We start from the raw sequence: 115,343 nt of genomic DNA, 5'->3' as shown, positions 1-115,343 counted from the left end.
ATTCCCGATGCCGGTTAACCTTAGCTTTCAGTTGCAGGCTTCTCATCTGTTGCGAAACGAAGAAGTTCTTCGCCAGTTCGAAAACACTTTGCAAAAAATGGCGTTTGGTGGAATTTACGACCAGGTAGGAGGAGGTTTTGCCCGCTATTCGGTAGACGAAATCTGGAAGGTACCCCATTTCGAAAAAATGCTGTACGATAATGCGCAATTGATAGGCGTATATGCCGAAGCTTTTCAAAAAACGGGGAAAGAGTTGTACCGGCAGGTGGTTTACGAGTCTGTAGAATTTGTCAGCCGCGAAATGACTTCACCGGAAGGGGCATTTTATTCGGCACTCGATGCCGACAGCGAAGGAGAGGAGGGCCGGTATTATATTTGGTCGAAAGAGGGACTAAAGCAGATTATCGGAGACGATTTCATGCTCTTTTCCGACTACTACAATGTCAATAAAACAGGTCATTGGGAGGATGGAAATTATATTCTTTTCCGGACGGAAAGTGATGAGCTATTTACGAAGGAAAAGAATATTGAATTATCTGTTTTACAGGATAAAATAAAGAATTGGAAATCGAAGCTTGTGGAAGCCAGAAGCCAACGCGAACGACCGGGATTGGACGATAAAACACTAACTTCCTGGAATGCGCTGATGATATCCGGGCTGGTCAAAGCTTACCGGGCATTCGGAGAAAAGGAATTTCTAAAACTCGCTTTGCAAAACGGCGAATTCCTATTCACAAACCAGCTTTCGCCGGAAGGAAATCTACTACGGAATTATAAGAACGGCACCAGCAACATTGATGGTTTTCTGGATGACTACGCCATGCTGGCGGAAGCAAGTATTTCGCTGTTCGAAGTGACCGGCGATTCGATTTGGCTGACACGAGCAGAGCAGCTTACTCAAACCAGTTTCAACAAATTCTATAACGAAAACGCCAACCTTTTCTACTATTCTCCGGGCGGAGAACAGGCTTTTGTCACCAATTCGTATGAAACGTATGACAACGTAATTCCGGCAGCCAATTCGGTGATGGCGCATGTGCTGTTCCGTTTGGGGCATTTGCTCGAAAACAGAGAGTGGATCGACACAGCTTCACGTATGGCGCTCCAACATCAAAAGCTGTTTACGAAAATACCGGGAGCGTTTGCCAACTGGGGAAGACTACTTCTCAACCTGGCTAATCCCTATTACGAAATAGCGATTTCTGGACCAGACGCAATTAAACACTCTGATGAAATTAATCAGCATTATCTGCCCAATACAGTCATTTGTTTGGGAAACGAACGTAGCGAATTGCCGCTTCTGAAAAACCGATTGGAAGAAGATAAAACAAGGATATATGTCTGTGTCAATCAGGCATGTCAACTTCCGGTAGAAGAAGTTGCAGATGCACTAGAGATGATAAAATAGTTTACCGCTTCATTTGATACCGGATAAAAACCAAGCGGATAATCATCGCCAGCGAAAGCGTTGCGAAGACTTTTAAAGCCCTAAACAAAACAAACTCGACGTTGTAGGGTGTAAACTCAATATTCAACCGAATGATTAGCACCGACGCGCCGAAAAGAACCAACAAGCGAAACAAAAGTTGGAAAAGACCATGTTTGATAAAGTTTCGTGCGGGATAATCACTTAAAACGAATGTGAACAGTAGAATGCAAAATACTTCAACGGTTTGAATACAGGCATATCCGGGATTATAAGGTGTAGCTTCCCAATTCACAAACACAACGGCTAAGGAAAGGGTAAATAAATAAGCCGCCAACAGCAACAGATGACTTTGTTTTGCTAAAGAGGCCTCTCTTCTGCCCATGGAATTATCGATTAACTAGTCAAACAAATGTGGATAACTTCTTCCCCGTAACTATCGCAGCAATACCAATGCACATTCAGACCACTTCTCGCATTTACCGGACAAAGTAATTAATAGCTAATTACTTTTTTTTAAGTATTCTTATCCAGAGGTTATCCGTCTTTCTATCCCGAAATTATCCTTAAAATTTGATTATTCCAAACGAAAGGAGAAACAAACATTCTTCGCTAATCACAAATTCTAACTTCAAAAAAAAACAATTACATTATTCTGCGGGATTGTCTTCAAAAACTTTCGAGAAATAGCGAATAGCACAATCCTGAAGTGTTTTCTGCTTTCTATCCTCTGTCCAGTTGGTCAAAAGAGATTTTTCGCGGAACATTGGCCAGCCGTCCCGGTCGGTTCCCAACTCTTCTACCATGCCAATTTCTTTATATAAAACGCAACTGCCCAGATTGATCAGGCTCCATTTTTCAAATTTGGTGAATTTCCGAAGAGTCAATCCGCGCTCCCTAACTCCCACCAGGTACAATACGCCATTCAGGTCAACATCCATCCCGAACATATCACTCAGTCGGTCACACAACTCATTCCAATTCTGCGGTGCACTCATTTTACTACTTGTTTTTTGCAAAGGTAAAAAAAGACATTAAAGTCGGCTATGCAGATTTACCAACGCTCTGTCCCCTGACAATTAAAAAGATTTAAAGTTGAGGTCACCCTGTAAAAGACAAAAATCTTACTTTTGTAGTTCTGTTCAATCAGCTATAAAAAATTTTTAAAATGAAGAAGAATCAAATTATTGACATTCTGAAATCGGGCCAGGTTGGCGCCGAAATTACAGTGAAAGGTTGGGTTAGAACCCGTCGCGGCAGTAAAAATGTAAGTTTCATCGCTTTAAATGACGGCTCAACCATCAATAATTTGCAGGTGGTAGCTGATGCTGAAAACTTTGCGGAAGAGATTCTGAAGCACATTAATACAGGCGCGGCCATTGCTGCAATCGGAAAATTGGTAGAGTCGGCAGGAAGCGGTCAGTCGGTTGAACTACAGGCTGAAAAAATTGAAATCATCGGTAAAGCCGATCCGGATAAATATCCGATTCAGCCCAAGCGTCATACGCTCGAATTTTTGCGCGATGTAGCACACTTACGTCCACGTACAGCAACTTACAGCGCCATTTTTCGTATCCGGCATAAATTGATTTTTGCTATCCACAACTTCTTCAACGAACGTGGATTTTACAATATTCATACACCGATTATCACCAGTTCTGACGCTGAAGGAGCCGGCGAAATGTTCCGGGTAACCACTTTACCCATGAACGATCTTCCCAAAACCGAAGATGGCGGAATTGATTACAGCGAAGATTTCTTCGGAAAATCAACCAATCTAACAGTTTCGGGTCAGTTGGAAGGCGAATTATTCGCTATGGCGATGTCACGTATTTACACGTTCGGTCCTACATTCCGTGCCGAAAATTCCAACACTTCGCGTCACCTCGCTGAGTTCTGGATGATTGAGCCGGAAGTTGCTTTCTTCGACCTGAACGATAACATGGATTTGGCCGAAGAGTTCCTGCAATACCTCATCCGCTATGCGCTGGATAATTGCATGGACGACCTGCAGTTCCTCAGCAAACGGCTTCAGGAAGAAGAGAAGAATAAGCCGGCCGACCAACGTTCGATGGAATTAATCGAGAAGCTGAAGTTTGTGGCCGACAACGAATTTGTTCGTTTGACGTATACCGAAGCCATCGACATTCTGAAGAATTCGAAACAGAACAAGAAAGGTAAATTCCAGTATCCAATCGAAGGATTCGGAACCGACCTGCAGAGTGAGCACGAGCGCTACCTGGTAGAGAAGAAATTCCAGAAGCCTGTCATCCTGACCGATTATCCGAAAGAAATCAAAGCATTCTACATGCGTATGAATGACGATAATCAAACAGTTGCCGCCATGGATGTTCTCTTCCCGCAGATTGGTGAAATCATTGGTGGTTCGCAACGTGAAGAACGCTTAGAGGTGCTGGAAAGCCGCATGGCAGAAATGAACATTCCGGCCGACGAAATGCAGTGGTACCTGGATACCCGTCGTTTTGGCGGATGCCAGCACGCAGGATTCGGATTGGGCTTTGAACGTCTCGTTCAATTCGTAACCGGAATGGGTAACATTCGCGACGTCATTCCATTCCCGCGTACGCCGAAAAACTGTGAATTTTAATTAAGTTAAAAACATAAAATACGCGAACCCCGTTAATTATTGCATTAGCGGGGTTTTATTTTCACGGAAGTTTGTTCTTTATTTTATAAATTTCGGACAGATTAAAATCAGCCAGAGATGCAAAAATTAAGTCTTCAACAGAAATTGCTGCAAAAGCTTTCTCCACAGCAGATACAAGTTATCAAGCTGTTGGAGATTCCTACGATGCAGTTGGAGCAACGCATCAAGAAAGAGCTGGAAGAAAACCCGGTACTGGATATGGACAATGATAATTCCGAGTACCAGGAAGAGGAATACGACAACGATCTGAAGTCGAATGAAGATAAGGACAATGATGAATTCTCGGTAGACGACTACCTGAACGACGAAGATTACCCGTCGTACAAATACACGGCCCAGAATTATTCAAAGGACGACAAATTCACCGAAATACCTTTCTCATCCGGTTCATCGTTTCACGAGTACGTTGAGCAACAATTGAGCGAGGTTTATCTTTCGGAGCACGAGTTAGTGCTGGCAGAGCAGATCATTGGTAATATCGACGAAGACGGCTATTTGCGCCGCGATTTGGAGTCGATTATGGATGATTTGGCATTCATGCAGAATGTCACCACCGACGAGTTCGAGTTATTGCGCATTCTCCGTGTCATCCAGGAATTTGAACCTCCGGGCGTAGGAGCACGGAACCTGCGGGAATGTCTGCGTTTGCAGATGGAGAGGAAAGACCTCTCGAAAACGGAAATACAACTGGCATCCCGGATTCTTCGTGACACATTCGACGAATTCACGCGCAAGCATTACGATAAGATTACCCGGAAATTCGGCGTTTCGGAAGACGAGCTGAAAAGAGCCATCGATGAAATATTAAAGCTGAATCCGAAGCCGGGAAGTTCGTTTAGCAATACAATTAATCGCACAAACCAATCCATCATCCCCGATTTCATTCTGGAGTTGATGGATGGCGAATTACAGCTTTCGCTGAACCAGCGGAATGTGCCTGATCTTCATATCAACGGGCATTATGCCAATATGCTCAAAGCTTACCAGGAAAACCGGAAAAACCTAAGCCGTCAGGACAAGGATACGGTCATGTTCATGAAGCAAAAGCTCGATTCGGCCAAGTGGTTCATCGACGCTATTCGCCAACGACAGCAAACGTTGTTACTGGTTATGAACGAAATCATCGACTACCAGAAGGAATATTTCATGGAAGGCGATGAAACCAAAATGCGTCCGATGATCCTGAAAGACATTGCCGACAGAACCGGCCTGGATATTTCAACGGTTTCGCGCGTTTCGAACAGCAAGTACATTCAAACGCATTTTGGAATTTTCCCGCTTAAATATTTCTTTTCCGAATCGATGCAAAAAGACACGGGAGAGGAAGTCTCTACCCGGGAAATAAAGCAAATACTAAAGGAGTGCATTGAAGGAGAGGACAAACGAAAGCCTCTGACCGATCAGGCTCTGGCCGAAATTCTGAAGCAGAAGTCTTACCCAATTGCACGCCGTACTGTTGCCAAATACCGCGAACAGATGGACATTCCGGTCGCCCGTATGCGAAAAGAGTTGTAAGTAAAAAGGAAGGCAACAATATTCACCTGAACAATACCGTAATGGAAAAATTTTTAGCCCGAAGCATATCAATTGCTTTTCACCCGTTGTTATTACCCACACTCGGATTGCTTCTTCTGTTTCAAACAGATTTGTATATCACATTTTTATCGGGAACGCTAAAACAAGTTGTTATCATCAGTACGCTGGCCAGCACGGGAGTTATTCCTGCCCTGTTTGTTCTTAGCGGGCGAATATTTAAAAGCAACTCTGAATCGTGGGAGAAAGTTCCGGTCCAGACATTAACTTATCTCATCTCGGGTGTGAGTTATTTTGCCGGATACTATTTGGTTTCCAAATTACCGGTTGCCGGCTTTTTTAACGCTATTTTTCTTTCCGGAACGCTCGTTTTAGTGGCTTTGGCATTAATATCCCTTCGGTGGAATATCAGTTCACATATGGCTGCATTAGGAGCTTTGTTCGGGATTGTTTTGGCCATCATGCTGCGCCTGGGGCAACACGATATGGGCTTGATTATAATCATCCTGCTGGCCGGTGGCTTTACAGGATACGCGAGGCTGGTAATGGGGAAAAATAACCCGGCACAGGTTTATGCCGGGTATATCTTAGGATTTTCGATTTTATTCCTCATCTTCAATTTTGTTTGAGCGATTCATCACCCAGGCATCTTTAAACTCCGGGTATTCCTTCCGAAGCTTTAATGCGGCGGCCATGGCGTCGGAGTAATCGTTAAACGATTTAACAGCCAACCGATAATAGCCGTCCATATTCCGCATAATCACCCGGGGGTTGAATCCCTTCTTGCTCCATTCCTTACTCCTTTCACGGGCAATTTCCGGAATCGTATAGCTATTTACTACCACAAAATACTTATCATCGAGATTAACCCCTTCGTCCTTTACCACCGGTTCTGGCTTGACTACCGGCTTGGGTTTTGGCTTGGGAGTCTCGATTTTTGGCGGTGCCGGAGGTGGCGGTGCCGGCTTCTCCTTTTTCTTACATGAATAGGAAAAAGCAACAACAATGACCATTACGGCAATCACAAATCTCTTCATAAGCGTGAATTTACGTGATTAAAACAAATGTAATAATAATCCGGTTGAATTCCATTATGAAAACTATCCGGACTACCTGGTTAATTCACAAACTTATAACCAATACCTTTCAGAGTTTTGATATGATCGTTACCTATCTTCTCTCGTAATTTCCTGATATGCACGTCAATGGTACGATCACCGACAATCACGTTTTCTCCCCATACGGCATTATAAATCTCTTCGCGGGTAAATACCTTTTCAGGCTTAGAAACCAACAACGACAGCAATTCAAATTCCTTTCGGGGAAGAATCATCTCCTTATCATCGATTTTGAGCAGATAACGCTCTTTATCAATCGTTAGGTTACCAATTGTGATAATTTGTTCGGGAGCAGCGGCCTCGGCTGCAGCAACGCCTGAGCGCTTCAGCAGCGCTTTAACACGACTGATGAGCACCTTCGGCCGGATGGGCTTGGTGATGTAATCATCGGCTCCCGCCTCGAAACCGGCAATCTGTGAATAATCTTCACCACGTGCTGTCAGGAAAGCAATCACGGTATCCTTACATGACGGAATCTTTCGGATTTCTTCACAAGCCACGATACCATCCATTTCAGGCATCATGACATCCAGAATAATCAGATCCGGTTTCTTCTTTTCAGCCATCTTAATGGCTTCCACTCCATTCCTGGCCGAATACACCTTAAAACCTTCGCGCTCGAGGTTGTAGCTGATAAATTCAAGAATGTCTTCTTCGTCGTCTACCAGGAGAATTTTGTAGTTATTTTCTTTTTCTGCCATAATGATTATGATTATGCCGGGTCAGTTTTACCCTCCCAAATTACAAAATGTTAATTTGGTTTAACCCATTCCGGAAAAATTATTTGCCCGGAGTGCCCTTTTCTAACGTAAACGTAAAAGTAGTTCCTTTATCGAGAACACTCCTCACCTGTATGGTTTGGTCATGTGCTTCAATAATATGTTTAACAATCGCCAGTCCAAGGCCGGTACCTCCCTGCTGCCGCGAACGACTTTTATCGACACGGTAAAAACGTTCAAAAATACGGGGTAGATCCTGCTTGGCAATTCCAATTCCATTATCGCTCACTTCCACCAGTACGTGGTCATCCATATCGAAGAACCCTACTTTTACATAGCCGCCTTTCTTTCCGTATTTCAGTCCATTCATCACCAGGTTGCTAACCGCCTCGAAGATGCGTTTCTTATCGGCCAGCACCCAAAGCGGCTTCGTATTGGTTTGCTGGAAAAGAAGTGAAATGCGGCGTTCCTGGGCCTCCATCAGCTCCAGCTCAAATACGTCTTCCGTCAGTTTCACAATGTCGAAAGTCTCCCAGTTCAGCTTCAACTCACCCGACTCTAATTTGGTGATTGACTCCAGATCTTCCACAATACTAATCATTCGGTCGATACTTCTCTCGGTACGTTCCAGGTACAATCGATTGATTTTCGGGTCGTCCATTCCACCGTCGAGTAACGTGAGAACGTACCCCTGAATATTAAAAATCGGGGTTTTCAGCTCATGCGAAACGTTACCCAAAAAATCTTTCCGGTATTTTTCCAAATCACGAAGGCGCTCAATTTCCGAAAGCTTTTCGCTGGCCCAGGCTTTTACTTCCATGTTTACCTGCGAAATAATATCGGAGCTGCCTTCCTGCCGTTTCAATTGTTTCTTTCCTTCAACCGGAACTTCCCGAATGGTTTTGTAAATTGGGGTAATTTTATCGTATATCAGGTGATTCAGAATATAATGAATCAATAAATATGCGATTCCGAAAAAAACCGGAACGAAGAGAAAACTCCAGTACCAGTAGGTTACGTGCAGAAAGAAAGAGCTTGCCAATAAAAGCGTGAAAACGAGTGTGAGGGATACCGATAGTAACACCGACATCCTTCTTGGTGAGGAAGTATTCATTAATTGTTCGTTTTTCAATTCTATTACACTCTAAATATCAACAAATATAGGAATTGTTTGTCCGGTAAACCTAAACTAAACAATAAATAAGAAAATTCAGATAATGATAACCAGTTAACATTATTTTAACATTTCTTAACATAGGTAACAACTGTGTAACAATATCTTTGGCACGAGTTTTTTACAAAAATCTAATCAATGGAAAGCTTTTATCTAATCCTTGTAATTATCCTGTTTGCTTTGGCTGCTTCCGACCTGATTGTCGGGGTAAGTAACGATGCCGTTAACTTCCTGAATTCAGCCATAGGTTCCAAAGCCGCTCCCAAATGGCTCATTTTGGGTGTCGCCGGTTTAGGTGTTCTTATCGGAGCAACTTTTTCCAGCGGTATGATGGAGGTCGCCCGTAAAGGGATCTTCCATCCTGACATGTTTGCTTTTTCCGAAATTATGACCGTTTTCCTTGCGGTGATGATAACGGATATCATCCTGCTTGACATGTTCAATACGTTTGGTTTACCTACGTCTACAACCGTATCCATCGTTTTCGAACTTTTAGGTTCGGCTGTAGCGGTGGCTGCTGTTAAGATCAAAGAAGCCTCTGGTTCAATGGTAGAACTCGCTCAGTATATCAATACTGAAAAAGCACTCGCCATTATTTCCGGTATCCTGGTATCGGTAGTCATCGCTTTTACGGTCGGAACCATCGTCCAATGGTTTACCCGACTGGTATTCACCTTTAAGTACGAAAAGAAAATTCGTTACATCGGTTCCATGTTCGGAGGATTCGGCTTTGCCGTTATTACCTATTTCATTGTCATCAAAGGTGCAAAAGGTGCCTCATGGTTGACACCCGAAAATGTTGCTTATCTCACACACAACATGTGGACGATTCTCTTTTTCAGCTTCATCGGGTGGACCATTTTACTGCAAATTCTCCAGTTCATTTTCAAGAAGTTCGATGTTCTCAAGTTCATTGTGCTGGTAGGAACCTTCGCGTTAGCTATGGCTTTCGCCGGAAACGATTTGGTGAACTTTATCGGGGTACCGCTTGCCGGATTCGAATCGTTCAAAGCGTGGATGGCCGCCGGTGCCGTTAATCCGGATGGATTCACCATGAACATCCTCAACCAACCGGTGAGAACCGATACCTACATGCTGCTGATCGCCGGCCTCATCATGATTGGAACGCTTATCGCCTCCCGAAAAGCAAAATCGGTGGTTGCTACAACTGTGGATTTGGCCCGTCAGGCTGAAGGCGACGAGCGCTTTGGTTCTTCCTACGCATCACGTGCCCTGGTACGCTCTTCTATTCGCACCGGCGATAGATTGAAACGCATCCTGGGAAGCCGGGTTACCAACTGGATCGACAGCCGTTTCGAAGCTGTTCCGATAGACGATACGAATCCGGACCGACCTCATTTCGATAAAATCAGGGCGGCCAGTAACCTGGTTGTTGCATCGGTATTGATTACCATCGGTACCAACCTGAAATTACCCCTTTCAACAACCTATGTTACCTTCATGGTAGCCATGGGTACTTCGTTGGCCGACCGCGCCTGGGATCGTGAATCGGCCGTTTACCGAATTTCAGGTGTCTTCACGGTAGTAGGAGGTTGGTTCCTGACCGCTTTTGTTGCTTTCACTGTTTCACTCATCATTGCTACCCTGATTTCACTCGGTGGACAGTACATGATTTTTGTCTTTGCTGCTGTTGCCGCTATTATGGTGATTCGCACCTATGTATTCTTCCGCAAACGCGAAGCTAAAAAGCTGGAAGAAGAAGATTTCCCGGAAGCAACCGTAGAAGTAGAAAAGGTGCTGGATAAGTCCAATCAGAAAGTAACCAACGCGATTATTTCCACATCGAAAGCTTACTTCCTTGCACTGGAAAGTTTCTTTGCCCAAAACCGGAAACAACTGGCACAGATTGATCGCGACGTGGAAGAGTTCAACCAGAAAGCGAGAAAGCTGAAAGCCAACATTTCAAAGGTGGTGCAAAAATTACAGAAAGATTCGGTTGAAACCGGACATTTCTACGTGCAAATTGTTGATTACCTGCGCGAAATGGCTCACTCAATCAAATACGTAGTTGGTCCGTTGCACCAGCATGTAGAGAATAATCACAAGCCTTTCAATGAAGATCAGGTTGAAGATTTAACCAAGTTCAGTTCGCAAATTACCGACTTCCTGAATTTTGCTCTTCACATTATTAAAGAAAGCGAGTTCGATCAAATTGAAGAACTGATTGCCAAACGACAAGTCATCATCGATAACATCCGCGATTTGGAGAAAAACCAGATTCGCCGTATCAAGAAGAAAGAAGTCAATAGCCGCAACTCGGTTCTGTTTTTCAATGTGATGTCAGAAACCAAAAACCTGTTGCTGCAAACTGTTAACATGGTCAAATCGACCCGTGATTTTATCACACATTCAACAATGGAACAACAATAAAACTGGTTGCTTCAATATACTGAGCCCTTCCCCTTCCGGGAAGGGCTTTTCTTGTTCAAGACTATATACTTCCCTTTATTATAGGCTCATATAGCAGTTTTTGTTAATTAATTATTAAGCTGTAATACCCTCGAAATATTTCTTTAAACACTTATTTAATCTGAATTAGCATTCACTTACTATTTCATCTTTAACTATGTAGTCTGAAAAGATTGAAATAGAAAACAGATTGAACAAGCCAGCTTTCTTTAGTAGAAAAACGGCAAGGTGAGAATTCATTAGAAACATATAGGTTCAGAACAATTTTTCAAGAGGCCATTGTTAGATGGCAAGTAACTTTCCTTTCCAAAAAGGGTACCTGAAGCGTCGGGTGCCCTTTTTCTTTTTATTGCTAAACAGGCTTCGCTTCAATACAGAATGTGATTATCTTTAACATGTTCTAATCCAAAATAAACCAAACAATGAAACTGATTATTTCACTATTCTTTCTCTGCTCATTTTTCTATGCAGCAGCGGCGGCGCCAAATGCGCCGGAAAATATCCCCTTAAAAGAACATCCGCGTCCGGGATTCCAACGCAACACATTCCAAAACCTGAACGGAACATGGCATTTCCGGACCGATAAAAACAATGTAGGGGTCAGGCAGCATTGGCAAAACCAACCGGAAAGCTTCGACCAGCAAATACTGGTTCCTTTTTCGTGGGCAAGTCCAAAGTCAGGAATAAAAGAGCCCGATGTACATTACGGATGGTACACCCGGGAATTCACGTTGAATGACGAACTCAGCACATCCGAAGGGAAAACCTACGTGGTTTTCATGGCCAGCGATTTTCACACGACAGTTTGGCTGAACGGTAATAAAATAGGGGAGCATCGTGGCGGATACACCCCTTTCGATTTCAATATTCAACCTTACCTACAACCAGGAAAAAACCGTTTGGTGGTGCGAGTTGAGGATCGCGACTTGGACGACCGCCCATCAGGGAAACAGTATTATGGAAACGCCCGGGGAATCTGGCAAACTGTCTATCTGGAGAAACGTCCGGACATCTTTATCAAACAGGTTCATTTTTTTCCGGACATCGACAAAAAGCAAGTAACCGTCCGGGTAACGCTTTCGCGGAAAGCCGAAACAGACTGGCCTTTTACTTTAACAGGAGAAAACAACAACCTGCATCTGAAAGGAGTGATTCCGGCCTCAGATGCTACGGCGCAATTCACCCTTCCGGTGAAGAACATGCTCTTATGGGAATTGAGTAATCCCTTCTTATATAATGTAACCGCTACTGCGGGAAAAGGAAAACAAGCCGATGAGATTCATACCTACTTCGGAATGCGGAAAATTTCATCGGTCAAAATCCCCGGAGAAGATTTCTGGTACGTGGCTTTGAATAACAAACCAATTTACCTGCGCCTGACACTCGACCAGAGTTATCATCCGGAAGGTTTTTACACCTTTCCTTCCGATAACTTCATGAAAAACGAAATAAAACGGGCCAAAGCGCTCGGCTTAAACGGACTTCGTATTCACATCAAAGCCGAAATTCCGCGCAAACTTTTCTGGGCAGATAAACTCGGGCTTCTTATCATGGAAGATATCCCGAACTTTTGGGGGCCGCCGACACCGGAAGCAAAAAAGAACTGGGAGGAGTTGGCTGTAGCCGAGATCAACCGCGATTTCAATCATCCATCCATTTTTTCATGGGTTCTGTTCAACGAAACCTGGGGACTTTTTTCCGGAAAAGGAAACAATCGAAAATACACACCTTCTACTCAACAATGGGTTGCCGACTGGTATCACAAAGCAAAAGAAATGGATCCAACCCGATTGGTAGAAGATAACTCCCCCTGTAACTACGACCATGTGGTAACCGACCTCAACACCTGGCATGCCTACTTACCTGCAAGGCAATGGTCCGATTTTTTGGATAATGTAGTCGCTAAAACTTTTCCCGGCTCGACCTTCAATTATATCAACGGGCACAAGCAAGGAAAGGTGCCGATGCTCAACTCAGAGTGTGGTGCCGTGTGGGGTTATGCAGGCAGTACAGGCGACATCGACCTGACCTGGGAATACCATGTCATGATGAACGAATTCAGACGAAGGCCGAAAATCGCGGGATTCCTGTTCACTGAATTCCATGACGTGATTAATGAATGGAACGGCTACTACCGATTCGACCGCGGTAAGAAAATATTTGGACTGTCGGACCTCGTTCTAGGCATGAGCATGCGCGATTTTCATTCCAATTACTACGTCATTCCGGGTAAAGATTTTTACGAGGTTTATCAGGCCGGTCAGAAAGTAACCATTCCTGTTACCGTTTCATCGGTCACTCAAAAGAATATCGGCCCAGCAACTATCGCCTGGTATATTAAAGGATATTCACCGACAGGAAAAGTAATTGAAGGCGAGAGCGGAACCATGCCCGCTGTCATAAAACCGTTCGAGGCAGTTCCGCAAGAAAACATTACAACCAGCCTACCTGAAAATCTAGCGTCCGGCATGTTGGTTACCTTGCTGAAAGATGAAAATGGTGATATTATTCAACGAAATTTCCTTCCATTCCGGGCAACCGGTACGAAACTACCGGTAAATACGGTTGCAATGTCGCCTTCACAGTTCAGCAAAGCCGACTGGAGCATCAAATACCGGAAGCCACAGGAAGGGAAAAAAGTGTGGGGAATGGGTACCGGATATTTTGAATACCGATTTAAGGTGCCAGCCGATTTGAATCTGGACAATGTGACGGGTGCAGTCTTTCGTTGTGAGGTTGCATCGAGGTTTCCGCAGAGCAAATACCTGGAAGACGGTGATGCTGAAAATATCGGGATGACGATTGTTACTGAAAAAGGCACCGACCCGGGGTACGGACAAAACTCCTATCCACAAACTGATGAGAAGAAACATCCAGGAACACTCTCCATCTCCATCGATGGAAGACCGCTGAACCAAATTCCTCTGGAGGATGATCCAGCTGACCATCGGGGCATGCTGTCGTGGATGAACCAGGAGCCTGGAGATAAGTGGGGCGAAAACACCGGCAAAAAATGGATGCTCGACGAAGCGGGTTCGTATGGTTACCTGATTACAGTTGGATTATCGCTCGACGAGGTAAAAGAAGCAGTAAAAAAAGGATTCATCACCATTCGTCTGACATCGGAAAAAGGAGGTCTCTCGGTTTACGGAGCAGAATCCGGTCGGTACCCGGTCGACCCGCAGATTGAATTTTTGACAAAAGAGTAATACCATTATACATGGTAATGGAAAGGGCGGAAATTTCTCCGCCCTTTTTTATTTGCCCAACCATTGCTCCTTAAGTTTTCACTTTTCGTCCGGCTGAAATCTACTCCAGACAATTTTTCCTCCAGTAATTCATTTTTAATGTCTTTCCATACTGCTGATCAGCCTGTTTAGGCGCCCCCCCCCAAAAAGCTGTCGAAATTTTGCGACAAAAATACTTCCCTACATTGTTACAACTCACCTCTGTAACATCATTCAAAACACCATACAATAAGCTGTACTAATGATAATTAACCATTAATCAAATTGTAACAGCACCGACCTTATTGTAACACAAAAGTTAATATTCCTTAATCACAGTGTAATATTTTACGTCGTTCTTCACATCGAATTCGAAAGGGATTGATATTCAAAAATATGACGAAAATGTAACAACTAATTTCTTCACCAAAAACGGCTTTAAACCGTAGAGAGAAAGAAGCAATTAGTGAACATAAATATCAAATCCAAAAAAAGAAAAACGAACCCGAATTTTAAATTAAATAATGAAGAGGATTATGAAAAAATTGCATTTTTTCCTGTTTGCAACACTGATTATGGGCGCAGTCGTTTTGAACTCATGTTCAAAAAATGACAGCCCTTCAGTAGCAGATGCTCCATCTGTAAGTGCTCCTTCTGTCAACACCGATGTACAGGTTGCTACAGACGTTGATGTTACTTTCAATGTTTCTGTTCCCGGAGGATACAATTCAGCCACTGCAAATGCCACAGGAGGTTCAGCTACTATTAAGAGTGAACTTACAGCAGGAGCAACCAGCGGCGATGTAGTTGTTACCTTTACTGCTGACAACGAAGTTGGTGCAGGTTCAGTTAGCCTGACCATTACCGATGCCAATTCCAAATCGGACAATGCTACAGCAACGATGAACAAAACTGCTGAGCCGGCAATGCCGACCAAAGATGTATACGCGAGTGCTGATGGTATTGGAACCGTAACCTGGAGTGCCGACACCATCTATGTATTGCGTGGTTTCATCTTTGTTAACGACGGTCAAACGTTGACCATCGAGCCCGGAACTATCATTAAAGGACAGCCCGGACAGGGTGCTGGCGCATCTGCTTTAATCGTTGCCCGTGGTGCTAAAATCATGGCTGAAGGTACCGCAGACAAGCCTATCATCATGACGGGTCTGGCTGATGACCTGAATGGTTCTGTACCAGACGATGCCAACCAAACCTGGGGTGGATTGATCATTCTTGGTAAAGCAACTACCAGCAACGTTGCTGAAGGTGGCGAAAAATCAATCGAAGGTATTCCTGAAACTGAAACACGCGGATTGTACGGTGGTACTGATGATACCGACAACTCAGGTGTATTGAAATATGTATCTGTTCGTCATGGTGGTAGTGTAATTGGCGCCGACAACGAAATCAACGGTATTTCACTGGGTGCTGTAGGTTCAGGAACAACCCTTGATCACATTGAAGTATTCTCCAACTTCGACGATGGTATCGAGTTCTTCGGTGGTGCTCCGAACCTAAGACACGCTGTTCTTTCATACACCGGTGATGACGGTCTTGACGAAGACGAAGGTTTCCACGGAACTGTTCAGTACGCCCTGGTATGGAAAAAAGCTTCAGTTAACGAAAGTAGCGACCCACGCGGTTCTGAAGATGACGGTGGTGTTGGTGCTAACGAAGCTGCAAAACCTTTTGCTACCGTAGCAAACGTTAACGTTACTCTCTATAACGAAGGAACCAACGATAACCTTACTCCTAGTAACAAACAGACCATCTATATGCGCGATGGTTGGGCAGGACGTTGGATCAACTCTGTATTCTACGGATTTGACGGTCCTATTGACATGGAGAGAAGAACAGACAAAATCAATGCAACTGATAACAAATCAGCCAGCTGTTACGATATGTGGCTTTCTGTTGCCGATGGTGGTTACGGAACGCTGAAAATCGAAAACAACCTGATTTATACCAACAATGCATTCTCTAACGATTCTACCGGCTTTGCCAACATGTTCCAGCTGAGCGACGAAACTGATGCTGCTCTGGAATATAATGTAGAGAAATACCTGATGGCGAAAAACAAAATCGGTGACCCTGCTTTCGGAACGGGTGCTCAGAAATTCACTCCTACCTCAGCAGACATAACTACTGATGTGGCTACAGGTCTTGCTTCTGCATACAATGCAAGCCTGGAAGACGCAGGTTTCAAAGGCGCAGTTGACCCCAATGCAACGACTCCGTTCTTTGCTAACTGGACTAAAACCTGGGAAGTGATCAACAACTAATACCCCGTGATGATATACAAAAGGGCCAATTCACTTTGGCCCTTTTTTTTAGAATACCATGTGACAAAATCTTTACATAAAAATCAACCGAGTAAACCAACATAACAAAGCCCAAATTTTATCAGTCTAAGAATTTTAACAGATTTATTATGAATTTCAAGCATGCTGTATTAAGTCTAATGTTGGTAATTGGTAGTGTTTTTTCTGCCTTTGCCCAAACAACAGGGTCCGTCCGGCTGACAGTGGTTGATGACAAAACCGGAGAGACATTGATTGGGGCAACGGTAATGATTGAAGGAACCTCGAAAGGAACCATTACCGATTTTGATGGAATTGCCACACTAAACAATATAAACGCTGGCACATACAATGTCAGGGTTTCATACATTTCATACCAAACCACCGTCATTTCCGATGTAAAAGTTGAAGCTGGTAACGCGGAAGAGTTGATCGTCCACTTGAAACCGGCCGATCTCGAAATCAATGAAGTTGTTATTACCGCTAAAGCGGCCAAAAACAGCGAAAATGCCCTACTCACGCTACAACGCAAATCACCCAAACTTTTCGACGCCATTACCGCTGATCAATTTTCACGCATGGGCGTGAGTGATGCAGCCGGCGCTCTGAAAAAGGTAACCGGTGTCACCATTACATCAGGAAAATATGTATTTGTCAGGGGATTGGGTGACCGCTATAGTAAATCGGTACTGAACGGTTCCGACGTTCCAAGTCTTGACCCGAACAAAAACTCGGTTCAGCTCGACTTGTTCCCAACAAACCTGATTGACAACATCATCGTTTATAAAACATTTACTCCCGACCTTCCGGGCGATTTCACCGGAGGATTGGTAGACATCACGACAAAGGATTTTCCGACTTCCTTTAACCTGACATTTTCAGCCGGACTCGAATACAATCCGCAAGCCAATTTTAACAGTGATTTTCTGGCCCCAAAAGGAAGTTCAACCGACTTCCTGGGATATGATAACGGCTTCCGGGCCTTACCGAAAGAAATTGCACAGTACAGTGCCAGTGATTTCCCCGATCCGTACCTCAATAAGAATGAAATCACGTCTGTTTCACGTGCGTTTAAAAACCGCCAATTCAATCCGGGAAAAGCCTCACAGTTTCTGAATCACAGCTTCAGCTTCTCGGTAGGTGACCAGGTGAAACTTTTTGGTAAACCGCTCGGATACATTTTCGGACTGTCGTACAACCGAAAATATTCAAACTATACTGATGGTGTTCAAAATTCCTACGAGGGAATTAGTGAAGGACAAACCACGCTGAACCGTGACATTCACATGGCTACAACCGAACATAAATCGGAGGATGAAGTGTTACTTGGAGCCATGTTCAACACCTCATACAAGTTCAACAATAACAACAAAATTGGCTTGAGTCTGATGACCAACCAAAGTGGAACAAATGATGCTCGTTATCAGGACGGTTACTTGCTGGATGCCAACCCCGACTCAACAACCCACTTGCAAAACCGCGCTATCACCTACACGCAACGGGCTTTCCGTAACGGACAGCTTCGGGGTGAACATGTGTTTCCGCACCTGAACAACCTGAGTGTAAAATGGAGCAACTCATTCACTCTTTCTTCCATCAAGCAGCCCGACACGCGAATGATCAGGAACCAATACACGATCAATCAACAGGGAGACACCCTTTATTATATGGGAAACCTTGACCGTCCGTCCCGCTTTTATCGTGACCTGAAGGAGATCAACAACAGTTCAAAACTCGATTTTACCCTTCCGGCGAAATTGTTTGGCGGACGCGATTCAAAGATCAAATTCGGTGGTTTGTATACCTACAAAAACCGTGAATTCCGGGAAAATATTTACCAGTACAATATCCAATCGAATAAAAATTTCGACGGTGATATCAGCGTCTTCTTTCAGGACCAGAATCTCGGTTACGTAGACGGAACGCTGAAAAACTACCTGATGATGATCAACATCGACGGCAACAACTTCGATGCTTACCAACGTTTGTTCGCGGGTTACGCAATGATTGAAAGTCCGATTGCGAAGAAACTGAATCTGACGGCTGGTGTCCGGATGGAAAAAACCGATATGGAACTGCGCGCCTTTAACGATTCGACAGGTACGATTAAGACCAATGACCTGCTTCCTTCGATTGCGCTGACCTATAATATCAACGACAAAACCAATATTCGCGCTTCTGCCAACCGCACGTTGGCACGCCCTTCATTCAGGGAGTTTGCGCCGCTGGCTACGTATGATTTTTTCGGTGGATACATTCAGAACGGTAATCCCGATCTGAAACGTACATTGGTAAACAACTTCGACCTGCGCTGGGAAAAATACCCAAGCCCGGGAGAATACCTGTCGGCAAGTCTGTTCTATAAAAAGTTCTATAACCCGATTGAGAACGCACAGTTGCCACGTGCCGGAGGATCAACCAGTCAGTTCCAGTTTAAAAACGTTGACAAATCGACCTTATACGGTGCGGAGATTGAAATCAGAAAGAACCTCGGCTCACTTACGGAAGCACTGAAGAATTTCCGTATTGCAGCGAACTACACCTACGTTTACTCTTACGTGAATGTCACTCCGGAAGAGTTGGTAGCCATCCGCGCCTGGAACCCGGGAGCCAGCGATACGCGGCCGATGTATGACCAGGCGCCGTATACATTCAACGCCAGTTTATCATATGATAATCTGGAAAAAGGCTGGGAATCGACCCTGAGTTATAACGTCAGCGGCAAACGGCTGATCGTTTACCAGATTGACTTACCGTCGATTTACCTACAGCCAATGCCGGACATGAATTTTACTTTGAGAAAGAATTTGTCGAAGCGGGTTTCTGTGATGTTTAAGGCCAAAAACATTCTGGACAATACCTATAAAGAGCAAATCACGCTCGGAGACAACATTTATTACACAACCAAATATCAGCTTGGGCGGACCTATGCTGTTTCGTTCAGCTATAACTTAAGTAAATAGAAAAAACAGATAAATCAAATGAAGAAATTTGTTCAAATTTTCATTTTTACCCTGCTTGTAGGACTCATGTTCGCCTGCAACCCGCAAAAGCAAAATAACGGGCTCATTTTCGATGCAAAGCTGTTTAAAGGACATCCGGATACAACGGAAGTCAAAAAGCTGTTGGATGCCCGGCCGGACACCGCCTTCTACCGCTTACTTTTCGGTCGACCGAGATACATTCAGATGTATGATGCTCTCGACTCTACAGAATTTCGGTTCAAGCATAATAAGCTAATTGAGATCATTGTGCACAAGCCCACAGTCGCCTACAGTGCCGAAAGCGTCACCCGCTTCGGTTTGCCATTTAAATCGGCAACCAGTCGGGATACCAGTGCTTATATTATGTGGAAAAACGTTTATCCGCAATATCCGGTTGTGAATTTTTACCTGGTCGGGAATAAGCCAAACGGGAACGAAAAGGCTTTCAAAATATACTTCAAACTGAAGGACTAAAACACCACTGTTTATGCTTTCAATTTATTTATACAGCATGCGGAATTGTAAAATTCTATCGAATTGACAGCGCTTAAACAGCACGAATGAACCAGCATCCCAACCGGGTCTGGTTCATTCTTAAGAACTGAAAACGCCGGCATCCTAAAACAGAGCCGACGTTTTTCAGTTACCCTCATTCCTAACTCAGTAACCGAGCCTTATATATTAATCTTAATCGGATCTTCACATCTTTGTAACCGCTTTGTAACCTTTTACCCATACTTTTCCTGTTGAATAAACACAAGCGAGATGAAAAAATTTGTTTTATCAGTTTTATTGATTGGAAGCACCGTTTTTGCGATGGCTGCCAATAAGGAAAGTAAGTCAGAAAATACCTCTACCGGGAAGGCTTTCGTAACAGAGCTCTCAGGAGAAATTGTAGACACCAAAACCAACGAAACCCTGGTTGGCGTAAAAGTGTCAATTGACGGAACTGATAAGGTTGCTTACACCGATTTTGACGGAAAATACCATTTCGATAATTTGAAACCGGGCACATATAACCTGACAGCTTCCTACATTTCGTACGAAAACAAAACCGTTGAAAATATTGTGCTCACTCCAAAAGCCAATGAAGTTGATTTTAGTTTGAAGAACCCGAACTAAATTTATTTCAAAATCATTCGACCCGTTCTGTTGCCCCGGAGCGGGTTTTTTTATTGAATTTTCTGACCCAATTCGCATTCGTTTCGCAGTTTTTAGCTCCCTCCGTCTCACCATTTCACGGCAAATAAGCTGCTTCTAAAACTCTCACTCTATATGTTATGTTGCATAAATATTTAATATTTAACTTGAAATATCTCTTTATAGACACATTCCATATTTTATCAATTTCATTTTGAAATAATTATTTAACATTAATTTTTTGTTAACCAAAAATCAACTCAGTTAACTTTTACTTAACTTTAGCATAATAAAAACACGTAACGAGATAAGGAGGCTGTTATGAAGAAGTTAATTGGATTGATCGCGATATTGTTTTTCCTCTTACCCAATACATTTGCCCAGGAAGTCAGTAAAGTAGACGGTATATACTTTGCCGATTCAAAGCCTTACACCGGCGAATACACCCAGTACTACGACAATGGAAATCCGAAAACAAAGATGAACCTGAAAGATGGTTTAAAGGATGGAAAAGCAAAAATCTATTTCGAAGATGGCAAACTGAAAGGTATTTGCTCATACAAAAACAACGAAATGGACGGAACCTGGGTTACTTACAACCAGCAGGGAGTAAAGGTCGCCATCGCTAATTATAAAAACGGAGAAAAGAACGGTGATTGGAAAATCTGGGACGACCAGGGAAACCTCATTTATGAAATGAACTATGTGAACGGACAGAAATCGGGCACATGGAAAAAATATGGCTCAGAAGGAAAACTATTGAGCGAAAGAACTTTTTAATGATTCTCTGAATCTTAAAAATTCGGGTAAATAGATTACATCTTATGGAATGAAAAAGCCGGTGAAACACCGGCTTTTTCTATGTCAATTCACCTCTATATTTTCAGTTGTGGAAGCTTCAGGAGCCTCAACGGTTGCGGGCTGACGGTCAAAAAAACGGCGATAAAAAAGCAGAATCAAAAAGATTCCAACAGTAATTGACGAGTCAGCGAGGTTGAAAACCGGTCGGAAAAAGATAAACTGCTGTCCACCCCAGAACGGGAACCACATCGGGTAGTGTCCCTCCAGAATGGGGAAATAAAGCATATCGACCACCCTACCGTGAAGGAATGTGGAATAACCACCTCCGGGAGGGAATAGTGTAGCCACTTGTCCATAGCTATCGCTGAAAATCATTCCGTAAAAAGCACTATCGATAATATTACCAATAGCACCTGCCATGATAAGAGAAACACTAACAATCAATCCAAACGGCACGTCTCTTTTCCAGAGCTTTGTCAGATACCAGCCAATACCTACCACAGCTGCTATGCGGAAAACACTCAGGAAGATTTTGCCATAATTACCGGCAAACTCGAATCCAAAAGCCATACCGTTATTCTCCACAAAGTGAATGACAAACCATTTCCCAAAAACGGAAAATTCCTGTCCAAGCATCATATGCGTCTTCACCCAAAACTTCAACGTCTGATCGGCCAGCAAAATCAGAAAGACAATCAACAACGAACTGGTTTTCTTACCCATTATCCTAAATTTTCAACAAACCATTAAAAAAAATCCGGAGCGCAGAATTCCACCCCGGACAAAATAAGTCATTTATTTTTTACAACCTTCATCCAGTTACCTCTGCACGAACAATTACCGTTGCTTGTTTTTTGCATCGATACTGAGCGTAGCATGAGGAACAGCACGCAGTCGTTCTTTCGAAATCAATTTTCCTGTTTCGCGGCAAATACCGTAGGTTTTATTTTCAATACGGATTAATGCAGCTTCGAGGTGCTGAATGAATTTTTGCTGACGTTGAGCTAATTTACCGGCTTCTTCTTTAGAAAGGGTTGCAGCTCCTTCTTCCAGCACTTTAAATGTAGGCGAAGTGTCTTGCGTGTCGTTTCCGTCACCATGGGTAATAGCATTACGGTACAACTCGTAATCCTTCCGCGCTTTCTCAAGTTTCTTCAGAATGATATCCTTGAACTCGGCCAATTCTTCATCTGAATATCGCATTTTTTCAGCCATAATGTAAAAGTATTAAGGTGAATACAGGCTTAAAATAAGCTGACTAATATAACTTTTTTCAGCTTATATTTCCATGGCTGATAACATGGGAAATTATTTTCCCACCTTCTCAACCATAATATAGGTTTCGACTCCTTTATCAATTTCAACCAGTCTGGCCTTTTCATCCTCAATGGCATCCACCAGTTCGAGATTCGAAGCCAATGTCTGGTTACTGATGTAATCACTAAAATTATTGACCGCTTCATTAATCTCGTCCTGACGAGCAATTCGAAGGTTAATCTTATCGGTTACCTCAAAATCACTTTCCTTCCGGAGATTCTGAATACGGTTGATGAACTCACGGGCAATTCCTTCCTGTCGCAATTCAGGCGACACCTCGATATCCAGGGCAACTGTCAGGCCGCCTTCACTGGCAACCAACCAACCCGGAATATCTTCCGAAAGAATTTCAACATCTTCCAGTCCGAGATGAACGTTTTCGTCGCCAACGACGAGCTCATAAGCGCTCTCTTTTTCGAAACGAGCAATATCTTCCTGCGTCATCTGGTTAATGGCAGCAGCAATCTGCTTCATGATTTTTCCGTATTTCGGACCTAATGTCTTGAAATTCGGCTTTATCTTTTTCTTGATAATACCGGCTGTATCATCAATATATTCAACTTCCTTAACGTTGACTTCCGTCAGAATAATATCGCGAACAGCGTCGAATTGTTCACGGAAATGTTCACTCAAAACCGGAACCATGATTTTGGCCAGCGGCTGACGCACTTTCAGTTTTTCCTTCCGGCGAAGGCCGAGAATCATAGATGAAACCTTTTGTGCAATATCCATCCGTTCTTCCAGCGACTTGTCGATAAGCGAACTGTCTGCTTTCGGGAATTCAGTCAGGTGAACCGAACTGTCCTCATCACGGCCTGTTACCGCATTCAGGTCACGGAACAACTGTTCCATATAGAATGGTGCGATAGGAGCAGCCAATTTGGCAACTGTTTCCAGGCAGGTATAAAGCGTCTGGTATGCCGAAATCTTGTCGGTACCATACTCACCACCCCAAAAACGTTTCCGGCTCAAACGCACGTACCAGTTCGACAAATTCTCGGTAACAAATTCCGATATCGCACGACCGGCGCGGGTTGGCTCGTAGCTTTCCAACGCGTCGCTCACTTCCAGTACCAAACTGTTCAGCAGCGACAAAATCCAGCGGTCAATTTCGGGGCGTTCAGTAGCGGCTACTTCCGGCTCGCTGTAACTAAAGCCATCCACATTCGCGTAAAGCGAGAAGAAGCTGTAGGTATTGTACAACGTTCCGAAGAACTTGCGGCGTACCTCTTCCACACCTGCAATATCGAATTTCAGGTTGTCCCACGGTTGCGAGTTGGTCAGCATGTACCAACGCAACGGATCAGAACCATATTTCTCAATCGATTCAAACGGATCGACCGCATTGCCGAGTCGCTTCGACATCTTGTTTCCTTTGGCATCGAGAACGAGACCGTTGGAAATAATATTCTTGAATGCAACTGACTTCTTCGTCATGGTTGCAATAGCATGCAATGTAAAGAACCATCCACGCGTCTGGTCAACACCTTCCGCGATGAAGTCAGCCGGAAACACCTGCTCGAAGATTTCTTTGTTTTCGAACGGGTAGTGCATCTGCGCAAACGGCATAGCTCCCGAATCGAACCAAACGTCAATCAAATCGGGCTCGCGGAACATTTTCTCACCTTTAGCCGAAACCAGTACGATGTTGTCGACATACGGACGGTGCAAATCGATTTTGTCGTAATTCTCTTTCGAGTAGTCACCCGGAACAAATCCTTTGTAAGGATTCTTCTCCATGAATCCGGCAGCAACAGCCTTTTCAATTTCTCCATAAAGCTCTTCTACCGAACCAATACACTTCTCTTCAGATCCATCTTCCGTACGCCAGATAGGCAACGGAGTTCCCCAGTAACGCGAACGCGACAGGTTCCAGTCAACCAGGTTTTCCAGCCAGTTACCAAAACGGCCGGTTCCGGTCGATTTCGGTTTCCAGTTGATGGTATTATTCAGTTCGATCAAATCATCACGAACCGCTGTGGTCCGGATAAACCATGAATCAAGCGGGTAGTAGAGCACCGGCTTATCGGTACGCCAACAGTGCGGATAGTTGTGCTCGTGCTTTTCGACACGGAAGGCTTTGTTTTCCTTCTTCAGCATAACCGAAATATCCACATCCAGAGTTGCATCATCGTCGGCCAGACTTTCGTCGTACGCATTTTTCACATATCGTCCGGCATATTCTGCATACAACTCTGTATTGACATTCTCGTCAACAAACGATGTATCCAGATCTTCGGTACGGAAAAAGCGTCCTTTTTTATCAACCATCGGCTGGCGACGCCCTTCGTTGTCAATCAAAATCAACGGAGCAATTCCGGATTTTTTCGCTACACGGTCGTCATCCGCACCAAACGTAGGCGCGATGTGCACAATTCCGGTACCATCCGCGGTCGTCACAAAATCACCAGTGATCACGCGGAACGCATCTCCCATCGGTTTTACCCATGGGATTAATTGCTCGTAAGCTGTTCCTTCCAAATCGGCACCTGTAAATTCGGCTGTGATTTTAAAAGGTATCTTTTTGTCGCCGGGTTGATAATCTTCCAGCGATAGTTCTTCATTCTTTTCAGGAAAATAGCTTCTCAGCAGATCCTTGGCCAACACAACCGTTACCGGAATACCGGTGTACGGATTGAAGGTTTCTACCCGGACATACCGGATCTTTTCACCAACAGCCAGTGCGGTGTTCGAAGGTAACGTCCAGGGCGTAGTGGTCCAGGCCAGGAAGAATAACTCCGTATCAACGCTGTCGAAAAGTTTTTCCGACTTACCGTCACGAACAACCTTAAACTGAGCCACACAAGTAGTGTCTTTCACATCGCGGTAGCACCCCGGCTGGTTCAACTCATGTGAGCTCAATCCGGTTCCGGCAGCAGGAGAATACGGCTGAATGGTGTACCCTTTGTACAACATATCCTTGTCGTACAGTTGGCGCAACAACCACCAAAGCGTTTCGATGTAACGGTTATCGTACGTGATGTACGGGTCATCCATGTTCACCCAGTAACCCATTTTGCGGGTCAGCTCTTCCCACATGTCGGTGTATTTCATCACCTCTTTGCGGCAGGCAGCATTGTATTCCTCAACGGTAATGCTCTTACCAATATCTTCCTTGGTTATGCCCAGCATTTTCTCAACGCCCAGTTCAACAGGAAGTCCATGTGTATCCCAGCCGGCTTTCCGTTTTACCAGGTAACCCTGTTGGGTTTTGTAGCGGCAAAAAACATCTTTGATAGCGCGGGCCATTACGTGGTGAATACCCGGCTGACCATTGGCAGAAGGCGGACCTTCGTAGAACACGAATGTCGGACGTCCTTCACGGGTCGACATGGATTTATGAAACGTATCGTCCTGCTCCCAATAGCTCAGAACATCCTTGTTTATTTGCGATAGATCAAACTCTTTATATTCCCTGAATTTCCTCGTCATAATGATTGAAAACCTCCGGTTTTTAAAAGTCTACAAATATAGGAAAATTTTTATTGAAGCTCAGATGTTTTATGGCTTTCCAAATGGGTTTAAAGTGTACAATTTTCTTTGGAAAATATTGAGAACTTCAGGTGGCCGTAGTTTATCATAAAACCTAAATTCAATTTTCCATCAGAGCTTTTGCAAAAGCAATTTTGTTCTCAAAAAATAAGATCTGTTCCGACAGCAAAAACTTCTACGTATAAGTTCGTAAACTTCTACTGTTCTTTTTGAAAACTTCTACTTATAAGTGAACAGTACTTCTACTTAGAAAGATGGAAAAAGAACAGTAGAAAGATTTCCACTTCTCTTGTTCTTTTGTATAAGAGAATAAAAGGGCGTGCAATAAAAGGCTTGGAGAATGAAAAACGCCATCTGCCCAACTACAAAGATTGACTGGCAGAAGGCAACAGATCGAGTTCGGCAATAATGACCGGCTCGTAAGTTTTCGAAACCTGGATGACTAAATTTTCCGGTCCGTTCAAATGAAGTTCCAGACCTTTCTTTCCTTTTTGCATCATCTTTACCTGCTCTATATTCGCCATGTAGGAACGGTGGCAACGTAAGATATGATGGGGTTTCATCTCGTTTTCCAGCTTTTTCAAACTGTTTCGCAACAAGTATTGCTTAATTTCACTCCGGACACGGTAATGAACCAACACATAATTTTCGCTGGCTTCGAGATAAAGCAAATCGCTTTTTTTGAGGCTCAGCCGCATCACACCGTTTTCATCCCGGAAGGGAATAAAATCGATAGCCGGTTTTCTGAGATAGTCGAACGTGAGATTTTCGAGTTTGATTTTCTTTTCCTGGAAAGCGAAAAAAAGCAAACTGATAACATACGGTATGAGGAGAATCAGTGCGGTATTCTGGATGGCAATAAACCAAAGTTCGGCATAGGTGCGCGAATCATCGAGCGCGTAATCCTCGATGAGGGCGAAAAAGGCAGCCATAATGATGATTTCAGCGGCTACCATCCAACTGTACTGCAAAATAGAAACCGACCGAACTTTATTAATCTGGTACATGATGACCCGGCTAACGATCACCACCACCATCCCCAACAACACCAACAATCCGGAATAGAGCAGAAACTGCCACTTGGTGATAGCGTACCAGTGCGCAGCGCCAAACGGCTCGTAAATATTGATAAAAGCATAGGCAAAAACCGTTGTAAAGGCAATCTGAACGTAAATATTTCTTTTACTGATGAAATATTCAGGTATGCTTTTGGGTCTTTCCATAGAACACGTACCGTGAGATTAATTTCTTCTGCTGTTAAAAGTAAACATATTCTACTTACGTGATCCGAAACCGGGTTGCTTTCCCTTCGGATCTTCGCCCCAAAACTACACTTCACGCCGAAATCCACAAAATCGGAAAAAGCATCCGCCAACTTAATCCACTATACCTCCCAAATATTCCCTGTTTTTTATCCCGAAATACGAGATTTCATCCCGAAAAAGACGATTCCATCCCAAATCCGAAGCATTGATGGCAAAGCCTCCAAAACACCGCCAACAAGTGTATGCGTTAAACTAACTTGCAACTGAAAATACTGATTATCAACCTGCATGAAAATACAATGAAAAGAGACTACACCGAGATGCAACAAATGATTGCTGCCAATTTTGTATACGATAAGCCAGAAATTCAGTTGGAAAGTTGCCCGGTGAGCATTCGGAACTTTCAGTTTCGCTCGGAGTTCCGAAAAAAGCGTAGTTGGAAGGATTTGCTTCCTGCTTCGTTATGCAATCATGAGCTATTGGGAACCAGTTATCCGGAAAATGACCAATTCTGGTACCCCGTTTTCCTTCCGGAAAAAGACAGAAAACCGGACGAAGCTATTTTGTTGCTTCACGGCCTCAATGAGCGGAGCTGGGACAAATATTTTTCGTGGGCATTTTACCTCGCGCAACACACCGGAAAAGCTGTCATTCTGTTTCCCATTGCATTTCATATGAACCGCTCGCCAAAAAAGTGGACCAATCCGAGGGAAATGAATTCGGTGGTGAAAGAACGGAAAACCAGCTCGGCAGAATTAAAAGAGCTTTCATTCGCCAACGCAGCGTTAAGTTCGCGGTTGGATGAACGTCCCGAGCAGTTTTTTATTTCAGGTGCGCAAAGTTACCAGGATGTAGTCACCTTGTTGAAACAGGTAACGAAAGGTGAACATGCGCTTTTCCCGGAAGGAACAAAGGTTGACTTTTTCGCTTATTCCATCGGAGCCTTTCTGTCGGAAATTCTCTTCCTCTCCAACCCAAAAGGATTGCTGAAAGATGCGCGACTGTTCATGTTTTGTGGCGGCCCGACTTTCGACCAGATGAACGGCGCCTCAAAATACATCATGGACAACCAGGCGTTTTTTACGCTGCGCCAAATGTTTTTCCACAAACGAAACCGGGAAATACGGGCCATTCTGAAAATGTACGGCATTCTCCGCTTTCGCGAGATGTGGAAATCATTTGTAACAATGCTTCGGATTGAGAAAAAGAAACGGAGGCGGGAACATTTTTTCAAAAAGTATAACCAGCAGATTTATTCGATAGCACTGGCTAAAGATAAAGTGATGCCGCCGGATGCCATCGACCGGACACTTCACGGAAGGAAAGGAAGTATCCCCGTTCCGATGGAAGTCCTGGATTTTCCGTTTCCATACAGTCACGAAAATCCTTTTCCGGTAAGTAATAATGGAATTGCGAAAGATGTGGACGAAAGCTTCCGGCAAGTATTCAGCAAAGCTGCAGCTTTCTTAAGTTAAAATATAAGATTGGTAGGATTCAGAGCACTTCATCGACAGCGTTCTTTAAAAACTGACGAGTATAATAATCGCGATCGACTACTTTACCGTTCCATACAACTACATCAAGGTCGATGGTTCTGGGTCCGAAACGGGGCTGTGTACGGTCCCGTTTCAACCGATCTTCAATATTTTTCAGATAAGCCGAAAATTCCACCTGCTGCATTGACGTAGAAACCTTTACGGCGCCGTTGATGAAAGCCGGCTGATCGGTAATCCCGATGGGTTCGGTTTCTACCATCGCCGACACCGATAGAAGTGTCTGCTCTTCTTCCAAAATGCGAATTGCTTCACGGATATTCTCTTCCGGGTGAATATTCGAGCCGATACCAACCACGCAAGTATTCATTTCGCTCATCTTTTTTCCTCCATTACTACGGAAACTGATTCAGCAAAACGCAGGGCATGAGGTTTGTCTACTTCAACGCGCGCCCGTTTTACCCGCTCATCTTTCATAATAAGGGAAAGAATTGTGTGCGTCAATTTTTCCAGCAGATTGAACTGACTCTCCTGCACCAGGCTTATCACCTGTTTCGTGATGGCTTTATAATCGTAAATACCATCTGGTTCGTCGGTTTCTACTGCCATTTGAGTATCGACTTCTATCTCGATATTAATCAGCACATCCTGACGATTCTTCCTTTCGTCGGGATTAAATCCAATGATGGTGCGTATGAGCAGATCTTTGATGCGTATCAGGGCCATAAAAAGGGGAATCTAAGTTAGCAGGCTAAAAATTAGCACTTCAGTAAATAAAAACAAAATGATCGGCGAAAAGTTAAAGCAATTGCTCACCGCTATCGCAGAACAAAACCTGGCCAGTCAGATTTTCGTTTTCCAAAATATAGGAAAGACTCTGTAAAACCGGCTTCAGTCCGGCCGGCTCTTTCATTGGTGTTGCCTCGGATAAATTATTCAGGTAAGCATCATCTTTTCCTTCCGGAGGAAGAACAGCACCGGGAGCAATAGCGTTTACGCGGAATGCCGGTGCCAGTTCCAGTGCACTCATTTTCGTTAGTTCCCAAAGTACTTTTTTCGATAAACTATAAGCAGCATGAGAGGAATTGTTCTTCTTTATCCGGGTATCGACCAAATTAATAATCACACCATTGTCGGCATGGTTCGCGAATTCCCTCGTGAGTATGAAAGGAGCCACGAAATTCACCTGCAGATTGCGCTGCAACATCATGGTAGAAGTATCCTTGATGGTGACGGGCTGAAAAACGGAGGCATTGTTCACCAGCAAATCGAGTCGGGCAAAAGCACTAATCACATTCGAAATCAAATTCTCCGCATCCGGAACATGATTCAGATCGGCCTGAAACAGGCGATAAGTACCGTGACTATTGATATGTTTTAACTCTCTCTTTAATTCAGCCGCCTCCGTCTCCGAATGATGAAAATGAAGCGCCAAGTCCCATCCTGACTGAGCCAGATGCAAAGCAACAGCTCGTCCGATGCGCTTGGCGCTTCCGGTAATTAAAGCCACTTTTCGCATACCTCTTCTTTTTTGTTTCCATTAAAGGTACAACGAAAGGGAGTCATATAAAAAAGGCAAAGCCTATTCCTGTATTTTCAACGATTAATTCATCGGAATTTCCATAACAAGGAATTTTGCGGGTTGCAAACTCTTCACCGAGAATTCCGAAGTATCGTAAATACCTATTCCATCGCGGCTTTTCAGCGTATCTCCATCCACTTCCAGTTCTCCGTCAATCACGAAAAGATATACACCGCTGTTGCCGGAATGCATCTGGTATTTCATTTCTTTGCCGTCATCCGTTTCGGCAAGTGAAAACCACGCATCCTGATGAACAAACAATGACTCACTGGCTCCGTCGGGCGTCACAACTGTCAGAAACTCATTTTTCATTTTTGAAGTATCGAAGCGTTTTTGGTCGTACCTCGGTGTTAGATTCCGCTCGCGCGGGAAAACCCAGATTTGAAGCAAATTCACTTCCGTATCTTTCGAAGGATTGAACTCAGAGTGTGTAATTCCCGAACCGGCTGTCATTACCTGAACTTCACCAGCTTCGATAATGGAGCCATTTCCCATACTGTCGCGGTGTTCCAATTGTCCTTCAAGCGGAATGGTGATGATTTCCATATTGTTGTGCGGATGCGTTCCAAAGCCCATTCCTGGTTTTACAATATCATCATTCAATACCCGAAGCAATCCAAACTGAATGCGGTCGGGATTATAATAGTCCGCAAAACTGAATGAATGCCAGGTATTGAGCCACCCGTGATCAAAGTGCCCACGGGTTTCAGCCCTGTGAATTACTTTTTGCATGATAATTTCCTTTCTGCTTTTTGAGCGTTAGTCCGGCTGCTGATTAGCTTCCAAACTGAATTCGAGGGTGAATACATCGTCAATCATCTTGTCACCCAGATTGGAAAAAAATGAACCGGAACCATATTTAATTCCATATTTCGTTCTGTCTACCGGCATCGTACCGGTAGCTTCCAGCTTATTCCCGGTTACCGAAATATTGGAATCGAATTCAACGGGTTTGGTAATTCCTTTAATGGTCAAGTCTCCGGTTACATGATACTGACGTCCACCTTTGGGCTCAATCTTTTTAATGACCAAACGTGAAACCGGATGCTTTTCCACGCCAAAGAAATCGTCGGAGGACAAGTGGCCAACCAGTTTTTTGTTCCAATCGGGATCGGTCAAATCCAGGTCCTTAATGGTTGTCATATCGACGACCAGGTTACCACCGACCAACTGGTTGTCTTTCACTTCCAGCTTGCCCTCTTTAAAAGCGATCGTTCCATGATGACTACCAGCCACTTTCTTACCAGTCCACTTAATGGTACTTGCGTTTGTATCGACCTGATACGATTGAGCAAAAACGGGAGCTGAGACTCCCATAAGTAAGGCCAGAATCACAGCCAGTTTATTTACCTTCATTTTCATAATTGTCAATTTTTGGTTTTTAATTAAATAACAATACAAAGGTATAACTGACTGGTATTTCAGTAAATGGACAAAAATAAGTTTTACTTGTACTTTTTACGCGAGCGTTCTCTGAAATCGGAGAGGGAAGTGCCGGTATACTTCTTAAAAAACCGGCTGAAATACGCCGGATCATCGAATCCCATTTCGACACCAATTTCTTTGATGGACAAATCGGTACTGAATAAAAGTCGCTTGACTTCAGTGATGATGCGATTCCTAATCATCTCGCCCGCCGTAATTCCGGAAGTGCGGCGGGTCACATTGTTGAGGCACGAAGGCTGCATATTCAGCCTTTCGGCATAAAAGGCTACTCCCTTCTCTTCACGGTAGTGTTTATCGATTAACGCTTTAAACTCGATGATGGACGAATTGGGAGCGTCACCGGGTTCTACCTCTTCCTTACTGTTTTGCTGCTCGTAAAGGCGGGATGCTTCCAGAAAGAACAGGTTCAACAGATTAAGGACAATACTGCGGGAAAACTTATCGTGCCGGTTGTACTCCTTCATCAGTTTGTCCACAATCATCCCGAAAGCCGGAAGGTCTTCGTCGGTAAGCGTTACCAGGCTCTTAAATGTTTGGTTAAAGAATATCTCGTATTCACGAACTGGAATATTGGAGTCGTAATTCATGCGAACAAATTCTTCATTGAAAATGAAGGTGACTCCATCGGCGTATTTATCCAAAATCATCCGATGCCGAATACCGGGCGGAACAAACAAAATGGTGTTGCCTGCCAGGGTATACTCCACAAAATCGGTGGCATGAACCACCTCGCCGGTTTTTATCCAGAAAACTGAATAATAATCGTGCAAATGGAAAGATTCCGAGTGGTTCTCTGCTTTATAATCGCAGATGGTCATCAGCTTAAAGAACCACTGGTCGTTGGTCCATCCTTTGTGTATATCCCTTCTCTCTATTGTTGGTATAACCATGTTTTACACAATTCGTATCTCCGATGTCATCTCAGCCGCGTCGCGGTATACCGCACTCACTCCACAATACTTTTCTTCAGATAACTGAACGGCTCTTTCCAGCTTGGCCAACGGAAGATCTTTTCCGCTAAACTGGTAAATCACGTGCATCTTATCGTATTTCTTCGGATGCTCATCGGTCACATTAGCTTCAACGATTACGTTAAATTTATCGGGTATAATTTTCATTTTTCGCAACATCGATATCACATCCATAGCAGTACAACCCGCTAACGCCAATAGCATGAGTTTCTTCGGGCGAGGTCCCTTGTCCGAACCGCCGTTTTCTTCCGAAGCATCAATAATAAGTCGGTGTCCGTCTAAAACCGTGTCGAAAAACATGTTTTCATGCCATGCTAAATCCACCATATGTTTCATATAATCAGGCTTTAAGTGTTATTCCAGCATTTTTAGTTATTCGAACCGTAAATTGTATATTTACGAAATCTAAAAACTATTCAATTCAATCGCTTTTTCAGAATGAGAAATTATAATGAACCTATAGAGGAGGAGGCCGATCTTTCCAAATTCCGTTTCTTTCAAACGTTAACACCTGAGGAAATGGAAAGGTTGAATTACGAAAAGACCTGTTCATTTTACAAGAAGGGAAGCGTAATCTATCGGGAAGGTAACCGGCTTACCGGATTTTACTGCATCACCCGTGGAATTCTGAAAATTTATAAAACCGGAATCGACGGCAAAGAACAGATCATCCGTTTTGTGAAGAAGGGAGATATTATCGCCTATCGTTCATTACTGAGTCAGGAATCGGCGTGTACCACTGCCAAAGTAATCGAAGATGCCGTTTTATGCCACATTCCTTATAAAACCTTGCTGTATCTGATTGATGAAAATTCGAAGTTCTCGTTAGCTATGTTGCGTATTGTTTGCGCCGAGCTGAAGGACGCCAACGATTTCATCACCGATATTGCACAGAAAACAGTTCGTGAACGTCTGGCTGAAGTATTGCTTTTGCTGAAAGATAATTTCGACCTGGATGACAATAAAACGCTGCAAATTTCGCTTACGCGGGAAGAGTTGGCCAATATGGTCGGCACGGCGACAGAATCGGTTATTCGGCTTCTTTCGGAGTTTAAACACGACCAATTGATCGAACTTCACGGAAGAAAGATACGAATCGTCGACCTGCCTGGATTAACAAGAGTAGCGAATTTGTAAAACCCACCGTAAGCCAACGGAGGATGCCGGCAACCTGAAAGAGTTGAAACCCTGTTTCGCCTGTGTTTTCCAACCTTTTACCGATCTTTTTTAATGTAAGGTCAGGATGTGAATAAACATGTCCGGATGTAATTGAAATTCGATTGCTATGTTTTTTTATTTCCATCGGGACAGAAATAAAAAAACATCCCGGTGAAAATAATTTTGGATCAGGATCTATTTTCATGAAGCCAGATATTCAGCCATTGCCGGTTGTTCGCCACAGCTTGGCAGGCTACTTCTTCACAATCCAATCCTCGGGATTTTGCTTTTTATTCTCATGCCAAATCTGGAACTTCAGAACGGTTTTGTTATCTCCCGGGTCGGTATATATTTTTCCTATTTCCTGTTTTGTCTCCACTTTTTGACCTACACGAACAAACACGTCACTCAGGTTGGAATAAACAGTCAGGTAATTTCCGTGGCGGATTATTACGGCCATGTTACCGCCTGGTATGGCCACCACCCGCGAAACGGTTCCCCTGAATATAGTCCGCGCCTTTTCGCCTGCACTGGTCGTAATATCGATACCATTATTCCGGACCATTACACGTTTCAGCACCGGATGCGGATGTTCACCAAACTCTTCGGTAATCAAGCCCCGATCAACCGGCCAGGGGAAACGTCCTTTATTTTTGCCAAAATCGGCAGACAATTCTTTTTCGGCAGGCGTCAGGCTAAAGCCTTTTTTATTCTTAGCGGCACTTTTCTTCGCCTCCTCGGCAATGATGCGCTCAATCTCTTTTTGAAGACGTTGTTCTACTTCCCGTTGTTGCTCCAGCTTTTTCTTCAGGTCACGCTGCTTTTTCTGTAAACTCGCGTAATACTGGTTTTGCTGAACCTTCTGGGTTCTCATTTGCTGCGATTCATTCCGCTTCTGCTCCAGCATCACTTCCTTTTCCTTACGGCGCTTTTCCAGGTCGGCCAATTTGGCGTCAAGAATGTCTTTCACAGCTACAATGGCTTCCACCTGTTTTTTCCGGTAATCGGCATACTGTCTTAAATAAAGAAACCTTTTATAAGCCTGGTTGAAATCCTCGGCCGACAACAAGAATAGAAGCTTGCTGTTCGCGTCAGCATTTCGACGGGCATACCGGATCATCTGGGCATAGTTGGCACGGATATTCTTTAAATCGGAAGTAAGTCCTTTGACGACAAAAGCATTATCAGAAATAGAACTGTCGAGGTAGGCAATTTCGCCGTTGATTTCGCCAATCAGTTGCGCCCGAAGCCTGATCTGCTTGTTCAGCAGCGCCAAACGGTTAAGCGAACTTTTGGCATGTTTGCTGGTCTCTTCCAGCAATTGGTTGGTATACTTAATCTCATCGGCTGTTTTTTGCCTCTTTTTCCTGAGATCGGAAAGAGACTGGGCAGACGCTGTTGCAGCAACTGCCATCACAAAAAACACAGCTATTACAAATCCCGTACACCTGTTCATATATTACTTCAGCAATATTTGTTTGTACTTCGATGGAATTCTAAACCTGAAAGATTCCGGTTCGTCAAACGAAATCCGGCTCAGTTTCACCTTCACCTTGTAACTTTCCTTTCCCTGATAATCCAGATGTATTTCTTCCGGAAACCAACGACCGTCGATCATTTCGAAATGCGAGAAATCCAGACTCATCGTACGATTATAATCAATATCGTTGAATACCAGCTTCCGTATGACAAATCTATTCGGATCGACATAAATATCTTGCCGGATTAAATGCTCTTCATCAAAACGGTTTCGATATCGCTCCAGCTTTTCTTCCTTGCGAATTACCTTCCGGAGCTTTCGGTCTTTCATCGACGAAATCCGGTACATACCATCATCGATGGCGCAGTGAAAATCACGGAAGTCGCGATCTTTCGGATCATTTCGAAACGAAAAAAGCTGGTTGGTAAAAATGGCTTCAAACATATCGAAGCCAATGTCCATCCCTAATCGCTTTGACAAATAATTCAAAGCGCCTTCGTAATATTCTCTGTCAATATAATAAACAGCCCGGAATGTATCGGGAGTAATTTCCAGTTTACCTACCGGAATGGTAGCTTTTTGCGCATTAATTTGTATTACACTGTCACGTCTGATTCGGTACGAAGCTCTGAATGAATGACTTTTACCCTCCGCCTCTACATTAACTGAAACGCGTTTTACGGCCATGGTTTCATAAGAAGGTTCATTTGCTGAAACGTTTTTCAAAATACGTCCGCAGCTCATGTGCCTGATCTTTTTTGCCGTTGTAACTTTTTCAGCCGATTTACATGAAAATAAAAGTGTTGCAATGATGCTCACCCAAATAAAACGGAATACAACTCTCCTGCTAATCTTTAACACGGTTAATTCGGATTTTCTTCGATGTAGGTTTTCTTCTTAATTTTCTCTTTCAGCGTAGGTGAGTCATTCCCCATTTCTTCGGACTTCTTCCAATTCTCCAAAGCCTTGTCCTTTTCATCAAGGAAATACAGAATATCGCCATAATGCTCAAGCAGAACCGGATTCTTATCATTATCATTCCGAATGGCAGACTCCATATAAAACTTGGCCAGGCTATAATCTTTCTTCTTGAAAAGCACCCATGCATAAGTATCCAGGAACGTGGCATTGTCGGGATTGGCTTGTACCACTTTACCGCTCAACTTTTCAGCCAACTGCAAACTATCGCTCCGCAACGAAAGATAATAAGCGTAGTTATTCATGGCCGTGTAGTTTGTCGGGTCGAGCTGAACCACCTTGTCGAACATGGCGTACGACTTCTTCAGGTCCTTCATTTTGTATAATGCCTCAGCACGATACATATAGAATTGCGAACTCAACTGATTGTTGTCGCCGACATATTGCTGTCCCTTGTCCAAAATAGAAATAACGTCCTTGTACTTTTCCATCTGTAACGCTCCAACCGCTTTCATTACATAAAGCAGAGGCTGACTGGGGAAATATTTAAGCGCGTTGTCACCGTCGGTGTACATGGCTTTCCAGTCCTGCAGATTATTGTCCAGGAAAAGCAGACGCTGCCAATACCGAATGTTGTCTTTGTTCATGCCAACCACGATGCGCATCTGATCGCGTGCCTTTTCAATCTCATTGTGCTGAACAAGGTATTCAACATACATCGCACGGGGACGCTCGTCATCCATATTGGCGTTCATCATCGCCTTCAACAACTGGAGTTCCTGCTCATCGGATACTTTGCGATTATCCTTCTGAACAATCATCACATACATTTGAATCTTGGTATCCACATCCAGATTTGGATTTTTGAATGCCATCAACAAATGGTTGTATGCTTGATCCGGTTTTCCGCTTTCGCGATAATAATTGGCCAGCGAAATCTGAACAAACCCATTATCCGGCTCTATTTGAAGAATTTTATGGTAGTTCTCTAATGCTTTTGCACTGTCGCCTTCCGCCAGATACATATCAGCCAACAAGCCGTAATAACGGGTATCTTTCGGATTCGTTTTAATCAATCCTTCAATCTCGTCAAAAGCTTCCTTCTTTTTACCCATCTTGAGGTAAAGCTGTTGCTTGGCTACTGCAATTTGTTCCAGCGGCCCGGTCGACTGCTGAAGTACATCGAAAGCTTTCAACGCATCTTCGTATTTGCCAGCTTGCGCCAATAACGAAGCATGATAATATTTGTAATCGTCGTTTCCGGGAACCAAAATAGCCAGCTGTCCATATTGGTCGGCCGCCTTATCGAACTGTTTATTTTGCTGATAAACGCGCGCCAACATCAAATGGTAATATTCATTTTCGGGATTGTTAGCAACAGCTTTTTCGAGCAACAGCATGGCGCTGGTAAAATCGCCTTTGGCGATGTGAATATTAGCCAGTTCGAACATAGCTATCGACGACGAAGGATCAATTTCGAGACAACGTGAGAAAATCGGAATAGCCTTGTCGAGATTCCCCAACGCTTTCTGTTTTAAACCTTCTATTAACAAATATTGAAATTCACGTTCCTGATCCTTGGTCACATGGGTTGTATCCTGAGTCGCCTGTTTGACAGGAGCTTTTTGCGCCACTTTTTTCGTTGTTGCACAAGATGACAAACCAACGAGGGCCAGAAACAAAACCCAATAGGTAATCGAATTTTTTCTAATCATGGTGTTAATTAATAGCACCGTGTGCCTGTGTATAATTTAATTTTTTCCGGTGTGCCCGAATCCGCCTTCACCGCGAACTGTTTCAACCAATTCAGTCACTTTCACCCATTCTACTTTTTCGTGCTGAGCAACTACCATCTGAGCAATACGCTCGCCATCGGAAATAACAAATTCTTCGGAGGAAAGATTGATGAGGATAACCTGAATTTCTCCACGGTAATCAGCATCAATGGTTCCGGGAGAATTCAAAACGGTAATGCCTTTTTTCACAGCAAGACCGCTGCGTGGTCGAACTTGTGCTTCGTATCCTACCGGAAGTTCAATAAAAAGTCCGGTGGGAACCAGCGTACGTTCAAGAGGTTTTAAAACAATATCTTGTTTCAGGTTGGCCCTCAAATCCATACCGGCTGAGTGTTCGGTGCCATAATGCGGCAGAGGGTGTCCTGAATGATTGACAATTTTCACTTCCATATGTTCATTTCGGTATTTAACTCGCTAAGATATAAAACTTAAGCGAAACCAATTAGTTAAAAAATGTTTTGCCTTGTCAAGTCCTAAACAAACAAACGTTTCAGCTCCCTTTTTTCTTTGAAAACCACAAAACCAAGGAAAACAAGAATCACAATTGTCCGAAGAACATAATGAATGACAACGTTCGATACGTTGATGTTCACTCCAATGAAATAAAGAATGAGTGCGACCACAAAATAAAGTGTCACCCGCTTCAGATCATATTTAACCGGAAAGTGCTTTTGTCCAAGAAAATAAGAAGCGACAGTCATCACGAACGATGCCACCAAAAATGCCAATGCCGAAGCCATATATCCCATCACCGGAATGAACAGCACGTTCAATCCAATGGTAACAACAGCGCCCAAAAGTGCCAGCTTAGCACCATAACTGGTTTTGTCGGTCAGTTTATACCAAAGCGACAGCGTATAGAATATTCCCTGGAAGAAATATCCCATCAAAATGAAGGGAACAATTTTCAAACCTTCGTAATAACGGGAGCCAATAAAATACTTAGCAATCCCCAGATAAAGCATCACACCCAAAAAGATGGTCAATCCGAAAATCACGAAATATTTCATCACCAGGGCATAGGTCATCTTCGAATCTTCTCCTTTGTAATGCGAAAAGAAAAACGGCTCGAACGAATAACGGAAAGCCTGGATAAACAAATTCATCAAAACAGCCAGCTTAAAGTTGGCGGCATAAATTCCCAGTTGCTGCAAACCATCGACCGATTCGGGCAACAATTTCGGCATCAATATTTTTTCTATGTTCTGATTCGCCATTCCGGCCAGTCCGACAATAAGCAAGGGCCAACCATACCGAAGCATCTGCAGGAGCAACTTTTTATCGAAAACCAATTTCTTTCCAATGAAATCGGGAAATAACATTACCAACATAACCGCTGATGAAATCAAATTGGCAATGAACACATAACCAATTCCGATATGAGGATTGTAGATGTACCTGAAAATGGAATCAGGATTCGCATCGATAATCTTCGGGCAGTAATAAATCAGGAAAATATTCAATCCAATATTCACCGCTATTCCGGTTATTTTGACAATTGCAAACCTCACCGGCCTGCTGTTCAGACGAAGCCTGGCAAACGGTATGGAGGTAAAAGCATCGAGCGCCACCGTTAATCCCATCCAACGGATATATTCCGGGTGACTGGGATATTCCATCCACCCGGCAATATTTCCTGAAAAGACAAAAACCGCCAGCACAAACGAAACCGAAGTAACGAATAAAGAAATCAGCGTAGTGGTATAAACTTCATCGGGCTTTTTACTTTTTCCGGCAAACCGGAAGAAAGAAGTTTCCATTCCGTACGTTAGCAGAATCAACAGAAACGCTACGTAAGCATACACGTTGCTGACAATACCGTATTGTTCCGGAGCAAACATCCGGGTATAGAAGGGAACCAACCACCAGTTAAGAAATCGTCCAATGATACTCGAACCACCATAGATGACGGTTTCTCCGGCCAGTTTTTTTAGTGCGCTCAAATCGGTGCTTTATTAACGGTGAATTATTTTACTTTTACAAATATAAGGTTAGCCGCTGTACATAGAAGAGACTTTGAAAGAAAGCACAAAAATTTTTAGAGCACCGCACAACCTTATTTATTCACATGAACTATTGACACTTCACTACCGTGAAAAGCAGTCAATACGAGCGTTCCACGTGAAGCAATTTTAATAAATCGGGCAAAATTGTTAATAACTGCCGAAAATTTTGAAAATTTGCCGAAGACCATTACCATTTTTAAATTTCGTTGTTTGTTTACCAGTTGATATGATGAAAAAGTTAGCTGTTCTCACATTCTTCCTGTCGTTAACAGGAATTCTTTTATTTCAATGTTCGAGCACTCCGAAGCGTTCCCGCAAGCCGGTAACAGCTATCGAAATTCTACCGAAAAGCAAATACTACCCGCAAGGAACTCCCATTACCATAAAAACAAGAACCAACGTAAAGAACGGCACCATCCAAAACATCAAGGTGGAAGTGGACGGGAAAAGTTATTTCAGTGGCAAAACACTTGAAAACGAAATCAAAGTTTCAACGAACGAAATGCCAATGGGCAAGCATTCCATAAAAGTTACCGCCATAAAAACAGACAGTGTAAAAGGTGAGAACTACAGCGATTTTACTGTGGTTTCGGATACCAAACCGGTTGATTACACATATAAAATCACCGCTACTTATCCGCATAACACCAAGTTTTTCACCGAAGGTTTACTAATACATAACGGCTACTTATACGAAGGAACCGGTGAAAAAGGACAGTCAGTTATCGCCAAACAAGTTCTGAAAACCGGAAAAATATTACAGGAGAAAAAGCTCGATAAAAAATACTTTGGCGAAGGCATTACTATTCTCGATAACAAGTTGTATCAACTTACTTACAAGGCTCAAACCGGCTTTATTTACGATGCGAAAACATTCGATAAAACCGGACAATGGCATTACGAAGCCAAAGAAGGCTGGGGGATGACCAACGATGGTACCAATCTCATCATGAGTGACGGTACCGAAAACCTGCGCTTTCTTAATCCGGAAAATCAACAAGTTTTAAAAACAATAAGCGTTTATGACGACAAAGGCCCTGTTAAATACCTGAACGAGTTGGAATACATCAACGGAGAAATTTGGGCCAACGTCTGGACGACGAACACCATTGTTCGAATTGATCCCAACAACGGAAAAGTGCTCGGAAGACTTGATTTAACAGGCTTACTAAGTGTCATGTACCGCGACGAAAATAAACCGATTGATGTATTGAACGGAATTGCCTGGGACGCCAAAACCAACGCTATTTACGTTACCGGAAAACTGTGGCCAAAGCTTTTCGAGATTGTTCCTGTTAAGAAATAGTTGACACCAGATAAAAAACAAAATGAAGGCCGGTATTTAATAGTACCGGCCTTTTTATTTTTAAAACAACGATGGATTGTCTCCGTCAATTTTGGCTCTGCCCAGATGGTGATAGGCAAGCTCTGTAGCTTCCCGTCCGCGCGGTGTTCGTTTCAAAAATCCTTCCTTTATCAGGAAAGGTTCGTACACTTCTTCAATGGTTCCGCCATCTTCGCCAACGGCAGTAGCAATGGTGCTAATTCCAACCGGTCCACCTTTGAATTTGTCAATAATCGTCGTAAGAATGCGGTTATCCATTTCATCAAGGCCGTGCTTATCAATATTGAGTGCTTCGAGGCCAAAACGCGTAATTTCGATGTCTATTTCGCCGTTTCCCTTCACCATGGCAAAGTCACGTACCCTGCGAAGGAGAGCGTTCACGATTCGCGGCGTACCGCGGCTTCGCGAGGCAATTTCGAGTGCCGCTTCGCGATTGATGGGAACATTCAGAATGGAAGCTGATCGTTCAACAATGCCCGTCAAAATCGCTGTATCGTAATATTCCAGGTGGCAGTTGATTCCAAAGCGAGCACGCAGCGGACTTGTTAATAAACCAGAGCGGGTAGTGGCTCCAATCAGTGTAAACGGATTTAACTCCAGCTGAATGGAACGGGCACTCGGTCCTTTATCGATCATGATATCGATCCGGTAATCCTCCATTGCGGAATAGAGATATTCTTCAACAACTGGACTCAGCCTGTGGATTTCATCAATAAACAGTACATCGTTTGCTTCCAGGTTGGTCAGCAATCCAGCTAAATCGCCTGGTTTATCCAACACCGGTCCGGACGTTAATTTCAGATTAACACCGAGTTCGTTGGCCAAAATATTTGAGAGGGTAGTTTTTCCCAGTCCGGGCGGGCCGTGCAATAAAACATGATCAAGTGCATCACCCCGCATGAGCGCAGCTTTTACAAATACCTGCAGGTTTTCAACAATTTTAGCCTGCCCTTTAAAGTCGTTGAAGCGAAGCGGACGTAACTTATTATCAAATTCACGTTCGGTTTCAGAAACCTGATTGCCCCTGAGATCAATAAAGTCGCTCATAATATAAGGGATTCTTTACCAGGTAAAGTTAGTGAATGAAGGGAGGAAAACAACAATCAAACAATCTTGAGACTCAGTAAAATCTCGTTCAGCTGATTCATGTCAAAGGGTTTGGCTATGAATTCATCCATTCCCCAGGAAAGGCATTTTTCACGGTCGTTATCGAGTGTATTGGCTGTAACAGCGATAATCGGAGTATATTCACTCAGTTTATTTGCTTTTTCAATTTTCCTAATCTCCCTGGTTGCTTCCAATCCGTCCATCACCGGCATCATAATATCCATCAGAATCAAATCAAATTTCTTCTCTTTGAAAAGATTCACAGCTTCTAAACCGTTGTTGGCAATAGAAACTTTATGGTTATACTTCCGCAGATTGTACGTCGTAATTTTCTGATTTAGAAAATTATCCTCCACCAGCAGTATAGACAGCCCTTCTTTATTTTGATCTTCAATTTTCAAATCAGCAGAGTTTAGAATCAAATCCCTTTACTTATTAATACGTTTTTTATGTAAAAGGATACCCTTTGAAGTCAAATAATTTTCAAAGTGGTACTACAAATAAATCTATTCGGAGAGAAATAAACAAATCCGAAAGAGCATCTTCATTTTATATTATTAGAAGTAAAGTTAAAAATTAAAAAAAGATGATGTTAATGATATACGGTTTATAACGCTCAAAAGTTCATATTTCTTTTGTTGCAATACTTCTTATTAACGTCATTTTTTACAATTTTGACAAGAAATAAACATAATGGTATTTTCTTAATCAGTATTTTACTATGATTTCAACAAGCTGTTAAGATCGTTTTGTGAATAGCTGTTCATTTTGTTGAAAGGTGTTAATTCAGTGAAAAAGGCGTTGATTTTTTAGGGTGAAATTGATCGCTAACTTTTTTGGATCTTGCAATGAGGAGCGTTTATGAAAATATTCATCTATTCGCCAAAAATATTTTTCAGATTTTGTTTTTATTTTTTAACATGATTGAAACATTCTATTTCAACATGGAAATAGGAAATACGCTTTTCATACAGAAAAATGTGATGAAAAACAGCATTTTATGAGGTTATTAACGTTGTTGATTTCTGTTGAAAACACGGGATACACAAGAATTTTCCGTTGCAATATGTTCGAATTCCGTTCAAGTTTTTAGAGTGAAGATTAGAGCTACGGGTTATTACATAATATGTTACAATGAAGAATAAGAAGCGCTTTGTTATTGATTCAGAAATTGCTGCTGAGAACGTTGATCTAAGGCGGAAATTGAAGTATAATATTCGTCAATATGATGTGGCATTTCAGGCGGGACTTAATCGTTTTTCTGATCACGATGCGCTCAGAAAAAGGGCTTCTGATTTGAAAGACAAGGTCGTTTCTCATTTGGACGAATATCTGGTAGAGTTTGAGAAGAATGCTGTCGCCAATGGTAGTAAGGTATTGTGGGCTCAAGATAAAGATGAAGCAATAGCCTTGGTGACAGACATCTTGTTGAATGAAGAAGTTGAACTTGTGGTGAAGAGCAAATCGATGCTCAGCGAGGAAATTCACTTGAACGAAGAGTTGGAAAAGTTGGGAATGGTTAGCTAGGAGACAGATTTAGGTGAATTCATTGTTCAAACAGCTGGCGAACCACCTTTTCATATTGTTACGCCGGCCATGCACAAGTCAAAGGAAGATGTAGCTGAACTTTTTCACCAACATTTCAACACACCTGCCCAGTCAACGCCTGTTGAGTTGACCAACTTTGTTCGCGAGAAATTGAGAGAACAGTACCAGGAAGCCGGCGCCGGGATTACGGGTGCCAACTTTTTGATTGCCGAAAACGGAAATATTGCCTTGACAGAAAATGAAGGGAATGGGGTAATGAGTACGTCGTTTCCAAAAACACATATTGTGATTGCCGGTATTGAGAAGATAATTCCTTCAATGAAAGACCTGGGTTTTATATGGCCTATATTGGCCGGACATGGTACGGGGCAGAAAATATCTGCTTACAACACTATTTTTACCGGACCTAAAAGAAGAGGTGAGGAAGATGGCCCCGAAAAGCAATTTATTATTCTTATCGATAACGAACGGTCGTCGATGCTGGATACTAACGAACATTGGCAAGCTTTAAAGTGCATCCGGTGTGGCGCTTGTTTGAATGCTTGTCCTATCTATAAAGTGGTTGGTGGGTATACTTACAACACAGTTTACAGTGGGCCAATTGGATCGGTAATCACTCCTTTTATGAAGAATTTTGCTGAGTTTGGTCACCTAAGTACAGCCTGTACCCAATGTGGAAAATGTGAAGAAGTTTGTCCCGTTATGATTCCATTGCCCAGATTATTACTTTTAAACCGAAAACTAACTAACGAAAATGGAGGGAATGATTGGCGATGGGGCACAGGAATGAAATTTTTTGAATACATTAGCTCTAACCGAAAACGGATGGATGTGACACAGGGTAGTTTGAAGAATTCAGCTGTTTCGCTAACCGGCAAAAACTTAATGGGAAAAAATAAATCAATGCCGACTTTTGAAGAGCTCTCCTTTTCGCGGCAGTGGAAAATAAAAAGTAAAAACGGATGATGTTATCAAAAACTTGTAAATATGCTGTTCGTGCTGTCATTTACATGGCAGCCAACTATAATGAAAATCAAAAATGTGGGATAAAAGTACTGGCCGAAGAATTAAAAATACCCGCTCCTTTTTTAAGTAAAATTCTGCAAAAGCTTGCCCGGTTTAATGTGTTGATTTCTAACAAGGGACCTAATGGTGGCTTTGCATTGGCTGCGCCACCCGATCAGATTTCATTATACAAGGTGGTTGAAATTATCGACGGAAAAGAGCTATTTGAAAGTTGTGCTCTTTCTGATGATACTTGCGACGGCCGCAGGGAAGCGTCTCATGTATGTGCGTTACACGATAGTTATTCTGATATTCGCAAACAGTTGATAAGTACCTTCAAGGACAAAATGATTGCGGACTTGCTAACGGAAGCTGACAGTTTCCCGGGAAAAATGAAATTTTAACTCAGCCATTTTCCTACAAAAGTATTTTTGAGCCAGTACAAGTAAATTAGTGTACCGGTGATAGCTCCTGTTGTATTTGCTGCAAAATCACCCCAACTACAATCACGGTTGATAGGCAACTCGTATTGAAGAATTTCGAGTAAGCCGCCTATAAAGATCAACAGCAGGGCGTTTATCAACAGAATTTTCTGGCTGGAATATTTTTTGAATTGATGAAAATATCCGGCAAGTAGCAGTGACATAACCAAATACATCGTGAAGTGAACTACTTTATCGAAGTAAGGAATTGACAACAAAGAAAGTTTTGGAATGTCGCCTGCGGGTGTAAGGGTTAAATAGAGAATAACGATAAACCAGGCAATAATTTTAATGTACTTTTGCATTTTGATTTACATTGAATTGCGAATATACAAAAATGGCCGGCATATACTTCCACATACCTTTCTGTAAAACACATTGTCATTACTGCGACTTTCACACGAGTTGCCGCCTTGCTGACCTGCCTGGTGTCATGAAGGCAGAGTTCAGGGAGCTTTCGCTGAGAAAGAATTATCTCGGTGATGAGGTTGTTGACACTATCTATCTGGGCGGAGGAACACCTTCCCTTTTGGGTTTGGATTACCTGAAAAAAATTCAGGAATCAGTACATTCACTGTTCAAAGTTAATAATGAAGCTGAGTGGACTATTGAGGCTAATCCCGATGATTTGGAGCAGAAATATTTGTACGATCTTCAAAAATCAGGTTTTAACCGGTTAAGCATCGGGACACAAAGCTTCGACGAAGAGATACTAAAATACCTGAATCGGCGCCATAATGCGCAGCAATCTGTTCGTTCGGTCCTTCTGGCAAGGGAAGCCGGTTTTCAGAATATATCAGCCGATTTAATTTATGGTATTCCCGGACTAAGTAAGGAAGCCTGGGAGCGCTCAGTTGATACGGTTGTTAATCTGGATGTGGAACATGTTTCGGCTTACCACCTCACTTATCACGAAGGCACCGTTTTATATCAGCGTTTGCAGGATGGCAAACTCAGCGAAGTTCCCGATGAAGTAAGCTTGGAGCAATACGAGTATTTGGTATCGGCTTTGAAAAATGCCGGTTACGAACATTACGAAGTAAGTAATTTTGCCAAACCAGGTTATTATTCCCGTCACAACTCTGCTTACTGGAAAGAAAAGAAATATCTAGGCATTGGCCCTTCTGCTCACAGCTACGACGGCCTATCGAGACAGTGGAACATCCGCAGTAATCCGCAGTATGTTCAGTTGGTCAATGATAATCAGAAGTTTTTCGATATTGAAGAACTGAGCGAAGTTGATCGGTACAATGACTACATCATCACTTCCCTTCGGACGATCTGGGGCATCGATATACGGAAGATTGAAACGGAGTGGAATAGTGAGCTTGGAAGGCATTTTCATAAATCACTTGCTAAATATTGCGGGACTGACTTGGTTTTTGTAGAGGACGATATTCTCAGGTTAACCGAAAAAGGAATTTTTGTTTCCGATCGCATTATGGAAGATTTCTTTTATGCCTGATTTTGTAATTTAGTTGTGTTTCGGAAGATAAAGACTGATGAAAGAGTGGAAGGAAATAGACATATTGTACAACGCGCTTCGCCGACTGTATTACCGTAATAAGATCCTCTTGGGAGTTATTAGGTTGGTGCTTGTTGTTGTAGGATTGTCGTTTCTACTTATTGGTTTACAGCAACTCTACTATTTTGGTTCTGACGCCAGGACAGTTCTTTTTTACTTCTTCATTTTCCTGGTAATTAGTCTCTTCGTCGTTTTTGTTGGTTTGCCTTTTTTCAGATTGTTCAATTGGCTTCCAGGTGTTACACCGAAAGAGATTAGTAATATTTTGAAGGCCCGTTTTTCTGGTTTAGAAGATCGGTTTCAGAATATGCTGGAGCTGAAATCTGTTTATGACGAGAATGGTGGAAATGATCTGGTAATTGCAAGTATTAAGCAAAAGCTTGAAATTGTTCAGAAGTATCCGTTGAAAGAAGCTTTGCGGTTTCGGTTACCGCAATTGGAAAAGTGGAGTTTAACTATGGCAATTGCGTTTTTTCTTTCCGTTAGTCTCTTTACTCCAGGCTTTCTGGTAAAAGGATATAACCAATACGTCCATTACAATCAGGAATTTTCGCCGGCAGCTGACTTTTCATTTGTGCTCCTAAATGATTCACTTTCTGTTAAAAAGGGAGATTCATTTAAAATTCGTGTTGGTTTGCAAGGAAGCAATTTTCCTGCGCATTTGAACATGGTGATGAATGGAAATCAATTTGCCATGCAACCTGTCGGCGATGGTTCATATAATTATACCATTGGAAATGTGTATCACGATTTACAGTTCCAGTTGAATGGCGGACCATATTACTCCGGTGTTTATGATATCAAGTGTTTGGCGGTTCCTGTTATTAGGTCATTCACCGTCAATGTTATCCCTCCGAAGTATACGTCTATGGCGTCTCGAACACTCGAGAATCAGGGTGACGCAGAAATTCCTGCCGGAAGTAAGGTGAAATGGACGCTAAACGCCGTAGATGCTGATTCTGTGTTTGTTTGTTTTGGGTCTCGTGCTGCAAAAATGATCAGACAAAACAATGGGAGTTTTCGCTTAGACTCAGCGATATTTGGGAATACCGAATACTTTTTCAGAGTGAAGAATGCAAATTTCTCGGATGACGGGTTGGTATACAATTTAAAAGTGCTGAAAGACGAATATCCGTCTATCGCTGTTAATCAGGTGCAGGATTCCGTAAATCTTACAGCTTTTTATTTTCATGGAAGAATATCCGACGATTATGGCATCAAAAATGTGAAATTTCACGTCGTTGGTAATGAGCTCGATTCGACATCAAATGTTTCTGTATATCCAAACCAAAACCCACAGGATTTCTTCTACGGATATAGTTTCCAAGGGTTAAAGCCCGGCGTTTATCAATATTGGTTTACAGTCGCCGATAATGACAGGCTCCATCATTTTAAGAAGAAACAAAGCGAGGTGTTTACGTTTCGTTTTCCCGGATTTCACGAAGTGGAAGCGCAGAGCAAGAAAGGCTATCAGCGGCTTGAAGAGAAACTGAATGAAGGGAAGGAAGCTGCCCGGAAGATACAAGAGGATTTCGGAAAGATGCGGAATAAGATGTTAAGCGGTCAACTTACCGATTGGGAAAAGAAGCAAATATCGGATCGAATTAAGCAACAGAACAGCCACCTTCATCAGTTGATGGAGAATGTGAGTAAGGAGAACAGGAAGCTGAATAATTTGTCTAAAAATTTCTCACAGCTTTCACCTGCTTTGTTGGAGAAGCAAAAGCAAGTAGAGAAGTTGATGGATCAGCTTTATTCCGATGACCTGAAAAAGTTGTTTGATGAGTTGAACACGCTCATGAATCAGTTTGACCAGAAAAAATTCAACGAGTTAACCATGGACATCAATTATCGGTTGGATGATTTGAGTAAGCAGTTGGACAGGAACATTGCTTTACTGAAGAAAATGCAGGTCGAAAAGTCTATTCATGACATTGAATACAATTTGCAAGAGCTGGCAAAACAGCAAAATGCTTTGTCCGACTTGATGAAAAAAGGCGGTCGTTCCAAAGTGGATTCTTTGTTGGCTAAGCAAGACGAAGATATTAAAGCTGCCTTTTCAGCAATTGATTCTGTTATGAGGCAGAATTCTGAGTTAGACAAACCCTATTCGATTAATAAGTCAGGTTCGCTTCAGAAGGACATTAACGGTGATATGCAATCGCTTTCTGAAAAGAAGGGAAGCCGGAATAAGCGTAGTGATATTTCTGACCGGATTAGTCATTCCCTGAAGAAGGTAGCCGAGAATTTGAATAAGAGTATGTTGTCGTCACAGATGGAAAATGATTGGGAACAGGTTCGGCGGATTCATTACCTCGCGGATAATATTCTGACTTATTCTTTTCTGCAGGAAAATTTGATGGATGAGATGCGCGGAGTTTCAGCTTTGGATCCCGCGTTGACAGGCTATCTCGACAAGCAAAAGAATCTGGTGCAGTTTGAGGAACAGTTGCGCGATACCCTATATCTGTTGTCGAAACAAGCGCCACAGATTAATATGCAAATAGGCAAGGAGTCGCTCAATTGGAAATATTATACCGATAAAGCACTTTCCGGTTTAGAAGAAAGTCAGTATCAAAAGGGAAGGGTGAACCAGCAGTTTTCTATGACATCCGCTAATAATCTTGCGCTGTACTTGTCAGAGGCATTACAGCAGATTATTGATATGATGAAGAACGCACAGCCCGGCGATGGTAACTGCAAAAAGCCTGGCGGTAAAAACAGTTCTATACCCAGCCTCGCAGAGCTTCAGAGAAAGCTGAAAGAGCAAATGGAAAGTATGTTGAATGACTTAAAGAATGGTCAGCAACCAGGGAACGATCAATTTGGGAAGATGTTGATGCAGCAGGAGATGATTGAACAGGCGATTCGGGAGCAGGTTTTAAAGGGTGATTTAGGGCCTGATGTCGAGAAGCAGTTGAAGGAAGCGCAAAGGTTACTAAATCAAAATAGAAATGATTTGGTAAGTAAAGACGTTACCCAACAGACAGTTAAGCGACAAAATCTTATATTTGAACATTTATTGGATGCACAAAATGCCAAAATGCAGCGTAATTCAGACAACGAAAGAAAGTCCGAAACGGCTAAAAATCAATTGGTAAGTCATCCAAAAAAGTATTTTGAGAAGGAAGCAAAGAGGGAAGATGAGCTTGACATAATTTCGAGGTCATCGTGGAGAATGGACTATTTTTACCGTGAAAAGTTTAATTCTTATCTAAAAAATCTTGATGGTCAGTAATGTAATCAAACGGCAATTGGAAATTCACTCCCGCATCGAAGAGTTGAAGACATGCCTTAAAGTGTGTCACGAGGTGCGTGATTCATTGTCGCTTGATTGTGAAACTTACTTTTCTTTTCAAACTTCGTTGCTCGAGGCTGTTCAAAATGCCATTATTCATGGTAATAAGTCAGATGAGAGCAAGAAAGTAAAAATCGATATGGAGGTGAATGACTCAGCGATTCAGGTCCGCATTGAGGATGAGGGAAATGGTTTTGACCCCGAATGTATTGCTAATCCTACCTGTGGCGATAATATAACCAAGGAAAATGGCAGGGGAATATTTTTTATTAAAAACCTTTGCGATGGGTTTGAGGTTATCGGTAAAGGGAATGTCGTCAAATTGTTAATCCGTATTTAGTCGTGAATATTGAGTTTTACAACGAGGATGTGGAATTACCCCATCTCGATACCGAACGCGTTAAAAAATGGCTTGTTTTTGTAGCAAATAAGCATAAAAAAGAAATAGGTGAGCTTAGTTACATTTTCTGCAGTGATTCGTATCTGTTGGATGTGAATCGGCAATACTTAAGTCACGATTACCTGACCGATATTATTACGTTTGATTATACAGCGGGTGATACAGTGTCGGGTGATGTGTTCATCAGCACCGAAAGAGTTGCCGATAATGCTACTGAGTTTAATGTTTCTTATGATGAGGAATTACTTCGGGTTCTCGCTCATGGTATTTTGCATTTAATAGGATTCAATGATAAAAATGAGAATGACCAAGAAATAATGACGCAGCAAGAAGACGCGTGTATTTCAGATTATCATAATATTGAAAAGTAAAGAAAAATGAATATGCTGCCAAAATATGATGTGATAGTAGTGGGAGCCGGTCATTCCGGTAGTGAGGCTGCAGCAGCAGCAGCAAATTTGGGTTCGAAGGTTTTATTGGTAACCATGGACCTGAATAAGATTGCACAGATGAGCTGTAATCCAGCCGTTGGTGGTATTGCCAAAGGGCAGATTGTTAGAGAGATAGATGCTATCGGCGGCTACATGGGAATTGTTACCGATCGGAGCACAATTCAGTTCAGAATGTTAAACCGTTCTAAAGGGCCTGCAATGTGGAGTCCAAGGGCTCAGTGCGACAGGATGCGATTCTCAGAGAATTGGAGATCCGTTTTAGAGAGTATTCCGAACGTCGATTTCTGGCAAGGAATGGTAAAAGACCTCATTTTCGAAGGAGATCGTGTGTGCGGAGTGCGGACTGAATTGGGCGTTGAGTTTTTTGGAAAAGCAGTTGTTTTGACGAATGGTACTTTTTTGAATGGTCTAATGCATTTCGGAAAAACGAAAATTGAAGGCGGAAGAATTTCCGAACCTTCCTCAAAAGGGATGTCTGCACAGCTGTTTGATTTTGGGTTCAAAGTTGGCCGTATGAAAACTGGTACGCCGGTTCGTATTGATGGTCGTTCTATCGATTTCTCCAAATTGCAGGAGCAACCCGGAGATGAGTCGTACGGGAAATTCAGCTATTTGCCTGGTTCAGATAACCGGGCATTAAAGCAAAAAAGTTGTTTTATTACTTATACGAATAAGGAGGTTCACGAAGAGCTTTCTACCGGCTTTAAGTTTTCACCGCTGTTCGATGGTAGTATTGAAGGGCTCGGTCCGCGGTACTGTCCGAGTATCGAAACCAAATTGGTGACATTTGCCGACAAGGAGAAACATCAGTTGTTCCTGGAACCGGAAGGAGAGACAACCATCGAGTATTATCTCAACGGATTTTCTTCATCTCTTCCCTGGGATGTTCAGATCAAAGCTATCCACAAAGTGGAAGGTTTGGAGAATGCCCGTGTACTTCGGCCTGGTTATGCCATTGAGTATGATTATTTCGATCCTACTCAGCTTCATCATACTCTGGAGACGAAGATGGTTTCAAACCTGTATTTTGCCGGTCAAATAAATGGAACGACGGGATATGAAGAAGCAGCTGCGCAAGGTATAATTGCTGGAATTAATGCTCATCTTAAGATAAACGAGAAGGAACCCTTCACGCTGGGTCGTAACGAGTCATACATTGGCGTACTCATCGACGATTTGGTTACCAAAGGCGTAGACGAACCCTATCGGATGTTTACCAGTCGGGCGGAATATCGGATTCTGCTTCGTCAGGACGATGCTGATATTCGTCTTACGGAAAAAGGGTATCACCTAGGTTTGGTAGACGAGGAGCGTTACGCTCTGTTGCAGGAGAAAATATCCTTGCGTGATAAAGTGATTAATTTCTGTAAAGAATATTCGGTGAAGCCGCAATACATCAATGAACTTTTGGAAGACAAAAATACCGCACCACTTAAACAGGGAACAAAACTGTTTAATTTGGTTCTTCGTCCACAACTTAGGATTTTTGATTTATTAAGTACGGTTCGTGGTTTGAAGAAATTATATGATTCACTTCCGGAAGATAGGAGAGAAGAAATTCTCGAATCAGCTGAAATTCTGATGAAGTATTCTGGATACATCGAAAGGGAGAAAGGAATCGCTGATAAATTGAATCGGCTCGAGAATATCAACATCGCCGGTAAATTTAATTACCTCTCCTTAGAGTCATTGTCCACAGAAGCGCGGCAAAAATTGGATAGAATTCAACCCGACACTATCGGACAAGCCAGTCGGATTTCCGGCGTTTCGCCTAGTGATATAAATGTACTTTTAGTTCTTCTCGGACGGTAATGTTCCACGTGGAACATTAGAGTAAATATTGTAGACTTATTGATTTTCCTATATTTAAACAGTTAAAATGACAAAGATTAATTTGGATGTTGTACAAGCATCTATCCGGAATATTCCCGACTTTCCAAAGCCGGGAATTCAATTTAAAGATGTTACCACCGCATTTAAGCAGCCCGAGCTAATGCAGTTTATTGTGAAGGAAACGGCAAATCATTATCGCGATTTAGGTATCACCCGAATTGTGGGAGTGGAGTCTCGCGGATTTATTTTGGGAACTGCTCTGGCGTATGAATTAAATGCCGGTTTTGTACCTGTCCGTAAACCGGGAAAATTGCCGGCCGAAACCTATAAGCAATCTTACGAATTAGAATATGGAACGGACACATTGGAAATGCACACCGACGCACTTTCGTCTGAAGATGTGGTTTTAATTCATGACGATTTGTTGGCTACCGGAGGGACCGTTGGTGCAACAATCGACCTGGTCCGTAAATTTGGTGTGAAGAAAATTTTCGTCAACTTTTTTGTAGAGTTGGATTTCCTGAAAGGACGGGAGAAAATTGATGAGCAAGTACCGGTTTGGTCATTGATTCATTTTTAAGAAGAGAATATGAGTGAGGAAAACCTGCGGAACGAACGATTAAAAGAATTGGTTCGGGTCCTTCCCGAATCTCCCGGGGTTTATCAGTATTTCAACTCCGATGGAAAGATCATTTATGTAGGTAAAGCCAAAAACCTCAAAAAGCGGGTTTCCTCCTATTTTACCAAACGTCACGATAACCGGAAGACTGAAATTCTGGTTCGGAAGATTGCCGATATTCAACATGTGGTGGTCGAGACAGAAGAAGATGCACTTCTTCTCGAAAATAATCTTATCAAAAAATACCAGCCTCGCTACAACGTCCTTCTTAAGGACGACAAATCTTTTCCCTGGATTTGTATCAAGAATGAACCTTTCCCAAGAGTTTTTTCTACCCGACGAGTGGTTCGTGACGGTTCCCTTTATTTCGGTCCTTACACTTCGGTTGGAATGGTGCGCACTATTCTGGATATAATCAAACAGCTTTACACCATCCGAACCTGTGGCTATAACCTGGCACAGGAGAATATTGCGAAAGGCAAATACAAAGTTTGTCTGGAATACCATTTAGGAAATTGCAAAGGGCCGTGTGAAGGACTCCAGGAAGAAAAAGAGTACAATGAGATGATTGATCAGATTAAAAATATCCTCAAAGGAAATCTGAATTCGGTCACGTCACATCTCAAAACAGTCATGGATGAGTACGCTTCTTCGTATGAATTCGAAAAAGCGGCAGAAGTAAAATCGAAGCTCGATATCCTCGAAAAGTACCGCAGCAAATCGACAATTGTTGGTGCTTCAATTACCAATCTGGATGTATTTTCTTTCGATGAAGATGAAAAATTTGGTTACGTCAACTTCCTGAAAGTGGTGGATGGTGCCATTATTCAGTCGCACACTATCGAAATGAGAAAGCGTTTGGATGAATCAAAAGAAGAATTGTTGGCACTTGGAATTGTTGAAATCCGGCAAAAAGTATTCTCCAATGCGCGGGAAATTGTCGTTCCTTTTTATCCGGATACAGATTTCGATGAAATCAATTTTACGATTCCCCAGCGAGGAGATAAGAAGAAACTACTGGAGCTTTCACAGAAAAACGCACGATTTTACAAGCTGGAGAAACGCAAACAGCAATCGCTTCGTAATCCGCAGAATAAAGTAGACCGGATTATGGAGACCATGAAAACCGATCTGCGATTAAAAGAAGCGCCGGTTCACATTGAGTGTTTTGACAACTCCAATATTCAGGGAAATTATCCGGTGGCATCATGTGTTGTTTTTCGAAATGGAAAGCCCGCCAAAAGAGATTACCGGCATTTCAATATTAAAACAGTAGAAGGTCCGAACGATTTTGCGTCGATGGAGGAAATTATATTTCGTCGCTACCGTCGGTTGTTGGACGAGGAGAAAGACCTGCCGCAATTAATTGTCATCGATGGAGGAAAAGGGCAGCTGGGCGCGGCACTGAATGCTTTGGAAAAACTCGATTTAAGAGGAAAAATCAGCATAATTGGTATTGCCAAAAGGTTGGAAGAGATCTTTTTCCCGGGAGACAGTGTTCCCATTTACCTCGATAAAAACTCAGAGACTTTAAAGATTATTCAGCAGTTGCGTGACGAAGCACACCGTTTCGGTATTACCTTTCACCGCAATAAACGTTCTGCTGGTTTTATTAAATCAGAACTGGATAATATTCCTGGTGTTGGCACCAAAACGGTTGAAGCACTTTTGAAGGAATTTAAATCTTTGGAACAAATAAAAAGCCGTTCGGTAGAAGAAATTGCCGGAGTGATTGGGCAATCAAAAGCTGAAAAGGTAATTTCGTATATTAAGTCAAACGGCAGTAAATCAAATAGTAAGTGAATGTTACCTAAATTTTTACTGGTTAAACTAAAGGAAAAGGTTCAAAAATTCTGCTGCGTTTATACTTTTCAGTTCATTTTCCTCCAGAAACTGCTGTAATTTCTCCCTGATATCCTTTCGCTCATGGAAGGTATCCATCAATTTCTCCGAAAGTAGATCTACCAATTCCACTGGTAAAATCTCACATTTCAGCTCCACTGATTTTATTCTGCCTTTCTCTATTTTCAGGCTAAGAGATGCTGGTTTTCCTGAAAGCAACTCATCTTTTCGAAATACATATTTGGGCGAGTAGCCATAGTTCCATTCCCATGTCCCGAATTTTTCTTTTTGCAGGTTTTCGATCGCTGCTAAATCCTCTTTTGACAAAGTATAAGCTTCCGCATCCGGATTGACTTCACGGATATGTCCCAAAATTTGTTGTGTAAACTCTTCAATCGAAGGAGGAGAGGACAGAAATGAGGAAATATTGGCAACCCGCGAGCGATTCGATTTGACTGCCTTGTCCTGGAAAAATGAAGGATTCGATTTCAATGCACTGGAAAGCTTCCCGATTTGTGAATCATAAAGCAGTGTTCCGTGCGATAAAACGCGCTTTTTGTAGACATGCATCGCATTTCCCGAAATTTTTTTGCTCTTAACCAGCAAATCGTGTCGGCCCGAAAAAGTGGCTTCAATTCCAATGGTCGCGAGAGCATTGACTATCGGTTGCGTGAAGCGTTTGAACGATATATCCTCGTTTGCGGCGATATTCCGGATAAAGCAGAAGTTCAGGTTTCCTGAATCGTGAAAAACGGTGCCGCCACCCGATAACCGCCTAACCACTTTAATTCCATTGGCTTCAACATAGTCGAGATTGATTTCCGACAGCGTATTTTGGTGCTTACCCACGATGATGGATGGCTCGTTGATATAGAGAAGGAAGAACTCATCAGTGAAATTTTTCAATAAGTATTCTTCCGATGCAATATTGAAATACGGGTCGTTCGACGATGAAACCAGGTAATACATAGCTCGATGTTTGTCAATATGCTGGCAAAAATAGGGTTTTGCGCTTAATCTTGCTTCATACGGCGGTAATTCGTTAAATTAGTGCTCCAAAATTTGGAGGTAGTATGCGCGTAGTGATTCAGCGGGTTAGCCGGGCTTCAGTAACTATTAATGGGAGCGTTAAATCACTCATTAATAAAGGGTTACTTATATTGTTAGGGATGGAAGATGCTGACGGACAAGAAGATATTCAATGGTTGAGTAATAAAATTACTCAATTACGAGTATTTAATGATGACAATGATATAATGAATCTTTCAGTTAAAGATGTTGGTGGAGAATTACTTGTTGTTAGTCAGTTTACGCTTCACGCGAAGACGAAGAAAGGAAACAGGCCATCCTACATCACAGCAGCCAAACCGGAAATTTCCGTGCCATTGTACGAAGCTTTTGTGGAACAATTATCGAAGGATTTGGGTAAAGAGGTACAGACAGGAGAGTTTGGCGCGCACATGGACGTTGAGTTGGTGAACGACGGGCCGGTTACAATTCTCATCGATACCAAAAACAAGGAATAAATGGAAGAACAGGTGACTCTGCAGGAAGCGCAAACAATGGTGGATGAATGGATTAAAAAGTACGGAGTCCGCTATTTTAGCGAACTGACCAACATGGCTATCCTGACGGAAGAAGTGGGAGAGCTGGCCCGTATTATTTCGCGGAAATATGGCGATCAATCATTCAAAAAAGGCGAAGATGGCAGTAAATTAGCCGACGAAATGGCCGATGTACTTTGGGTGTTGCTCTGTCTGGCCAATCAAACTGGAGTAGACATTACTTCAGCTTTCCGGAAGAATCTGGAAAAGAAAACAAATCGCGATAGCGAGCGACATAAGAACAATCAAAAATTATAAACATAAAGTTTTCACAATGAAATCCATCAACGGTTTCGATCGCAAATTTGCGGACGAAGAAGTAAAACAAGCCATTGAAAATGTGCTGAATAAATATGCAGATAACCGGAATGACGAAACGCTGGAACTAGCCTTCTCGTGTATCGACCTGACTACATTGAATTCAACAGATACTGAGGCGCGAGGAAAACAGTTTGCCGACAATGTTTCCAATTTCAAGGAGCAGTTCCCCGGATTGGCGAACGTAGGCGCTATTTGCGTTTATCCGAAACTGGTTCCGGTGGTCCGGGAAAACCTGAAGGCAGAAGGTGTGAATATCGCTGCTGTATCAGCTGGTTTTCCTTCATCGATGACTTTTGCCGACGTGAAGGTGATGGAGACAAAGAAAACCGTAGAAGTGGGCGCTGACGAAATCGACATTGTCATTTCCATTGGTGATTTTCTGGCCGGAAACTACGAATTTGTTTTCGATGAAATCAAGCAACTGAAAGACGCTTGCGGAAATGCACACCTGAAAGTTATCTTAGAAACAGGAGCGTTGAAAACTCCGGAAGCTATCTGGAAAGCTTCGTTGATTGCGATGCATGCCGGAGCCGATTTCATCAAAACCTCTACCGGAAAAATGGACCCGGCGGCCACATTGGAAGCAGCCTGGGTAATGACGACAGCCATTAAGCATTTCCATGAAGAAACCGGCCGCAAAGTTGGATTTAAACCCGCCGGAGGAATTTCAACAGCCGATGAAGCATTGCAGTATTTGACGGTTGTCAAAGAAGTGTTAGGTGAGGAGTGGATGAATAACAAACTCTTCCGGATTGGTGCTAGTCGACTGGCAAATAACTTGTTAACGGAAATGGTAGGAGAAGAGGTTAAATACTTCTGATTCCTGAAGGAAATACGACAGCCCCGTAAAACGCCATTTCGGCGCTTCTTACGGGGTTTATTTATTTCGGTCGGTAATGTAGTAGATGTACTGCTGAAGAGACGTTTTTACGTCTGAATCGGGGTAATCATCCAGAATATTCAATGCTTTGTCGCGGTAGTCGAGCATCACCTGGTGCGCATACTCAATTCCGCCTTTTGATTTCACAAACGTTACGACCTGCTCAATATCTTCCGCTGATTTGATTCGTTTCTTGACGATTTTCAGAATTTTTTTTCGCTCGCCATTTTCCGATTGATTCAACGCATGAATGAGCGGTAGCGTCATCTTCTTCTCCCGGATATCATTCCCGGTAGGTTTCCCCACCATGTTGGTTTTCTCGTAATCAAACAGGTCATCTTTAATCTGAAACGCGACCCCGGCTAATTCACCCAGTTCCCGCATCCGCGAAATAATTTCCTTATCGGTCGTCACCGAGCTGGCGCCAACAGCAGCACTGGTAGCCAGTAACGAAGCGGTTTTCTTCCGGATAATTTCAAAATAGACCTCTTCGGTTATATCCTGTTTTCGGGCTTTCTCAATCTGGAGAATTTCTCCCTCACTCATGTCGCCTACGGCTTTCGAAATCAACTGAAGGAAATCGTAGTCTTCGTGGTCGATGGACCAAAGCATACCTTTTGCGAGAATGAAATCACCGACCAGAACGGCCAGCTTGTTCCGCCAGATGGCGTTTACCGAGAAAAATCCGCGACGCTGATAGGATTCGTCCACCACGTCGTCGTGTACGAGCGTTGCTGTGTGTAGCAACTCGATGGTTAACGCCGCATGATAAGTCCGTGTATTGAAGGTCCCGTTGAGCTTGGCGGTCAGAAAAACCAGCATCGGGCGCATCTGCTTACCCTTGCGCCTGAGAATATAATTAATAATCGAGTTAAGCAGGGGAATATCCGTTTTCGTAGACTTACGAAAAAACGGTTCGAAACCTTTAAGCTCTTCAGCTATTGGATTCTTTATTTGATCAATGGAAATAGTTGGCATCTTTATCGTACTATCCTTATAATCCGCAACGTCCAAAGGTAAGAATTAATTTGATCTGCGAACGTTAACTTGTTTTGAAACTTTCTAAATTACTGATTAACAACAAAATAGAATGTTTTTATAAATAAATGTTAAGCTTTGATATTCAATGTTTTATAACATGTTTTTTAATGTGCGGAAAGTGATTGTACAGATCATCAGGCGTAAAGGAGGTGATACCAGCACAATATATTTATATATTTGCATTTCTTGATGATATATATTAGGTAACCTGAATGATAACTTGTTAAAATGCTTTTTAGATGAATATAACTGAACTTGAAAGCGAAAAACTGGAAAAAGCTGCCAATATGTTGAAAGCAATTGCGCACCCGATGCGCATTGCCATACTCAGCTTTTTAGAGGGCGACACGAAACTCACCGTAACAGAAATTCATGAGCGCCTCGGAATTGAACAGTCCACAACCTCGCACCATCTCGGAATTTTAAAAGATAAAGGTGTTCTTTGCTCGCAGCGCGATGGAAAAAATACCTTCTACTTTCTGAAACACGAAAGCCTGAGTAAATTGGTTGATTGTATTGGCCAGTGTACCTGCAGTGAATAAACAACGAATTGCGATAACCGCCGCCCAGCTCACCTGGGCGGTTTTTTTTTGCCTTTACTTTCCGTAGATTTGGCCATCTGAGCCCTGCCGAAATACTTGACAAAGCGGGCGCTTTGCTGTAACTTCATTCCGATAACTCAAGAAAATCAAGACAATGGCCGAAAAAAATCCGAAACGACTGTTTCTGCTCGATGCATATGCACTGATTTACCGCTCTTATTTTGCATTTATCAAAAATCCGCGTTACAACTCCAAAGGCTTAAATACTTCGGCCATTATGGGATTTTTGAATACCCTGGAGCAAATCCTGAAACAGGAAGATCCCAGTCACATTGCAGTGGCTTTTGATTTGAAAGCTCCCACGTTCCGTCATGAAATGTATGAGCCTTACAAAGCCAATCGCGAAGAGATGCCGGAAGATTTGCGGAAATCCATTCCTTACATACGTCAATTGATTGAAGCTTATCACATTCCGATTGTCGAGCGCGAAGGTTTTGAAGCGGATGATGTGATTGGAACATTGGCCAAATCAGCCGAAAAAGAAGGCTATGAGGTTTTCATGGTGACTCCCGATAAGGACTACGCACAGCTGGTTTCGGAGAACATTTTCATGTACAAGCCGAAACGTAGCGGAAACGATTTGGAAGTGTGGGGATTGAAAGAAGTGAGCGAAAATTTCCAAGTTCAAAAGCCGGAGCAGGTGATCGACATTCTCGGATTGATGGGCGATACCGCAGATAATATTCCCGGTTGTCCCGGAATTGGCCCCAAAACGGCTATGAAGCTGATTTCGGATTTTGCCAGTGTGGATGGAGTTTATCAGAATATCGATAAACTGAAAGGCAAACAGAAAGAGCGGCTGGTGGAAAACGAAGATCAGGTTCGGATTTCCAGGAAACTGGCGAAAATTATATTGGATGTTCCGCTGGATGCAAAGCCGGATGGTCTGGTGCGCACCGAACCAGATAAGAATGTGTTGCGCGATTTGTTCAGTGAGCTGGAATTTAAAACACTCGCGAAACGTATTCTGAACGAAGAGGTTCCGGTACAACAGGAGAATAACTTTCAGCAGGGAACGCTGTTTGGTGCACCCGAATCGCCTCAGGAACCGGAAATGGCACCGGAAAATATTTCAGATATCAATTTAACCGATCATGAGTATTTCCTGATGGATACGCCTGAATTGCGTGCCGATTTACGGGCGGATTTGTGCGTGCTGAAAGAGTTCTGTTTCGATACGGAAACCACCGACATAGACCCACACACGGCACAATTGGTCGGAATGTCTTTTTCGTGGAAAGACCACGAAGCTTTTTATGTGCCGGTTCCGGCCGACCAGAAAGAAGCACAGGCACTGGTCGATGAATTTCGCTCCATTTTTGCCGACGAGCGCATCATGAAGATTGGTCAGAATATCAAGTACGATATCCTGGTGATGGGAAACTACGGCATCGAGGTGAAAGGAGAAATCTTCGACACGATGATTGCTCATTACCTGGTTCAGCCCGAATTGCGCCACAACCTCGATTACCTGAGCGAGTTGTTCCTTGGCTACAAAAAAGTGGCGACTGAAGAGCTGATTGGAAAGAAAGGAAAGAACCAGCGTTCCATGCGCGATGTGGCTGTTTCCAAGATAAAAGAATATGCCGGTGAAGATGCGGACATTACCTGGCAGCTGAAACCGATTTTGGCCCGCGAACTGGAGAAAGCCGGAGTGGAAAAACTGTTCCGAGAGGTGGAAATGCCTCTGTTGAACGTGCTGGTCGACATGGAACAGGCCGGTGTGAAAATCGATAAGGAAGCATTGGACGCTTACGCGGAAAAACTTCGCGAACAAATCATCACGTTAGAGAAGGATATTCATCAATTGGCCGGTGAGGATTTCAATGTATCATCGCCGAAACAGTTGGGCGTAATTCTCTTCGAAAAGCTGAAGCTGGACAGCAAAGCGAAGAAGACAAAGACCAAGCAATATTCGACCAACGAGGAGACGCTGGTCAAGCTGCAGGACAAGCATGAGATTGTGGGAAAGGTGCTTGATTATCGTGGCTTGAAGAAATTATTGAGCACTTACGTCGAAGCGCTGCCCAAGCTGATCAACGCAAGAACAGGAAAAATTCACACGTCATTCAACCAGGCTATCGCGGCCACAGGACGTTTGAGTTCCAATAATCCCAATTTGCAGAATATTCCCATTCGGGATGAAAACGGACGGGAAATCCGGAAAGCATTTGTTCCGTCGGATGATAAGCATGTTTATCTTTCGGCTGACTATTCCCAGATTGAATTACGCATCATGGCAGCTATCTCCGGCGACAAGGCCATGATGGAAGCTTTCCGCAATGGCGAAGACATTCATGCGACCACAGCAGCGAAGATTTATGGCGTCCCGTTGAATGAAGTCACATCCGACATGCGTCGGAAGGCCAAGACGGCCAATTTCGGCATCATTTACGGCATTTCAGCCTTCGGACTATCCCAACGGTTGAATATTCCCAGAACGGAGGCAAAACAGCTTATTGACGGCTATTTTGAGAACTTCAGTCGCGTGAAGCAGTTCATGGACGAACAGATTCACAATGCCCGTGAAAAAGGCTACGTGGAAACGCTGATGGGAAGGAAACGCTACCTGCCCGATATCAACTCAAGCAATGCGGTGGTGCGCGGGGTTGCCGAACGGAACGCCATCAACGCGCCCATTCAGGGATCGGCTGCAGATGTTATCAAAGTGGCGATGATCAACATTCACAGGAAAATGCAGGAGAAAGGACTAAAATCGAAGATGATGCTGCAGGTGCATGATGAATTGAACTTTGATGCGCTGAAAGACGAACTGGAAGTGTTGAAAAAGCTGGTCAAGCACGAAATGGAACACGCCGTGGAGTTGGACGTACCGCTGACGGTTGATATGCAGTCGGCCGCCAACTGGCTCGAGGCTCACTGATAAGATTTCTGCCGGGGCGTCAGGTGAGCGATACCACTTGCGCTCCGGTTGCTTTTTGCAAATCAGCCGGAGCGAGACGAAGTTGCAAACCACGTTGCCCGGCGCTGATGAAAATCTCCTCCAGTTCGAATGCTGGTTCGTCGATGAAAACCGGGTAATTCTTTTTCATTCCTAACGGAGAACAACCGCCGCGTATGTAACCGGTAAGCGGCTCCAGTTCCTTCATCAAAACCATCGCTACCTTTTTGTTTCCGCTGGCTTTGGCTGCTTTTTTCAAATCGAGGGAACCCGCGCCTGGAATCACGCACACAAAAATCCCATTCCGGTCGCCGCGTGCTACCAGCGTTTTGTAGACTTTTTCTACCGGAAATCCGGAAACTTCAGCCAGATGTTCGGCACTCAAATCATTTTCGTCGACCGTATATTCAGCCAATTGGTAGCTGATTTTCTGTCGATCGAGGATACGGGCAGCGTTGGTTTTCTTCATCATTTTCTCTTTTTACTATTCAAACTGACGAAAAGCCTGGCTTACTGCTTCATCATATTTGGCTTCGGACGTGGCTTTCTTCACTTTCTTGAAAGCCTTTCGCGGTTCCGGAAAGCTTTCGCTGAAATAGCTCCAAAATTTAATCATCCGGATATGTTGGTGGCTAAATCCGCTTAGTTTCTCAGCGTAAGCGGAATAAATTTCAGCATGAAATTCCCGGAGCAGCCTAACTTTCTCTTTTTCCGCTACAGCAGAAGTATCGTTTATTTCCGAAGCCAGAAAAGGATTCTGCAAAATTCCACGGCCAATCATGAGCGTGGAGATATTTTCCCGGGAGGTAAAATCCATGGCATCTTTAGCGGTTAATATATCACCGTTGTAAATCAGCGGACGCTGGCAAATTTCTTTGGCTTCCGCGAATAATTTCCGGTCGGCTTCGCCTTTGTACAAATCTTTGGCAATGCGGGGATGCAGGATGACTTCGGTTACCGGGAAATCGTTGAGCACTTGTAAAATCGCGAAAAGTTCTTCTTTTGACTCCAGGCCGGCTCGCAACTTCACCGAAAGGGAAATCTCAGGGATTGCCGAAGCATTTTCCAGTATTCCCCTGATTTTCTCCGGATGGGGCAGAAGTCCGGCACCCCGGCCACGACGCGTTACCATCGGGTAAGGACAGCCCAGATTCCAGTTCATTTCGCGGTAGCCCAACTCCTTGATTTTATTGGCCAGCAAAACAAATTCGTCGATTGTGCCGGCCAGAATTTGTGGAATTGGCAAAACATCCGGGTTATTTTCCGGCAGAATATCCCGCCAGGTTGATTTCTTCACCGAACCATCGTTTTGAAGGACGAGGTAGGGCGCAAAATATTTTTCCACTCCGCCGAACAAGCGGAAATGCGCGTTCCGGTAAACGGCATCAGTATATTCCTGCAACGGCGCGAGGTAGATTGGAATGGGATTCTTTTCTGCTTTCATTCCTGCAAAAATAAAGAGGATTCCCGGTCATTGGTCACACGAATGGAAAAATGTCGACCTGCATTGCATTATCCAATATTTTATATCTTTGCAGAGCCTGAAAAGTGCCTTATTTTATGGTGATTTCCCCTTTATTACAAAGTCAGCAAAGTGATTCTCTGCGAGTGCACTCGCTGGTGCAGCCGATTCAAACCGAGACGCATCAGGATACAGCCAAGCCGGTTCTGAAAGTTCAAGTTCAGAGCCAGACGACTGTCGATACCTCTGCTGCCCGGATATTCCGGCAGATGGCCATCCGGGATTCAATCGCGAAAGCGCAGGCCGAACAGGCTGCCAGGCGAAAAGCCCGGGCGGCGCGACAGGCGAGAATCAAGGCACAGCAGAAGCAAGACTCCATTCAGGCGGCACAACAAGCCCAGGCAAGCGATACGCTGATGGTCCACCAGGACTCACTTCAGGTCGATTCGCTTACTGCGGTTCAGGACACGCTGCATCAGGACACCCTGACTACGGAATTACCTATGATCCCGGTAGGGAAGGAAGGAAAGGAATTCGCTTCTGTCCGGCAGGATTGGTTGCTGGGTGTTATACTGGTGGCGCTGATTCTTTTCGCATCGGTTCGGTTGGTTTTTGGTAAATACCTCAATCACTTGTTTACCAGTTTGATTAACTATTCTACAGCCAGCCGGCTTTTCCGTGAGCGCGGGTACAAAATTTCCCACGGTTCCTTCCGTTTGGATGTGATGTCACTGGTGGTAACGTCAGTTTTCGTTTATCAAATTTCCAATCACGACGGAAGTTTTACCTGGCTGGGTCTGGGAGGCTACAAGCTATTGATCGGCTACTTTGTTTTATTAGGTGCCTACGGTATCGGAAAGATGATTTTATATCATTTGAGCGGTGCTCTGTTCATGCGGGGACCAGTGGTTTCGGAAGTGTTTTTTAACTACGGAATATATACCAAAGCTTTAGGAATTTTTCTGCTACCCATCATAATTGTGACGTCTTTGGCTCCCGAGTGGTCAAAAATTATGTTTGTAGCTGGAATATCGATTACCGTTGTACTCTATACGGCATCACTGATCAGGGGAGCATTGGTTGCTCTGAGAAATGGTATTTCTATATTCTATTTGATTTTGTACCTTTGTATCCTTGAAATTTTTCCGTTGCTTCTGGTTTATAAGCTCATTTTCGGGCAGGTATAAATCAACACGCAAACGCTTTTCACCCAAAAAATCTTGAAAAATTGAAGATCAAGAGCATTTTAGTATCGCAACCAGAACCTACTTCAGCTCGATCTCCCTACAAAGATCTTGCTGAAAAAAACCATTTGAAGATTGATTTTCGTCCGTTTATACAGGTTGAAGGGATATCTTCAAAAGATTTTAGAAAAGAGCGCATACAGATTCTGGATCACACAGCGGTTATCTTCACCAGTAGAACCGCTATCGACCATTTCTTCCGTATTGCTCAGGAACTGCGCATTACCGTTCCCGATTCCATGAAGTATTTCTGTATTTCGGAAGCGACCGCCTTCTACCTTCAGAAATACATCGTTTATCGGAAGAGAAAGATTTTTTACGGCAATGGAAGATTTGCCGATTTGGTTGACATCCTTAAGAAACATAAGGATGAAAAATACATGATCCCGCTTTCCGATATCCACAAGGCGGAAATCCCTGAATTACTGGATAAAGCAAAGCTGAAGTACACCAAGGCGATCATGTATCGCACGGTCAGTAGCGACCTTTCGGATTTGAAAGATGTGAATTACGATATTCTCGTTTTCTTCAGTCCGTCCGGTATTAAGTCATTGCTGCAGAACTTTCCTGATTTTGAGCAGAATGATACCAAGATTGCTACCTTTGGTCCATCCACTGCCCAAGCTGTTCGCGAGGCTGGTTTGAGACTGGATATCGAAGCTCCGGTCCCTGACGCGCCTTCCATGACCATGGCATTGGAGAAATACGTGAAGGATTTTAATAACAAGAAATAAGACAAAGCTTTCAGATAGCTTCGGAGAGAAAGGGGGATGGTTATTCCCCCTTTTTTGTACCGAAAAAAATGTATGGTACGTTATACTTTTCATAAAGAAGAACGGCTTTGCAGCCGGAAGCTTATCGGAACGCTGTTTGAATCCGGGCGGTCTTTTCTTTGCTATCCGCTGAAGGTAGTCTACTTTACTCCGGAGGTGTGGGAGGGAGATTTTACAGTGCAGGCCGGATTTACAGTTCCCAAGAAGAATTTTAAACGTGCGGTGAAGCGGAATCTTTTAAAGCGTAGGATACGTGAAGCTTATCGTTTGCGGAAGCATGAGTTGTACGAATATCTGGAGACCACAGAGCAGCAACTGGCTGTGATGTTCATTTACGTCGGGAAGGAGCCGTTAAGCTACCGGAAGATTGAAGGGAGTGTAAAAAAGGCAATCCTTCGCCTGAAAAAGGAGTTAAACGAAGCTCCGGGGAGGCAGGCATAAAAAAACACGGGCAAAAGCGTGAAAGGTGCTTTGGGGCCCGTGTTATCTGACTGGTGAATAGGTTATTTCTTCTCAATCAATTCTGTTTGCTGACGTACCGAATCTTCGTGAATCAGCTGGAACAGAATCTTGATAAATGTTTCGTCGAGGTGTAATTTGCCGGCTAGATTGGTGCGGTCGTCCATCATCTGAGCCCACCGGTTAATCTGAAGTGCCGTTACTTTATTCTGCTTCTTATACTCACCGATTTGTTTCACCAACTCCATCCGTGAAGCAAGAATTTCCATCATTTCGTGGTCAATCTGGTCAATACGCCCGCGCAATTCTTCGAGTTTATTTTCGAAGTTCGGATCGTCCGAGCTGGCATATTTAATGACCAGTTCATCCAGTATTTTGCCCAGATCAGCGGGAGTAACCTGTTGTGCTTTGTCACTCAACGCGCAGGAAGGATCAATGTGGGATTCAAGCATCAGGCCATCCAGTCCCAAGTCAAATACCTTTTGCGAGATCTCGAGCAAATATTCACGCTTTCCGGCAATGTGGCTCGGATCACCGATAATCGGGAGATTGGGCAGCAACCGTTTCAGTTCGATAACCGTTTTCCAACCGGGGTAGTTTCGATATTTAGATTCCCGGAAGGGAGTAAAACCGCGGTGAATAGCCACCAGGTTTTTAATTCCGGCCTGGTTCAGGCGTTCCAACGCACCTACCCAGAGTTGAACATCCGGGTTCACCGGGTTCTTTACCATTACAGTCTGGTCGGTACCCTTGAGCACGTCGGCAATTTCCTGCACAGTGAAGGGAGAAGCTGTCGAACGCGCGCCAATCCACATCACATCGATGCCGGCTTTCAGGCATTCTTCCACATGCTGAGCATTCGCTACTTCAGTTCCAACAGGTAAACCGGTCTCTTCTTTGATCCGTTTCATCCACTCAAGCCCGATAGAACCAACGCCTTCAAAAGAGCCAGGACGGGTACGGGGTTTCCAGATGCCGCCGCGGTAGACAAATACGCGTTTGTCTTTAGCCAGTTCGCGGGCAGTAGCCAGTGCCTGTTCTTCTGTTTCGAGGCTGCAAGGACCGGCAACCAGCAAGGGATTGTCGATGTTAGGCAGCCAGTGGCTTATGGGCATGATATCCAATTCAGCAACCATTGAGTCAATTTTTAGGAGTAAATAATTGAATTATTGTTTTTTCTTTTTTTGTCATTGATTGATTTCCACCGTCGAGCACGCTTCGGATGCCATTGGCGTGTTTGATGAGCTCCATCATTTCGCCGGCATCTTCGTTTTGAATGCTCTTTTTAAAGGCTTCCAGGTGCTTCTGGTACTCTCCGATGGCTTCCACCATGTAATCGCGGTTTTGATGAAAAATAGGGCCCCACATTTCCGGCGAACTCTTGGCCAGTCGAACAGTGGAACGAAATCCACCGGAAGCCAGGTCGAAAATGATGCTCCTATCTTCTTTGGCCAATACGGCGTTAGCCAGTGCAAAAGCAGTAACGTGTGGCAAATGCGAAACAAAAGCAGTATTGTGATCCTGTTCGTCACTGCTCATGTAAGCGGTTGACATCCCGATGGATTGATACATTTTTTCAATCAGCGCCACATGTTGCGGTCGGGATTTTTCCTGGTCGCAAATGATGCAGATTTTTTCTTCGAACAAATTCTCGATTGCAGCAACCGGCCCGCTGTTTTCTGTTCCCGACATCGGGTGAGAGGGCACGTAATTCCCTCGCTTCGGGTGCTTTTCGACAAGGCTGACAATTTCACGCTTGGTTGAACCCACATCGGTGACGGTTGTGTTTTCCGGAATCAAATCCAGTACTTTCGGAAGAACGATTTTGATTTTATCCACCGGAATGGCGATAACCACGAGGTCGGTTTGTTTAACGGCGGCTTCCAATTCCTCATAATGGTCGGCAATTCCTAGTTCAACAGCCTTCTTCCCGTGTTCGGGATTGCTGTCGACACCCACAATTTCCGTGGCAAAGCCGGTTCGCTTCAGGTCTTTGGCAATGGAGCCGCCAATTAATCCAAGTCCGATAATCGTTACATTCATAGTGGTAATATCTTAAATTCGTTATTTGCTATAAGTTAGACATAAAAAAAGGTCCCCAATCATCTTGGGGACCTTTCTGTTTCATATCGTTTCGTTTCAGACAATACTTTACCGGTCGATCCCCGCTTTGAGGCCGAAATAATAAAACCAGTAATAAAAGCTATTGTTCTGAAATTGATTCATCGCTTTGTTTTTACTCTTGGTGTCAAAGTAAAACTTAAAAATCTAAAAAAACAAATGCATTTTCCTTTCGGAATGAAAATTTGTGGTGATTTTAACACTAAGGTAACTTAACAACGTTTTATTTCCAGATGTCGGGACGGTACTTAGTGTCTTCCCCGAGCACCAGCGAAAGATACGACTCGTAGCGTGTCACCGGGATTTCTCCGGCTTCGAGAGCGGCTTTCACGGCACAACCGGGTTCATGAATGTGTGTACAGTTGTGGTATCGGCAATCTTTCAGCAATTTAAAAATCTCGGGAAAGAAGTGTGAGATTTCTTCTTTTTCCATATCGATCACACCAAAACCGCGGATTCCGGGCGTGTCGATGAGGTAACCACCGCCATGCATTTCAAACATTTCGGAAAAAGTCGTCGTATGTTTTCCCTGGCGGTGATAATCGGAAATTTGTGCCGTTTTCAAATCCAGTTCCGGATCGAGCCGGTTAATGATGCTCGATTTTCCGACACCGGAGTGGCCGGACAGAACATTGATTTTGCCGCGCATGTCATCGCGAAGCGTATCGATATTGAAATTCTTTTCGGCCGAAACCTGGTAGCACTTGTAACCGATTTCCTCGTAAGTCCACAAGTATTCTTCCAGTTTCTGGTAATCTTTCTCGTTGTAAATGTCGAGTTTGTTAATCACCAGGCTGGCCGGAATTCGGTATGCTTCGGCCGTAACCAGGAAGCGATCGATAAATCCCGGTAGGGTAACCGGATCCTTGATAGTGATGATGAGAAAAGCCTGGTCGATGTTGGCAGCAATAATCTGGCTCTCTTTCGACAGGTTGGAGGATTTCCGGATAATGTAATTACGGCGTTCCTCAATTTCGGTAATCACGCCAATTGTGTTATGTGATTCGTTTTCTTCGACCCGATAAGTTACGCGGTCTCCAACGGCTACCGGATTGGTGGTACGAATTCCTTTCATGCGGAATTTGCCCTTAATCCGGCAATCGATTATCTCTCCGCTTTCCGTTTTCACGGAATACCAACTACCTGTTGAGCGTATGACCAGTCCTTTTTCCAAACTCGTGTAATTTATCGGATAAAACAAGTTGATGTCTAAAACCGTTTCAAAGTAAATGAAAAATAGCGTTATCAGGAAGTTGACAGGAGAACAGAGGCTTTTTCATTCAGGCTAAGCCTTTGTGCACAGGGGATAGAGCCTGATAACATCTCTTAACAGGAAAATTGGCGATTGGTAATTTTGGTTTTATTACCTTTGCTTGATTCCAATTTTTATGAGGAGTAAATTGCAGATTGATAATCCATTCGAACTTTTACGGGCAAATTGGTAATTTCACTAATGCTCCGTTGCAGACCAATAAACGGATGGGATATCGTATATAAGCACTAAAAATAAAAACAAATATTGCGAGTGGGACGGGCCAAAGGCAACCAACGTTCACGAAAGGTTGCTGAAAGTATGGCGTACCCGGAGTTATCCGGGACTATCTGACCCTTGAAAAGAAAAAAAGAACACATGAAAAAAAGACGATTTCTGAAAACGGGCCTGGCGTCCTTACTGGTACTGGTATTGGCCTTTTCCTTCTGGGGATTTAACCGCGATCAGAAGAACTTCCAGATTGCTAAAAACCTGGATATCTACTATACGCTGTTCAGGGAATTGAATCTCTTCTACGTGGATCCAATTGACCCGGGGAAACTGGTCAAAGAGAGTATTGACGACATGCTTTCCTCACTTGATCCTTATACCGTCTACATTCCGGAATCAGAAATGGAAGACTTCAATTTCATGACGACCGGCGAGTATGCGGGTATTGGTGCGCTTATCAGCAAACATGGCGATCAAATTGTGGTTGCCGAACCATACAAAGGATTTCCGGCGCAGAAAGCTGGCTTGAAAGCTGGTGATATTTTCGTCGAAGTAGACGGAAAAAAGACAGCCGACATGAAAGTATCCGATGTTTCGGAATTGCTGAAGGGCCCGGCTAACAAGCCGATTCGTTTGACAATGCAACGTCCCGGCGAGAAGAAGCCGTATGAAGTGAGCATTGTTCGTCAGAATATACAAATCAATCCGGTTCCTTATTACGGAATGCTGGATGACAGCATCGGTTACATTCGTCTTACCAGCTTCACTGCAAACTGCGGTGATGACGTGAAAAATGCGCTGCTTGATCTGCGTAACAACAAACACGCTAAAAAGCTGGTCTTCGACTTGCGCGGAAACCCTGGTGGTTTGCTGGTTGAAGCAGTGAAGATTGCCAATCTGTTTGTGAACCAGGGACAGGAAATTGTCAGTACGCGGGGAAAGGTAGCGCAATGGGACAAAACCTACCGGGCGACCGAAGAACCGGTCGACACCATTATGCCATTGGTTATCCTGGTGAACCGAGGTTCCGCTTCGGCCTCCGAAATTGTGACCGGTTCGATGCAGGATTTGGACCGTGCAGTAGTGATGGGGACCCGGACTTTTGGAAAAGGTTTGGTACAAACGACCCGCGATTTGAGTTATAATTCAAAACTGAAAGTAACCACCGCTAAGTACTACATTCCCAGTGGTCGCTGTATTCAGGCACTTGATTACTCACACCGAAATCCTGACGGAAGTGTGGGAACGATTCCGGATTCATTAATTTCGAAATTCAGCACCAAGCACGGACGTACCGTTTTCGACGGCGGAGGTATTTCACCTGACGTGAAAATCGATCAGGATCAATTGAGCAATATGGTCGTGCAGTTGGTACAGAAGTTTATGGTCTTCGATTTTGCCACGCATTTTGCCAATACGCATTCCAAAATTGCTCCTGCTGACGAATTTACCATCACCGGTGATATTTACAATCAGTTCAAAAACTACGTCAAGGAACATCACTTTACGTACGAATCGAAAAGTGAACAGGCGTTGCAGGATCTGATTGAAACAGCAAAGAAGGAGAAATATTACGACGGAGCTGCAGACGCTTTCAAAACGTTACATGCCGATCTGTCGCATAATATCGATCAGGATTTGACCCGTTTCAGCAGCGATATCAAAGATTTACTGCGCGACGAGATTGTATCGCGTTATTACTACCAGAGCGGCGCTATTCAGACATCCATGAGAGATGACAAGGATATCGAAGCAGCAGTGAAACTGTTACATAATCCGGCGAAATACAAAGAATTACTCGCTCCGGATAATGTGATTAGTGCAATGAAATAATTCGTTAATTTTAAGAATAGGAAATGCCCGCTTGCCGGGCATTTTTTCTTTGCAAAAATGGATTTCAGCTTTTTAGAAAGGGTTCTCCAAAACCCAAAATGAGTTCCAGCGTTTCCGGGAAGGGTTCTCCAAAACGGAAAATGAGTTCCAGCGTTTTGGAAAGGGTTCTCCAAAACGGAAAATGAGTTCCAGCGTTTTGGAAAGGGTTCTTCAAAACGGAGAATGAGTTCTGGCGTTTTGGAAAAGGGTTCTTCAAAACGGAGAATGAGTTCCAGCGTTTTGGAAAAGGGTTCTTCAAAACGGAAAATGAGTTCCAGCGTTTTGGAAAGGGTTCTTCAAAACGGAAAATGAGTTCCAGCGTTTTGGAAAGGGTTCTCCAAAACGGAGAATGAATTCCAGCGTTTTGGAAAAGGTTCTCCAAAACGGAAAATGGGTTCCAGAATTTTGGGAAGGGTAACCATTGAATTTTTTTGCAGAAAACAACTTTTCAATTAATCGAATATGAAACCTAAGATTTTAATTACCTACCGGATTCCGAAGGAAGGTATCCGTGAATTGAACGATAAATTTGACGTCATTTATCCTGAAAAGGAAGAATTTTCTCCTGCTGACATTGAAAAGAAAATCGTGGATTGCGATGCTGTTTTGTCGGTTTTCATTCGTCCAATAAATGCCGAACTGATAGCTCGCGCACCGAAGTTGAAAATCATCGCCAATTTCGGGGTTGGGTACAACAACATCGATGTGGCGGAGGCTACCCGCCGCGGAATCGCGGTTTGTAATACGCCCAATGCAGTAACCGAACCAACAGCTGAAATGGCTCTGGGATTGATGCTTACTGTTATGCGCCGCATCGCTGAGACTGACCGTCATTTGCGCACGAATCCCGATTTTCAGTGGGGAATGATGCGCAATCTGGGTTTCGGTTTAACCGGAAAAACACTTGGAATCATTGGTATGGGGCGAATTGGAAGGGCTTTGGCCCGCCGGGCTCTTGCTTCGGGAATGAAGATCATCTACAACAACCGCAATCGCCTTGATGAGTCGCTGGAAGAGCCACTCAATGCTACTTATGTATCGATGGACGAATTACTGGAGCGTTCGGATGTGATTTCGGTGAACACACCGTTGACAGAGGAAACGCATCATCTTTTAGGCGAAAATGAGATGCAAAAAATGAAGGATGGCGTTTTTGTGGTCAATACCGCGAGAGGACCGGTGATCGACGAAAAAATGCTGGTTAAATACCTTCAAAACGGAAAGATTGCCGGAGTCGGCCTGGACGTGTTTGAAGAAGAGCCCAAAATCACGCAGGAGCTTTTTGAGATGGAGAATGTGGTTCTCACACCGCACAACGCAACCGGAACCATCGAAACACGGATTGAAACAGCTCGCGAAGCTTCACAAAACATTATCGGCTTCTTTTCCGGAAGAAAAGATATCTCGATTGTCAATCCGGAAATTTTCGCATAAAAATATCCCGCTGAAAATCGTCAGATAAACGAAGATCAGCGGGATATCACATACATGCAAATAGGATCTTACCACTCAAATTCTGTTGGGAAGAATACGGTAAGACTTAAAATGAGTATGATAATGACCACCAGCGCAACAAAGAAAAGCGTTACTCCCATTTTGTAACGTTTGTTGCTTTTAACCAGTTGTTGTACCGAGATAATCTTGGTGATCTTATTGACGATTTTTTTCAGTGCCATCTGGTCTTTCACAATGTAGTCGTAGGCACCGTATTTCATGGTATTAATAGCGACATCAATGCTGTCTTGTCCCGATAGGAAAATGAATTCTATTTCGGGATGTACTTTTTTTGCGGCTTTCAGTACGTCGATACCGTTCATTCCCTCCAACAGATAGTCCTGAATAATGATATCTGGCTTTTTATCCAGGGCGTTCAGACAATCTTCACCACTGGTATAAGTTTCTACCCGATTGAATTTTTTAGAGCGTAGATAACTAACAACAAGTTTGTTGTAAACCTGATTGTCTTCAACAACGAAGATTAAGGGATCCTTAAGATTTTGCATGTCTGCCTGATTTTGATTTAGTCGCAATTGCGATGATGAAACGCTGTGTAATAACTATCAAATTGTTGTTTTCAGAAATAGAGTGAAGATAATAATTTTTTATGATTACCATCTTGAATATCTAATTCTCTACTACAACGTGGTTTTAAGATTATTTATTACCAAGAAAGTTAAAATATTTCAAATTTTAAATTCCCTCTGAGCAAAACATCCTCCAAATAATCAGATTATTGGTTAAATCTTTGAATGTCATCAAGTAATTTCTTCCAGTTTTTTGCCAACTCTGTTCCGTCATCAAAAAGCAGGTCACAACCGTTATCTGTCAAAACCTCGTCATCCAGAATGCCTGTATTAATAGCTATTGTGAACAAACCTGCAGCTTTCGCTGACTGAATTCCCAGCGGCGCATTTTCGATAACCATCGCCTGCTGTTTTTCCAAATGAGACTTTTCCAGAGCCGTTAGGTAAGGTTCGGGGTGCGGTTTACCGTGTTTCACGTCTTTCCCGGATACGACATGCGTCGGATCGATCAAACCGGGGAAATCGACCTTTAAGTTGTCGATGAAACGCATATGCGACGAGCCGGTGACAATCCAGATTTCCAGCCCGGCATTTTTCACCTGTTCCAGCATATTTTTCATTCCCTCCACGGGAAGTGCACGCGACATGGTGTGCAGTATTTCAGTCTTTCGCTGGTAAATCTTCTGAATCTCATCATCGGTTGCCGTGCGGTTTTGCGCCTCTTTTACTGCTGTTAAAACTGTTGAAGCACCGGTTCTTCCCTCGTTCAGATAGGCAAGCTCTTCATGAAAATGAATTCCGGCTTCGGTGAAAGCTTTGGTCCACGACGCGGCATGATGTCCCATCGAATCATACAACACGCCGTCCATGTCGAAGAAAACAGCCTTTAAATCGAAGTGATTCAGTTGTTCCTGTTGAAGATATTTTTCTATCGCTTCGCTAAACATTTTGGTTCATTTAATCCGGTAAAATCTCCTGCACACGGCCAACATCACCCGAAGTTAACCGCACTTTTATGCCATGCGGATGTGTGGGCGAATTGGTCAGGATGTCTTTTACAATGCCTTCGGTTCGCTTGCCGGTTCGCTGATCTTTCTTCAGCACGATGGATACATGCAATCCGGGCTTTATATTCGAACGTTTTTTACCATCCATAGCTTGTCTATTCTTTTTGCAAAGAAAGCGCATTCGGTTTACCGGAAGATGAAGCCAGCGTTATTTCCTGTGGAATCGTGTAATATCTGGCGCGAAAAGTTTCAAAAAACGGTCAGATGGTGTAGTTTCGTCATGAACATTAAAACTTTAAAAATGCTGCTGGCAATCGATATTGGTAACTCGAACATCGTTTTCGGTATTCACGATAGTGAAAAATGGGTGCATGAATGGCGAATCCTGACGGTGCCGGATAAAACTGCTGACGAATATGAAGTGATTTTCCGGTCGTTGCTGACCAATACGGTCGATTACGTAGAGAAAGTCGACCGCATTGTGGTAAGTAGCGTGGTTCCCCAGCTTTTGCGTGCTTTTACCGAAATGCTGGATTCGTTGTTTACAGTCAAGCCATTGATTGTTGGACCGGAAATTTATCCCATGCTTCCGCTGAAAGTGCTCAATCCCTACGAAATCGGGACCGATTTGATTGCGAACTCGATGGCTGCCTACAAACGGTTTGGTTCGCTATGTACAGTAGTCGATTTTGGAACTGCTTTGACATTGACGACCATTTCGGATGAGGGAGAAATCCTGGGGGTTTCCATTGCACCGGGATTGAAAACAGCAATCAAATCGTTGACCGGAAATACGGCCCAGTTGCCTTCTGTGCATTTAACTCCGCCGCCTTCAGTGTTGGGAGAAAATACCGTTCACGCTTTGCAGTCGGGTGTTGTGTTGGGCTATTCAGGTTTAGTTGATCACCTGATTGATCTGCTCCGGAACGAGTTGGGAAATTCACCGGAAGTAATTGCCACCGGCGGTTTGGCGAACGTGTTGGCACCCATTTCGAGATACATTCGGGTTGTCGATCAGCAGCTTACACTCGAAGGTTTGCGCCTGATTAGCGATTGTGTAACGGTATAAAAAAGCCGGCTTTAACGGCCGGCAAAGTATTTTACGATTCAAGTGAATAGCGCAATTGGTCGAGCATAATCGGAACGTCTTCCTGATCTACACCCTGCCGAAGTAGATGTTCCAAATCTTCCTCAAAGGCATCCATGAATTCAGCTTCTGAGTTTTCTTTGTCCCGAATGCTTTTTCGGTACCATTCCAATGCTTCTTTCCGGTTCCCGAGACACCACTGTACGTGGCCCATGTTCATCAGGTCGTATTTATTGGGCGAACCTTCGGTTAATTTCCGGTAGTAATTTTCCGATTGTTCCAGTTTCCCGACCAGCAACGATGACCAGGCAATCGGTCGCCAAACGTTTTTGTTTCCGGGCGATAAGTACTCCACCTTGAAATAATACTTTAATGCATCCTCGTACTTTTTCAGCTCCATGTAGCAATGGCCGACAGAGATGTGTGTACTCAGATTATCGGGTTCCAGAATCTCAGCCTGTTTGTAATAATCCAGCGCTTTTTCCGGCTCTTTCAGGTTACGGTAGCAAAGCGCAATTTTCTTGTGATTCCAGATTTTATTGACGTCGAACAGGTCGGCTTTCAGATAGTAGTTGAGCGCTTCACGGTAGTTGCCTGTTTTCTGGTAACAAAAGGCCAGTTTCTGTAACAGTTCGCCATCCTCATTTTCCTGTAAAAGCATGAGATAAATTTCCGATGCTTCTTCAAAGTAGTTTTTAGCAAAATAGAATTCGGCCATGTTCCGTAGGATGCCTAAATCTTCCTGTAAAAGAGGGCGGAACGTGTTTTTATTATGAAAATCGAGCCGCCAGGCGAATACATCTTCGAAGTCGGTGTGGTTCGGATGCAACTTAAAGAAACGGTACAAATCCTGGATGTATTGATTGGAAGCCACTTCGGCGGCTTTGTTGGGCGAAATGGCCAATTCATCCTGTTGCAATTCCTCCATCTGGTCCATTTCCGCCTTGAGCGAACCGGACATCATCTCCTTGTATTCATTCGGAATATTCTGCAAACTCAGGCAGAACGAGTATTTATCGGAGTTACAAAGCATCGGCGATTTCACGATAGCCTCCATGAAGGTGTTAGTCGCTTCGTCGCTTTTGTCCCCGGTCACGCTGCTGATTTCGGGATGTTGCGGGAAAAATGGCATGAACCAGTTTACAAATTCACTGAAAAACGGAAAATTCTTCAGCATCGAAAAAGAACTCATAAATACATCGGCGCCTTCCATCTGCAACTCCGACAGCTCTTCCAGTTTATCCATCAAGCCGGGCGATTCACTGAAAATGTCCTGCCAGTCGGGGTTTTTGTCGTCCATCATGCCTTCGCCCATCAGGTTGTCCATGTTCAGTTTGTTCCGGAGGTTCGGACTCAATCGCATCATTTCCGGAAGAATTTCGTCCTGCAGGCGACGCTGCAATTCTTCGGTTTCCTTGCTCCGAATGAATTGAAGAATCACTTTTTCGAACAAACGCTTGAACTCCGGATCTTCGTTCAGAATAGCCAGCCGGCCTGTAATCTGCGTAAAGAACGGAAGACGCAAATCATACTGGTACAAGGTAAGCATCAGGCCAACCAACGCTCGCTGACGCACCAACTCATCGGTGGTGTCGTAAGCTTCGAACAGCAAATTGAATTTATGTTCGTCGAAATAACGGGACAGACTGAAAGTGAGTGCTGTAACCAACAAAGCCTTTTCGTGAACCGGAATGCTTTCGCCGGAAAGGAAGCTCCGGGCAAACTTCATTTCATCGTCGTTCAGCAGGTCGCGGAACCAGAGATGGTAGAAGACGTAATTCAGCTTTTCCAGGTGAGCACGGGCTACCTCCTCTTTTCCCGGTTGCGCCGAAATCGATTCATCAATCAACGACTGCAACTCGTTGTGCACGTGAAACTCTTCAATTTCCTGAAGTGTTTCCGAAAGATTTTCGACGTACAGTCCCGCAAAGCCTCTTTTCTTCTGGTAAGGAAACAGGTTGGAAAAACGCATTCTCAGGTTTTCGGTCACCTTGTCTGCCAACTCGAAAGTCGAGACCAACAAATGGCGGTACACTTTCTGTCTTTCGGGGTCGTTAATCCCTTCGACCGTGTACTGCAGCATGTATTTGTAGGTCTGCTCAAGATCGTGGTATTCATCGCGGAAGTCGCCCGACCTGGTTTCGGTAATCAGCTGTTCCAGCAGATCGAATCCGGGTTTTAGCTTCCGCGAAGCAAGTAATTGACAAATCTCGTTGAACTTTTGCGTTATCTCCTGATCATTCATAATGTATTCTTCCTATGTAAGCTTTGTTGGCAGAAATAGTCTTTCCGATTATTCATCGATCAAAAGCCGAACCAATCAATCTTCGTTGAGTACCAATAAACGTTGGAATGCTTGCCGTTAATTCTTTCTGGTGGAATAAAACACAGTAAATTAAACAATTACTGCTTTTGAATTGAGCGCGGACAAAATGCCCCGTTCTATGACAATTTGTCCTGAATATCGATTGGCCACTCAAACCGGAGCTCGCGATTAAAATTTACCAGCCCTGTAACCAAGATAAAGGTTTAAGCGTCATATCACAATAATGATGGATGCAACCTTATGAAAAAGGTGGCGTCTTTTCTTTATGAATCGTTTTCCATTCGGAAATAAACCATAACAAATCTTATAAAGCATGAAAAACAAAGTTCTCTTTTCCGTTTTTACGCTTTCGCTGATGTTCATTTCCTTTTCGCTTTCGGCCCAATCCTGGTGGAACTTCGGGGGAGTAAAGGGAAATGGAAATGTTGTGAAAGTCGATCGTCACCTGACAGGATTCGATGAAATATCTGTCAGCACTGGCCTTGATTTGTATATCTCACAGGGAGATAATGAATCTGTTGTCGTTGAGGCCGATGAAAATTTGCAGGATATTATCATAACCAAAGTCGATGGTAACCGGTTGAAGTTATATGTCGATAAATCCATCCGGAATGCAACGGCCATGAAGGTTCACGTAACCGTGAAGGACCTGAAGGAGCTGAAAGCTTCCGCCGGTTCCGATGTTAGGACCCAAACCGGATTGACAGTTAGTTCGCTGGAGATTGGTGTTTCCAGTGGTTCAGATGTGAAGATGGAAGTATACGCCGATCAACTGTCGGGAGGAACCAGTAGTGGCAGTGATTTAACGTTACGTGGCAAGGCAAAGAATTTCCATGCCGATTCTTCCAGTGGTTCAGACATTAATGCATATGATTTGACTGCTGAAGATTGCACTGCTGAAGCTTCCAGCGGTTCTGATATCCGCTTGACTGTGAACGGAAATTTTGAAGCACACGCGAGCAGCGGCGCTGATATTTATTACAAAGGCACACCTACATCAATCAATACCCACAGTTCCAGCGGTGGTGATGTAAACAAAAGATAAGAAAAAGTAAAGCTATTGGAGGCCGGTTTCTGAAGAAGTCGGCCTTTTTTGTTTCTTTACATTTTGTTTATCAAGAATTCATTACCATGAATCCCAAACATATTGTCATTACCGGCTCTACACGCGGAATTGGTCTGGGAATGGCCCGGGCTTTTCTTTCCATGGGACACTTTGTTTCTGTTTCCGGAAGGCACCGGGAATCGGTAAATACCGTTGCCTGCCGGTTGCAACAGGAATTTGGCTCCGAAAAAGTGGCCGGTTTTGTAGTCGACGTGACGATGCCCCGTAGTCTCGATCAGCTTTGGCTGAAGGCCTCGCTCTGGCAGCCGGTTGATATCTGGATCAACAATGCAGGAATTGCACAGTCCGATGAGTTGTTTCATCATATTCATCCGGAAGAAATCAACGGTGTGATTCAAACCAACCTGATGGGTGTGATGAACGGAACCCGCGTTGCTTATTTGCACATGAAACAACAGGGGCACGGAGCGATTTACAATATGGAAGGTTTCGGCAGCGGCGGAAGGATGATGCCGGGAATGACATTGTATGGAACGACTAAACGCGCTCTTCGGTATTTTACACGCAGTTTTGCTAAGGAAAATGAAGTGAATAGTGTGTTGGTTGGGACATTGAGTCCCGGAATGGTGGTCACAGATTTGCTGCTCGATTCAGTAAAAAAGAATCCGGAAGCCCATCAACAAAGCATCCGTATATTCAACATTCTGGCTGATCGGGCAGAAACAGTGGCTCCTTTTCTTGCCGGGGAAATTCTAAAAAATCAGAAAAACGATGCGAGAATTGCCTGGCTGACCAGTTGGAAGATTGTATTTCGTTTTTTCCTCTCTTTCTTCCACAAAAGAACTCTGATTTTGGATGAAGATTTAAATAGTTAATATGTTATTTAATAGATAATTAATTCATTTTATTTAAAATTTTAATACAAGTAACGAAATCCGATTCTTTTTCAAGAAATCTTTTCGAAGTAATTGCTTTATTGAATACTTTAGTTGTATTTAATTAGAGTATTGATGATTAGTGTTATATGAAAATTAATAATGCGGAAGCTATCGTGATGATGATAACGAACCATCGATAGGTCGATTCCGGTATTTTTTTCACAACTGTAATCCCAAGGAAGGCGCCGGCTGCTATGGCCGGAAGAATAAGAATATCGACCAGAAGGGTTGACCAATGAATTGTTTTCCAAACAAAAACATGCAGTGGGAACTTCGACAGGTTGACAATGAAAAAGAACCAGGCCGTGGTACCGATAAATACTTTCTTCGGAAGGTGCAAAGCCAACAGGTAAACGGCAAATATGGGGCCGGCCACGTTGCCAATCATGGTGGCAAAACCTCCGGCCAATCCCATCAAAGCTGCAAACCAGGGAGAATCGGGAACAGACTCTTTTTTCGCCACGCGGTCGCGCCAGAGCATAATTCCTACCGAAACAAAAATGGTAATCGCAATTAGTCGCTTGAACTGTAGGTCATTCACTTTCTCACCAACCCACAATGCAATTAGCACGCCCGCTAACGCCCAGGGCAAAGCCCGTAGCAAGTGTTTCCAGTTGGCGTGTCGATGATAATAACTTACAGCAAAAACATCGGCCATGATGAGAATGGGTAGTAACACTCCGGTCGATTGCTTTCCACCGAAGATGGAAGCGAGAATCGGGACGACCACCATGGAAACTCCCGGTACGCCGGTTTTCGACATACCAATCAGCATTCCACTTAGGGCAATTAAGATCCAATGAACCGGAGTAAGGTGAAAGGAATCGAGCAAGCTAAGCATAAAAGGGATTTAAATTCGGCTCAAAATTAAGATTAATTCAGGGGTTTTGTAATTTTAGAACGTTATCATAGAGTTTATTCAGATGAATCGTACCATTAATCGCCGACGTTTTATGGCAACCACATTATCAGTCCTGGCCGGAATTTCATTTCCGTCTTTCGCCTTTGGCAGAAGAAAGAGGAGAACACTTCGTATCGGGATTTTAACCGATATTCATTATGCTAATCGCGAGCCTAACCTGGAAAGCAACCGCTATTATCGTCAGTCGTTGCAGAAGGTGCGGGAATGCGTTGAGGTGATGAACCGGGATAAAGTGGATTTTCTGATTGAAATTGGCGACTTGAAGGACCAGGGCGATCCACCTGACGAAAGTGAAACGCTTTCTTATCTGGCAGCCATTGAGTCGGAGTTGCAGGATTTCGACGGACCGGTTTTTCATGTGCTCGGAAACCATGACATGGACAGTCTTTCCAAAATCCAGTTTCTCGACCATATCACCAATCATGGACAGTACGATTCGCTGAATTACTACTCGTTTTCCGATCACGGTTATCATTTCGTTGTGCTGGACGCCAACTACTCACCGGATGGTTCTGATTACGACCGCGGAGATTTTGATTGGACAAAAGCTTTTGTTCCACACCAGCAACTGGAGTGGTTGAAAACCGATCTGGCTTTAACCGGTAAGCCGGTTATCGTTTTTATTCACCACCAGCTCGATTCGACGAAGGTTCCGGATGATAGACATTGCCCGGTAAATGCTGCTGAAGTGCGTCAGATTTTGGAGGATTCGGGAAAAGTGAGAGCGGTTTTCCAGGGACATTATCATGCGGGAAACTTCTCAAAAATCAACGGCATTTTTTATTATACCCTCAAAGCGGTAGTAGATGGTAACGGACCGGAAAATAACAATTACGCAATTGTTGAGCTAAACGATGAAGAACCTATCAAAATCAGAGGGTTTCGTCAAACAAAAGACCAAATATTTGAATAATATTATTTTCAATTAGGTTGAGAGGACTAGATTTAGTCTATTAATAGAGATGGTTTTATTTAAATGTCTAATAATAAAAATTTTATGATATTTAAATTAATGGATTTTAGAAGCTGGTTTCAATTGCTTTCAACTCTTTTTCTGAATAATTTTTAAACCATTCCTTTAACTTTTCGCGTGCCAACGCCCGGTGTTTGTCTTTGATGTTCTCTTTTAGTAGCGAAAGGGCCAGAAAAAGGACGCTAACGTCATCGGTGAAGCCAATCAGAGGAGCAAAATCCGGAATGGCATCAGCGGGGAAAATAAAATAGCCCAAAGCGCCAGCAAGGTAGAGCTTATTCTTGAAGGAAACTTCCGGATCATTCAGCATGTAATACAGCAGCAAAGCCGGATAGACCACTTTCACGCCCGCTTTTCCTCCATACATTTTCAGCTTTTCCCGAAAGGCGGACGGAGAGTAATATTTCGTAAAATCGCGCAGTCGCATGAAATGAATATAGATAAATCATCGGGAATGCCAAATAATTCTATTTCAGACTCATGTTGGTGTAATCGACACGGGTATCCCCGTATTTGTCGACAATCCGGTCAAGGATTTCCAGCACCTGGGTGTGCTCTTCCGCCCGAAGGAGCGCAATCCGCAGTTCACGGAAATCGGGGACACCCGGGAAATAGCGGGCAAAGTGGCGGCGCATTTCCCAAATGGCTTGCTTTTCAAATTCTTTCCACGAAAGTGATTGCTCCATTTGTTCTTTGATGACCTCGACAATTTCGGGGACAGTTGGAGGAGGCAACATTTCACCGGTTTGGAAATAATGTTTGATTTCGCGGAAAATCCATGGGCGGCCGATGGCACCGCGACCAATCATCATTCCGTCAACGCCAGAAATATCCCGCGCCTCTTTCGCTTTTTCCGGACCATTGATATCACCATTCCCGACAAGGGGAATTTTAAAACGCGGGTTGCTTTTTACTTTTCCAATCATTTCCCAATCGGCCTCGCCAGTGTAAAGCTGCTGACGGGTACGTCCGTGAAGAGCGAGCATCTGAATGCCCACGTCCTGCAGTCGTTCGGAAACTTCTACGATGGGTTTGTCGTTGTCGTCCCAACCTACACGGGTTTTGGCCGTCACCGGAAGATTGACGGCTTTCACAATCTGGCTGGCCATCTCAATCATTTTGGGAATGTCGCGCAACAGACCGGAACCGGCGCCTTTTCCGGCAATCTTTTTCATTGGGCAGCCGAAGTTGATGTCGATGTAATTTGGCTGGAAGGTTTCGGCTACTTTGGCGGCTTCCACCATCGAATCGATATTGGCGCCGTAGATTTGGATGGCAATGGGGCGGTCGAACTCGAAAAGCGTCATTTTCCGCTTGGTTTTGTTCACGTCGCGGATGAGCGCTTCCGAAGAGATGAATTCGGTTGACATGACGTCCGCTCCGTATTTCTTACAAATGTACCGGAACGACTTGTAAGTCACGTCTTCCATCGGTGATAAAAACAATGGCATTTCGCCCAGTTCGAGTTCCCCAATCTTCACAATACCAGTTTTTTAAAATTTGCGTGCAAATATAAAAATTATTTGTTCGGCAATATTCCGGAACAATATTAGCCGAAATTCAGTTTCATTAACTTGAATTCGGCGTGAGCTTTGCTTTCGAATGTTAACTTTGCCATGAATTCATTGAATGTTGATAATCATTTCTTAAACAGATACAAGTGAGATTCCGAATACTACGCACCTCAGGTCCGTTTACGCAGTTGATGTTTGCCACGCTGGTGGTTTTAATTTTAGCCGTCGTGGCTCTGTTTGTTGGCTTTTTGCTGGCCATGCCGATATTCCACTTGAGTATTGGTGATATGGGTGCTGCCATGACCAATTTTTCGTCGCCGCAAGGAGTCGTCCTGATGAAATACTTTCAGACGGTACAGGCCATCGGAATTTTCGTCATCCCGCCATTTATTATCGCCTGGGTGCTGAGCGAACGACCGATTAGCTATTTGCATCTCGATAAAATCGCGACACTCAAAAGCATCATCCTGGTAATGGTTTTGGTGTATTTTGCCAACCCGATGATTAACTGGATGGCTGAATTCAATTCGGGATTACAGCTTCCTGACTGGCTTTCCGGTGTTCAGGACTGGATGAAAGCTTCGGAAGATCAGGCTGACCAGATTACCAAAGCCTTTTTGCATGTTGATGGTTTAGGAGGAATGTTCTTCAATCTATTCATGATTGGATTGCTGCCGGCCATCGGAGAGGAATTGCTTTTTAGGGGTATCGTTCAACGGATTCTGAAGGACTGGACAAAGAATGCACATGCAGCCATATGGCTCAGTGCGGCACTATTCAGTTCTTTGCACATGCAGTTTTTCGGATTTTTACCAAGAATGATGCTGGGAGCACTGTTCGGTTATCTGCTTGAATGGAGTGGTTCTCTTTGGATCCCAATGGTTGGGCACTTTGTCAACAATGGTTCTGCTGTGATTATTTCCTATTTGATAGAAAAGGGAGTGGTCAGCTCCAGTGTGGAGAAAGTCGGAACATCGGACGGGCAGGGAACGTACCTCGCCATCCTCAGCCTGATTTTCGTTATGGTGTTGCTGAGATCGTTCTACGTGCAGGTACGTGGAGCGGGAGAGTTGTGGACTACCACCGAAGAACCGAATCCACCGGTTGATTAAAACGAAAGGTTAGTCTGCATTTTGCCGGCTTCGATTTTCTTTTTCTCGCTGGGGCGGAAGAAATAAACGATACCGTATTCCTGTGCTTTTTGCCGTTTTTCTTCGTCGGAAAAGTGGCCGTAATGCAGTTCTACCTCATTCCAGATATTCAGAATCAATTCGTCGGCCTCTTTGCGCATTTCAGCTACTTTTTCCGACCAGCGTGCTGTGTTGCTCTGAAGTGTCTTCTGAAAATGATAGGCATCGGCAAATTGGTCGTATTTCACTTTTACAACGGCAATACTTGGATTGTAAATCGGACTTCCGCCGTGCATACTACGTTGCTGCTCTCCGTCGATAATTTTCTTTCCCCACTCCAGTAAATCCGATTCGAGGACCAATGAGGGCAGTTTATGGGTTTGGGTATCCATTCCATAGAATTCCCTCACTTCGGGCTTAATTTCGCCTCTAAGGATACAAAAATTGAGTACCTGGATAAAGTGTGAGACATAGAGGCGGGCTTTCTTCACCACCTCGTTGTATTTACGGCTATTGGCCGATTGTTGCCGTTTGGCTTGTTTGAGCTGTAGGATAGCACTTTCGAAGCCCGGAAAAAAGGCTCGTGCTTTGGTTAACGTGGCTGTCGAAAAAGCCAGGTCATCAATCGACTTCTGGAGGGCGATGTCGGTTGCAGCCTTTAAAGCCCGAAGGCGGGCCTGATCAGTGTTGGGTAATCTGCGATAAGGCATGAGCAAGCTATTGTTTTGATTGAATTATGGGATGAGAGCGAAGTTATAAAAAATGAAATGGAATTCAATATTCGCTGAAGAGTTTAACAATAACTTTAGAAACCGAGAGGTGTGAATACGAAAAAAGACTCCCTGTAACAGAGAGCCTTTCATCTATTGCTTGCTTGAAAGTTGATTGTTAATCAGAGAATTTCGCTTTCAGATATTCCCGGTTCAAACGGGCGATATGCGAAATAGAAATATTTTTCGGACAGGCCAGTTCGCAGGCACCGGTATTGGTACAACCACCGAATCCAAGCTCATCCATTTTGGCTACCATCGCTTTCGCACGACGTTTGGCCTCTACTTTTCCTTGCGGAAGCTTGGCAAACTGCGAAACTTTGGCCGCTACAAACAGCATAGCCGAAGAGTTTTTACAGGTCGCCACACAGGCACCACAACCGATGCAGGCAGCCGCGTCGATCGCTTCTTCAGCATCAACCTGCGAAATCGGGATGGTATTCCCATCAGGTACACCACCGGTATTAACCGATACATAACCGCCCGCCTGCTGGATTTTATCAAAAGCTGTACGGTCAACAATCAGGTCTTTGATAACCGGGAAAGCACCCGCGCGCCATGGTTCAACCGTAATGGTTTCGCCATCTTCGAACCGACGCATGTGCAGCTGGCACGTGGTAATTTCGCTGTCTGGTCCGTGCGCATGACCGTTAATATACATGGAACACATACCGCAAATACCTTCGCGGCAATCGTGGTCGAAAGCAATCGGGTCTTTGCCTTCGCGGATAAGCTGGTCGTTCAGGATGTCGATCATTTCAAGGAACGAACTACCCTGTGAAACATTTTCCACCTCGTAAGTTTCAAACCGACCTTTCTCGGAGGGATTGTTTTGCCTCCAAACCTTGACGTATATTTTCTTTAAGATTTTATCAGCCATTTTCTTAATTATTTAGATTTAAGTAATTGCACCCGGATTTCTCTTCCGGATACGGTACTTAACTCTTATTTATAACTTCTCTGGGTGAGTTTCACGTTCTCGAATACCAGCTCTTCACGATGCATCACCGGTTCTTTGTCTTCGCCCTGGAATTCCCAGGCTGAAGCATAACAACCGATTTCGTCGTTACGTTTAGCTTCACCGTCTTCGGTAACTGATTCTTCACGGAAGTGGCCTCCGCACGATTCGTTGCGGGTCAGCGCGTCACGGGCCATCAGGTCACCAATGTCGAGGAAGTCAGCCAAACGGCCGGCTTTTTCAAGCTCCGGATTGATGTTATTCATTTCACCGGGAACGCGTACATTGCTCCAGAACTCTTTTTTCAGTTCGGCAATCTCTTCGATGGCTTTTTTCAGGCCCTCTTCGTTACGCGACATACCCACATATTCCCACATGATGTGCCCCAGCTTTTTGTGGAAGTAATCCACCGGCTGGTCTCCTTTGATGTTGTAGAGTTTTTCCAACCGTCCGGTTACATTCTTTTCGGCCTCATCAAATTCGGGTGTATTGGTGTCAATCTTTGGTACCATGATTTCGCCGGCCAGGTAATCACCAATGGTGTATGGCAGGATGAAATAACCGTCGGCCAGCCCCTGCATCAAAGCTGAAGCACCAAGGCGGTTGGCACCGTGATCAGAGAAGTTAGCTTCGCCAATGGCATACAATCCGGGAATCGAAGTCATCAGGTTGTAATCAACCCAAGTACCCCCCATGGCATAGTGGATAGCCGGATAAATCTGCATCGGATGTGTGTACGGATCAACATCGGTAATCTTTTCGTACATCTGGAAAAGGTTACCATAGCGTTTTTCGATGGTCTCGCGACCCAGACGCTCAATGGCGTATTTGAAATCGAGGAATACCGCTTTACCTTCAGCATTTACACCGAAACCGGCATCGCAGCGCTCTTTGGCAGCACGTGATGCAACATCGCGGGGAACGAGGTTACCGTATGACGGATAACGGCGTTCGAGGTAAAAGTCACGGTCTTCGTCTTTGATGTCGACTGCACTGATTTCGCCTTTGCGAAGACGTTCAGCATCTTCTTTTTTCTTCGGAACCCAAACCCGTCCGTCGTTACGCAGCGATTCGGACATCAACGTCAGTTTCGACTGTTGTGAACCGTGAACCGGAATACAGGTTGGGTGAATCTGTACATAACAAGGATTGGAGAAGTAAGCGCCCTTTTTGTAGGCCTGCCATGCGGCAGAACCGTTAGAACCCATTGCGTTGGTCGACAGGAAGAATACGTTTCCGTAACCTCCGGTTGCCATTACCACAGCGTGCGCACCAAAACGTTTGATTTCGCCGTTCGTCAGGTCACGGACAATAATTCCGCGGGCTTTCCCGTCGACAAGCACGACGTCGAGCATTTCGTGACGGGCGTACATTTCTACGCTGCCGGCATCAATCTGGCGGTTGAGGGCAGAGTAAGCACCCAGCAATAACTGCTGTCCGGTCTGTCCGCGAGCGTAAAATGTACGGCTGACCAGTACACCACCAAATGAGCGGTTGGCCAGCGTTCCTCCGTATTCACGGGCAAACGGAACACCTTGTGCAACACACTGGTCAATAATGTTGGGAGAGACTTCGGCCAGACGATAAGTGTTCGCTTCGCGGGCACGGTAGTCACCTCCTTTAATCGTATCGTAAAACAGACGATAAACTGAGTCGTTATCGTTCTGATAGTTTTTTGCAGCGTTAATACCGCCCTGTGCGGCAATGGAGTGGGCGCGACGCGGACTATCCTGGTAACAGAATGCTTTCACATTGTATCCCAGTTCGCCCAGCGATGCGGCAGCCGAAGCTCCGGCCAGTCCGGTTCCCACAACGATGATATCAAGTTTTCGTTTATTGGCAGGACTTACTACGCGGATAGCAGCTTTATGACGAGACCACTTTTCGGCCAACGGGCCTTCAGGTATTTTGGAATCTATGTTGCTCATGTCTTAAATGTCTTTAAGGTTCAATTAAAACTTAATGAGGAAATACAGCGGGATGTAAGCAAATCCGGCACCGATGAGGAAAGCCACCAGGTGAGCCAGAAACTTCAGACGAATCATCCATTTGCTGTTATTCAGGCCAATGGTTTGGAAAGCGCTCCAGAAACCATGTGAAATGTGGAGTCCGACCAGAATACCTCCCAGGATGTAAATGATATCATAAACCGGGTAATCAACGAAAAGGGTTTTAACCAATGCGTAGGTATTGTGAACATCTGCTCCTAATCCCGGAGCTGCTTGATCCAGCAAAGGTGAACCGGTAAATTTAATTTTTACGTAAAAGTTGAAAAGGTGGATGATCAGGAAGATAAGAACCATGCCTCCCAGAATGAACATGTTCTTTGCCGGTGCATACCATTTCAATAAGTTGTCGCCGGCCTGATATCCCTTCGGTCTCGCCTTCATGTTTTCGAGGGTAATCCATCCCGACCAAATAATGTGGATAATGAAACCAAGTGCCAGGATCGGTTCCATTATTTTAATAATTGGATTCGTAGCCATGAAATGCGCGGCCTCATTGAACAAAACTCCCGAGTCGTCAAACGTCAGGAGCAGGTTCAGTGTAAGGTGAACAAACAGGAAAACAATCAGAAAAAGTCCTGTTAAGCTCATAAAAAACTTCCGCCCAATCGAGGCTTTCATGAAACTGCTCATAAGTCCTTGTTTTAAGTAAATTATTCCATGTATGATTTGTGTTGCAAAAAAATCATCACAAATGTAGATGATGGTCATATGCTAAACAACATAACCAGAGGTAAACCAAATAATTTATACTGTTTCTATTATTCCGCAGAAATTATCTGTTTTGGCCATCAATGCTACTATTTTCCGGCTTTTCCACCGAAAAATTCAAAAATTTCTCTAAAAATAAACTTTTCTCTTCGATGAAGCCCACATGTCCGCAATTTTCCAACCCGATAAAAGTTGCATTTCGGATATGATGAGCTTCGTTCCATTGTTTGGCAGCTGCCAGTATTTTGTCTTCTTCCCCGGCAATTATCAGTACCGGAAAAGAAGCAGTGTTCAGAAATTCGAGGTACGACGGCCTTCCCATGATGGCCCGGATTGCCCTTACTGCAGCTTTCGGTGACACCTGTGAAGCCATTTCGCGCAACCGGTCATGCAACTCCGGGAACCGGTTGAGGTTAAGAGGCGCAAAGTTGTTGTGCAACGAATTGCGAATAATCAACTCCAGCCGTCCTTTCTCAATCAATCCCATTTCGCGGCGTCGCAGGTTCATATGACTTTCCGACGCCTTATCTGCCGATGCATGCAACAAAGCCAGCCGTTTTACCCTTTCGGGGAAGAGGCCGGCGAAAGCCAGTGCGTTGTATCCTCCCATCGAATGTCCTGCCAGCGTTAATTGACCTGTATGGCCAATTTCTTCCAGAAGACTGTGCAATTCTTTCGCAAAATCGATAAAAGTATAGCCTTCCGGCGGAAGCTCGGAATGGCCGTGGCCGGGGAAATCGACTGTCAGAATCTGAAAATGCCGGGAAAGCTCCGGCAGAAGGTCATCGAAAATAGCCGATGATTCCAGGTACCCGTGAAGCAAAACCAATAACTCACCTTCTCCCGATAGGGAATAGGACAATTTACGACCGTTGGAGAAATGGTAAAACTGGGTTTGGTTCATCCGTGCAAATTAACACATTTCTTCTTTTTCAGCAGGCGAATTGGAAGCATTTTATCCGATTGAGTTATGATAAATCAAATGTTTCAAAACATCATTTTATATAGATATGAAAATGTATGATTGTAATTTCGTTGTTATGATTCAATTTTGGGATTATGCCTTCTTTCTCTCTCATATTGAAGTTAAAACTAAAATGTTTAATAATTAAATAAAAATATTAAACAAAAATATTTATCTTGGTGTTTTATTTCAGACAAAACCAACAAAATGAAGAAAATACTATTCCTGATTGTAACCTTACTTATTTCGTGGCCCGTGTTCAGCCAGCAGGAGAATAACGGCGTGGTGAAGGGGCGCGTTTTCAATGCCAGCAATAACCAGCCGGTTCCCTTTGCCAATGTGGTGGTATTTGGCACCAATACCGGAACGACTGCCGACATCAACGGAAACTTTAAGCTAACCGGATTGACGCCGGGCTTTATCAAGTTGCAGGTTTCATCAGTCGGTTTTCAGATAAATATCACTGAATCCTTCCGGGTGACCAACGCCAGCGAAGCGGAGATCAATATTCCGATGGAGGAATCGACGGTCAATCTGGATGCTGTAACCGTTAAACCTTCTCAATTCCGGAGACGGGAAGAGAGTCCGGTTTCGTTGCGGAGCATTGGCATCGATGAAATTGAAAAGAATCCGGGCGGCAACCGCGATATTTCCAAAGTCATCCAGAGTTATCCGGGCGTGTCTTCCACTCCTGCTTTTCGCAATGATGTGATTGTCCGGGGTGGTGGTCCTTCCGAGAATCGTTTCTTTCTGGATGACGTGGAAATCCCGAACCTAAACCACTTTGCCACGCAAGGTGCTTCGGGAGGCCCCGTCGGGATCATCAATGTCGATTTTATTCGTGAAGTGGATTTCTATTCCGGCGCTTTTCCGGCTGACCGGGGAAATGCCTTGAGTTCGGTGCTTGAATTCAAACAGAAAGACGGCAACAGTGATAAGATGAAATACCGGGCCACATTGGGAGCTTCCGATTTGGCTCTAACGCTCGACGGGCCTTTGTCAAAAAACACGACGGCGATTTTCTCGGCCAGGCGTTCGTACCTCCAGTTTCTTTTTAGTGCGTTGGGGCTTCCTTTTTTGCCCACCTACAACGATTTCCAGTTTAAGGTTCGCACCAAAATCGACGACAAAAACGAGGTGTACTTCACAGGAATTGGCGCCCTCGACCAGTTCAAACTGAATACCGATGCCAACAAAACAGAAGAGCAGCGCTATATTTTGGGGTACTTGCCGGTGAATAAGCAGTGGAGCTATGCGGTAGGTGCCGTTTATAAACACTACCGTGAAAAGGGCTATGATACCTGGGTCGTCAGTCAAAACCGACTCAATAACATTCAGTACAAGTACCAGAATAATGTGGAAAAACCGGAGAACCTGTTGCTCGATTACGATTCGTATGAGCGGGAAACCCGGTTCCGTTTTGAGCACAACTACACATCATCCAATGGGTTTCGGTTGAACTACGGCGCAGGTCTGCAATATGCCGAATATTTTAATCGTACCTACCGAAAGAATTTCATCAACGGTCAATTGGCCGAGCTGAACTACCGGACTGATTTGTCGTTTTGGAAGTATTCTTTCTTTGGACAGGCGAGCCAGCACTTTTTAGACGAAAGGCTGGTATTATCATTGGGATTGCGCGCTGATGCCAACAATTATTCAGCACAAATGAATAACCTGTTACAGCAGCTTTCGCCTCGTTTTTCTGCCAGCTACAACTTTACTCCATCACTTTCAGCGAGCATGAATACCGGTCGTTATTACCAATTGCCATCCTACACCACCATGGGCTACCGCGACAATTCGGGCGCGTTAATCAACCGGGAGAATGGATTGAAGTACATCTCGGTGAATCATTACGTAGCCGGAATAACCTGGCAGCCCCAGCCCGACCGGCAATTCTCGGTAGAAGGCTTTTACAAGGGCTACAACGATTATCCGTTCTCGGTTACCGATTCGGTTTCGCTGGCCAGCAAGGGCGCTGATTACGGTGTTTATGGCGATGAGGAAGTATTGCCCGTCAGTAACGGACGGGCCTACGGTTTCGAAATTCTGGGCCGCGACAAAGATATCCTCGGCTTCAACACGGTGTTTTCTTACACCTATGTTCGAAGCGAATTCCGCGAAGGCGATGGAAAATACATTCCTGCAGCGTGGGACAACCAGCATATTTTCAATATTACGGCGAACAAAAGCCTCAGGAAAAACTGGGATTTCGGATTCAAGTGGCGTTACGTTGGCGGCGCGCCTTACACTCCGTGGGACATGGAAACTTCATCGCTTCGTAGTGCATGGAATGCCCGAGGAAGAGGTTACCTCGATTATAGCCGCTATAACCAGCTCCGGCTGAAAGCTTTTCATCAACTCGATTTCCGGGTAGATAAATCGTATTATTTCAAGAAATGGTCGCTGATGCTGTATGTGGATGTGCAAAATGCTTACAACTTCAAAGCCGATCAACCGGCTGACCTGATTCTGGTGGAAGATGCCAACGGGAATCCGGTCATCGACCCGAATGATCCAAGTCGTTATGAGTTGAAAACCATCAGCCCGGAAAGTGGGACTGTACTTCCCACCATCGGTGTGATGATTGAGTTTTAAGCAAAAAAATGGCGACCCCCGAAGGCATCGCCACTTTTGAACATTGTATGGACTTGAAAAACATTTACTTTCCTAAGCGCTCCTGAATAAGCACCGGGATTTCGGCTGGCTTACGGGCAACCGGAACTCCGGCTTCCTCGAACGCTTTAATTTTTTCAGCAGCAGTACCGCTTCCGCTGGAAATAATAGCTCCGGCGTGTCCCATGCGTTTTCCGGGAGGTGCGGTTTGTCCGGCGATAAAGGCAACAACCGGTTTGGTCACCTTTTCTTTGATGTATTGGGCTGCACGCTCTTCGGCATCACCACCAATTTCACCAATTAGCACAATGGCTTCGGTTTGCGGGTCGTTCTGGAACATTTCCAGCAACTCTTCATAATAGAGTCCGGCAACCGGGTCACCACCAATTCCCACGCAGGTACTTTGTCCGAGACCGTTCGTGGTCAACTGGTTCACCATTTCGTAAGTCAGTGTACCACTACGGCTCATCAAACCTACATTTCCTTGCTTGAAGATGCTTCCCGGAAGGATACCAACCAGCGCTTCACCGGGAGTAACCAGTCCCGGACAGTTGGGACCAATCAGTTTGGTGCCGTTCTTTTTCAGGTAGGGCATTAGTTTCACCATATCCAGTGTGGGAAGACCTTCAGTGATGGTAATCACGAGCTCTACACCCGCTTCAGATGCTTCGTAAACGGCATCGGCGGCAAATTTCGGGGGTACGAAGATAATGGATGCATTGGCCTTGGTTGCTGCTACGGCGTCTTTAACCGTATTGAAAACCGGAATATCGCCGACTTTTTGTCCGGCTTTACCCGGTGAAACCCCGCCAACGACATTGGTTCCGTATTCTTTCATTTTCTGTGCGTGAAAACTACCGTCACGACCGGTAATTCCCTGTACAATGAGGCGGGTATCTGAGTTGATTAGAATGCTCATTTGATTTGAATTAAAAATTGAAACAAAGGGTAAATCAGTTAATTAATTTCAGAAAACGTGAATTAAACAGTTTGGCTGGCCATTTCGATGGCTTTTTCAGCAGCTTCGCCCATGGAAGCAACCGTTACCAGGTTGGTTTTCTTCAAAATCTCCAAACCTTCAGCGGCATTGGTACCTGACAGGCGAACCACAATCGGGATGTTGATATTCATCTGATCCAGTGCGCTGATGATGCCTTTGGCTACATCATCACAACGGGTGATACCACCGAAGATATTAATCATCACGGCTTTCACGTTTTTGTCGGCTAGCAGAAGGTTCATGGCGTCAATCACCTTCTGCGGGTTCGAGCTACCACCAATATCAAGGAAGTTAGCGGGTTCACCACCGTAAATCTTGATAATGTCCATGGTTGCCATGGCCAATCCGGCGCCGTTCACCATACAACCAATGTTACCATCGAGTTTGATGAAACTTAATCCTTTTTCCTTTGCTTCGATTTCTGTCTTCTCGTCTTCGGTAGGCTCACGCATTTCCAGAATTTCCGCTTGACGGAACAGGGCGTTGTCATCGAAGTTCATCTTACCGTCGAGTGCCATCAGGCTACCGTCAGCAGTAATCACCAGCGGATTGATTTCGGCCAGTGAAGCATCGGTATCCATGAACACACGATAGAGTTTTTCGAACAAATCGGCCCCCTGGCGAACCAGCTTGATGTCGTCGAAAAGTTTAAAAGCAATCTGCCGTGCCTGGAAAGGCATCAAACCGATTTCGGCATCGATAACGAATTTGTGAATGGCATCGGGGTTGTCCTTGGCAACCTCTTCAATTTCGACACCACCTTCAGCGCTGGCCATAAACACAACCGACTTGGTGTTCCGGTCGATGGTCAGACCTACGTAAAATTCGTCGGTAAACGAAATGGCTTTGGCGGTCAATACTTTCTCGACAGTGTAACCTTTAATGTCCATGCCGAGGATCTGATTGGCTGCATCGACCAGTTCTTCTTTGGTTTTAGCGAGTTTTACACCTCCGGCTTTACCGCGTCCTCCGGCGAGAACCTGGGCTTTTACCACAACGGGCAATCCCAGTTTGTCAGCGGCTTTTTCCACGTCTTCAACTGAGTGACAGAGAATCTCATCCGAGACCGGGATCTCATAATCGGCAAATATCTGCTTTGCCTGGTATTCGTGAATTTTCATTTAATGCTGGTTGTTAGAGTTTTTAACTAACTATTTGAATAAAATTTTTACAGTCGTTCAATGAGCTAACAGGGTGTTTTTATGTAAAATTTCCCTGATAAATAAGCCTCTAAAGTATTGAAAAATATGAATAAATAAATATGTTGTATATCACATGAAAGAGGTTCGAAAAAGCATGCATTGTGCTCTTAAATGAAATCCGCTAACTTTAGAGGGTTTTCCATCATTAACAAAAGAATAGGTGATTGGTTTTACCTATCGCGAATTCATTTATCCATTGTAAATATTTGCTTATGCGTTCACATGAAATTGATTATCGTATTGTTGGCGGAGACCTTCAGTTTGTGGAGGTGGAACTCGATCCGGGAGAGACCGTAATTGCGGAAGCCGGAGCGATGATGTACATGGAAGATTCGGTGAGTTTTGAAACCCGAATGGGGGATGGTTCCGAAGCCAACCAGAGTATATTGGGAAAATTATTATCAGCCGGAGGTCGGTTGCTTACCGGCGAGTCACTTTTTCTGACCCATTTTACCCACCGGGGATTGGGAAAAGGACACGTGGCTTTTGCGGCACCTTATCCGGGAACAATTCTTCCGATTGACCTGCCCAACCACGGAGGTTCTATTTTGGCTCAGAAAGACGCCTTTTTGTGTGCCGCCTACGGGACAAAAGTGGGAGTGGCGTTGAACAGAAAGCTGGGCGCCGGATTTTTTGGTGGCGAAGGTTTTATTCTTCAGCGTTTCGACGGTGATGGTAAAGTATTTGTTCATGCCGGTGGAACAGTTGTGGAGCGGCAACTGAACAACGAAACATTGCGGGTAGACACCGGTTGTATTGTCGCATTTGAGCCATCCATCGATTTCTCAATTGAATCGGCAGGAGGCTTGCGTTCTATGATTTTTGGCGGTGAAGGAATTTTTCTGGCAACTTTACGGGGAACAGGAAAAGTATGGCTGCAGTCGATGCCGGTTAGTAAACTGATTAAGGCCTTGGCCCCGGCAGGTAAAAATCAGGGAAAAGGCGATAGCTCCATTCTGGACAATCTGTTCGAGCGTTAAAATATTAGACAAAGCCCCGGAATGTATGAAACTACCGGGGCTTTTTATGATCTGTCAAAATATTTGCTCTATTCAACGTTTAACTCGGCATCCTTGCTGAACCAGGTGCCGTCGAGGTTGATTCCTTCCACATGTACGTTGTAAGTCGACTTAAGCTTACTGGTTTTGAAGTTGAGAACAGTCTCTCCATTGTCTCTGATAAAAACGACTGGAGCCCACAGCAATGTCGATTGTAAATTATACTTGGCTTTCCCAAAAGGTTGAGGTGAAAAATTTCTTGACACCCGCAAACCTTTCTCGTATGCCGGACCCATTTCTTTTTGAGGTTTGATGCGTTCCCCCTTTTTCGTGGTAATTTCAATAACACCGACCGAATTTAGCCCGGTGTACTTAGCCACATCAGAAAGTTTGGTTGACACGTTGATATCTTCCACGGTCAGCGGCGGAATTGCACTCAGTGTCGATGCGGAGGTTCCCAATTGCTGTCCGTCAACCACGATTAACGCACCGCCCTGGTTCATCAAACTGTTGTGAGAACCTTTGAAAACAATTCGTTCCCCCATCAAATCAAAGGGTTTTATCATGTTGATGATATCGAGCAGGTTGGTTGATTGATCGAGGTATGCTTTCCAGAAATCATCTTTTCTTTTGTTGGGTTCGATTACCTTATCAGGAACAGACGCGAACAGGTCGGGATTGTTCTCAAAATACGATGCCTGGAGGAGTCCCATTTCCGATTTCCACGGATCGGCTACCGGTTTGCTGTTGATGTAGTCAACCACTTTTTCCGCAAAGCTTTTGTCCAGTTTGACCGTGAGATCTTTCTTGCCGGAATCGTCGGTAGCGGTAATGGTCAGGTTGCCGGGGTTCGAAAGGAGCGGCGAATCGATGGAAAAGTGCCCATTCTCGTCGCTGGTGGTGTTGAACATCTGCATACTGGAGTTAACGATGTTGATTTTTGCATTGGCTACGGGCTCATCCTTCCGGTTGAAAACCATTCCGGAAAGGCCGATATTCAATTGCTCAGATGCCTCAGTGGTTGAGTCTTTATAAGTGCGGACTTCATCCCAGTTAAAATTCTGCAGATGGTTGGCCATCAAGTAGAATTTAAACGATGTAGCGTTTTTCTGCGCTTCCGGGTTTGAGAGAGGAATGGGCAGGGAAGTGCCGCAGTTCAATTGGGCGATTCCACGGGCTTCCGGAATATCTGCCCGTGCATCTGTTACCGACACGGCCACTTCTCCTTTTACCGGTTTTCCGTTCTCGTCGGTTAGTTTTATATGGATTTTTCCAGCCTGGTCAGTGCCCAGCGATTCTGGGAATTGCATTTCTACAGCGACCGATTTTTCTTTGTTGATATTGATAAGGCTCTGTGTCCGGAGCTTTCCCATATCGTCGAAAACGGAGAAGAGGGTAACGCCCTGACGAAAACTGCTCAGGCTAACCGGGATTTTACCGGCTGACCCGATTTGGAACTCCGAAGCCCAGACTACTTCACCACGGTTGACAGCCAGCATGGAGTATTTATTTTTTTCACTGCCGGCCGGTCTTTTTAACGTGATCCAAAGCGTATCGGCATTACTCTGGTTGGAGTTAATGGAAACAGCCTGTGCATCGGGTTTTGGCAGCGGAAATTCCTGGCCTTTACCGGGCTCACTGGTGATGACCAGCTTCAACTGGCTGTCATTTTGCGATGCCAGACTAAAAATTCCTAAACCGGGAGCAATGGTTCCTGCTTTGGCCAGCAGTTTGCCGTTGTGATCCACTACATCACCATTGACTACAATTGGATTGCCGAATGCATCGGAAGCACGGAATGCCACCATTTGGGCTGTTGCCGGTACCAGGTTTCCTCCTTCCGGGAAAAAGTGAATGGTCAGCGGTTCATTGGCGAGCGGCACATGGTTGCTGAAATGATAGTCTTCTTTATTTTCATTGAAATTGACATCCAGCATTAAAGGGTTTTTCAACTGCTTTCCCGGAGCATTGAACGTGATGAAAGCACTGCCGTTCTTTTCGGTTTTTACTTTCCCCGAAGCAAAAGTGTTGTCGCCCGATTGTACCGTGTATTTTACCCGCACATTCGATTCCGGTTTCCGGCTTAGGTCCGAAACATAGAGTTTGGCTGTCACTGTTTCGCCTGCCTGATAATTTGGTTTGTCGAACACCATGTTGTAGTGCAGGTTGTGCTGTTCGGGGCTTTTAATGATAATGCGTTTGTAAAAAACCTGGTTCACGGGCCTGAAGGTCATTTCCGGAGTGTAGGCAATCAGGTAATAATTGCCCTGCTTCACAGATTCCGGAATCTTGAAATCTCCATTCGTAATTCCGTTTTGAAGCTTGAACCGGTCGCTTTTGATTTCATCACCGTTGTCGCTGACCAACCTGACATCCAGTTCCAGGCTTTTTAGTGATGGAAGGTGCGTGAGCACATCGGTTACATAGCCTTTGAACCAAAGACTTTCACCGGGACGGTAAAGTGACTTGTCGGTTGAAACATACACTTCCTGATTCACAGTTTGCAAGCGGTAATTATTTAATTGATTGGTCAGTTGATCAATCAGATGAGGCTTTTCCGTATCCTGGGCGTGCAGCCATCCGGCGAACAGGAAAATCCCCGAAAGAACAAGGCGGACAATTGATTTCATAGCGATGGTGTTATTATTGATTTTTATTTTCAGTAGAATCGACATTTTGTTTTAACGCATTACGCAGATCTTCATCCGGTTTTATCACGTTGTAGTTTTCCCAGAATTGCGGATCATAGTCACCGATAAAGTCGGTGAAAATGTCGTTCGACCGGAAAATTCCTGAGGGACCAAATCTGGCCCTTCGCGGGAACCGGTATTGCTGGGTCACCACCATGTCGGAAACACTCCGGAAAATAGAGCGCTGATGGTTTTCCTTATTGCGTACCCGAAATTGAACATCGGTACGCGCCATATAGAAACTCCACTTTCCGTTTAATTCCCGGTAGGTAATTTTATATTCGGCCCTGATGGGCTGAGTTTTAACGTTGTGTGGCTGTTTCTTGATAAACGATTCGCCCAGAATTTTCAAGCTCTTGTTATCCAGTGAAAAATCGGCCATAATAAGGGCATACGACTCGGCATCGATAAGAAAGTAACCGTTGAAACACGGATAATCCACCCGCTCTTTTCGTGAAAAGCGGATAACCCAGGCCACCCGGCCGTTATATACAATCGGTTGTTCGAATTTGTAGCGGTAAATCTGTTCGTATTGTGGGTCGAGAAAACTTTCGAGGTTTTTCACCACATCGAGTTTGGTGATGTAGTAGGGGCCTCCCTGAATTTTCAGCTTCACGTCTTTATATGAGCGGTTAAATTCACTTTTTCGACCTTTGATAAACCGGACCTTATCGCTTCCAACCCCTCTGTAGGGGCTTTTCAGCATCTCCATCACGGCTTCCCACATTCCCATATATTTGCCGTCTTGTCTGACGGTTTCACGATAGAATGTGGTCATGAGCTGGGGAGTCAGGGTGTAATTGTCGGCAATATGCGATCTGAACCGGGCAATAATTTCTTCCGGTTCAACCGGTTTGACCCTCACTTCGCGCAAGCGGTACGAAACAGGCTTAAGATCGATTTGACTGACGTTTTTCAGGCTATCGGGAGCAATGCGATATTCTACGTAGCCCAGGCAGCCGATAAGGACATCGTGATCGAGCAATCGTTGCGGGATAACCAAATCAAAACGGCCGTCGGAGTTGGTGATGGTGCCAATACTTTGTCCGTCGATAGTGACAGATGCGTAGGGAACAGGTTCATGATTGTCTCGATCGATAATTTGGGCCGAAACACGCAATGGCGCCTTCTCGATGCGTTTGATTATGATTTGATTATCAATAACCTCAATCTGGTAGTCGGCCACCGGAAGCAGCTGACGCAAAACACTCGTCAACGGCTTTTTATCGGCATGGCACGAATAAAGCCCTTGGGGAAGAATCTGAGGGTTGTACGAAAAGTAGAGGTCGTTTTCGAGCACCAATTGGTCGATGATATCTTCGACCGAAGAGCTGTCGATGGAAATTGTGATAGGACGTTGTAGTACGGAAATAGCTTCCTGAGCACGTACTCCGGGCACAAGAAGGCATATCAGCCACAATAGAATTCCATACGTTTTAAACATAGGTTTAGAAAACTTTTTGCAGGCGAAAATCGGCTCTTATCAACTGTCCGTCTCTTTTCACCAGCATTTTTATATTTCGGTTCTCCCGACTCATCAGGAGTTGGTTGATCTCGCTCAACGAAATATCTTTGGCCGCTGTATGGTTGATGTATACTATCACATCGTCGGGCAACAATCCTGCCAAATCGCCGGGAGAGCCCTCCCGGACATTGATGATTTTGTAATACGGCAAGCCCGGCATCGGATTTACAATATCGATTCCGCTCATATTATCATTGAACGGTTTGTGAATATGGCGTCCCGGCTGCAACAGCATCCGCTGATTTTGATAATCGATAACAACCGTAAAACGTCGCAAAATCTCGCTTCCAACACTTCCGTTTCGGTCTTTTCCGATCTTTCCTCCAATGTGGCTGGTATCTGGGAACGAAGCTATCGGTTCGGCAAATTCTATATTGCCAATTCGGATAGCCTGTATCCGGCCTTTCTTCCCGTAGAGGTTACCTGCCATTCCTCGTCCCAGAAACGTTTGGATACTGTTTCCCGGCGGCTGAAGCCGGTTATCAGAAACCGGAGATAACCAAACGGCATCGCTGAATCCTAAGTCGACCATCAGTTTTACCGGAACGATTTCATCATTTTCCATGGTCACAGCGGCTTTCATCAGCGGTTTGGAGGCGTTGAGCTCCAGACTAACCGTTTCCGACTTCTGTAAAGCCCGTTTCATGTTGAATCGCTCCGGTTGATAAAGGTAAATTATCTTTCGGGCATAATCGATTTTTACGACATAATCTTTAAACAGGTTAAATCCGATTACTCCGTGAACGGGTATGCCGATTAACGGTGATATCCTGAAGTCGGGGTTATCTAGCACATGGATGGTTTGGTTATAACCGGTTAGTCCCGGGAATTCGATTTTATTATTGAACGAAGCGTAAGCACTTACTTTTTTCAGTTCGCCGAGTCCGGTCAGTTCCAGCGGTTGCAAAAATTTTAGCTTGAGTTTAATGGAGTCGGGAAATTCGGTAATGGTCGGTACTTTCACGCCTGTATCGAGAATAAAATTCAGGCTTTGCGAACCATTGATCCGCACCGGGACGATGATAAGATTACTGGCGTCGACGAACGGGATGGCAACGAATTTTCGTTCAGGGCGGTTGAAGACAAACGATCGGTGGGATGATTTTCTGGTGGATTCCGTTTGAAACTGACTGTTCATGTCGTTGTTAAACAGATCGTGGACAATGAGATGCCTGTTCGATACCATGAAGTCAAGCCGGTAACGATTCAGTAATTCCTTTAGCACATCTCCCGCCGCCTGGTTCTCACACCTGAAACTAACCAGCTGATTCGCATCTGCATTGGCATTATAGGTTAATTGCAACCCGAGGGTATCACTAACGTGATGAATAATGTCAATGAGCGGTTGCTCCTTTGCCCGGAGCGATATTTTCTGTTGCAGGATAGCTTCCTGTGCTTTTATATGCGGACAGGGAAGTGTAAAAAGGAAAATCAGCATCAGGCTGAAAGCAACAATGACACGTTTTCCTTTTTGCCGTTTCATGTAACGGCCTCCTTTCCTGTGGTTATTTTTTCATGGCAAACACGATACCATCGTTTGTTTTCGATACTTTCAGATTCAGGGTCCGGCCAATCACATCGACGATAAAATCGAGATTCTGTTTTTCAAATTCAGCGGTATATCGCAGCGTATCGATGTGCGCATTGGCACCTTCCACTTTAACGTGGTACGTATTTTCGAGTACGCTGAATACTTCCGAAAGGGGAGTATTCTTAAACCGGATGTCTTTGTTCACCCACGAAAGGTAATTGGGAGCCACACCCAGTTGACTGGAGGTAGAGCCATCGCTTAAATTCACCCATCCGCGCTGGCCAGCCGGAAGGATCTCTTCGGCTTGCTTGCCTTTTTTGCGGGTCGAAACCAACCGAACGGTACCGGTACGCACATTCACTTCCACTTTCTCCTTGCCGGGATAAGCCGACACATTGAACGAAGTTCCCAGCACTTCAATTTGCGCTCCTTCGGTTTCGATGATAAACGGGTGCAGTGCATCGTGGTGAACATCGAAAAAGGCTTCACCAACCAGTTTTACGGTTCTTTTTTTACCGGTAAAACTTTCCGGATACTCAATGCGGGAATTGGCATTCAGGCTCACAACAGTTCCATCGGGCAAGGTCACTTCTTTGATGGATGCCGGTTGCAACACAGTTTGCTGAACAACCCATTGCGATGTGACGGGCTGCTCAGGCCGGGTAAGCCAATAACCGGTAACGCCAAGTGCGACAAGTACCAGTATGGTAGCCGCATATTGCATCACACGTCGGAATAGGCGACGTGTTGGTTGTCCTGCCGGTTGAGTACTTTTATTCAGTTGTTTATTTAATTGATCCCAGGCCTTTTCCGGGTCAGCAGCCGAATGGCTGAAAACCGTACCACTTAGCTCCCAGGCTTCTCTCATCTCTCTCATCTCAGAGGTTTCCTCTCCCGAAAACGTCTCCGCATCTCTTTCGCCGTTCAGGAAAGCAGCCCATTCTTCCGGCGTCAGTTTCGATATGTTCTTCTGGCTTTTCATAATCTGTATGGAAGACAGTTAATCAGCTTTTTACCCTTAACGGAAATGGAACGATATGGTAATTTTTCTTTTGTTTTATTGATCCCTGTTCCCAGGAAGAAGAGCACGAGGTGACGGTAATCTTTCAACAGCGTTCGTAATTGTTTTAAGGCCAGTGTCATTTGTGTCTCGACGGTTTTCACCGAAATATTTAATTGCTCGGCAATTTCCCGGTACTTCAAACCTTCTTCACGTGCCAGTCGAAAAATTTCCTGTCGTTTTTCCGGCAAAGCCGAAACAGCCGCATCGATTTTCTCTCTCAAACCTACCTCCACATAAAAATCGCTGTAGTCGTGGCGGTCTGATTCCCGTTCGATGACCATGCTGGCATAGCCCGACATAATTTTCCGGTGCTCGAGATAGTTGAGGCTGAGATTTCGGACAGCCCGAAACAAATAACTGCGAAGGGAAGAGGTAATCATCAGTTCCTTTCGCTTTTGCCAGAATTTGAGAAAGACATCCTGTACGACACTTTCCGACGGCTCCATTTCGCCCAGAAACCGGAAAGCATAAGCTACCATTGGGCGATAACACTCATGAAAGAGCGCTTCAAAAGCTTGTTTATCGCCTTCGCGGATAGCCAGAAGTCTTCTGTTGTCCTCGTCTTGTATCATTTGAGATTTTTGCATCGCCCCATCAATATAATAGTATAATGACAGTTCATCATCAAAAGACCCTTATGTTAAGAGGCATAATTTTTAATTGATGCTTTAATTTAATGAAAAAGAGGTACAATCAATGAGCAATGATGAAATTATTGGAAAGGAGATGGTGTCCAGGTTATGACGAGTTAGAGGTACAGGAACTTTCCTGCAAATTTTTATCTTTGAAGCTTTTCGAGAAATATACCGAACTACTAATTTGACATTTGATATGACGGAGAGAGAAAGTACCTGGCGTTTTTCGCGCGCATTTTGGGTGGCCAATACCGTTGAACTGCTCGAGCGGGCGGCCTACTACGGAGTTTTCATTGTTATTACTCTTTACCTTTCAAGAATATTAGGCTTTTCAGATGTGCAGGCCGGATTCATTTCGGGAACCTTTTCTGCCTTACTCTACTTTTTGCCCACTTTCAGTGGGGCAATTGCCGATAAAATTGGATTTCGCAGCGGTTTGTTACTGGCTTTCGGTTTGCTTTCCATCGGTTATTTGGGATTAGCGGTTTTGCCAACTACGCTTCAGTCGGCCGGACTGGTGCATTACGGACACCTGACCGAGTTCAATGGTTTACGCGAAAGTGCAGCCAAGTGGGGCATTCTGCCAGTGATGGCACTCATCATCATTGGAGGTTCCTTCATCAAATCGGTGATTTCCGGAACTGTTTCCAAAGAAACTACCGAACAGAACCGAGCCCGCGGCTTCTCGATATTTTATGCTATGGTGAATATTGGCGCCTTTTCGGGAAAAACCATCGTGAAACCTTTACGGGAAGCGTTGGGAAACGAAGGTCTGATTACCCTGAATTACTTCTCGGCCGGAGCAACCTTGCTCGGATTTATCGTTGTTTTCTTCCTGTTCAAATCTTCGCATCACGAAGGGCAGGGAAAATCGTTGAAAGAAATCTGGCAGGCACTTATCCGCGTGGTTTCCAACGTGCGGCTGATTGTTTTGATTCTGATCATCACCGGATTTTGGATGGTGCAGCACCAGTTGTATGCTACCATGCCGAAATACGTGTTGCGTATGGCCGGCGAAGGAGCTTCCCCGTCGTGGTACGCCAACGTTAATCCATTGGTTGTGGTGTTGACGGTCGGTTTGGTTACACAGCTGATGCGCAAAAAGAAGGCGGTTACTTCCATGACGGTGGGCATGTTCATCATGCCGTTTTCCGCATTAGCGATGGCTTCCGGCAACATGATTGCGCAAGAACCGATTCTGGGCATGCACCCGGTAGCCTTCATGATGGTGGTGGGAATTGTTTTTCAGGGAGTCGCCGAATCGTTCATTTCACCCCGTTTCCTCGAATACTTTTCGTTGCAGGCGCCAAGAGGTGAGGAGGGACTTTATCTTGGATTCAGTCACCTTCATTCGTTCATTTCATCGCTGGTTGGCTTTGGCTTGTCAGGCTACCTGCTTGGAAAATATTGTCCCGATCCGCTGACTTTAACAGATGCCGAAAAGCTTCACGCATACGATCATGCGCACTACATCTGGTTTGTTTTTGTGGGCATTGCGATTGTCTCGGCTATCTCGCTGGTGATTTACGGAAAAGTGACGGCAGCCATTGATGCCCGCCAAGTAAAGGAAATCTAAGTTTTTTCCGTGAAAAATATTTTTCGAAAGTGAATTTTTGATCTATATTTGTGCCGCGCCGGAAAAAACCGGTTGTCTACCCGCCCGGATGGCGGAATTGGTAGACGCGCTGGATTCAAAATCCAGTTCTGGCAACAGAGTGTGGGTTCGATTCCCACTCCGGGTACTGAAGCCTTCTTCCGAAAAGGGAGAAGGCTTTTTTGTATCTTACGTTTTGCCTTTAATCCTCCCAGCCATCTCTTGCTCTTTGGGTGTCAAAATAGTTATTAGAGAGAGAAGTGGTAAAAATCCGATTTCTTAATGAGTATATGAATTGGTTATATTTCAGCCCCCAGCCATCTCCGAATTTTTCTTGAGACAGCTCTTGAATTCTTAATACAATTGATCAGTGATTCATATTCATGGTCCAACAACTCCCCAACTATTTCATAATCGACACCATCAACAACATACATACTATCAAAATTAGTCTTATCAAATTGATCTACCTGGTATCCATAAACAAAGGTTTCGACTGGGAAAGCGAAATCGTTCTTTGTAATAATTTGCCTTGGCTGGAAACAGTAACAATTTACCTGATAATGAGGCTCATCAATACATCCATGTTTTTTAGAAACCATCCTCGGAATATGATCTTGGCTGGTAGGAAGAGATGCAATTAAGATGTTGTCCCCGATAGTCTGAAGTACAATGAAGTATTTGTTTTTAGGAGCATGTCCATTTGGAAAGACAAATGGCTTAAAATAGAGAATATTCCCGGGAGTATACATGTAAGAATTTCAACGATTGATTGCTCCCACTAATTGTTTAAAATATATCTGTTCTTTATATGTTTCAGCACCAGATTCATCTAAGATGCGAGTAAAATCAATTTTTTCATCTGATGAATTGGTTTGACCAGACTTAAACGATTCTAATAAGTCTTTTTCCTTTGCAATTATGTGCCACAAGGAATTTTTCCTGTGAGTATATTCAACAAGAGTTTTTGCTGTCATATTGCCAAACTTCTGACAAATAGTATCGAGAATCTGAATTTCATTGTCACTAAATTCATCATCAGAAAAACTTGTTTTGGGCTTGATATAGGTTGCTTCATCTCTATTTTCTGTTGAGATGAATTCGGAAAATAAAGATGGTTGTTCGTCTGACAGATCAATATAAATGTCTCTTGATACCGGACCAGCTTGCCAAACGTCGAATTCCAAACCGAACATAGGTATATTATAGTCGCGAACAAATGTTTCTTCGGTTAGATACATGAGTTTGAGCAACTTTGTCTTTGATAAATCACTAATTCTTTCAGCAAAGAAAACAATAGCGTTACCAATTTTTGCGATTTCAGTTTTGGAATAAGTTTTCATTTTGATACTAATAAAGTAGTAGTGAAAACAACAACTTGAATTGTAAAAAGTTCTGAACCGAAGGACGTTATATCGGGCAAAAATAGAAAATAATTTTAGCAAATCAAGGCTTATTCTCTGGCTTCAGATTAAAAATACGATAAAAATTTTACAATAGTAACGTTGAATTCTCCAAAATTGATGCCCTTTCTCCACCCATTATGATTTTTTGTTGTGACAAATTAATACCCTTAATTTCGATTTAGTTTCCAAACAATTTTTCTTCCCGGAAGGGAATATGGTGATAGCGAAGAAATTCGATGTACTCTTCGCGGAAGGATTTGTGCAGATGATGTTGCTGGTGATTCTGAATGAAGCGCATGGTGCTTTCCAATTGTGAACGACTGATGGAATAAGCAGCGAATCCCTTTTGCCAGGTAAACCCTTTGCAGTTGTCGAAGTGTTGTCGCAGCCAGGTTTGTGATGCCTCTTTAAGTGGGAGTACAGCTGACTCAATGGAAAGTCTTGCAGGAATGGCTAGTAACAGGTGTACATGATTTTCGGTTCCGCCCAATGTAATCAAGCGAGTTCCCCTCGATTTGGCAATGGCCGAAAGGTATGAAACCAATTGAGAACGTATGTCGGGCAACAGGTAACTTCGCTGTCCCATCGTTCCAAATACCACATGCATCAGGCAACTAATAAATGTATTTTCCACTGAGGTTCAAGTTAGTTCATATTCAAGATACTAAATAATTTCTTTTCGGAGTGTATCCATCCTTTTGGTTCATCCAATTCCTGAGAAAAATGGTTGTGATATTGTTGTTTTGACTGTAAGATTGATTTTTTTATCTTACGGTGTCCAAATTACTGCATACTAACTAACTATGAAACTTACCAAAGCTTTGTCGATGCTGGCTGGTTGGCTGGTTTTCGTACCGGGAATTTTATATGCTTCCGGAAATATAACCCCGACCAATCCGACTTTTTCGTTTTCACGGAAAGATTCCACTTTCACCATCAATACCATTAACAGTGACTATGTTCTGCATGTGAAAAAGCGGACAGGGCCCATCAAACTCGATGGCGTGCTGAATGAGGAAGACTGGAAGCGGGCACAGAAAGCAACCGATTTTTACATGGTGCTACCCTACGATACCGGCTATTCCGCTGCGAAATCGGAAGTGATGATGACTTACGGGGACAAAGCTTTTTACCTGGCCATTGTTTTTTATGATACCATTCCTGGTAAACGACCGGTAGAGTCATTGCGGCGCGATTTTGTCTTTGGTAACAACGATAATTTCCTGTTATTTCTCGATACCTACAACGACCAGACCACGGGCTATTCCTTTGGAGCCAATGCGGCCGGCGCCAAGTGGGACGGCACAATGAGTGACGGTCACAATGTGAATCTGATTTGGGATTGCAAGTGGCAGTCGAAGACCAAAAATTACAAAGACCGTTGGGTGACCGAGATGCGGATTCCGTTTAAATCCATCCGCTACCAAAGTGGTGTGGATCATTGGAATGTGCAGTTCTCCCGTTTGGATTTGAAGATGAACGAAAAATCGGCATGGGCGCCGGTACCGCGTCAATTTCCGACGGCTTCATTGGCTTATGCCGGAGTATTGAAATGGGAAACACCTCCACCCAAATCCGGGCTGCAATTTTCGCTGATTCCGTACATTTTCGGGAGCGCTTCGCGCGACTTTGAAGCGGGAACCTATACCCGTTACCGGAAGGACTTCGGGATGGATGCCAAGCTCGGGCTTTCGTCATCGCTGAATCTGGATTTGACTTACAATCCTGATTTTTCGCAGGCGGAAGTGGACGACCAGGTGACGATTCTCGATAGGTTCGAGCTGTATTACCCCGAAAAGCGGCAGTTTTTTCTTGAGAACAGTGACCTGTTTGCCAATTACGGTTCCGACCAGATTCGTCCGTTTTTCTCGCGTCGCATCGGACTCGACGCGCCGGTTCTGGCTGGAGCCCGGTTAAGCGGAAAAATCGGCAACGACTGGCGAATCGGGGTGATGGATATGCAGACGGAAAAACACGGTGATTTATTGGCCCGGAACTTTTTTGTGGCGTCGGTTCAAAAGAAAGTTTTTTCCCGCTCGAACATCGGGGCCATCTTTGTGAATAAGCAAAACATGAATGTTCCTTCCGGTTTTACCGGAAACGAATATAACCGGGTAGCTGGTTTGGAGTACAACCTTGCGAGTTCGGATAATTACTGGACGGGGGAATTCTTTGGGTTACGTTCGTTTACCCCGGGCCTGAATTCCGGGAAGCAGTTTAGCCAGGGAGCGCAACTCAGTTATTCGCGGAAGCAATATGAGTTGTCGATGATTGAATATTACGTAGGGAAAAATTTCAATGCAGAGACCGGTTATGTTCCCAGAGTCGACTACTTACGGCTGAATCCGAGAGCGACCGTCCGTTTTTATCCTGAAAATAATGGAGTTGAATATCACGGATTCTTTACGGAACTGGATACCTATTTCCGTCCGGGCGATATGGACCTGACCGATCGGGAAGTGAGCTTCGATTATTTTTTTCAGTTTCACAACCGAAGTCACCTGGAATTGGAAACCAACTTCTGGTATATTAAACTGAGGAATGAGTTTGACCCCACCAACCAGGGAGATCATTTTCTGTCGGCAGGAACCGATTACAACTGGTTCGACGCTACGTTGATTTATCAGTCGGACAACCGCAAGACGTTCAAGTACGAGCTTTCTTCCGGTTACGGAGGCTTTTACAACGGGAACCGTTGGCACGCTGAAGGTTTGTTGAATTACCGTTTTCAGCCTTTTGGGTACATTTCTATGGTGTTCAGTTACAACAACCTGATGTTGCCGCAGCCCTGGGGCAACGTCGATTACTGGCTGGTAGGCCCCAAACTGGACGTAACCTTTACCGACAAAATTTTCTTCACCACTTACGTACAGTACAACGAACAGATTGACAACATTAATGTGAATGCCCGACTGCAGTGGCGTTATCAACCGGTATCGGATATCTACCTGGTGTACACCGATAATTATTTCCCGGGCAACATGGAGGCGAGGAACAGGGCGCTGGTTTTCAAGATGACCTATTGGTTCAATTAAATGTCAGGATAATCGATGAATTGTTAGTCATTTGTCAACAAACGGATTGATTTACTTTCAGTGCATTTTTCAGGTTACGCTGCTTAACTAAAATATTTTTGTATATATTTGAAATTCACAGGACCCAAAAGCTGAACATACGTGGAAAACCCAGAGAAGAAATCCGTTATTCTTGTTGTTGAAGATGCTGAATCTAACTATCTGTATCTGAAAGCCGTATTGCGTAAGATTGATGCGGAAATGATTTGGGTTAAGAATGGACAGGAAGCGGTTGAAACGGTTAAAAACAATCCGGCAGTAAATCTGGTATTGATGGATTTGCAGATGCCTATCATGAATGGGTTTGACGCGACCCGGAAAATTAAAGAAATCCGGCCCGACCTGCCGGTTATTGCCCAAACCGCATTTGTGATGCCCGAAGATGTTGAGATGGCGAAAGAGAGTGGGTGTGACGACTTCTGGGCCAAGCCCATTAAGTCGAAAGACATTTTGGATAAAGTAAAGAATTTCCTCTGAACGACTGATACCATGTACACCGCCTCGTTCAAGGCGGTTTTTTTTCATGTGCTTTTTCTACGACCTAACCTTAGTGCAGTTATTAAGTAAATTGATGCATTGAATGGATAAAACGAATAATCGCAAACAAGCGTTACTGGATTATCGCTATCTGCGTATGGCTCGAATCTGGGCCGAAAATTCGTATTGTAAGCGCCGGCAGGTGGGAGCTTTGCTGGTGAAAGACAAGATGATCATTTCGGATGGTTACAACGGTACCCCATCAGGCTTTGAAAATAGCTGCGAAGACGAGGAGAACAAAACCAAACCGTACGTGTTACATGCCGAGGCCAATGCCATTACCAAAGTGGCTAAGTCGAACAACAGCAGTGAACATGCCACGTTGTACGTCACCTCGTCACCTTGTCTCGAGTGCTCGAAACTGATTATTCAGGCTGGCATCAGCCGGGTGGTTTTCTCCGACTCGTACCGGCTGAACGATGGCATTGAATTGTTGAAAAGGGCTTCGATAGAAATTGTACAGATAGATTTGGAATCAAACAGACAGATAGAACAAAATGGATAAGAAGAACAGAAGGTTAATTACATGGACCCCGGTATTACTGGCATTTGCCATCATTGTTGGAATATTTATCGGGATCGTCCTGCAACGTCGGCAGCAAACGGCTTTCAACCACGTTAAGTCGCCTGGCAATAGTAAGATCGATCTCATCTTGAATCTGGTCAACGACTATTACGTCGACTCTGTGAACGAAAAACAACTGGTGAACAACGCCATCCCCGATATACTCAAACAACTCGATCCGCATACGACTTACATTCCCAAGAAGGACATGAAGGAAGTGAACGAGGAAATGTCGGGTAATTTCGGTGGAATCGGTGTTCAGTTTTCCATTCAGAACGATACCGTTACTGTGGTTGACGTAATCTCAGGCGGACCTTCCCAGAAGCTGGGTATTCAGGCCGGCGACCGCATTGTGATGGTGAACGATACCACCATTGCGGGAGTGGGAATTACCAACGATAAGGTTATTCAGAAACTGCGCGGTAAAAAAGGAACACACGTTAAGGTTTCCATTGCTCGCCGGGGTATTCCTAATTTGATCGACTTCGATATTACACGGGGCGATATTCCGCTTTATAGCGTCGACGTTTCGTACATGATCGATAAAAAGACCGGTTATGTGAAGGTCGGCCGGTTTGCCGAAAATACGTACGCTGAATTCATGAAGGCGCTTGATAAATTAAATCAGGACAGCGTTCAGAATGTCATCATCGACCTGCGTGGTAACCCGGGTGGTTATTTGGCAGCGGTCATCAAGATGGTGAGTGAGTTCCTCGATAAGGGAGAGCTGATTGTCTACACCAAAGGATTGCACCAACCGAAAAAGATGTTCCGCGCTGACGGCAAAGGAAGTATGCTGGGCAAAAAAGTGGTGGTGCTGATTGACGAGTTTTCGGCCTCAGCCAGCGAGATTTTCTCCGGAGCTATTCAGGACAATGATCGCGGATTAATTGTTGGTCGCCGTTCCTTCGGAAAAGGACTGGTGCAGGAACAGATTCCGTTCAGCGATGGTTCCGCTATGCGATTAACGGTAGCCCGCTATTACACGCCTTCCGGCAGATGTATCCAGAAACCGTATGACGAAGGTAACAAAGCCTACTACCAGGATATTGCACGCCGCTATAAGCATGGTGAGTTTGAGCAAAGAGACAGTATTCACTTCAATGATTCATTGAAGTACCATACCCGTACAGGGCGGGTCGTTTATGGCGGCGGCGGAATCATGCCTGATGTATTTGTTCCGGCTGATACAACCGGTTTCTCCGACTATTATGGAAAGATTACATCGAAAGGCCTGGTTTACCGCTATGCCTTCGATTATGCCGATGCACACCGTGAGCTGCTTTCGAAAATGAAAGATGCGAAAGCGATGGAGGAATACCTGAATAAACAGGATGTATTTGCAAAATTCATTCGGTTTGCCGCGAAAAACGGTGTCCCGCGCGACAACAAAGGCCTGAAAATTTCAGGAAAAATAATTAGAACACAACTCAACGCTTATATCGCCCGGAATATTTTGGGTGAAGAAGGTTTCTATCCCATCATCAAAGAGATTGATACCACCTTGCAAAAGGCTATTAGCGTAATTGAATCGAATAAAATGCCGGATTAAGGAATGGCAATAACAGACAGATACAGAAAGGTTGCTCTAGTCAGGGCAACCTTTTTTGTTTTCTCCGAATAAGGAAATTGAAAAAAACAGACCATAGCTGTAACTTTAACAGGAAACAATCGTCTTACCCCGAAAAAGTAATTGTAGCCTGACCGGATGACCCTTGATGAATACAACAGCGCAGTAGATGAATGGGCTGACAGAGTGTACCGCTTTGTCGTGAAAAGTATGCACGACGAAGACGGCGCGAGGGACGTTGTACAGGACAGTTACGAAAAGATGTGGCGGCATCGTGAAAATATCGACGGAACGAAGGTGAAAACCTACCTTTTTACCACGGCTTATCATACCATGATTGACCGGATACGGAAAAGCAACCGCGAGGTAATTGGTGATCCGTCGGAACATGTGATCCGCCATGAACAAAACGGTTTTTCCGATCTGCAGGAAGTGCTTCACGAAGCAATATCCCGTTTGCCGGAAAAACAACGAAGCGTGGTTTTGCTACGTGATTATGAAGGCTATTCCTACCGGGAAATTGCCGACATTTCCGGTTTAACCGAAGCACAGGTAAAGGTGTATATTTACCGGGCCCGTGTTTTTCTGAAGAAGTACATCGGTAGCATTGATGTGGTGGTGTAATGAAGATAACGACTGAAAATTACGAGGAATTTGTTCTGGATTACCTGGAAGGGAATTTGGATCCGGAAACGCGGAAGGAGCTGGAAGCTTTCTTTGCGGAAAATCCCCGTTTGGCCCCGGATGAAGATGGAATTTCTTCGTTGAGGTTGCAGCCGGAAGAGCTTTCCATGAAAGGAAAGGAATCGTTGCATAAATCGCTGTTCGATACACCGGAAGGACTGAAAAATGAGGCTATCGCGCTTTCTGAAGGTGACCTCTCCAAAGAAGAATCAGCAGCCTTTCAAACCTGGCTGAAAAGTCACCCCGAAGCAGAAGAAACGGTCAACGAGTTTGGCCGGCTGAAACTGCAACCGGATTCCGCAATTGTTTTTCCCGGTAAGGCAAAGCTGAAAAGAAAAACCCGCGTACTGCCCATCTGGTGGAGTGTTGCTGCCGCTGCCGTGTTGGTACTGGGCATTTTTCTTTTCTATCCCGAAAAAGACGCACCTGTTCAGCAGCAAATGACTCCGCAAGTCGCGGAAACCTCGGTTCCGGATACTCCCGTGGAATCGGTCCCTGATAAGGAAAAAGTGAAAGCTTCTGATAAACCGGGTCGTTCACCCGAAGAAAAGATCGTCAGGGAAAAACCGGTGCAGGTGGCAGAAATCCTTCCTGCGAAAGCGAAACCGATACCTCAAAAAAAAGAGCATCCCGAACCCGTTCGGATAGCCATGAACATTCCGGAACCGATGAAAGCAAAAGTCATCCGGTTTGATGTGCAGCCCGAAAAAGTGGTAATGGTGCTCGATTATCAGGACACTGAAAAAGCACTGGCGGATGAAGTTCCGGTGGAAGACCTGCTCGACAGAAGGCTCGCAAGATCGTTGCATAGTGACGACCGGGAACTGCTTTCACCCGATAACATTGCGCTGGGCGGACTCCAGTTGATAGCCAGGGCATCGGGCGATCGGCTGGTCGGAAAACGGGACAATGACGGAGAAATAAAGGCTATCTCTTTTCACAGCCGTTTGCTTTCTTTCTCCCTTCCGGTGAATAAAAACCGCTAAGCTGTAACAAAATCCGGTAACGGTTCGTCCTACCCACAAAACGAAAACAAAAAGCTATGTTTGGTAGAATACTTCTGAGCTTCATGCTGATCATGTTCAGCACTCAGTATATGATGGCACAGGATACCGTTCGGGTTAAAGTGCTTGGGAAAAACGCCGTAACCGTAGTTGACGGTATGGGAAAAACCAACGTCCAGGTCGGCGATAATTCGGTTGATGTGAATTCCTTCGATAACGACACGGTGAAAATTCGACTGGGGCGAAGGACAATTGTTTTTGTTGATGGTTGGAGTGGCTCCTATGTCGATTTCGATACCCTGGACGACGATGAATTTGAAAAATGGACCGGTCACCGGCCGAAATTCAAAGGGCACTGGGCGTTTTTCGAGATGGGGGTGAATTCGTTTGCCAATGTCAGTTATGCCGGTTTCCCGGATGCCAACTGGATGGACTTGAACCACAACAAATCGTACGAAGTGAACATCAACTTCCTGCAGTACAACATTGGCCTGCAAAAGGAGCGTAACACCATTGGATTGGTCACCGGCCTGGGCCTGAACTGGAACGACTACCGGTTTTCCAACAAAAACACCGTGGTGAA

Annotated in this window: 102 protein-coding genes, 1 tRNA gene and 1 pseudogene (2 of these 104 cut by a window edge); 51 read left to right on the top strand and 53 right to left on the bottom strand. The window is 44.2% G+C overall.

The window, feature by feature from the left end:
* Positions 1 to 1,408: the 3' portion of a thioredoxin domain-containing protein gene (locus GJU87_RS18490; protein WP_153640827.1), read on the top strand. Its footprint begins 626 nt before the window's first position; the window shows 1,408 of its 2,034 coding nt (coding positions 627-2,034); its start codon lies off the left edge, out of view; its stop codon occupies positions 1,406 to 1,408.
* 1 nt (position 1,409) lies between these two features.
* Here the strand turns inward: GJU87_RS18490 and GJU87_RS18485 are convergent, their stop codons facing one another.
* Both GJU87_RS18485 and GJU87_RS18480 read right to left on the bottom strand, forming a co-directional pair.
* Positions 1,410 to 1,811 carry a hypothetical protein gene (locus GJU87_RS18485; RefSeq protein WP_153640826.1) on the bottom strand — a complete coding sequence of 134 codons (402 nt, stop codon included), beginning with the start codon at positions 1,809 to 1,811 and terminating at the stop codon, positions 1,410 to 1,412.
* 265 nt (positions 1,812 to 2,076) lie between these two features.
* On the bottom strand, positions 2,077 to 2,424 hold the full coding sequence (locus GJU87_RS18480) for a hypothetical protein (protein WP_153640825.1): 348 nt from the start codon (positions 2,422 to 2,424) through the stop codon (positions 2,077 to 2,079).
* 170 nt (positions 2,425 to 2,594) lie between these two features.
* Here GJU87_RS18480 and asnS point away from each other — a divergent pair, with 170 nt between their 5' ends.
* The 3 genes from asnS to GJU87_RS18465 all read left to right on the top strand — a co-directional run bounded on the left by asnS (position 2,595) and on the right by GJU87_RS18465 (position 6,256).
* A complete protein-coding gene (asnS, locus tag GJU87_RS18475; RefSeq protein WP_153640824.1) occupies positions 2,595 to 4,034 on the top strand; it encodes an asparagine--tRNA ligase in 1,440 nt (479 codons plus the stop codon).
* 117 nt (positions 4,035 to 4,151) lie between these two features.
* Positions 4,152 to 5,609 (top strand): RNA polymerase factor sigma-54, encoded by a 1,458-nt coding sequence (gene rpoN / locus GJU87_RS18470; RefSeq protein WP_153640823.1) that lies wholly within the window; start codon positions 4,152 to 4,154, stop codon positions 5,607 to 5,609.
* 41 nt (positions 5,610 to 5,650) lie between these two features.
* A complete protein-coding gene (locus tag GJU87_RS18465; RefSeq protein WP_153640822.1) occupies positions 5,651 to 6,256 on the top strand; it encodes a hypothetical protein in 606 nt (201 codons plus the stop codon).
* Here GJU87_RS18465 and GJU87_RS21695 read toward each other — a convergent pair.
* The 3 genes from GJU87_RS21695 to GJU87_RS18450 all read right to left on the bottom strand — a co-directional run bounded on the left by GJU87_RS21695 (position 6,230) and on the right by GJU87_RS18450 (position 8,578).
* Entirely contained in the window at positions 6,230 to 6,664 is a 435-nt protein-coding gene (locus GJU87_RS21695) for an SPOR domain-containing protein (protein WP_153640821.1), read from the bottom strand. The genes GJU87_RS18465 and GJU87_RS21695 overlap by 27 nt on opposite strands.
* 80 nt (positions 6,665 to 6,744) lie before the next feature.
* Complete coding sequence (locus GJU87_RS18455) at positions 6,745 to 7,446, bottom strand: response regulator transcription factor (RefSeq protein ID WP_106541008.1); 702 nt, start codon at positions 7,444 to 7,446, stop codon at positions 6,745 to 6,747.
* 79 nt (positions 7,447 to 7,525) lie between these two features.
* Positions 7,526 to 8,578, bottom strand: coding sequence for a cell wall metabolism sensor histidine kinase WalK (locus GJU87_RS18450; RefSeq protein ID WP_153640820.1), 1,053 nt, complete (start codon positions 8,576 to 8,578; stop codon positions 7,526 to 7,528).
* Between the two features lie 198 nt (positions 8,579 to 8,776).
* Between GJU87_RS18450 and GJU87_RS18445 the strand changes: the two genes are divergently transcribed.
* The 7 genes from GJU87_RS18445 (at position 8,777) to GJU87_RS18415 (ending at position 21,502) form a co-directional block, all read left to right on the top strand.
* On the top strand, positions 8,777 to 11,029 hold the full coding sequence (locus GJU87_RS18445) for an inorganic phosphate transporter (protein WP_153640819.1): 2,253 nt from the start codon (positions 8,777 to 8,779) through the stop codon (positions 11,027 to 11,029).
* A 461-nt stretch (positions 11,030 to 11,490) separates the two neighbouring features.
* Positions 11,491 to 14,277, top strand: coding sequence for a glycoside hydrolase family 2 protein (locus GJU87_RS18440; RefSeq protein WP_153640818.1), 2,787 nt, complete (start codon positions 11,491 to 11,493; stop codon positions 14,275 to 14,277).
* Positions 14,278 to 14,831: 554 nt separating this feature from the next.
* The gene (locus GJU87_RS18435; RefSeq protein ID WP_153640817.1) at positions 14,832 to 16,580 is read left to right on the top strand and encodes a hypothetical protein; all 1,749 of its coding nucleotides are present in this window, start codon (positions 14,832 to 14,834) and stop codon (positions 16,578 to 16,580) included.
* 149 nt (positions 16,581 to 16,729) lie between these two features.
* On the top strand, positions 16,730 to 19,561 hold the full coding sequence (locus GJU87_RS18430; protein ID WP_153640816.1) for a TonB-dependent receptor: 2,832 nt from the start codon (positions 16,730 to 16,732) through the stop codon (positions 19,559 to 19,561).
* Between the two features lie 18 nt (positions 19,562 to 19,579).
* On the top strand, positions 19,580 to 20,056 hold the full coding sequence (locus GJU87_RS18425; protein WP_153640815.1) for a hypothetical protein: 477 nt from the start codon (positions 19,580 to 19,582) through the stop codon (positions 20,054 to 20,056).
* A gap of 291 nt (positions 20,057 to 20,347) precedes the next feature.
* Positions 20,348 to 20,704 carry a carboxypeptidase-like regulatory domain-containing protein gene (locus GJU87_RS18420; protein ID WP_153640814.1) on the top strand — a complete coding sequence of 119 codons (357 nt, stop codon included), beginning with the start codon at positions 20,348 to 20,350 and terminating at the stop codon, positions 20,702 to 20,704.
* A 339-nt stretch (positions 20,705 to 21,043) separates the two neighbouring features.
* Positions 21,044 to 21,502, top strand: a complete 459-nt coding sequence (locus tag GJU87_RS18415) for a toxin-antitoxin system YwqK family antitoxin (protein WP_153640813.1) — start codon at positions 21,044 to 21,046, stop codon at positions 21,500 to 21,502.
* A gap of 84 nt (positions 21,503 to 21,586) precedes the next feature.
* On the opposite strand, the gene GJU87_RS18410 is transcribed toward GJU87_RS18415, so the two are convergent.
* The 4 genes from GJU87_RS18410 to GJU87_RS18395 all read right to left on the bottom strand — a co-directional run bounded on the left by GJU87_RS18410 (position 21,587) and on the right by GJU87_RS18395 (position 27,555).
* On the bottom strand, positions 21,587 to 22,246 hold the full coding sequence (locus GJU87_RS18410; RefSeq protein WP_153640812.1) for a lipoprotein signal peptidase: 660 nt from the start codon (positions 22,244 to 22,246) through the stop codon (positions 21,587 to 21,589).
* 114 nt (positions 22,247 to 22,360) lie between these two features.
* Complete coding sequence (locus tag GJU87_RS18405; protein WP_025862658.1) at positions 22,361 to 22,738, bottom strand: TraR/DksA C4-type zinc finger protein; 378 nt, start codon at positions 22,736 to 22,738, stop codon at positions 22,361 to 22,363.
* Positions 22,739 to 22,831: 93 nt separating this feature from the next.
* On the bottom strand, positions 22,832 to 26,272 hold the full coding sequence (gene ileS / locus GJU87_RS18400; protein WP_153640811.1) for an isoleucine--tRNA ligase: 3,441 nt from the start codon (positions 26,270 to 26,272) through the stop codon (positions 22,832 to 22,834).
* 422 nt (positions 26,273 to 26,694) lie between these two features.
* Positions 26,695 to 27,555, bottom strand: coding sequence for a LytTR family DNA-binding domain-containing protein (locus tag GJU87_RS18395; RefSeq protein ID WP_153640810.1), 861 nt, complete (start codon positions 27,553 to 27,555; stop codon positions 26,695 to 26,697).
* 341 nt (positions 27,556 to 27,896) lie between these two features.
* Here GJU87_RS18395 and GJU87_RS18390 point away from each other — a divergent pair, with 341 nt between their 5' ends.
* The gene (locus GJU87_RS18390; protein ID WP_153640809.1) at positions 27,897 to 29,072 is read left to right on the top strand and encodes a DUF6051 family protein; all 1,176 of its coding nucleotides are present in this window, start codon (positions 27,897 to 27,899) and stop codon (positions 29,070 to 29,072) included.
* A gap of 19 nt (positions 29,073 to 29,091) precedes the next feature.
* On the opposite strand, the gene folK is transcribed toward GJU87_RS18390, so the two are convergent.
* From folK to GJU87_RS18355, 7 genes are all read right to left on the bottom strand, one after another.
* Positions 29,092 to 29,469, bottom strand: coding sequence for a 2-amino-4-hydroxy-6-hydroxymethyldihydropteridine diphosphokinase (gene folK, locus GJU87_RS18385; RefSeq protein WP_153640808.1), 378 nt, complete (start codon positions 29,467 to 29,469; stop codon positions 29,092 to 29,094).
* The gene (locus GJU87_RS18380) at positions 29,466 to 29,816 is read right to left on the bottom strand and encodes a dihydroneopterin aldolase (RefSeq protein WP_153640807.1); all 351 of its coding nucleotides are present in this window, start codon (positions 29,814 to 29,816) and stop codon (positions 29,466 to 29,468) included. Before GJU87_RS18380 ends, folK begins: the two co-directional genes overlap by 4 nt.
* Before the next feature lie 73 nt (positions 29,817 to 29,889).
* The gene (locus GJU87_RS18375) at positions 29,890 to 30,609 is read right to left on the bottom strand and encodes an SDR family NAD(P)-dependent oxidoreductase (protein ID WP_153640806.1); all 720 of its coding nucleotides are present in this window, start codon (positions 30,607 to 30,609) and stop codon (positions 29,890 to 29,892) included.
* Positions 30,610 to 30,693: 84 nt separating this feature from the next.
* Positions 30,694 to 31,404 (bottom strand): pirin family protein, encoded by a 711-nt coding sequence (locus GJU87_RS18370; RefSeq protein WP_153640805.1) that lies wholly within the window; start codon positions 31,402 to 31,404, stop codon positions 30,694 to 30,696.
* A 27-nt stretch (positions 31,405 to 31,431) separates the two neighbouring features.
* On the bottom strand, positions 31,432 to 32,034 hold the full coding sequence (locus GJU87_RS18365; protein ID WP_228492052.1) for a YceI family protein: 603 nt from the start codon (positions 32,032 to 32,034) through the stop codon (positions 31,432 to 31,434).
* 83 nt (positions 32,035 to 32,117) lie between these two features.
* Positions 32,118 to 33,008 (bottom strand): helix-turn-helix domain-containing protein, encoded by an 891-nt coding sequence (locus tag GJU87_RS18360; protein WP_153640804.1) that lies wholly within the window; start codon positions 33,006 to 33,008, stop codon positions 32,118 to 32,120.
* A 3-nt stretch (positions 33,009 to 33,011) separates the two neighbouring features.
* Complete coding sequence (locus GJU87_RS18355) at positions 33,012 to 33,425, bottom strand: OsmC family protein (protein WP_153640803.1); 414 nt, start codon at positions 33,423 to 33,425, stop codon at positions 33,012 to 33,014.
* Between the two features lie 183 nt (positions 33,426 to 33,608).
* Here GJU87_RS18355 and GJU87_RS18350 point away from each other — a divergent pair, with 183 nt between their 5' ends.
* A complete protein-coding gene (locus GJU87_RS18350; RefSeq protein ID WP_228492051.1) occupies positions 33,609 to 34,226 on the top strand; it encodes a Crp/Fnr family transcriptional regulator in 618 nt (205 codons plus the stop codon).
* A 274-nt stretch (positions 34,227 to 34,500) separates the two neighbouring features.
* On the opposite strand, the gene GJU87_RS18345 is transcribed toward GJU87_RS18350, so the two are convergent.
* The 5 genes from GJU87_RS18345 to GJU87_RS18325 all read right to left on the bottom strand — a co-directional run bounded on the left by GJU87_RS18345 (position 34,501) and on the right by GJU87_RS18325 (position 40,384).
* Entirely contained in the window at positions 34,501 to 35,661 is a 1,161-nt protein-coding gene (locus GJU87_RS18345; RefSeq protein WP_228492050.1) for a murein hydrolase activator EnvC, read from the bottom strand.
* 45 nt (positions 35,662 to 35,706) lie between these two features.
* Positions 35,707 to 36,471: a DUF4292 domain-containing protein gene (locus tag GJU87_RS18340; RefSeq protein ID WP_153640800.1), complete on the bottom strand. Its 765-nt coding sequence runs from the start codon at positions 36,469 to 36,471 to the stop codon at positions 35,707 to 35,709.
* Positions 36,472 to 36,590: 119 nt separating this feature from the next.
* Entirely contained in the window at positions 36,591 to 38,360 is a 1,770-nt protein-coding gene (locus GJU87_RS18335; protein WP_153640799.1) for a tetratricopeptide repeat protein, read from the bottom strand.
* Positions 38,361 to 38,396: 36 nt separating this feature from the next.
* Positions 38,397 to 38,831: a dUTP diphosphatase gene (gene dut / locus GJU87_RS18330; protein ID WP_153640798.1), complete on the bottom strand. Its 435-nt coding sequence runs from the start codon at positions 38,829 to 38,831 to the stop codon at positions 38,397 to 38,399.
* Between the two features lie 83 nt (positions 38,832 to 38,914).
* Positions 38,915 to 40,384 carry a lipopolysaccharide biosynthesis protein gene (locus GJU87_RS18325; RefSeq protein WP_153640797.1) on the bottom strand — a complete coding sequence of 490 codons (1,470 nt, stop codon included), beginning with the start codon at positions 40,382 to 40,384 and terminating at the stop codon, positions 38,915 to 38,917.
* A gap of 289 nt (positions 40,385 to 40,673) precedes the next feature.
* Here GJU87_RS18325 and GJU87_RS18320 point away from each other — a divergent pair, with 289 nt between their 5' ends.
* Positions 40,674 to 41,753: a glutaminyl-peptide cyclotransferase gene (locus GJU87_RS18320; RefSeq protein WP_153640796.1), complete on the top strand. Its 1,080-nt coding sequence runs from the start codon at positions 40,674 to 40,676 to the stop codon at positions 41,751 to 41,753.
* Between the two features lie 60 nt (positions 41,754 to 41,813).
* On the opposite strand, the gene ruvB is transcribed toward GJU87_RS18320, so the two are convergent.
* Positions 41,814 to 42,839 carry a Holliday junction branch migration DNA helicase RuvB gene (gene ruvB, locus GJU87_RS18315; protein WP_106540981.1) on the bottom strand — a complete coding sequence of 342 codons (1,026 nt, stop codon included), beginning with the start codon at positions 42,837 to 42,839 and terminating at the stop codon, positions 41,814 to 41,816.
* A 56-nt stretch (positions 42,840 to 42,895) separates the two neighbouring features.
* The gene (locus GJU87_RS18310; protein WP_228492049.1) at positions 42,896 to 43,300 is read right to left on the bottom strand and encodes a response regulator; all 405 of its coding nucleotides are present in this window, start codon (positions 43,298 to 43,300) and stop codon (positions 42,896 to 42,898) included.
* A gap of 733 nt (positions 43,301 to 44,033) precedes the next feature.
* Between GJU87_RS18310 and GJU87_RS21505 the strand changes: the two genes are divergently transcribed.
* The 4 genes and pseudogenes from GJU87_RS21505 (at position 44,034) to GJU87_RS18300 (ending at position 45,856) form a co-directional block, all read left to right on the top strand.
* Positions 44,034 to 44,426, top strand: coding sequence for a hypothetical protein (locus GJU87_RS21505; RefSeq protein ID WP_228492048.1), 393 nt, complete (start codon positions 44,034 to 44,036; stop codon positions 44,424 to 44,426).
* Positions 44,427 to 44,438: 12 nt separating this feature from the next.
* Positions 44,439 to 44,894 (top strand): annotated as a pseudogene (locus GJU87_RS21640) (LUD domain-containing protein); the annotation flags it as partial.
* Between the two features lie 30 nt (positions 44,895 to 44,924).
* The gene (locus tag GJU87_RS21635) at positions 44,925 to 45,413 is read left to right on the top strand and encodes a 4Fe-4S dicluster domain-containing protein (protein WP_255454240.1); all 489 of its coding nucleotides are present in this window, start codon (positions 44,925 to 44,927) and stop codon (positions 45,411 to 45,413) included.
* Positions 45,410 to 45,856, top strand: coding sequence for an Rrf2 family transcriptional regulator (locus GJU87_RS18300; RefSeq protein ID WP_153640795.1), 447 nt, complete (start codon positions 45,410 to 45,412; stop codon positions 45,854 to 45,856). Before GJU87_RS21635 ends, GJU87_RS18300 begins: the two co-directional genes overlap by 4 nt.
* Here GJU87_RS18300 and GJU87_RS18295 read toward each other — a convergent pair.
* The gene (locus GJU87_RS18295) at positions 45,853 to 46,239 is read right to left on the bottom strand and encodes a VanZ family protein (protein WP_153640794.1); all 387 of its coding nucleotides are present in this window, start codon (positions 46,237 to 46,239) and stop codon (positions 45,853 to 45,855) included. The genes GJU87_RS18300 and GJU87_RS18295 overlap by 4 nt on opposite strands.
* A gap of 32 nt (positions 46,240 to 46,271) precedes the next feature.
* On the opposite strand from GJU87_RS18295, the gene hemW reads away from it, so the two are divergent.
* The 7 genes from hemW to uvrC all read left to right on the top strand — a co-directional run bounded on the left by hemW (position 46,272) and on the right by uvrC (position 55,864).
* Entirely contained in the window at positions 46,272 to 47,399 is a 1,128-nt protein-coding gene (hemW, locus tag GJU87_RS18290; protein ID WP_153640793.1) for a radical SAM family heme chaperone HemW, read from the top strand.
* Positions 47,400 to 47,436: 37 nt separating this feature from the next.
* Positions 47,437 to 50,697, top strand: a complete 3,261-nt coding sequence (locus GJU87_RS18285) for a DUF4175 family protein (protein ID WP_153640792.1) — start codon at positions 47,437 to 47,439, stop codon at positions 50,695 to 50,697.
* On the top strand, positions 50,687 to 51,097 hold the full coding sequence (locus GJU87_RS18280) for an ATP-binding protein (RefSeq protein WP_153640791.1): 411 nt from the start codon (positions 50,687 to 50,689) through the stop codon (positions 51,095 to 51,097). The genes GJU87_RS18285 and GJU87_RS18280 overlap by 11 nt, the downstream gene beginning before the upstream one ends.
* A gap of 2 nt (positions 51,098 to 51,099) precedes the next feature.
* The gene (ybeY, locus tag GJU87_RS18275) at positions 51,100 to 51,528 is read left to right on the top strand and encodes an rRNA maturation RNase YbeY (protein WP_153640790.1); all 429 of its coding nucleotides are present in this window, start codon (positions 51,100 to 51,102) and stop codon (positions 51,526 to 51,528) included.
* A 6-nt stretch (positions 51,529 to 51,534) separates the two neighbouring features.
* Entirely contained in the window at positions 51,535 to 53,421 is a 1,887-nt protein-coding gene (mnmG, locus tag GJU87_RS18270) for a tRNA uridine-5-carboxymethylaminomethyl(34) synthesis enzyme MnmG (protein WP_228492047.1), read from the top strand.
* 67 nt (positions 53,422 to 53,488) lie between these two features.
* Positions 53,489 to 54,022: an adenine phosphoribosyltransferase gene (locus GJU87_RS18265; RefSeq protein WP_106540972.1), complete on the top strand. Its 534-nt coding sequence runs from the start codon at positions 53,489 to 53,491 to the stop codon at positions 54,020 to 54,022.
* 9 nt (positions 54,023 to 54,031) lie between these two features.
* Positions 54,032 to 55,864: an excinuclease ABC subunit UvrC gene (uvrC, locus tag GJU87_RS18260; RefSeq protein ID WP_153640789.1), complete on the top strand. Its 1,833-nt coding sequence runs from the start codon at positions 54,032 to 54,034 to the stop codon at positions 55,862 to 55,864.
* A 27-nt stretch (positions 55,865 to 55,891) separates the two neighbouring features.
* On the opposite strand, the gene GJU87_RS18255 is transcribed toward uvrC, so the two are convergent.
* Entirely contained in the window at positions 55,892 to 56,872 is a 981-nt protein-coding gene (locus tag GJU87_RS18255) for a lipoate--protein ligase (protein WP_153640788.1), read from the bottom strand.
* 104 nt (positions 56,873 to 56,976) lie between these two features.
* On the opposite strand from GJU87_RS18255, the gene dtd reads away from it, so the two are divergent.
* Genes dtd through deoC form a run of 3 tightly spaced genes read left to right on the top strand, consistent with a single transcriptional unit; the run spans position 56,977 to position 58,648 of the window.
* On the top strand, positions 56,977 to 57,429 hold the full coding sequence (gene dtd / locus GJU87_RS18250; RefSeq protein ID WP_153640787.1) for a D-aminoacyl-tRNA deacylase: 453 nt from the start codon (positions 56,977 to 56,979) through the stop codon (positions 57,427 to 57,429).
* Positions 57,430 to 57,765 (top strand): nucleotide pyrophosphohydrolase, encoded by a 336-nt coding sequence (locus GJU87_RS18245; RefSeq protein WP_228492046.1) that lies wholly within the window; start codon positions 57,430 to 57,432, stop codon positions 57,763 to 57,765.
* Between the two features lie 16 nt (positions 57,766 to 57,781).
* A complete protein-coding gene (gene deoC, locus GJU87_RS18240) occupies positions 57,782 to 58,648 on the top strand; it encodes a deoxyribose-phosphate aldolase (RefSeq protein WP_153640786.1) in 867 nt (288 codons plus the stop codon).
* A 57-nt stretch (positions 58,649 to 58,705) separates the two neighbouring features.
* On the opposite strand, the gene GJU87_RS18235 is transcribed toward deoC, so the two are convergent.
* Entirely contained in the window at positions 58,706 to 59,686 is a 981-nt protein-coding gene (locus GJU87_RS18235; RefSeq protein WP_153640785.1) for a polyprenyl synthetase family protein, read from the bottom strand.
* A gap of 302 nt (positions 59,687 to 59,988) precedes the next feature.
* Between GJU87_RS18235 and GJU87_RS18230 the strand changes: the two genes are divergently transcribed.
* Together GJU87_RS18230 and polA are read left to right on the top strand one after the other, a co-directional pair.
* Positions 59,989 to 60,291, top strand: a complete 303-nt coding sequence (locus GJU87_RS18230; protein ID WP_025862622.1) for a helix-turn-helix transcriptional regulator — start codon at positions 59,989 to 59,991, stop codon at positions 60,289 to 60,291.
* A 154-nt stretch (positions 60,292 to 60,445) separates the two neighbouring features.
* Positions 60,446 to 63,235, top strand: a complete 2,790-nt coding sequence (gene polA, locus GJU87_RS18225) for a DNA polymerase I (protein WP_153640784.1) — start codon at positions 60,446 to 60,448, stop codon at positions 63,233 to 63,235.
* Between the two features lie 19 nt (positions 63,236 to 63,254).
* Here polA and ybaK read toward each other — a convergent pair whose 3' ends face one another.
* Together ybaK and GJU87_RS18215 are read right to left on the bottom strand one after the other, a co-directional pair.
* Positions 63,255 to 63,725: a Cys-tRNA(Pro) deacylase gene (ybaK, locus tag GJU87_RS18220; protein WP_153640783.1), complete on the bottom strand. Its 471-nt coding sequence runs from the start codon at positions 63,723 to 63,725 to the stop codon at positions 63,255 to 63,257.
* 12 nt (positions 63,726 to 63,737) lie between these two features.
* Entirely contained in the window at positions 63,738 to 64,697 is a 960-nt protein-coding gene (locus GJU87_RS18215) for a tRNA-dihydrouridine synthase (RefSeq protein ID WP_153640782.1), read from the bottom strand.
* 116 nt (positions 64,698 to 64,813) lie between these two features.
* On the opposite strand from GJU87_RS18215, the gene GJU87_RS18210 reads away from it, so the two are divergent.
* The 3 genes from GJU87_RS18210 to rnpA all read left to right on the top strand — a co-directional run bounded on the left by GJU87_RS18210 (position 64,814) and on the right by rnpA (position 67,173).
* Complete coding sequence (locus GJU87_RS18210) at positions 64,814 to 65,902, top strand: DUF4271 domain-containing protein (protein ID WP_153640781.1); 1,089 nt, start codon at positions 64,814 to 64,816, stop codon at positions 65,900 to 65,902.
* 41 nt (positions 65,903 to 65,943) lie between these two features.
* Complete coding sequence (locus GJU87_RS18205) at positions 65,944 to 66,693, top strand: uroporphyrinogen-III synthase (protein ID WP_153640780.1); 750 nt, start codon at positions 65,944 to 65,946, stop codon at positions 66,691 to 66,693.
* A gap of 72 nt (positions 66,694 to 66,765) precedes the next feature.
* Positions 66,766 to 67,173, top strand: coding sequence for a ribonuclease P protein component (gene rnpA / locus GJU87_RS18200; RefSeq protein ID WP_153640779.1), 408 nt, complete (start codon positions 66,766 to 66,768; stop codon positions 67,171 to 67,173).
* Positions 67,174 to 67,235: 62 nt separating this feature from the next.
* On the opposite strand, the gene GJU87_RS18195 is transcribed toward rnpA, so the two are convergent.
* The 3 genes from GJU87_RS18195 to rsgA form a co-directional block, all read right to left on the bottom strand.
* Complete coding sequence (locus tag GJU87_RS18195; protein WP_153640778.1) at positions 67,236 to 68,327, bottom strand: chorismate mutase; 1,092 nt, start codon at positions 68,325 to 68,327, stop codon at positions 67,236 to 67,238.
* 4 nt (positions 68,328 to 68,331) lie between these two features.
* Entirely contained in the window at positions 68,332 to 69,234 is a 903-nt protein-coding gene (locus GJU87_RS18190) for a prephenate dehydrogenase (protein WP_153640777.1), read from the bottom strand.
* Positions 69,235 to 69,535: 301 nt separating this feature from the next.
* Complete coding sequence (rsgA, locus tag GJU87_RS18185) at positions 69,536 to 70,486, bottom strand: ribosome small subunit-dependent GTPase A (RefSeq protein ID WP_153640776.1); 951 nt, start codon at positions 70,484 to 70,486, stop codon at positions 69,536 to 69,538.
* Positions 70,487 to 70,942: 456 nt separating this feature from the next.
* On the opposite strand from rsgA, the gene GJU87_RS18180 reads away from it, so the two are divergent.
* Both GJU87_RS18180 and GJU87_RS18175 read left to right on the top strand, forming a co-directional pair.
* Positions 70,943 to 72,628: a S41 family peptidase gene (locus tag GJU87_RS18180; protein ID WP_153640775.1), complete on the top strand. Its 1,686-nt coding sequence runs from the start codon at positions 70,943 to 70,945 to the stop codon at positions 72,626 to 72,628.
* Positions 72,629 to 73,129: 501 nt separating this feature from the next.
* Entirely contained in the window at positions 73,130 to 74,101 is a 972-nt protein-coding gene (locus GJU87_RS18175) for an NAD(P)-dependent oxidoreductase (protein ID WP_153640774.1), read from the top strand.
* Between the two features lie 68 nt (positions 74,102 to 74,169).
* Here the strand turns inward: GJU87_RS18175 and GJU87_RS18170 are convergent, their stop codons facing one another.
* The 3 genes from GJU87_RS18170 to GJU87_RS18160 all read right to left on the bottom strand — a co-directional run bounded on the left by GJU87_RS18170 (position 74,170) and on the right by GJU87_RS18160 (position 75,846).
* Positions 74,170 to 74,670 (bottom strand): response regulator, encoded by a 501-nt coding sequence (locus tag GJU87_RS18170; protein ID WP_106540956.1) that lies wholly within the window; start codon positions 74,668 to 74,670, stop codon positions 74,170 to 74,172.
* 227 nt (positions 74,671 to 74,897) lie between these two features.
* Positions 74,898 to 75,638 (bottom strand): HAD family phosphatase, encoded by a 741-nt coding sequence (locus GJU87_RS18165; RefSeq protein ID WP_153640773.1) that lies wholly within the window; start codon positions 75,636 to 75,638, stop codon positions 74,898 to 74,900.
* A 10-nt stretch (positions 75,639 to 75,648) separates the two neighbouring features.
* The gene (locus tag GJU87_RS18160) at positions 75,649 to 75,846 is read right to left on the bottom strand and encodes a YwbE family protein (RefSeq protein WP_153640772.1); all 198 of its coding nucleotides are present in this window, start codon (positions 75,844 to 75,846) and stop codon (positions 75,649 to 75,651) included.
* 153 nt (positions 75,847 to 75,999) lie between these two features.
* On the opposite strand from GJU87_RS18160, the gene GJU87_RS18155 reads away from it, so the two are divergent.
* A complete protein-coding gene (locus GJU87_RS18155; RefSeq protein WP_153640771.1) occupies positions 76,000 to 76,767 on the top strand; it encodes a type III pantothenate kinase in 768 nt (255 codons plus the stop codon).
* A gap of 31 nt (positions 76,768 to 76,798) precedes the next feature.
* On the opposite strand, the gene GJU87_RS18150 is transcribed toward GJU87_RS18155, so the two are convergent.
* Positions 76,799 to 79,030 carry a lipopolysaccharide assembly protein LapB gene (locus tag GJU87_RS18150; RefSeq protein ID WP_153640770.1) on the bottom strand — a complete coding sequence of 744 codons (2,232 nt, stop codon included), beginning with the start codon at positions 79,028 to 79,030 and terminating at the stop codon, positions 76,799 to 76,801.
* A gap of 394 nt (positions 79,031 to 79,424) precedes the next feature.
* Here GJU87_RS18150 and GJU87_RS18145 point away from each other — a divergent pair, with 394 nt between their 5' ends.
* Together GJU87_RS18145 and GJU87_RS18140 are read left to right on the top strand one after the other, a co-directional pair.
* Positions 79,425 to 80,156: a head GIN domain-containing protein gene (locus GJU87_RS18145; RefSeq protein WP_153640769.1), complete on the top strand. Its 732-nt coding sequence runs from the start codon at positions 79,425 to 79,427 to the stop codon at positions 80,154 to 80,156.
* An 86-nt stretch (positions 80,157 to 80,242) separates the two neighbouring features.
* Positions 80,243 to 81,052 carry an SDR family oxidoreductase gene (locus tag GJU87_RS18140; protein WP_153640768.1) on the top strand — a complete coding sequence of 270 codons (810 nt, stop codon included), beginning with the start codon at positions 80,243 to 80,245 and terminating at the stop codon, positions 81,050 to 81,052.
* 145 nt (positions 81,053 to 81,197) lie between these two features.
* Here GJU87_RS18140 and GJU87_RS18135 read toward each other — a convergent pair whose 3' ends face one another.
* Entirely contained in the window at positions 81,198 to 81,956 is a 759-nt protein-coding gene (locus GJU87_RS18135) for a sulfite exporter TauE/SafE family protein (protein WP_153640767.1), read from the bottom strand.
* Between the two features lie 112 nt (positions 81,957 to 82,068).
* Here GJU87_RS18135 and GJU87_RS18130 point away from each other — a divergent pair, with 112 nt between their 5' ends.
* Positions 82,069 to 82,950 carry a metallophosphoesterase gene (locus GJU87_RS18130; protein WP_153640766.1) on the top strand — a complete coding sequence of 294 codons (882 nt, stop codon included), beginning with the start codon at positions 82,069 to 82,071 and terminating at the stop codon, positions 82,948 to 82,950.
* 106 nt (positions 82,951 to 83,056) lie between these two features.
* Here the strand turns inward: GJU87_RS18130 and GJU87_RS18125 are convergent, their stop codons facing one another.
* Positions 83,057 to 83,437 carry a YkvA family protein gene (locus GJU87_RS18125; protein ID WP_153640765.1) on the bottom strand — a complete coding sequence of 127 codons (381 nt, stop codon included), beginning with the start codon at positions 83,435 to 83,437 and terminating at the stop codon, positions 83,057 to 83,059.
* A 40-nt stretch (positions 83,438 to 83,477) separates the two neighbouring features.
* A complete protein-coding gene (gene dusB, locus GJU87_RS18120) occupies positions 83,478 to 84,491 on the bottom strand; it encodes a tRNA dihydrouridine synthase DusB (RefSeq protein ID WP_153640764.1) in 1,014 nt (337 codons plus the stop codon).
* Positions 84,492 to 84,670: 179 nt separating this feature from the next.
* Between dusB and GJU87_RS18115 the strand changes: the two genes are divergently transcribed.
* Positions 84,671 to 85,636, top strand: coding sequence for a CPBP family intramembrane glutamic endopeptidase (locus GJU87_RS18115; protein WP_153640763.1), 966 nt, complete (start codon positions 84,671 to 84,673; stop codon positions 85,634 to 85,636).
* On the opposite strand, the gene GJU87_RS18110 is transcribed toward GJU87_RS18115, so the two are convergent.
* From GJU87_RS18110 to GJU87_RS18090, 5 genes are all read right to left on the bottom strand, one after another.
* Positions 85,633 to 86,364, bottom strand: a complete 732-nt coding sequence (locus GJU87_RS18110) for a hypothetical protein (RefSeq protein WP_153640762.1) — start codon at positions 86,362 to 86,364, stop codon at positions 85,633 to 85,635. The genes GJU87_RS18115 and GJU87_RS18110 overlap by 4 nt on opposite strands.
* A 178-nt stretch (positions 86,365 to 86,542) precedes the next feature.
* Entirely contained in the window at positions 86,543 to 87,304 is a 762-nt protein-coding gene (locus tag GJU87_RS18105; protein WP_153640761.1) for a succinate dehydrogenase/fumarate reductase iron-sulfur subunit, read from the bottom strand.
* Between the two features lie 65 nt (positions 87,305 to 87,369).
* A complete protein-coding gene (locus GJU87_RS18100) occupies positions 87,370 to 89,310 on the bottom strand; it encodes a fumarate reductase/succinate dehydrogenase flavoprotein subunit (RefSeq protein WP_153640760.1) in 1,941 nt (646 codons plus the stop codon).
* A 24-nt stretch (positions 89,311 to 89,334) separates the two neighbouring features.
* Entirely contained in the window at positions 89,335 to 90,021 is a 687-nt protein-coding gene (locus GJU87_RS18095) for a succinate dehydrogenase cytochrome b subunit (RefSeq protein WP_153640759.1), read from the bottom strand.
* Between the two features lie 142 nt (positions 90,022 to 90,163).
* Positions 90,164 to 91,003 carry an alpha/beta fold hydrolase gene (locus GJU87_RS18090; protein WP_153640758.1) on the bottom strand — a complete coding sequence of 280 codons (840 nt, stop codon included), beginning with the start codon at positions 91,001 to 91,003 and terminating at the stop codon, positions 90,164 to 90,166.
* Between the two features lie 267 nt (positions 91,004 to 91,270).
* Here GJU87_RS18090 and GJU87_RS18085 point away from each other — a divergent pair, with 267 nt between their 5' ends.
* A complete protein-coding gene (locus tag GJU87_RS18085) occupies positions 91,271 to 93,664 on the top strand; it encodes a TonB-dependent receptor (RefSeq protein WP_153640757.1) in 2,394 nt (797 codons plus the stop codon).
* Between the two features lie 64 nt (positions 93,665 to 93,728).
* Here the strand turns inward: GJU87_RS18085 and sucD are convergent, their stop codons facing one another.
* On the bottom strand, positions 93,729 to 94,601 hold the full coding sequence (sucD, locus tag GJU87_RS18080; RefSeq protein WP_153640756.1) for a succinate--CoA ligase subunit alpha: 873 nt from the start codon (positions 94,599 to 94,601) through the stop codon (positions 93,729 to 93,731).
* A 62-nt stretch (positions 94,602 to 94,663) separates the two neighbouring features.
* Positions 94,664 to 95,803 (bottom strand): ADP-forming succinate--CoA ligase subunit beta, encoded by a 1,140-nt coding sequence (sucC, locus tag GJU87_RS18075; protein ID WP_153640755.1) that lies wholly within the window; start codon positions 95,801 to 95,803, stop codon positions 94,664 to 94,666.
* Between the two features lie 293 nt (positions 95,804 to 96,096).
* On the opposite strand from sucC, the gene GJU87_RS18070 reads away from it, so the two are divergent.
* Positions 96,097 to 96,864, top strand: a complete 768-nt coding sequence (locus tag GJU87_RS18070) for a TIGR00266 family protein (protein WP_106540935.1) — start codon at positions 96,097 to 96,099, stop codon at positions 96,862 to 96,864.
* Positions 96,865 to 96,932: 68 nt separating this feature from the next.
* On the opposite strand, the gene GJU87_RS18065 is transcribed toward GJU87_RS18070, so the two are convergent.
* Genes GJU87_RS18065 through GJU87_RS18045 form a run of 5 tightly spaced genes read right to left on the bottom strand, consistent with a single transcriptional unit; the run spans position 96,933 to position 104,263 of the window.
* Positions 96,933 to 99,512 (bottom strand): carboxypeptidase-like regulatory domain-containing protein, encoded by a 2,580-nt coding sequence (locus GJU87_RS18065; protein WP_194831575.1) that lies wholly within the window; start codon positions 99,510 to 99,512, stop codon positions 96,933 to 96,935.
* 13 nt (positions 99,513 to 99,525) lie between these two features.
* Entirely contained in the window at positions 99,526 to 101,016 is a 1,491-nt protein-coding gene (locus tag GJU87_RS18060; protein WP_153640753.1) for a carboxypeptidase-like regulatory domain-containing protein, read from the bottom strand.
* Positions 101,017 to 101,020: 4 nt separating this feature from the next.
* A complete protein-coding gene (locus GJU87_RS18055; RefSeq protein ID WP_153640752.1) occupies positions 101,021 to 102,580 on the bottom strand; it encodes a PDZ domain-containing protein in 1,560 nt (519 codons plus the stop codon).
* A gap of 22 nt (positions 102,581 to 102,602) precedes the next feature.
* Entirely contained in the window at positions 102,603 to 103,610 is a 1,008-nt protein-coding gene (locus GJU87_RS18050) for a FecR family protein (protein ID WP_153640751.1), read from the bottom strand.
* Positions 103,607 to 104,263, bottom strand: coding sequence for an RNA polymerase sigma-70 factor (locus GJU87_RS18045; RefSeq protein WP_194831574.1), 657 nt, complete (start codon positions 104,261 to 104,263; stop codon positions 103,607 to 103,609). The genes GJU87_RS18050 and GJU87_RS18045 overlap by 4 nt, the downstream gene beginning before the upstream one ends.
* A gap of 259 nt (positions 104,264 to 104,522) precedes the next feature.
* Here GJU87_RS18045 and GJU87_RS18040 point away from each other — a divergent pair, with 259 nt between their 5' ends.
* A complete protein-coding gene (locus GJU87_RS18040) occupies positions 104,523 to 105,902 on the top strand; it encodes an MFS transporter (RefSeq protein ID WP_153640749.1) in 1,380 nt (459 codons plus the stop codon).
* An 82-nt stretch (positions 105,903 to 105,984) separates the two neighbouring features.
* A tRNA-Leu gene (locus tag GJU87_RS18035) sits at positions 105,985 to 106,068 on the top strand.
* A gap of 151 nt (positions 106,069 to 106,219) precedes the next feature.
* Here the strand turns inward: GJU87_RS18035 and GJU87_RS18030 are convergent.
* The 3 genes from GJU87_RS18030 to GJU87_RS18020 form a co-directional block, all read right to left on the bottom strand.
* Positions 106,220 to 106,672 (bottom strand): hypothetical protein, encoded by a 453-nt coding sequence (locus tag GJU87_RS18030; RefSeq protein ID WP_153640748.1) that lies wholly within the window; start codon positions 106,670 to 106,672, stop codon positions 106,220 to 106,222.
* A gap of 9 nt (positions 106,673 to 106,681) precedes the next feature.
* The gene (locus GJU87_RS18025; RefSeq protein WP_153640747.1) at positions 106,682 to 107,263 is read right to left on the bottom strand and encodes a Panacea domain-containing protein; all 582 of its coding nucleotides are present in this window, start codon (positions 107,261 to 107,263) and stop codon (positions 106,682 to 106,684) included.
* Positions 107,264 to 107,504: 241 nt separating this feature from the next.
* Entirely contained in the window at positions 107,505 to 107,960 is a 456-nt protein-coding gene (locus tag GJU87_RS18020; RefSeq protein ID WP_153640746.1) for a transposase, read from the bottom strand.
* 169 nt (positions 107,961 to 108,129) lie between these two features.
* Here GJU87_RS18020 and GJU87_RS18015 point away from each other — a divergent pair, with 169 nt between their 5' ends.
* From GJU87_RS18015 to GJU87_RS17985, 7 genes are all read left to right on the top strand, one after another.
* The gene (locus GJU87_RS18015) at positions 108,130 to 110,361 is read left to right on the top strand and encodes a carbohydrate binding family 9 domain-containing protein (protein ID WP_228492045.1); all 2,232 of its coding nucleotides are present in this window, start codon (positions 108,130 to 108,132) and stop codon (positions 110,359 to 110,361) included.
* 141 nt (positions 110,362 to 110,502) lie between these two features.
* A complete protein-coding gene (locus GJU87_RS18010) occupies positions 110,503 to 110,877 on the top strand; it encodes a response regulator (RefSeq protein WP_153640745.1) in 375 nt (124 codons plus the stop codon).
* A gap of 103 nt (positions 110,878 to 110,980) precedes the next feature.
* Positions 110,981 to 111,442: a dCMP deaminase family protein gene (locus tag GJU87_RS18005; RefSeq protein ID WP_153640744.1), complete on the top strand. Its 462-nt coding sequence runs from the start codon at positions 110,981 to 110,983 to the stop codon at positions 111,440 to 111,442.
* Positions 111,435 to 113,054 carry a S41 family peptidase gene (locus GJU87_RS18000; RefSeq protein ID WP_153640743.1) on the top strand — a complete coding sequence of 540 codons (1,620 nt, stop codon included), beginning with the start codon at positions 111,435 to 111,437 and terminating at the stop codon, positions 113,052 to 113,054. The genes GJU87_RS18005 and GJU87_RS18000 overlap by 8 nt, the downstream gene beginning before the upstream one ends.
* Positions 113,055 to 113,210: 156 nt before the next feature.
* Positions 113,211 to 113,696, top strand: a complete 486-nt coding sequence (locus GJU87_RS17995; RefSeq protein WP_153640742.1) for an RNA polymerase sigma factor — start codon at positions 113,211 to 113,213, stop codon at positions 113,694 to 113,696.
* Entirely contained in the window at positions 113,696 to 114,742 is a 1,047-nt protein-coding gene (locus GJU87_RS17990; protein ID WP_153640741.1) for a hypothetical protein, read from the top strand. Before GJU87_RS17995 ends, GJU87_RS17990 begins: the two co-directional genes overlap by 1 nt.
* A gap of 56 nt (positions 114,743 to 114,798) precedes the next feature.
* On the top strand, positions 114,799 to 115,343 hold the 5' portion of the coding sequence (locus GJU87_RS17985) for an outer membrane beta-barrel protein (RefSeq protein ID WP_153640740.1). Its footprint extends 379 nt past the window's final position; 545 of the gene's 924 nt are visible here — the first part of the coding sequence; its start codon is at positions 114,799 to 114,801; the stop codon falls past the right edge of the window.

The sequence above is a fragment of the Prolixibacter sp. NT017 genome (assembly GCF_009617875.1).
Lineage (GTDB): Bacteria > Bacteroidota > Bacteroidia > Bacteroidales > Prolixibacteraceae > Prolixibacter.
The sequence above is the reverse complement of the archived record's forward strand: the minus strand, read 5'-3'. Positions and strand labels throughout refer to the sequence as shown.

What these genes read in the sequence shown, in the direction of transcription:
- GJU87_RS18485 (WP_153640826.1), bottom strand. Translation starts at nt 1,811, where the DNA reads ATGGGCAGAAGAGAGGCCTCTTTAGCAAAACAAAGTCATCTGTTGCTG.
- GJU87_RS18480 (WP_153640825.1), bottom strand. Translation starts at nt 2,424, where the DNA reads ATGAGTGCACCGCAGAATTGGAATGAGTTGTGTGACCGACTGAGTGAT.
- asnS (WP_153640824.1), top strand. Translation starts at nt 2,595, where the DNA reads ATGAAGAAGAATCAAATTATTGACATTCTGAAATCGGGCCAGGTTGGC.
- rpoN (WP_153640823.1), top strand. Translation starts at nt 4,152, where the DNA reads ATGCAAAAATTAAGTCTTCAACAGAAATTGCTGCAAAAGCTTTCTCCA.
- GJU87_RS18465 (WP_153640822.1), top strand. Translation starts at nt 5,651, where the DNA reads ATGGAAAAATTTTTAGCCCGAAGCATATCAATTGCTTTTCACCCGTTG.
- GJU87_RS21695 (WP_153640821.1), bottom strand. Translation starts at nt 6,664, where the DNA reads ATGAAGAGATTTGTGATTGCCGTAATGGTCATTGTTGTTGCTTTTTCC.
- GJU87_RS18455 (WP_106541008.1), bottom strand. Translation starts at nt 7,446, where the DNA reads ATGGCAGAAAAAGAAAATAACTACAAAATTCTCCTGGTAGACGACGAA.
- GJU87_RS18450 (WP_153640820.1), bottom strand. Translation starts at nt 8,578, where the DNA reads ATGAATACTTCCTCACCAAGAAGGATGTCGGTGTTACTATCGGTATCC.
- GJU87_RS18445 (WP_153640819.1), top strand. Translation starts at nt 8,777, where the DNA reads ATGGAAAGCTTTTATCTAATCCTTGTAATTATCCTGTTTGCTTTGGCT.
- GJU87_RS18440 (WP_153640818.1), top strand. Translation starts at nt 11,491, where the DNA reads ATGAAACTGATTATTTCACTATTCTTTCTCTGCTCATTTTTCTATGCA.
- GJU87_RS18435 (WP_153640817.1), top strand. Translation starts at nt 14,832, where the DNA reads ATGAAAAAATTGCATTTTTTCCTGTTTGCAACACTGATTATGGGCGCA.
- GJU87_RS18430 (WP_153640816.1), top strand. Translation starts at nt 16,730, where the DNA reads ATGAATTTCAAGCATGCTGTATTAAGTCTAATGTTGGTAATTGGTAGT.
- GJU87_RS18425 (WP_153640815.1), top strand. Translation starts at nt 19,580, where the DNA reads ATGAAGAAATTTGTTCAAATTTTCATTTTTACCCTGCTTGTAGGACTC.
- GJU87_RS18420 (WP_153640814.1), top strand. Translation starts at nt 20,348, where the DNA reads ATGAAAAAATTTGTTTTATCAGTTTTATTGATTGGAAGCACCGTTTTT.
- GJU87_RS18415 (WP_153640813.1), top strand. Translation starts at nt 21,044, where the DNA reads ATGAAGAAGTTAATTGGATTGATCGCGATATTGTTTTTCCTCTTACCC.
- GJU87_RS18410 (WP_153640812.1), bottom strand. Translation starts at nt 22,246, where the DNA reads ATGGGTAAGAAAACCAGTTCGTTGTTGATTGTCTTTCTGATTTTGCTG.
- GJU87_RS18405 (WP_025862658.1), bottom strand. Translation starts at nt 22,738, where the DNA reads ATGGCTGAAAAAATGCGATATTCAGATGAAGAATTGGCCGAGTTCAAG.
- ileS (WP_153640811.1), bottom strand. Translation starts at nt 26,272, where the DNA reads ATGACGAGGAAATTCAGGGAATATAAAGAGTTTGATCTATCGCAAATA.
- GJU87_RS18395 (WP_153640810.1), bottom strand. Translation starts at nt 27,555, where the DNA reads ATGGAAAGACCCAAAAGCATACCTGAATATTTCATCAGTAAAAGAAAT.
- GJU87_RS18390 (WP_153640809.1), top strand. Translation starts at nt 27,897, where the DNA reads ATGAAAAGAGACTACACCGAGATGCAACAAATGATTGCTGCCAATTTT.
- folK (WP_153640808.1), bottom strand. Translation starts at nt 29,469, where the DNA reads ATGAGCGAAATGAATACTTGCGTGGTTGGTATCGGCTCGAATATTCAC.
- GJU87_RS18380 (WP_153640807.1), bottom strand. Translation starts at nt 29,816, where the DNA reads ATGGCCCTGATACGCATCAAAGATCTGCTCATACGCACCATCATTGGA.
- GJU87_RS18375 (WP_153640806.1), bottom strand. Translation starts at nt 30,609, where the DNA reads ATGCGAAAAGTGGCTTTAATTACCGGAAGCGCCAAGCGCATCGGACGA.
- GJU87_RS18370 (WP_153640805.1), bottom strand. Translation starts at nt 31,404, where the DNA reads ATGCAAAAAGTAATTCACAGGGCTGAAACCCGTGGGCACTTTGATCAC.
- GJU87_RS18365 (WP_228492052.1), bottom strand. Translation starts at nt 32,034, where the DNA reads ATGAAAATGAAGGTAAATAAACTGGCTGTGATTCTGGCCTTACTTATG.
- GJU87_RS18360 (WP_153640804.1), bottom strand. Translation starts at nt 33,008, where the DNA reads ATGGTTATACCAACAATAGAGAGAAGGGATATACACAAAGGATGGACC.
- GJU87_RS18355 (WP_153640803.1), bottom strand. Translation starts at nt 33,425, where the DNA reads ATGAAACATATGGTGGATTTAGCATGGCATGAAAACATGTTTTTCGAC.
- GJU87_RS18350 (WP_228492051.1), top strand. Translation starts at nt 33,609, where the DNA reads ATGGAAAGGTTGAATTACGAAAAGACCTGTTCATTTTACAAGAAGGGA.
- GJU87_RS18345 (WP_228492050.1), bottom strand. Translation starts at nt 35,661, where the DNA reads ATGGCAGTTGCTGCAACAGCGTCTGCCCAGTCTCTTTCCGATCTCAGG.
- GJU87_RS18340 (WP_153640800.1), bottom strand. Translation starts at nt 36,471, where the DNA reads ATGAGCTGCGGACGTATTTTGAAAAACGTTTCAGCAAATGAACCTTCT.
- GJU87_RS18335 (WP_153640799.1), bottom strand. Translation starts at nt 38,360, where the DNA reads ATGATTAGAAAAAATTCGATTACCTATTGGGTTTTGTTTCTGGCCCTC.
- dut (WP_153640798.1), bottom strand. Translation starts at nt 38,831, where the DNA reads ATGGAAGTGAAAATTGTCAATCATTCAGGACACCCTCTGCCGCATTAT.
- GJU87_RS18320 (WP_153640796.1), top strand. Translation starts at nt 40,674, where the DNA reads ATGATGAAAAAGTTAGCTGTTCTCACATTCTTCCTGTCGTTAACAGGA.
- ruvB (WP_106540981.1), bottom strand. Translation starts at nt 42,839, where the DNA reads ATGAGCGACTTTATTGATCTCAGGGGCAATCAGGTTTCTGAAACCGAA.
- GJU87_RS21505 (WP_228492048.1), top strand. Translation starts at nt 44,034, where the DNA reads ATGAAGAATAAGAAGCGCTTTGTTATTGATTCAGAAATTGCTGCTGAG.
- GJU87_RS21635 (WP_255454240.1), top strand. Translation starts at nt 44,925, where the DNA reads ATGCTGGATACTAACGAACATTGGCAAGCTTTAAAGTGCATCCGGTGT.
- GJU87_RS18300 (WP_153640795.1), top strand. Translation starts at nt 45,410, where the DNA reads ATGATGTTATCAAAAACTTGTAAATATGCTGTTCGTGCTGTCATTTAC.
- GJU87_RS18295 (WP_153640794.1), bottom strand. Translation starts at nt 46,239, where the DNA reads ATGCAAAAGTACATTAAAATTATTGCCTGGTTTATCGTTATTCTCTAT.
- hemW (WP_153640793.1), top strand. Translation starts at nt 46,272, where the DNA reads ATGGCCGGCATATACTTCCACATACCTTTCTGTAAAACACATTGTCAT.
- GJU87_RS18285 (WP_153640792.1), top strand. Translation starts at nt 47,437, where the DNA reads ATGAAAGAGTGGAAGGAAATAGACATATTGTACAACGCGCTTCGCCGA.
- GJU87_RS18280 (WP_153640791.1), top strand. Translation starts at nt 50,687, where the DNA reads ATGGTCAGTAATGTAATCAAACGGCAATTGGAAATTCACTCCCGCATC.
- mnmG (WP_228492047.1), top strand. Translation starts at nt 51,535, where the DNA reads ATGAATATGCTGCCAAAATATGATGTGATAGTAGTGGGAGCCGGTCAT.
- GJU87_RS18265 (WP_106540972.1), top strand. Translation starts at nt 53,489, where the DNA reads ATGACAAAGATTAATTTGGATGTTGTACAAGCATCTATCCGGAATATT.
- uvrC (WP_153640789.1), top strand. Translation starts at nt 54,032, where the DNA reads ATGAGTGAGGAAAACCTGCGGAACGAACGATTAAAAGAATTGGTTCGG.
- GJU87_RS18255 (WP_153640788.1), bottom strand. Translation starts at nt 56,872, where the DNA reads ATGTATTACCTGGTTTCATCGTCGAACGACCCGTATTTCAATATTGCA.
- dtd (WP_153640787.1), top strand. Translation starts at nt 56,977, where the DNA reads ATGCGCGTAGTGATTCAGCGGGTTAGCCGGGCTTCAGTAACTATTAAT.
- GJU87_RS18245 (WP_228492046.1), top strand. Translation starts at nt 57,430, where the DNA reads ATGGAAGAACAGGTGACTCTGCAGGAAGCGCAAACAATGGTGGATGAA.
- deoC (WP_153640786.1), top strand. Translation starts at nt 57,782, where the DNA reads ATGAAATCCATCAACGGTTTCGATCGCAAATTTGCGGACGAAGAAGTA.
- GJU87_RS18235 (WP_153640785.1), bottom strand. Translation starts at nt 59,686, where the DNA reads ATGCCAACTATTTCCATTGATCAAATAAAGAATCCAATAGCTGAAGAG.
- GJU87_RS18230 (WP_025862622.1), top strand. Translation starts at nt 59,989, where the DNA reads ATGAATATAACTGAACTTGAAAGCGAAAAACTGGAAAAAGCTGCCAAT.
- polA (WP_153640784.1), top strand. Translation starts at nt 60,446, where the DNA reads ATGGCCGAAAAAAATCCGAAACGACTGTTTCTGCTCGATGCATATGCA.
- ybaK (WP_153640783.1), bottom strand. Translation starts at nt 63,725, where the DNA reads ATGATGAAGAAAACCAACGCTGCCCGTATCCTCGATCGACAGAAAATC.
- GJU87_RS18215 (WP_153640782.1), bottom strand. Translation starts at nt 64,697, where the DNA reads ATGAAAGCAGAAAAGAATCCCATTCCAATCTACCTCGCGCCGTTGCAG.
- GJU87_RS18210 (WP_153640781.1), top strand. Translation starts at nt 64,814, where the DNA reads ATGGTGATTTCCCCTTTATTACAAAGTCAGCAAAGTGATTCTCTGCGA.
- rnpA (WP_153640779.1), top strand. Translation starts at nt 66,766, where the DNA reads ATGGTACGTTATACTTTTCATAAAGAAGAACGGCTTTGCAGCCGGAAG.
- GJU87_RS18195 (WP_153640778.1), bottom strand. Translation starts at nt 68,327, where the DNA reads ATGGTTGCTGAATTGGATATCATGCCCATAAGCCACTGGCTGCCTAAC.
- GJU87_RS18190 (WP_153640777.1), bottom strand. Translation starts at nt 69,234, where the DNA reads ATGAATGTAACGATTATCGGACTTGGATTAATTGGCGGCTCCATTGCC.
- GJU87_RS18180 (WP_153640775.1), top strand. Translation starts at nt 70,943, where the DNA reads ATGAAAAAAAGACGATTTCTGAAAACGGGCCTGGCGTCCTTACTGGTA.
- GJU87_RS18175 (WP_153640774.1), top strand. Translation starts at nt 73,130, where the DNA reads ATGAAACCTAAGATTTTAATTACCTACCGGATTCCGAAGGAAGGTATC.
- GJU87_RS18170 (WP_106540956.1), bottom strand. Translation starts at nt 74,670, where the DNA reads ATGCAAAATCTTAAGGATCCCTTAATCTTCGTTGTTGAAGACAATCAG.
- GJU87_RS18165 (WP_153640773.1), bottom strand. Translation starts at nt 75,638, where the DNA reads ATGTTTAGCGAAGCGATAGAAAAATATCTTCAACAGGAACAACTGAAT.
- GJU87_RS18160 (WP_153640772.1), bottom strand. Translation starts at nt 75,846, where the DNA reads ATGGATGGTAAAAAACGTTCGAATATAAAGCCCGGATTGCATGTATCC.
- GJU87_RS18155 (WP_153640771.1), top strand. Translation starts at nt 76,000, where the DNA reads ATGCTGCTGGCAATCGATATTGGTAACTCGAACATCGTTTTCGGTATT.
- GJU87_RS18150 (WP_153640770.1), bottom strand. Translation starts at nt 79,030, where the DNA reads ATGAATGATCAGGAGATAACGCAAAAGTTCAACGAGATTTGTCAATTA.
- GJU87_RS18145 (WP_153640769.1), top strand. Translation starts at nt 79,425, where the DNA reads ATGAAAAACAAAGTTCTCTTTTCCGTTTTTACGCTTTCGCTGATGTTC.
- GJU87_RS18140 (WP_153640768.1), top strand. Translation starts at nt 80,243, where the DNA reads ATGAATCCCAAACATATTGTCATTACCGGCTCTACACGCGGAATTGGT.
- GJU87_RS18135 (WP_153640767.1), bottom strand. Translation starts at nt 81,956, where the DNA reads ATGCTTAGCTTGCTCGATTCCTTTCACCTTACTCCGGTTCATTGGATC.
- GJU87_RS18130 (WP_153640766.1), top strand. Translation starts at nt 82,069, where the DNA reads ATGGCAACCACATTATCAGTCCTGGCCGGAATTTCATTTCCGTCTTTC.
- GJU87_RS18125 (WP_153640765.1), bottom strand. Translation starts at nt 83,437, where the DNA reads ATGCGACTGCGCGATTTTACGAAATATTACTCTCCGTCCGCCTTTCGG.
- GJU87_RS18110 (WP_153640762.1), bottom strand. Translation starts at nt 86,364, where the DNA reads ATGCCTTATCGCAGATTACCCAACACTGATCAGGCCCGCCTTCGGGCT.
- GJU87_RS18105 (WP_153640761.1), bottom strand. Translation starts at nt 87,304, where the DNA reads ATGGCTGATAAAATCTTAAAGAAAATATACGTCAAGGTTTGGAGGCAA.
- GJU87_RS18100 (WP_153640760.1), bottom strand. Translation starts at nt 89,310, where the DNA reads ATGAGCAACATAGATTCCAAAATACCTGAAGGCCCGTTGGCCGAAAAG.
- GJU87_RS18095 (WP_153640759.1), bottom strand. Translation starts at nt 90,021, where the DNA reads ATGAGCAGTTTCATGAAAGCCTCGATTGGGCGGAAGTTTTTTATGAGC.
- GJU87_RS18090 (WP_153640758.1), bottom strand. Translation starts at nt 91,003, where the DNA reads ATGAACCAAACCCAGTTTTACCATTTCTCCAACGGTCGTAAATTGTCC.
- GJU87_RS18085 (WP_153640757.1), top strand. Translation starts at nt 91,271, where the DNA reads ATGAAGAAAATACTATTCCTGATTGTAACCTTACTTATTTCGTGGCCC.
- sucD (WP_153640756.1), bottom strand. Translation starts at nt 94,601, where the DNA reads ATGAGCATTCTAATCAACTCAGATACCCGCCTCATTGTACAGGGAATT.
- sucC (WP_153640755.1), bottom strand. Translation starts at nt 95,803, where the DNA reads ATGAAAATTCACGAATACCAGGCAAAGCAGATATTTGCCGATTATGAG.
- GJU87_RS18070 (WP_106540935.1), top strand. Translation starts at nt 96,097, where the DNA reads ATGCGTTCACATGAAATTGATTATCGTATTGTTGGCGGAGACCTTCAG.
- GJU87_RS18065 (WP_194831575.1), bottom strand. Translation starts at nt 99,512, where the DNA reads ATGAAATCAATTGTCCGCCTTGTTCTTTCGGGGATTTTCCTGTTCGCC.
- GJU87_RS18060 (WP_153640753.1), bottom strand. Translation starts at nt 101,016, where the DNA reads ATGTTTAAAACGTATGGAATTCTATTGTGGCTGATATGCCTTCTTGTG.
- GJU87_RS18055 (WP_153640752.1), bottom strand. Translation starts at nt 102,580, where the DNA reads ATGAAACGGCAAAAAGGAAAACGTGTCATTGTTGCTTTCAGCCTGATG.
- GJU87_RS18050 (WP_153640751.1), bottom strand. Translation starts at nt 103,610, where the DNA reads ATGAAAAGCCAGAAGAACATATCGAAACTGACGCCGGAAGAATGGGCT.
- GJU87_RS18045 (WP_194831574.1), bottom strand. Translation starts at nt 104,263, where the DNA reads ATGATACAAGACGAGGACAACAGAAGACTTCTGGCTATCCGCGAAGGC.
- GJU87_RS18040 (WP_153640749.1), top strand. Translation starts at nt 104,523, where the DNA reads ATGACGGAGAGAGAAAGTACCTGGCGTTTTTCGCGCGCATTTTGGGTG.
- GJU87_RS18030 (WP_153640748.1), bottom strand. Translation starts at nt 106,672, where the DNA reads ATGTATACTCCCGGGAATATTCTCTATTTTAAGCCATTTGTCTTTCCA.
- GJU87_RS18025 (WP_153640747.1), bottom strand. Translation starts at nt 107,263, where the DNA reads ATGAAAACTTATTCCAAAACTGAAATCGCAAAAATTGGTAACGCTATT.
- GJU87_RS18015 (WP_228492045.1), top strand. Translation starts at nt 108,130, where the DNA reads ATGAAACTTACCAAAGCTTTGTCGATGCTGGCTGGTTGGCTGGTTTTC.
- GJU87_RS18005 (WP_153640744.1), top strand. Translation starts at nt 110,981, where the DNA reads ATGGATAAAACGAATAATCGCAAACAAGCGTTACTGGATTATCGCTAT.
- GJU87_RS18000 (WP_153640743.1), top strand. Translation starts at nt 111,435, where the DNA reads ATGGATAAGAAGAACAGAAGGTTAATTACATGGACCCCGGTATTACTG.
- GJU87_RS17995 (WP_153640742.1), top strand. Translation starts at nt 113,211, where the DNA reads ATGACCCTTGATGAATACAACAGCGCAGTAGATGAATGGGCTGACAGA.
- GJU87_RS17990 (WP_153640741.1), top strand. Translation starts at nt 113,696, where the DNA reads ATGAAGATAACGACTGAAAATTACGAGGAATTTGTTCTGGATTACCTG.